74 protein-coding genes and 1 tRNA gene are annotated in these 97,798 nt (G+C 41.2%); 16 read left to right on the forward strand and 59 right to left on the reverse strand.

The window, feature by feature from the left end; translation table 11 throughout:
- The first annotated feature begins 189 nt into the window (after nucleotides 1-189).
- From era to W7W_RS0113150, 5 genes are all read left to right on the forward strand, one after another.
- The gene (gene era / locus W7W_RS0113130; protein WP_010664189.1) at nucleotides 190-1,071 is read left to right on the forward strand and encodes a GTPase Era; all 882 of its coding nucleotides are present in this window, start codon (nucleotides 190-192) and stop codon (nucleotides 1,069-1,071) included.
- 85 nt (nucleotides 1,072-1,156) lie between these two features.
- The gene (gene der / locus W7W_RS0113135; RefSeq protein ID WP_010664190.1) at nucleotides 1,157-2,461 is read left to right on the forward strand and encodes a ribosome biogenesis GTPase Der; all 1,305 of its coding nucleotides are present in this window, start codon (nucleotides 1,157-1,159) and stop codon (nucleotides 2,459-2,461) included.
- A 147-nt stretch (nucleotides 2,462-2,608) separates the two neighbouring features.
- Entirely contained in the window at nucleotides 2,609-3,343 is a 735-nt protein-coding gene (locus tag W7W_RS0113140) for a hemerythrin domain-containing protein (protein ID WP_010664191.1), read from the forward strand.
- A gap of 9 nt (nucleotides 3,344-3,352) precedes the next feature.
- On the forward strand, nucleotides 3,353-3,928 hold the full coding sequence (locus W7W_RS0113145; protein ID WP_010664192.1) for a response regulator transcription factor: 576 nt from the start codon (nucleotides 3,353-3,355) through the stop codon (nucleotides 3,926-3,928).
- 118 nt (nucleotides 3,929-4,046) lie between these two features.
- Nucleotides 4,047-4,454 carry an RDD family protein gene (locus W7W_RS0113150; protein ID WP_010664193.1) on the forward strand — a complete coding sequence of 136 codons (408 nt, stop codon included), beginning with the start codon at nucleotides 4,047-4,049 and terminating at the stop codon, nucleotides 4,452-4,454.
- Here the strand turns inward: W7W_RS0113150 and W7W_RS0113155 are convergent.
- On the reverse strand, nucleotides 4,421-8,113 hold the full coding sequence (locus tag W7W_RS0113155) for a sensor histidine kinase (RefSeq protein ID WP_010664194.1): 3,693 nt from the start codon (nucleotides 8,111-8,113) through the stop codon (nucleotides 4,421-4,423). The genes W7W_RS0113150 and W7W_RS0113155 overlap by 34 nt on opposite strands.
- A 216-nt stretch (nucleotides 8,114-8,329) precedes the next feature.
- Entirely contained in the window at nucleotides 8,330-8,803 is a 474-nt protein-coding gene (gene rlmH / locus W7W_RS0113160) for a 23S rRNA (pseudouridine(1915)-N(3))-methyltransferase RlmH (RefSeq protein WP_025007307.1), read from the reverse strand.
- Between the two features lie 641 nt (nucleotides 8,804-9,444).
- On the opposite strand from rlmH, the gene W7W_RS0113165 reads away from it, so the two are divergent.
- The 4 genes from W7W_RS0113165 (at nucleotide 9,445) to W7W_RS0113180 (ending at nucleotide 15,423) form a co-directional block, all read left to right on the forward strand.
- Entirely contained in the window at nucleotides 9,445-9,843 is a 399-nt protein-coding gene (locus tag W7W_RS0113165) for a DUF4783 domain-containing protein (protein ID WP_010664196.1), read from the forward strand.
- Nucleotides 9,844-9,848: 5 nt separating this feature from the next.
- Complete coding sequence (gene nadC / locus W7W_RS0113170; protein ID WP_010664197.1) at nucleotides 9,849-10,691, forward strand: carboxylating nicotinate-nucleotide diphosphorylase; 843 nt, start codon at nucleotides 9,849-9,851, stop codon at nucleotides 10,689-10,691.
- 723 nt (nucleotides 10,692-11,414) lie between these two features.
- Nucleotides 11,415-12,200, forward strand: coding sequence for a PAAR domain-containing protein (locus W7W_RS23210; protein ID WP_010664198.1), 786 nt, complete (start codon nucleotides 11,415-11,417; stop codon nucleotides 12,198-12,200).
- A complete protein-coding gene (locus W7W_RS0113180; RefSeq protein WP_010664199.1) occupies nucleotides 12,190-15,423 on the forward strand; it encodes a toxin VasX in 3,234 nt (1,077 codons plus the stop codon). The genes W7W_RS23210 and W7W_RS0113180 overlap by 11 nt, the downstream gene beginning before the upstream one ends.
- 159 nt (nucleotides 15,424-15,582) lie before the next feature.
- Here W7W_RS0113180 and W7W_RS0113185 read toward each other — a convergent pair whose 3' ends face one another.
- The 6 genes from W7W_RS0113185 to W7W_RS0113210 all read right to left on the reverse strand — a co-directional run bounded on the left by W7W_RS0113185 (nucleotide 15,583) and on the right by W7W_RS0113210 (nucleotide 25,864).
- Nucleotides 15,583-16,764: an MFS transporter gene (locus tag W7W_RS0113185; protein WP_010664200.1), complete on the reverse strand. Its 1,182-nt coding sequence runs from the start codon at nucleotides 16,762-16,764 to the stop codon at nucleotides 15,583-15,585.
- A gap of 114 nt (nucleotides 16,765-16,878) precedes the next feature.
- A complete protein-coding gene (locus W7W_RS0113190; protein WP_199898116.1) occupies nucleotides 16,879-18,093 on the reverse strand; it encodes a transglutaminase-like domain-containing protein in 1,215 nt (404 codons plus the stop codon).
- Nucleotides 18,094-18,162: 69 nt separating this feature from the next.
- Complete coding sequence (locus W7W_RS0113195) at nucleotides 18,163-20,793, reverse strand: valine--tRNA ligase (RefSeq protein WP_010664202.1); 2,631 nt, start codon at nucleotides 20,791-20,793, stop codon at nucleotides 18,163-18,165.
- A gap of 151 nt (nucleotides 20,794-20,944) precedes the next feature.
- Nucleotides 20,945-21,235, reverse strand: a complete 291-nt coding sequence (locus W7W_RS22225; protein ID WP_025007190.1) for an RNA recognition motif domain-containing protein — start codon at nucleotides 21,233-21,235, stop codon at nucleotides 20,945-20,947.
- Nucleotides 21,236-22,041: 806 nt separating this feature from the next.
- Nucleotides 22,042-24,675 carry a DUF5686 and carboxypeptidase regulatory-like domain-containing protein gene (locus W7W_RS0113205; RefSeq protein ID WP_010664204.1) on the reverse strand — a complete coding sequence of 878 codons (2,634 nt, stop codon included), beginning with the start codon at nucleotides 24,673-24,675 and terminating at the stop codon, nucleotides 22,042-22,044.
- Nucleotides 24,676-25,090: 415 nt separating this feature from the next.
- Nucleotides 25,091-25,864, reverse strand: a complete 774-nt coding sequence (locus tag W7W_RS0113210) for a DUF481 domain-containing protein (protein ID WP_010664205.1) — start codon at nucleotides 25,862-25,864, stop codon at nucleotides 25,091-25,093.
- Between the two features lie 183 nt (nucleotides 25,865-26,047).
- Here W7W_RS0113210 and W7W_RS0113215 point away from each other — a divergent pair, with 183 nt between their 5' ends.
- The gene (locus W7W_RS0113215; RefSeq protein ID WP_010664206.1) at nucleotides 26,048-27,247 is read left to right on the forward strand and encodes a pyridoxal phosphate-dependent aminotransferase; all 1,200 of its coding nucleotides are present in this window, start codon (nucleotides 26,048-26,050) and stop codon (nucleotides 27,245-27,247) included.
- Nucleotides 27,248-27,286: 39 nt separating this feature from the next.
- Here the strand turns inward: W7W_RS0113215 and W7W_RS0113220 are convergent, their stop codons facing one another.
- The 3 genes from W7W_RS0113220 to W7W_RS0113230 form a co-directional block, all read right to left on the reverse strand.
- The gene (locus tag W7W_RS0113220) at nucleotides 27,287-27,859 is read right to left on the reverse strand and encodes a flavodoxin family protein (protein WP_010664207.1); all 573 of its coding nucleotides are present in this window, start codon (nucleotides 27,857-27,859) and stop codon (nucleotides 27,287-27,289) included.
- Between the two features lie 477 nt (nucleotides 27,860-28,336).
- A complete protein-coding gene (locus W7W_RS0113225; RefSeq protein WP_010664208.1) occupies nucleotides 28,337-30,046 on the reverse strand; it encodes a glutamine--tRNA ligase/YqeY domain fusion protein in 1,710 nt (569 codons plus the stop codon).
- A gap of 237 nt (nucleotides 30,047-30,283) precedes the next feature.
- Complete coding sequence (locus W7W_RS0113230) at nucleotides 30,284-30,787, reverse strand: hypothetical protein (RefSeq protein ID WP_010664209.1); 504 nt, start codon at nucleotides 30,785-30,787, stop codon at nucleotides 30,284-30,286.
- 336 nt (nucleotides 30,788-31,123) lie between these two features.
- Here W7W_RS0113230 and W7W_RS0113235 point away from each other — a divergent pair, with 336 nt between their 5' ends.
- Nucleotides 31,124-31,426: a hypothetical protein gene (locus W7W_RS0113235; RefSeq protein WP_010664210.1), complete on the forward strand. Its 303-nt coding sequence runs from the start codon at nucleotides 31,124-31,126 to the stop codon at nucleotides 31,424-31,426.
- A 67-nt stretch (nucleotides 31,427-31,493) separates the two neighbouring features.
- On the opposite strand, the gene W7W_RS0113240 is transcribed toward W7W_RS0113235, so the two are convergent.
- Nucleotides 31,494-31,564, reverse strand: a tRNA-Cys gene (locus W7W_RS0113240).
- Nucleotides 31,565-31,647: 83 nt separating this feature from the next.
- Nucleotides 31,648-32,016 (reverse strand): dihydroneopterin aldolase, encoded by a 369-nt coding sequence (folB, locus tag W7W_RS0113245; protein WP_010664211.1) that lies wholly within the window; start codon nucleotides 32,014-32,016, stop codon nucleotides 31,648-31,650.
- A gap of 263 nt (nucleotides 32,017-32,279) precedes the next feature.
- Between folB and W7W_RS0113250 the strand changes: the two genes are divergently transcribed.
- Both W7W_RS0113250 and W7W_RS0113255 read left to right on the forward strand, forming a co-directional pair.
- On the forward strand, nucleotides 32,280-34,349 hold the full coding sequence (locus W7W_RS0113250) for a putative porin (protein WP_010664212.1): 2,070 nt from the start codon (nucleotides 32,280-32,282) through the stop codon (nucleotides 34,347-34,349).
- Between the two features lie 122 nt (nucleotides 34,350-34,471).
- On the forward strand, nucleotides 34,472-35,899 hold the full coding sequence (locus W7W_RS0113255) for an MltF family protein (protein WP_025007189.1): 1,428 nt from the start codon (nucleotides 34,472-34,474) through the stop codon (nucleotides 35,897-35,899).
- Nucleotides 35,900-36,084: 185 nt separating this feature from the next.
- Here W7W_RS0113255 and W7W_RS0113260 read toward each other — a convergent pair whose 3' ends face one another.
- The 15 genes from W7W_RS0113260 to W7W_RS0113355 all read right to left on the reverse strand — a co-directional run bounded on the left by W7W_RS0113260 (nucleotide 36,085) and on the right by W7W_RS0113355 (nucleotide 56,406).
- Entirely contained in the window at nucleotides 36,085-36,699 is a 615-nt protein-coding gene (locus W7W_RS0113260) for an NUDIX hydrolase (RefSeq protein WP_010664214.1), read from the reverse strand.
- Between the two features lie 151 nt (nucleotides 36,700-36,850).
- A complete protein-coding gene (gltX, locus tag W7W_RS0113265; protein WP_010664215.1) occupies nucleotides 36,851-38,383 on the reverse strand; it encodes a glutamate--tRNA ligase in 1,533 nt (510 codons plus the stop codon).
- A 268-nt stretch (nucleotides 38,384-38,651) separates the two neighbouring features.
- A complete protein-coding gene (locus tag W7W_RS0113275; RefSeq protein ID WP_157202485.1) occupies nucleotides 38,652-38,897 on the reverse strand; it encodes a hypothetical protein in 246 nt (81 codons plus the stop codon).
- Nucleotides 38,898-38,919: 22 nt separating this feature from the next.
- The gene (locus tag W7W_RS0113280; protein WP_010664218.1) at nucleotides 38,920-41,478 is read right to left on the reverse strand and encodes an adenosylcobalamin-dependent ribonucleoside-diphosphate reductase; all 2,559 of its coding nucleotides are present in this window, start codon (nucleotides 41,476-41,478) and stop codon (nucleotides 38,920-38,922) included.
- 950 nt (nucleotides 41,479-42,428) lie between these two features.
- Complete coding sequence (locus W7W_RS0113290) at nucleotides 42,429-42,755, reverse strand: hypothetical protein (protein WP_010664219.1); 327 nt, start codon at nucleotides 42,753-42,755, stop codon at nucleotides 42,429-42,431.
- Between the two features lie 226 nt (nucleotides 42,756-42,981).
- Nucleotides 42,982-44,226 carry a 3-deoxy-D-manno-octulosonic acid transferase gene (locus W7W_RS0113295; protein WP_010664220.1) on the reverse strand — a complete coding sequence of 415 codons (1,245 nt, stop codon included), beginning with the start codon at nucleotides 44,224-44,226 and terminating at the stop codon, nucleotides 42,982-42,984.
- Nucleotides 44,227-44,350: 124 nt separating this feature from the next.
- Nucleotides 44,351-45,610, reverse strand: a complete 1,260-nt coding sequence (locus W7W_RS0113300; RefSeq protein ID WP_010664221.1) for a phosphoglycerate kinase — start codon at nucleotides 45,608-45,610, stop codon at nucleotides 44,351-44,353.
- Nucleotides 45,611-45,936: 326 nt separating this feature from the next.
- On the reverse strand, nucleotides 45,937-46,560 hold the full coding sequence (locus W7W_RS0113305) for a hypothetical protein (protein WP_010664222.1): 624 nt from the start codon (nucleotides 46,558-46,560) through the stop codon (nucleotides 45,937-45,939).
- Nucleotides 46,550-47,419: a DUF4296 domain-containing protein gene (locus tag W7W_RS0113310; RefSeq protein WP_010664223.1), complete on the reverse strand. Its 870-nt coding sequence runs from the start codon at nucleotides 47,417-47,419 to the stop codon at nucleotides 46,550-46,552. The genes W7W_RS0113305 and W7W_RS0113310 overlap by 11 nt, the downstream gene beginning before the upstream one ends.
- A gap of 388 nt (nucleotides 47,420-47,807) precedes the next feature.
- Nucleotides 47,808-48,920, reverse strand: coding sequence for a non-hydrolyzing UDP-N-acetylglucosamine 2-epimerase (gene wecB, locus W7W_RS0113315; RefSeq protein WP_010664224.1), 1,113 nt, complete (start codon nucleotides 48,918-48,920; stop codon nucleotides 47,808-47,810).
- An 801-nt stretch (nucleotides 48,921-49,721) separates the two neighbouring features.
- Nucleotides 49,722-51,116, reverse strand: a complete 1,395-nt coding sequence (locus tag W7W_RS0113325) for a sugar transferase (protein WP_010664226.1) — start codon at nucleotides 51,114-51,116, stop codon at nucleotides 49,722-49,724.
- Nucleotides 51,117-51,539: 423 nt separating this feature from the next.
- The gene (locus W7W_RS0113335) at nucleotides 51,540-53,189 is read right to left on the reverse strand and encodes a capsule assembly Wzi family protein (protein ID WP_010664228.1); all 1,650 of its coding nucleotides are present in this window, start codon (nucleotides 53,187-53,189) and stop codon (nucleotides 51,540-51,542) included.
- Between the two features lie 723 nt (nucleotides 53,190-53,912).
- A complete protein-coding gene (locus W7W_RS0113340; RefSeq protein WP_010664229.1) occupies nucleotides 53,913-55,157 on the reverse strand; it encodes an ABC transporter permease in 1,245 nt (414 codons plus the stop codon).
- Nucleotides 55,158-55,719: 562 nt separating this feature from the next.
- Nucleotides 55,720-56,184: a hypothetical protein gene (locus W7W_RS22235; RefSeq protein WP_010664230.1), complete on the reverse strand. Its 465-nt coding sequence runs from the start codon at nucleotides 56,182-56,184 to the stop codon at nucleotides 55,720-55,722.
- Nucleotides 56,185-56,406 (reverse strand): type II toxin-antitoxin system Phd/YefM family antitoxin, encoded by a 222-nt coding sequence (locus W7W_RS0113355; RefSeq protein WP_010664231.1) that lies wholly within the window; start codon nucleotides 56,404-56,406, stop codon nucleotides 56,185-56,187.
- A 573-nt stretch (nucleotides 56,407-56,979) separates the two neighbouring features.
- Here W7W_RS0113355 and W7W_RS0113360 point away from each other — a divergent pair.
- Nucleotides 56,980-58,176: an ATP-binding protein gene (locus W7W_RS0113360; RefSeq protein ID WP_025007300.1), complete on the forward strand. Its 1,197-nt coding sequence runs from the start codon at nucleotides 56,980-56,982 to the stop codon at nucleotides 58,174-58,176.
- Nucleotides 58,177-58,319: 143 nt separating this feature from the next.
- Here W7W_RS0113360 and W7W_RS0113365 read toward each other — a convergent pair whose 3' ends face one another.
- Nucleotides 58,320-59,855 carry a Fic family protein gene (locus tag W7W_RS0113365; RefSeq protein ID WP_010664233.1) on the reverse strand — a complete coding sequence of 512 codons (1,536 nt, stop codon included), beginning with the start codon at nucleotides 59,853-59,855 and terminating at the stop codon, nucleotides 58,320-58,322.
- A 268-nt stretch (nucleotides 59,856-60,123) separates the two neighbouring features.
- Here W7W_RS0113365 and W7W_RS23545 point away from each other — a divergent pair, with 268 nt between their 5' ends.
- Nucleotides 60,124-60,270: a hypothetical protein gene (locus tag W7W_RS23545; RefSeq protein ID WP_157202486.1), complete on the forward strand. Its 147-nt coding sequence runs from the start codon at nucleotides 60,124-60,126 to the stop codon at nucleotides 60,268-60,270.
- Between the two features lie 372 nt (nucleotides 60,271-60,642).
- Here W7W_RS23545 and W7W_RS23220 read toward each other — a convergent pair whose 3' ends face one another.
- The 20 genes from W7W_RS23220 to W7W_RS22940 form a co-directional block, all read right to left on the reverse strand.
- Nucleotides 60,643-60,801: a HEPN domain-containing protein gene (locus tag W7W_RS23220; RefSeq protein WP_010664234.1), complete on the reverse strand. Its 159-nt coding sequence runs from the start codon at nucleotides 60,799-60,801 to the stop codon at nucleotides 60,643-60,645.
- Entirely contained in the window at nucleotides 60,785-61,126 is a 342-nt protein-coding gene (locus tag W7W_RS22240; protein ID WP_010664235.1) for a nucleotidyltransferase domain-containing protein, read from the reverse strand. Before W7W_RS22240 ends, W7W_RS23220 begins: the two co-directional genes overlap by 17 nt.
- Nucleotides 61,127-61,428: 302 nt before the next feature.
- Nucleotides 61,429-62,436, reverse strand: a complete 1,008-nt coding sequence (locus tag W7W_RS0113385; RefSeq protein ID WP_010664236.1) for a radical SAM protein — start codon at nucleotides 62,434-62,436, stop codon at nucleotides 61,429-61,431.
- Nucleotides 62,437-63,450 carry a dTDP-glucose 4,6-dehydratase gene (gene rfbB, locus W7W_RS0113390; protein ID WP_010664237.1) on the reverse strand — a complete coding sequence of 338 codons (1,014 nt, stop codon included), beginning with the start codon at nucleotides 63,448-63,450 and terminating at the stop codon, nucleotides 62,437-62,439.
- A 333-nt stretch (nucleotides 63,451-63,783) separates the two neighbouring features.
- Nucleotides 63,784-64,344: a dTDP-4-dehydrorhamnose 3,5-epimerase gene (gene rfbC, locus W7W_RS0113400; protein ID WP_010664238.1), complete on the reverse strand. Its 561-nt coding sequence runs from the start codon at nucleotides 64,342-64,344 to the stop codon at nucleotides 63,784-63,786.
- Nucleotides 64,345-64,346: 2 nt separating this feature from the next.
- Nucleotides 64,347-65,225, reverse strand: a complete 879-nt coding sequence (gene rfbA / locus W7W_RS0113405; protein WP_010664239.1) for a glucose-1-phosphate thymidylyltransferase RfbA — start codon at nucleotides 65,223-65,225, stop codon at nucleotides 64,347-64,349.
- A 168-nt stretch (nucleotides 65,226-65,393) separates the two neighbouring features.
- Nucleotides 65,394-66,518, reverse strand: a complete 1,125-nt coding sequence (locus tag W7W_RS0113410; protein WP_010664240.1) for a glycosyltransferase — start codon at nucleotides 66,516-66,518, stop codon at nucleotides 65,394-65,396.
- Complete coding sequence (locus W7W_RS23225; RefSeq protein WP_081485183.1) at nucleotides 66,515-67,699, reverse strand: glycosyltransferase family 4 protein; 1,185 nt, start codon at nucleotides 67,697-67,699, stop codon at nucleotides 66,515-66,517. The genes W7W_RS0113410 and W7W_RS23225 overlap by 4 nt, the downstream gene beginning before the upstream one ends.
- A 70-nt stretch (nucleotides 67,700-67,769) precedes the next feature.
- The gene (locus tag W7W_RS0113420; RefSeq protein WP_025007223.1) at nucleotides 67,770-68,774 is read right to left on the reverse strand and encodes a glycosyltransferase family protein; all 1,005 of its coding nucleotides are present in this window, start codon (nucleotides 68,772-68,774) and stop codon (nucleotides 67,770-67,772) included.
- A gap of 64 nt (nucleotides 68,775-68,838) precedes the next feature.
- Nucleotides 68,839-69,522 (reverse strand): sulfotransferase family protein, encoded by a 684-nt coding sequence (locus W7W_RS0113425; protein WP_025007224.1) that lies wholly within the window; start codon nucleotides 69,520-69,522, stop codon nucleotides 68,839-68,841.
- Nucleotides 69,523-69,551: 29 nt separating this feature from the next.
- Nucleotides 69,552-70,502 carry a glycosyltransferase family 2 protein gene (locus W7W_RS0113430; RefSeq protein ID WP_010664244.1) on the reverse strand — a complete coding sequence of 317 codons (951 nt, stop codon included), beginning with the start codon at nucleotides 70,500-70,502 and terminating at the stop codon, nucleotides 69,552-69,554.
- Nucleotides 70,503-70,506: 4 nt separating this feature from the next.
- Nucleotides 70,507-71,475 (reverse strand): hypothetical protein, encoded by a 969-nt coding sequence (locus W7W_RS0113435; protein WP_157202487.1) that lies wholly within the window; start codon nucleotides 71,473-71,475, stop codon nucleotides 70,507-70,509.
- Nucleotides 71,476-71,746: 271 nt separating this feature from the next.
- The gene (locus W7W_RS0113440) at nucleotides 71,747-72,967 is read right to left on the reverse strand and encodes a polysaccharide pyruvyl transferase family protein (RefSeq protein ID WP_010664246.1); all 1,221 of its coding nucleotides are present in this window, start codon (nucleotides 72,965-72,967) and stop codon (nucleotides 71,747-71,749) included.
- Between the two features lie 8 nt (nucleotides 72,968-72,975).
- Entirely contained in the window at nucleotides 72,976-74,358 is a 1,383-nt protein-coding gene (locus W7W_RS22250; protein ID WP_010664247.1) for a Coenzyme F420 hydrogenase/dehydrogenase, beta subunit C-terminal domain, read from the reverse strand.
- The gene (locus tag W7W_RS0113450) at nucleotides 74,355-75,692 is read right to left on the reverse strand and encodes a flippase (protein WP_010664248.1); all 1,338 of its coding nucleotides are present in this window, start codon (nucleotides 75,690-75,692) and stop codon (nucleotides 74,355-74,357) included. The genes W7W_RS22250 and W7W_RS0113450 overlap by 4 nt, the downstream gene beginning before the upstream one ends.
- Nucleotides 75,693-76,369: 677 nt before the next feature.
- Nucleotides 76,370-78,283, reverse strand: a complete 1,914-nt coding sequence (gene cysN, locus W7W_RS0113455) for a sulfate adenylyltransferase subunit CysN (protein ID WP_010664249.1) — start codon at nucleotides 78,281-78,283, stop codon at nucleotides 76,370-76,372.
- 315 nt (nucleotides 78,284-78,598) lie between these two features.
- Nucleotides 78,599-79,504, reverse strand: a complete 906-nt coding sequence (gene cysD / locus W7W_RS0113460; RefSeq protein WP_010664250.1) for a sulfate adenylyltransferase subunit CysD — start codon at nucleotides 79,502-79,504, stop codon at nucleotides 78,599-78,601.
- 140 nt (nucleotides 79,505-79,644) lie between these two features.
- Nucleotides 79,645-80,250, reverse strand: a complete 606-nt coding sequence (cysC, locus tag W7W_RS0113465) for an adenylyl-sulfate kinase (RefSeq protein ID WP_010664251.1) — start codon at nucleotides 80,248-80,250, stop codon at nucleotides 79,645-79,647.
- A 35-nt stretch (nucleotides 80,251-80,285) separates the two neighbouring features.
- Nucleotides 80,286-80,534, reverse strand: coding sequence for a DUF2061 domain-containing protein (locus W7W_RS22255; RefSeq protein ID WP_010664252.1), 249 nt, complete (start codon nucleotides 80,532-80,534; stop codon nucleotides 80,286-80,288).
- Nucleotides 80,535-80,555: 21 nt separating this feature from the next.
- Nucleotides 80,556-81,248 (reverse strand): AAA family ATPase, encoded by a 693-nt coding sequence (locus tag W7W_RS22940; RefSeq protein WP_010664253.1) that lies wholly within the window; start codon nucleotides 81,246-81,248, stop codon nucleotides 80,556-80,558.
- A 105-nt stretch (nucleotides 81,249-81,353) separates the two neighbouring features.
- Between W7W_RS22940 and W7W_RS23550 the strand changes: the two genes are divergently transcribed.
- Entirely contained in the window at nucleotides 81,354-81,503 is a 150-nt protein-coding gene (locus tag W7W_RS23550; RefSeq protein WP_157202488.1) for a hypothetical protein, read from the forward strand.
- A 917-nt stretch (nucleotides 81,504-82,420) separates the two neighbouring features.
- On the opposite strand, the gene W7W_RS0113490 is transcribed toward W7W_RS23550, so the two are convergent.
- The 10 genes from W7W_RS0113490 to W7W_RS0113560 form a co-directional block, all read right to left on the reverse strand.
- Nucleotides 82,421-83,554, reverse strand: coding sequence for a Wzz/FepE/Etk N-terminal domain-containing protein (locus tag W7W_RS0113490; protein WP_010664254.1), 1,134 nt, complete (start codon nucleotides 83,552-83,554; stop codon nucleotides 82,421-82,423).
- A gap of 372 nt (nucleotides 83,555-83,926) precedes the next feature.
- Nucleotides 83,927-84,304: a HepT-like ribonuclease domain-containing protein gene (locus W7W_RS0113500; protein ID WP_010664255.1), complete on the reverse strand. Its 378-nt coding sequence runs from the start codon at nucleotides 84,302-84,304 to the stop codon at nucleotides 83,927-83,929.
- Entirely contained in the window at nucleotides 84,297-84,590 is a 294-nt protein-coding gene (locus W7W_RS0113505) for a nucleotidyltransferase family protein (RefSeq protein ID WP_010664256.1), read from the reverse strand. Before W7W_RS0113505 ends, W7W_RS0113500 begins: the two co-directional genes overlap by 8 nt.
- An 815-nt stretch (nucleotides 84,591-85,405) precedes the next feature.
- On the reverse strand, nucleotides 85,406-87,811 hold the full coding sequence (locus W7W_RS0113520; RefSeq protein ID WP_025007229.1) for an SLBB domain-containing protein: 2,406 nt from the start codon (nucleotides 87,809-87,811) through the stop codon (nucleotides 85,406-85,408).
- Between the two features lie 691 nt (nucleotides 87,812-88,502).
- Nucleotides 88,503-89,117 (reverse strand): lipoprotein signal peptidase, encoded by a 615-nt coding sequence (locus tag W7W_RS0113530; protein ID WP_010664258.1) that lies wholly within the window; start codon nucleotides 89,115-89,117, stop codon nucleotides 88,503-88,505.
- 283 nt (nucleotides 89,118-89,400) lie between these two features.
- Entirely contained in the window at nucleotides 89,401-89,778 is a 378-nt protein-coding gene (locus W7W_RS0113535; RefSeq protein ID WP_010664259.1) for a TraR/DksA family transcriptional regulator, read from the reverse strand.
- A 48-nt stretch (nucleotides 89,779-89,826) separates the two neighbouring features.
- A complete protein-coding gene (gene ileS / locus W7W_RS0113540; RefSeq protein WP_010664260.1) occupies nucleotides 89,827-93,744 on the reverse strand; it encodes an isoleucine--tRNA ligase in 3,918 nt (1,305 codons plus the stop codon).
- Nucleotides 93,745-94,324: 580 nt separating this feature from the next.
- Nucleotides 94,325-95,617, reverse strand: a complete 1,293-nt coding sequence (locus W7W_RS0113545; protein WP_010664261.1) for an NCS2 family permease — start codon at nucleotides 95,615-95,617, stop codon at nucleotides 94,325-94,327.
- Nucleotides 95,618-95,637: 20 nt separating this feature from the next.
- The gene (locus W7W_RS0113550; RefSeq protein WP_010664262.1) at nucleotides 95,638-96,342 is read right to left on the reverse strand and encodes a DUF5020 family protein; all 705 of its coding nucleotides are present in this window, start codon (nucleotides 96,340-96,342) and stop codon (nucleotides 95,638-95,640) included.
- Between the two features lie 411 nt (nucleotides 96,343-96,753).
- Nucleotides 96,754-97,674: a class I SAM-dependent methyltransferase gene (locus W7W_RS0113560; protein ID WP_010664263.1), complete on the reverse strand. Its 921-nt coding sequence runs from the start codon at nucleotides 97,672-97,674 to the stop codon at nucleotides 96,754-96,756.
- Between the last annotated feature and the right edge of the window lie 124 nt (nucleotides 97,675-97,798).

Below are 97,798 nucleotides of genomic sequence, written 5' to 3' on the forward strand. Positions count from 1 at the left end.
GTCTCAAATTTTATGTCAGAAAAGTAAAAGTAAGAGTTTTTGGGGAGAGTGTCAAGGGAAGAAGCAGGGTTGAGGAATGAGGGTTGAGCTCTCATCAGCTCAACATCTCACCAGCTAATTATTGAATCCTTATCACGGAAATTCTTTACAGTTGTTGTATCTTCGCACAAAATTCAATACAAACAAGTTATGACACACAAAGCAGGTTTTGTTAATATAATAGGGAATCCCAATGTGGGGAAATCCACCTTATCAAATGAGTTGATTGGAGAACGGTTATCAATAATAACCTCCAAAGCGCAAACAACACGCCACCGCATATTTGGCATTGTAAATAAAGACGATTATCAAATTGTATTTTCTGACACCCCCGGAGTTTTGAAACCAAAGTACAAGCTGCAGGAGTCGATGCTTCATTTTTCGAAATCGGCTTTGTCTGATGCTGACATACTATTATATATTACAGATACGGTAGAAACGCCTGACAAAAACAATGAGTTTTTGGAAATGGTAAAGAAGAGCGACATTCCTGCGCTGTTGGTAATCAATAAAATTGATCTGATCCAGCAAAAAGAGCTGGAAGACCTGGTGGATTTCTGGAAAAAGGAGATTCCCCGCGCAGAAATATACCCCATGTCAGCCCTTCATAAATTCAACATTCAGAATCTTTACGACAGGATTGTGGAATTACTTCCTGAGTCTCCCCCGTTTTTCGACAAAGATGCACTAACAGATAAACCTGAACGATTTTTCATCTCGGAAATCATCAGAGAAAAAATATTGTTGAATTATCAGAAGGAAATCCCCTATTCTGTTGAAATAGAAGTTCAGGAATTTAAAGAGGGCGCCAAAAGAACCGATATCCGTGCAGTGATTCATGTGAGCCGTGACTCACAGAAAGGCATTATTATAGGTCATCAGGGAAAAGCACTCAAAAAGCTGGGCATTGACTCCCGCAAGGAGATAGAATTGTTCCTGGGAAAACAGGTATATCTTGAACTCTATGTGAAAGTATCAAAGGATTGGAGGGATCAGGATAACTTCCTGAAGAATTTCGGGTATGAGAAGTAAAAAGCATGAAATCTGTAAATCAATCATTTTTATTACCTTTGCCCGCTTTTAAAAATTGAAAAATACAAAATAATCGAATAATAACATGGGGAACATCGTAGCCATAGTAGGTCGGCCAAATGTAGGCAAATCAACTCTTTTTAACCGACTTACCGAATCTCGTCAGGCGATTGTTGACGAAGCCAGCGGAGTGACACGAGATCGTATTTACGGCAAATCTGAATGGAACGGAGTCCGTTTCTCGGTAGTTGACACAGGTGGATATGCCATCAACTCGGAGGATCAATTTGAAAATGCCATTCGAGAGCAGGTGCTCATTGCCATTGAAGAGGCTGATGTGATTATATTTGTAGTAGATGTAAGCACAGGAGTCACTGATTATGACGAAGCTGTAGCAGAAATCCTTCGTCGCAAAGCCAAGAATGTCATCATTGCTGTCAACAAGGTGGACAATCATCAGCAAATTCCGGAAGCTTCCTACTTTTACTCAATGGGACTCAGTGATTTATTCCCCATATCTTCCATCAATGGAGCAGGAACCGGTGAGTTACTTGACCACCTGGTAAAGATTTTGCCTGATAAAGGAGTAGAAGAAGACATGGAGCTTCCCCGTTTCACCGTTGTTGGACGCCCCAATGCAGGAAAATCCTCACTTATCAACGCACTTATCGGAGAGGACCGCAATATTGTGACCCCTCTTTCAGGAACTACGCGGGACAGTATTTTCACCCGATACAATAAATATGGTCATGATTTCTATCTGGTCGATACTGCCGGAATAAGGAAAAAGACAAAAGTTCATGAAGACCTGGAGTTTTACTCGGTAATGCGTGCCATCAGAGCCATTGAAAATTCTGATGTTTGCCTGCTGATGATTGATGCCACACGTGGATTTGAAGGTCAGGATCAGAAAATATTCAGTCTCATTGAGCGAAACCGAAAAGGCGTTGTGGTGCTGGTCAATAAATGGGATCTTATCGAAAAAGACAACAATACCGCCAAAGAATTTGAAGAGGCACTGAAATCTCTTACCGCACCATACACCGATTATCCGGTCATTTTCACCTCAGCGACAGAGAAGAAACGGATTTTCAAAGCATTGGAGGAGGCACTGGCTGTTTATGAAAACAAATCCCGAAAAGTAAGCACCTCCAAACTTAATGAGTTTCTGCTGCCAATCATTGAAAACTACCCGCCGCCGGCCAACAAGGGCAAATACATCAAAATAAAATACATTACACAATTACCGGCATCGGTCCCTTCTTTTGCATTCTTCTGCAACCTGCCACAGTATGTAAAAGAACCATACAAGCGATTTGTAGAAAACAAATTACGGCAAAAGTGGAATTTCTCCGGAGTTCCGATGAATATATTTTTCAGAAAGAAATAGACAGAACTGAAAATCATGAAAAGGAGGCCGGTACATTTCAGCCTCCTTTTTTGTTATGCTCCAGGTTGTCAAGATCATCCCTAAGAACAACCTCATTCACCAACTTTTTACTACCTTTGTCTATAATATTTCTAAATAAGCACAACGATGCACATAAGTCCCAACACAAAAATGTCGGATTTGGTACAGTCAGACTTTGAGCTTCTGGCTGTTTTACAGAGACTCAAAATACCTTTTGGATTCAAAGAGAAAAGCATTCAGACAATATGCCGTGAAGAAGGCATTGATCTTAACTTCTTTCTGAATCTGGCCAGGTGGTATCATGAGCGGGACTTTTTCCCGGGTGAGACCTTGATGAATCATCCGGTTAAATGGCTGGTAAAATACTTGCGCAGCACACATTCATGTTACATTGAGTATCACATTCCCCGGATAGAGGAAGAAATTATCCGGATGGAATCCCTGGATCGATCAGGGGGACACAACATGCAGTTGATGCTAAAATTTTTCAGGGAGTACATTTCAGAGTTTACCGCCCATATCCAACTGGAAGAGGAAAAGATTTTTCCATACATTCTAAGCCTGGAAGAAAACTTTGAAAAAGAAACTCCCGCCCCTGAATTTCTCAAGACGGCCAGAGGATATACCATCAAGGATTTTCTGGATGAACATAGTGATATTGAAGAAAAACTGGTGGATTTACGCAATATTCTTCTGAAGTATCTTGCACCGCCATCAGACAACTGCCTTTTTACCAATGTGCTGATAGAAATATTTCGATTGGGTAACGACCTGAACGATCATACCATTCTGGAAGAGAATGTATTGATTCCTCAGGTTATAAAAATGGAAAAAGACTTTCACAATAAATTTCCCCGGTAACAAAGCGTCATGGCCAAAGTACTAATTGCAGAAACATCATACCTGGTTCGTAAAGGTTTAGTAAGCTTGTTGGAACAAACCGACGGGGTTACTGAACTCAAAGCCGCAGGCCATCCTGACACTATTATGCAAACACTCAAAGAGTTCAGTCCGGATATCATATTGCTCAACAGCGCCATACAAATGCCTGTTTCTCACGACAAACTCCTCTCCCTTCTGCACGATAAAGCCAGGTTTATTTATATCATCAATACCCCTTTACCGCAGGACAGCCCCGCAAACCACATCTCGGTTTTTGATACCAAAAACAAATTGACCGAGAAACTCAGTCTTCATCTGAAGCAGTATGAATCAACAGAAGAGAAGGAAGAGACTGAAGAGCTCACACCAAGAGAGAAATTAATTCTTAAACATGTGGCATTGGGATATACCAACAAAGAAATTGCCACGAAATTGTTTATCAGCACCCACACTGTTATTTCTCACAGGAAAAATATTACCAGAAAACTGGACATTAAAACAGTTTCCGGTCTTACCGTCTATTCCCTGATTAACGGGATTATAAAAATGGAGGATATCCAATAGTTCCTAGTGAAATAAAAACAGTCTGTGTTTCGGACAAACTCCAATATTTTTCTGCCGTAAATAATCAGGTTGATATCAGACCGACAATCTGCTCCCAATTATTAACTTTGTAAAAAAAATGAACTTGGAAGACAAACAACTCCTGTGGGAGAAAGTGCCCCTTAGCGAGCGACTAATGGCGGGATTGGTAGATATTGTTATAGCCGTGTTAATATCCTTGTTTCCAAAAATCGGCTGGATGTTTGGAGTGATTTACCTGTTGGCGAAAGACTCCCTCTCTTTCCTGAATGGCCAGAGTTTTGGCAAAAAGATTTTTAATCTGCGTACAATTGCTCTGCCACATTATGCTTCTTTATCCGGATGGCCTGAAAAGTCCATCATACGGGGGCTGGTTCAAATCATTCCTGTTTTAAATATCATTGATCTCTACCAACTGATTACACAAAAAGTCAGAATTGCAGATAAATGGGCCGAAACCCGTGTCATCCGCAATCAGGACTGGGAAGCCAAAGGCAGTTCTATGTAAAAGGTAGTTCCTGTTCCGGTATCTGTTTCGAACCATATTTTTCCGTCTGCACTTTCAATAGTACTTTTGACAATAGCTAAGCCCAGTCCCATCCCACTGGTTTTAGTGGTGAAATTGGGGACAAACATCTTTTCCCGAATCTCTTCAGGAATCCCCTTCCCATTGTCTTTAATTTTTACCAGAACAACATTTCGACCTACCGAGGTAGAAATATGAATAAGTCCTGACGAGCCCCGGGGAATAGCCTGAACTGCATTATTAATGAGATTATTAAAAACCCCAAGCAACTGTTCCCCGTCGGCATGAACGATTATCTGCTCCTCCCCTTCAAAATCAGTTTGAATCGCCACATTCCGACTATTAGAAAAAAGAGTCACACTGCTTTTGATTTTATCAATAAGGTTAACATTTTCGCGTCTTGCGGCTGGCATTTTAGCAAAGTGGCTGAACTCTGTAGCAATAGAAGACAGCTTTTCAATCTGTTCAATTAAGGTACCCGTCACTCTTTTCAGATAGCTGTCAAAATCCTCCACCTTATCGTTCCACGCACGCTGCAGATATTGAATATTCAGTTTCATGGGAGTCAGCGGATTTTTAATCTCATGGGCAATCTGACGGGCCATCTCACGCCATGCCAACTCCCGCTCGGTTCGTGCCAGCTTAGATGCACTGTCGGCCAGCTCATCTACCATACGATTGTATTCACCTACCAGGCTGCCTATCTCATCTTTACCCTGATAATCAATCTTCTCATTGTGCTTATCGATTTTAAGGTCGGCAAGCTTGGACTGCAGTACCTGCAATGGACGTGTGATTTGTCTGGAAAGAAACACCGTTATTCCAATAATGATAAATGAGAATAAAAGATAAAAATTAACCACCGTCATGACCACAGAGGAAACTTCTTCGCGCAATTCATTATTGGCTACAAAATACGGAACATTGATGTATCCCATAAGCATATCCTGACGATTGTAAAAAGGAACATAGTAAGACCTAAACTGCAGGTCACCAATTGTCTCCTGACCAAGATAGCGATTCTCCCCCAGGTGAGTAAGCCGGTAAAAGGCAGAAGGGTTCATCTGTCCACCAATCAGTCCCTGTTCAAACATCTCCGGCCTTGACGAAGCCAAAAGCATTCCATCGGTACCATAAAGATTAATATCACAAAAAAATACATTTGAGATGGTCTGAAGCTGATAACTCAGATACTCCTCATTTTCACTGGACAAAGGACCTTCAAGGCCTATCTTCGATTCAAGTTCCAACAAAACAGATTGAACTTTATCGTTAAGCAGTTCATTGTGTTTGTTTTTGTATTGTTCCACGGTATAAAAAACAGTCCCCAAAGCCACAATAAGCAATATCAGAAGCATCAGACCCACAAAAGAAAATTGAATCCGCTTTTGAACCGACAATCGGAACGAAAATGAGACCGACCCGATGTTCGACATCCCGGTAAGGATCAATCCGATAAGAAAATAGAAAATAAAAAAGACTGAAAAAGCAATGAACATTTCAGAAACTGTGTTGTCTTTGCGGCTAAGAATCACCAAAGTATCCGGTTCCGGTTTAAACAAAACATGGGAATAATCATCATCTTTAACCATCTGCATTTTTCCCTCATCGAATGAAAGTTGGGGATAATTGCCATGATAATCGTATGCTCCGGAACGCCGTACCAGGCGCCCATCCACATATTTGGCATAGGAATACCCCTCAAAAAGTGCAAGCCGGCTCTGCTCTTTCTGACTGACAAGCAATTCGGGATATCCCAGCCCTTCAAAATAAGGCTTGGACTGCAATTCAACAAAAAGCGTGGTTTCGAGCGGATGTCCTTCAAAAAATCGAAAGACTCCAAGATAAGAAACACGCCCGTTATCGTTATTCAGATAATAAAAATTATTACTTCCCTCAATGGAGCGGCCCTGGTTCCCCAGTGTGGAAAAGAAGTACTGATAACAGTTATAATTTTCTCCGGTCTCCTCAAACACCACATTTCCGCCTGGCCAACAAGGCACAATTTGCATCTCATAACGTCCCCAGTAGCCGTAAAAATAGTATTTGAGCAGATGATTCTGAACAGCCATCTGATTTATATTGTTACGCGCCAATAACTGTCGCAATGGCGCATCACGAAGAATCTGTTTTTCGATATCCGCAAGATACATTTCCGCTACCGGATCCTCTTCTCTTAATAATTGATAAGAAAGATTTTCAACCAATAATTCACGAGTAGCCTCCTCCTTGCTGATGGACAAGTTTATAAGAACAGAGCCTGTAAAGAGTGCAAACAAAGTAATAATCCAAATAAAGGTATTGTAGGAGTGGCGCAACCGGTAATTTCTTTTCACAAGAGCCAGCAGTAACAGAAAGATTCCGGCAAAAATAATTGACCAGTCACCTGTACCATAGCCTATGCCTCCACGCACGACGATTGCAAATGCCATGGCCGACAAAATTAACACCGACATAGTTATTCGTCTGATCCTGAACAGAAACAGACGAATCAATTTTTCTGCAATCAATGAAAAAGAAAAGAAAAGAAAGGCCAGTACCACTATTTTAACAACAGCAATGCCATCTATCTCAACCACTTTAAAAAATACTGCCGGCCCTGAAGAATGCTCTACCATCTTGTACACAATTCCCATAAGGTAAATCATCCACAACTGAACCAATAACGCTCCTGAAAAGAAACAGAAACCCTTTACAAAAATATTATCGGATTGGAAGAATAAGTTATCAGGCAAACGAAAAAAACGAAAAAACAGCAAAGAGAGCAATAGCAAAAAGACAACCAGGAGAAGAAGTGCTCCCATCGAGGGAAGAAAGTCTGACATGGCAAAGTGCAATGGAGAAAAGAGCCCCAAGCCATCGAAGGCAGACATTCCAGAATGCCAAAACACAAAATAATAAAACAGCCCAAATACAGCCACACCAAAAAGCAGCCGGAAATTAATCCACCGATCGGACTTCCGTGCATTTAGCCACAAAAATATCAATCCCCAAATGGAAAGGACAGACAACAAATAAGCTATCAACAAATATATCTGGCTGCTGTTTCTGTTTGTTTTCAGCGATAAATCACTGACTGAAAAAAGATACTCGCCCTCCAATCCGAATACCGGCTGCCAGGGAGAAGACTGATCACGCACTATACGAACCGAAGGCGACAACCCTTCAGGCAAAACATAACGGTCGTGCAGGTATTTATTCTGATATGGGTAAGAATACTTTAGACGATAAAGACCGACCAATGTGTATGCATTGTAACGGAAGTGCTGAACCAAATAAAAGCCATTGTCCAAACCAATAACCGGCTGAGTAAAAAAGACAGGATGAATATCCTGAACAGGAAGGCGCTGATCGGACCATGCCACCAATTCATTGTCATAAAAAAGCAGCATTTCATTATCAGATTCCGAAACTGAATCCATATATGCCCATGCCGCTTTCGGATACTCCAACAAACTATCAGGAAATTGTTTAAGCAATTTATTCAGGGAGGTCTGACGCTTCTGAATAGAACGCTCTAACTGCTGCATGTCTATTTGTTGCTTTTGATTACCTGCAACAAAAAATTCAATCAACAACCCTGCTGAAGTTGAGATTAAAAACAGCGTAACCAAAAACCACCAAATTCTTTTAACAGACATAAAAAACTTTTATTTGGTCGAAACCCTTGCTTGTATAGAGAATCGTAATTTCCCAAACTAATCTTTGCCTTATATTGTTTTTTCAAGTTAAGATTTTTAGCCATAGTGAACTACAGCGAAAAAGCTTAACGCAGAAAAAAGGAAAATATGAACAAAAATTATAGTTCGTCAAATTAAGAATCATTACGCGAACTTTACAATAACCATGCAAAATGTTTAATCATGATGATAAGGTTCGTTTTTCAGTATCGTCATAGCCCGGTAAAGCTGTTCTGCAAAAATAAGACGAACCATCTGATGAGAAAAAGTCATCCGTGACAGGCTGATTTTACCATTGGCCCGCTGATAAACATCATCGGAGAATCCCCAGGCACCACCAATGACAAAAATCAATCTTCTGGCCCCTCCAAGCATTTGTTTCTCCATATACTCAGAAAATCCGCGCGAGGAAAAGATTTTCCCTCCCTCATCCAGCAAAACCAACTGATCAGAATTTTCCAGATTCTTTAAAATTGAATCACCCTCCATTTGCTTTAGCACTTCAGACTTCATTTTTCCTGCATTTTTGATGTCAGGCAAAATTTTTGCTTCAAATGGCAGATAGTGAGTTAACCGATCAAAATACTGTTTTACACCCTGTTGCAGCCATGACTCTGCGGTTTTCCCAACCATCAGGAGCATTACCTTCATAATTTTGTGTATCTTAAATTGTTTCTAAAGACTAATATAAGGAGTTTTTGTTAGTTAGTACTTGCCCGAAAAGTCCAATTTCTGCGTTACGCCCTTCTGGAAACAGTTATTACAAAAGTAAACGCCTTGATTTTCAAAAAGGACAAGCCTTGAACTTGAACTTTTCGCATCAAGCACTCAGAAAAACTTAGTTTTCTTGCTGGCACTAGTTAGAGTCTGTGCATAAAGTACCACTTGCTGCGTTACGCTTGCCGCCAAAATGCTCATTTACCCAAGTAAACTCCGTTTTTAACGGCTTCGCAAGCCTTGCAACTAGCCCTTTCTGGCCAGAAACATGACTTTTTACAAACTTTCCCGACTTTATAGACGGGCACTAGTTAGTGTTTGTAAGAGCAATTCAATCGTTCGCGATTCTCTTCAACAATTATCCCTCGGATTGGCTAATATTTCCTGATATTTAACCATCACAGACAAAATGATTCATAAATCGAAATTTGTCCAGGACAATAAATCAGTTTGAGATGCCACCTTTGAACGATTGTTACCCCCAAAACCAATCCGCGATAAAAAATCTGTAACTTTGTGGTTTAATTTTTGCTTTATTATACTTTTGTATAAGCAATACAGCAAAACCAATAAAAATGAAGAATCTGATAAAAATTCTACCGGTTATTGCCCTTTTTATGACAATTACTTTTGCACAGGCACAAACAGGACCGCTGCCTTCGGAGGTTGTTAAGGCCGTAAAATCCGGAGATGCCGATGCATTAAAGCCTTACCTGAACAGCAAAGTTGAATTACTGCTACCAGGAGAATCCGGCGTTTACAGTAAGGAGCAAGCTCACTTTATCCTGAAAAGTTTTTTTGAAAAGAACAAAGTAACCTCATTCGAGGTACTTCATCACGGGACACGCCAAAATGCCACTTTCGCAATTGGAGAATACAGCTGTTCCGCCGATCGCTACCGTATGTATTTTCTGGTAAAATCGAATAACAATCAACGATTGATTCACCAGATCAGGATTGAAAAACAAGACTAATACAAATGATGAAAGAATCCCTTGAACCATTTATCATCAATGCTCTCAATGAAGATGTGGGCGATGGTGATCACTCGTCACAATCATGTATTCCTGCCGATGCCGAAGGGAAAGTACAATTGCTTGTTAAAGAAAGCGGCGTACTGGCCGGTGTTGATGTGGCTTTCGAAATATTCAGATATTTACAACCCGATATTGAAATCAGTCCCCTTCTGGGCGATGGAACTCTGGTCCAGCCCGGAGATGTAGCATTTACCGTCAAGGGAAAGGTGCTGACCCTGCTGAAAGCGGAGCGCCTGGTGCTCAACATCATGCAACGCATGAGCGGAATTGCCACTCAAACACGAGAATACGTGCAATTGGTAGATGGATTGAACACCAAAATTCTGGATACCCGCAAAACAACACCAGGAATGCGCTTTTTGGAAAAAGCAGCAGTCAAAATCGGTGGTGGAGAGAACCATCGCATGGGACTTTATGATATGGTTATGCTCAAAGACAACCATGTGGATTTTGCCGGTGGCATAGAAAAGGCCATCAAAACCGCACAAAAATACTTGAAAAAGATCGGGAAAGATCTAAAAATAGAGATCGAAGTGCGCAACATGGATGAACTGCAGCAAGTACTGAATACCGGAGGTGTTCACCGCATTATGCTTGACAACTTCGACACCGGCACTACCCGACAGGCAGTAGAACTCATCAATGGAAAGTATGAAACCGAATCATCCGGAGGGATCACAAAAGAAACACTGCGCAGCTATGCAGAATGCGGTGTTGATTACATCTCGGTAGGTGCGCTCACACATCAGATTAAGAGTTTGGATATGAGTTTGAAGGCAGTTTAATGATTAACTTTAAAGTTTCACTCGCAACAAAATGCTTACCACCAAAATATTGATTTGCGTAAGGGAAATGCGTCTTGGGTTGCTAAAACCACTGCTAAAACTTTAGTTAACACACGGTCGAAAGCCTTGCCACAGGCATTTTTTATCAAAATCACATTTCCAACGATTTATAGATTAAAAATGCATCTTCAGAAGCCTGGAATTAAAATCCGGGCTTTTCTTATTTCTTCTCCTCTCATCTGCAACATTCAATAAAGTTTATGGAAAAACCCAGGAATAAATTGCTTGTTAAAAGACTTGACATCCACCACCATCCTTCTTAATTTGCACCATCATTAGTCGGGAAAGGGCCCCCGACAAAAATCTTAACATCTAATCCAAAGAATTATCATGACGCGATTCACCAACTCCGTGGTGCTATCAGGCACGCAATCCATTCTGACAACAGATTACCCAACTTCTACCTCTCCATAAGGTATTTCCCACAGTACTATTCAGAGTCGGTCCATAAAGTACCATTTGCGTCCCCGAAGGATCGGGGCAGGCTGTTACGCTTGCAACTGGCACTTTCTGACCAGACACACTACTTTTTACAAACTTTCCCGACTTCATGGACGGGCACTAATTTAATATTAGTGGGCTGAAACTTATGCACTAACCAATTACAAACATAAGGGCTATTAAATCAATTATTCAATTCATTTACCCAAAACCTTTATCATTATGGCAGGAAAACCAATAGCAACAGTAGGCAGCATGCACGTTTGTCCGATGTGTTCGGGCATTGTTCCTCATGTCGGCGGACCGGTAACCGGGCCGGGCGCCCCCAATGTATTAATCAACGGCAAACCAGCTGCAGTAATGGGCGATATGTGCACCTGTGCCGGAGGCCCGGACACTATTGTGCAGGGCGAACCGACCGTTTTAATCAATGGTAAACCGGTGGCTACAGTTGGCTGTATGACAGCGCATGGCGGTATTATCACAACGGGAGAACCAACTGTAATCATCTCTTCAGGCACCACTTCTGCACCGAGAGAAGTCATGCCAATCAAAAGAATTCCTTTTCCGAAGATCACCATCATCGATCGCGTAGGCGCCGCAATGAAAGGAAAGAGTAAAGATTTGAAAGAGGCAAAGAAAAATCAGGAGCAGATAAAGAAAGAGGCTGAGGAGCAGGAGAAAGAACCACTGATTTACAATCTTCAATGGCTCAAAAACACCAATGAGACAACCAAAAGTAAAGCCGAACAAATACTTACCCTGAGTGCCTCTGTCAGAGGAATTAACGATGGCAGCAAAATCACCTTCACGATATTTAAAGAATCAGAAGACCCCAAAGCTGATGATACCGAATTGGACAAGATCACTGCAAGCGTGAAGGATAACAGCGTAACTGCCGACTGGGATGTGAATGAAGCCTTATTTGAATCTGAAAGCAAAGAATCCGGGCCATCCAAAGAAAAACTATTGAGTAAACTTTATTTTACAGCCGACCATGACCAATAAACCCAAAAGTAACCTGTGTGATATTTTTGAAGATTGCATTACCATACATCCTTTCAGGTATGGATTAATTCGAACAGACGACTATACGGGATTTCCCAAAATCAAATTCCCGGTGCCAGAAGCTCATTCCAGCGTTCAGTTTCCCGATTATTCTTTTTTGCCATCGGTTAATGTAGATAATAAGAAATCCTCAGACCCGGATAATAAAGAAGATGACAAAAACGGTAAAAAAATCTCGTTTTATGACTCGGAAGAACAGGTCGCTGCTCAGCATTCTACACGAGTGCAGAAGTCTGTGTCAGACGATGCCAGAACCTTTCCTTCAGGGTATAAATACAGCTACGGGGCTACGCCGTTACATGAGGGCTGGCTCTATATGTATAACGAAACCGATGATTCGGTAAAAGAGTATCAGGTAGTTGCATCCAATGGCAATCCCCTGTTCAGACTTTGCAGGCTCAACGACATAGAAAAATCCGCTCTGCGGTTGCCCGATTTCGGAACAATTTGGACCAAAGGTGTAAATGTGGACAAAGACGCAGTGATTTACATGGAATTTTCTCATATACAATGGGATCCTGACATCATTGACAAGATGTTAAAGAATCAGTCGATGCGTGCTGAAAGCATCCAAAAAATTGATGTTAATGAGTGGGTTGCAGGGAATGCTCAGGATGGCGTTTTTGATTATGAAACAGCCAAATCCCACTACATTCCTAATCCTTCGGATACGGTTGGGTTTGACTTCCACTACGCCGATTGTCAGGAAGACGACAGCGAGGTTTTTGCCTGCATTCACGATCGTGTAGGAGCAGCCAACGATTTGTGCAATGAAATTACCCGTCTGGAATTGTTGCAGGAGAGTTTGATTGCTTCGGTGCGCACGGGTGTGTCTGCTGACCTGGCACTGGAAACTCTTCTAAAAAACCCTGAAGCTGAAATTGATAATTTGCCACAGGCCGAAGGTGTAACGGCACCGAAAAAGAGCTTTGAGCATCAGTATATGATAGCCCAAAGTACTTACAGGGCTTTGTTTGCTGAACTGAAAAACCTGAATGAGAAACGTGACTACAGCAGCAGAAAACGGGACGAGATAGAAGATCAGGCCAAAAAGGTGAACCGCGAAGCGGTGGAGAAAATCCTACAGATAAAAAAGCGCCAGGAAATACGGCACGCCATCAATCAAACCCGGCACAATTTGCACCGCTTCTTAAAAAGCGATTATTATGCTTTTCTGTTTCGGGTAACAGGTGTGGATTATGCCGAAAAATTGAACGATTCAAAAAATGTGTTTTTGTTTCACGACAGCTGCCTCTCGAAAGACCCGCGATGCCGCGATGCCGATATTGTTACCCGATACGATGCGCCCCTGAATTTTGATACGTATTATTCTGAAAAACTGGGCGAGGAAAAATCGCCTTTTGCCAAAATAATGCGCAGTCCTGTAAACATGGATTATGTCAAACCCGAAGAGGCCGAGGAGACGTTGCTGGGGATGGTTGAAACTTATATTAACGTGGGGCAAAAAGCTGCTGACTTCACATCAAAAGCTGCCGACCTCCTTAGTGGCAGGGAGGCGGCAAATATTCTCTCCGATTTCCTCAACAGTGCAATATTTGCCGAAGTTGAGTTTGAAGTGAAAGAGGAGACAATTTTGAATGTGGTGAAGTATGCGGAGGAGATTATATTAGAAAGATTTGGTCAAGAAGAAAGCGATATCCCCAAAAGTCTCTTATCCAAAGCCATCCAAAACAAAATGAGTGGCGATGGTACGGGCAAGGTGCCCACCATAAAGGTAAAGCTGAAGACCGGAAACACCACGGCCAATAAGGTGGCTGCTTTTTTTGAATCCAAAGGATTTAAGCGACTGGGAGCCGGACTGGCTGTTTTTAACCTGGCCCGAGCTCTGAAACCCTCCGATGACGATAGTGGTTTACAAGATGCCCTTGCTGTCGGGGCCGCCACTTTTTCTCTTATTCAAAATGTTGGCGAGTATGCCGCTTTGCGCAGGAACTCTGTCAAAATTCTGGGCAAACGCGTTTTAATGAAGGGCATTATCAGAGGTGCCGGCATTATAGCCGATGGATTGACCATTGTCGGATGCCTGTTGGATGCTTCGGATGCCTTCAGGCGCAATAATGCTGAAGCTGCAGTCGCTTACGTTGGCGCAGCCGCTTCTGCAACCGCTTCGTTGATACTCGTGACAAAGGGTGGCACCGTTTTTCTCTCCACAGCAGGAGCGGGAACCACGGCTGCCGCAGCACTGGCATCCATAGAATTTGTAATTCTCACCATTCTGCTTGCTCTGTTGACCGCCGGAATGCTTTATATAGCTGCATATTTAACCCACTCGCCCCTTGAAGAATTTTATAGAAATTACATCTTTAATCAAAAGGGGTTAAAGAAACTATTGTCCAAAAACCAGGATGCAGATATTATTGCATTAATGCAGTTAATACACCTAAAACGAGAAGATATAATTGACGATTATTTTGGGCAATGGAGAGATTATGAAAACATCCTTCTGGAGTTTGAAAGCTTGTATCCTGCAGTTTTAGTGGAGTCGCCTCAAATTGTTCAGTCAGAAAAAAGAATGAAACTTTCCTGGTGGCAACAAGCCTTTATGGGGCTTACAACTCCCGAAGCACCGGCTTACTTCATCGAAGAAAGAGCAGATACCATTACCTTTAACTGCCATCTTTTGCAGATAACCCCCAATATGGACATCGATTTCGGGTTATTGTCCTATTCTTCTGAAGAAGGTAAGATGGTAACGTTTGGGGAGGAGTTTATATATAAGGAAATATTGCCAGATAAAATGTGTGTTAAAATTAAATATGACATATCAAAAATAAATAAATCTCATTTCTACAATGATGGATTCTTCTATATCCGCATTTTATTAGACCCGATCAGGAATATTTATTGGCCTCGGGAAAATGAAAAAGAACCCCGTTATTTTTTCTTTAATATTGGATTGAAAGGAACCAAACCATCACTCTACCTGTTTAACACGACCTTAACGAGAAATCAGGATGGAGACTATCTTGATTATGAAACCAAAAAGAATCAATGGATTATGTCAATTGATGAATTTAAATCTCTTGCCCGTATCAATGAAGAAAAAACCATTACCAAAACCAATAACAAGGTGTTCTATGTTGATTACAAATTTGTCATTTATTCTAATTTGTATTGCGTCATTTGTAGCCTGCAATATTGAGCCAGGCAAGCGCGAAACTTCTGATTCCAAAACCGTATCACAACTTGATACGGTCAGGAAAGAAGTGGTTCCGTTTAAAGAGAAGCATGACATTTTAGATACCAATACCGTACTGATAGGCACGAGTGATTACATTATTCAAAATGTATTTTTTGTCTTTTAATAATCCTGAAACGGTTTCCTCTTTTTGATGTAGATCGTTACCGGAATCGCCAAAAGTGCCATCCCTGCTGCAAACTTAAAGGTGGCTTCGTTACCAAAATGGTCAAAGCCGTAACCTGCCACCAGCGTTGAAACAGACCCCAACAAGAAATTACTCGTCATATAAAGACCATTCACAAAGGGAAGATGCTCTGTTTTTAGTTCATGGATAATGGCCAGAAAAACCGGAGTGGGTGCCAACAGAAAAAACCCCATCGCAATAAGCAAAGGAAAAGTAAAAACTCCCCTGAAATAGATAAAAACCATTAGTAATAAGGGAGAAATCACGGAAACAATCAGCAGGGTATTTCTTCGACCAATAAAATCAGAGATGGTTCCGGAAAAAAATGTACCCGCTGCCCCGGAAAGATAAATGACGGATAAAGAAATTCCTGCCATCCACCGTGACTCCCCTATGCTTTCCATATAACCAGGCAAATAATAAGTCAGACAGCTTTTCATAAATCCCCGGGTAAGCGTAATACTTCCAATAATAAGCAAAACCGGCAGATATTTCCGGAGGGTATTCATATAAGAAACAGACTGCTCTCCTTTTTTAACCTGTTTGCGCAGATCCACATGTCTAAACCGTACAAAAAGGATGATGGAAGCCAGTAATCCTGCAGGAATCAGACGAAAAATCCCTTCGAACCCCCACAAATCAATGGCTCCAAGCACAACAATCGGCCCCAAAGTGCGGGCCAACTCCCCTCCTACCATATAAAAACTCATGCCACGCCCGGTTCGGTTTCCCGACACATGTTTTACCATCACAGGAGTGGGCACATGAAACATGGTGGAGCCAATCCCTGAAATAAGCATCAGTAACACCAAAAAAGAATAGGAAGGAGCTACCCCTATCAGGCTCATTGCTACAGCTGTAACTGTGGGTGATAAAATCATCAGGTAGCGGATACGCACTTTGTCGGCCAGAATTCCCACCAAAGGATTAAATAGTGTGGGAAGCCTTTGTATGACGGACAACAACCCAAAAAGTGTGTAGTTAATGGCCAGTTTTTCTATAATCAGCACTTGAACGGGTGCCAGAAAAGCGGTATAAATATCATGAATATGGTGAGACAGGGAGATGAGAATTACATCCGGTGTCCTGAATTTATTTTTTTGTGAGTGATCTTGCATAACTAAGTTTTAAACACCTAACATTTGAATGCTCAGTGGGCACGGAAATATTCAATAAAAAAAACCGTGACACTTTAGACATCACGGTTTTCCTTGTAATATCTTCATTAATATTTATTCTTCAACTCCCATATACAAGCGAACCTGAACCGGTTCATCCTGAATTTCTTTATCTACATTTACAATTTCCCCCCTGGCATTGGTGTAACGAAAAGTATAGGTTGCATTTTTATCCACATATAAAGTAAGGAAATCATTCAAGTCCTGCGTAGGACCGCTGGTGCGACCTCCACCAATTTGCTCTTCTCCCTTAAAAACATCAACATTTATTGCCATACGATCATCTCCCACAAGGGAACACTTATCGTTCTTAAGCATAATTATTTCAACTTCAACTAATTCGCCAGAGGCTAATTTAGCCTTTTGTTGCTCATTATAGAGTTGCACATAGCGGTCGGTAACATTAACTGCCGGAACATACTTAATATTCATATCCCATACCAAAGGGAAAGAATTGCCGGTCTTTTCAAAACTGGATGCCCACACAGCATATTTGGGATCGTTTTTGTCTGCTTTCCCCGCATCGTTCAGAAACCAACTTTTGTTTAACCCACTGGGATAATATTCCGTAAAATACCATTGTCCATCTACCCAGACCTCGTTCCAGCTGTGGTTCCCACGGTCGTCATGCCAATTGGCAGTTCCGGCAATACGGGAAGGAATCCCCACTGCTCTGAAGGCATCAGTAAGCAAAATCGACAATCCCGAGCAGGATGCCATATTTTGTTCCATCGACTCAAACGGACTTTGATCCGGCTTCTTCCGATTGGTGTTGTATTCTACCTTTACCACATCCACAATATTCTGATTGACGGAGTCAATCGCTGCTCTGATATCTTTAGCATCTTTAACGAAAGGATAAAACAGCTGGAAAAAATCCTCCCGCCAGTTATCCCGACGCTCATTCAGCGATGCATAAGGCAACACCTCATTGAAAAAAACAGAATCTGGCAAAGCTTTTGCCCAGGAAAAAGTCTCCCGAGCTTTGAAAGCATATTCTATATTATCCTTTAAAAACCCGGCAGACAAACCCTCTAAGTCACGCTGAGGCATATTAACAACCAAAAAGGCCATAGCCGCTTTTTGAGAATCGGGAATCTCATTTAATGCCGTTTCCAATTCATCCCGGTTTTCTCCGGCAGCCTGTAAAGCTTCGTCAAGACCTGCATGATATTTCTCAGGCACACCCGGATATTTTGGGGCGCAACCGATAATAAACATTGCAGCTAAGAATGATAGTAATCCTGATAATGCAGATATTTTTCCCATGTTCGAATATTTATAAAACATGAGGTTATCCACCCCATGTTTAAAATAATATGTATCGCTGAAATACGATTATCCTTTCAAATTCTTAATACTCTCGGTAAGAACCTGAATCTTAGCCTCAGCATCTGCCAGTTTCTTCTTCTCCATCTCCACCACTTTTTCCGGTGCATTGGCCACGAATTTCTCGTTGCTAAGTTTCTTAGACACTCCGTTAAGGAATCCCTGCATACGCTTCAGTTCCTCTTCCAGTTTGGCTACCTCCTCTTCAGTATCGATCAGCCCTTCGAGCGGAATAAAGTACTCTGATGATTTAACAAGGAATGAAACCGCTCCTGTAAGTTTTTCTTCGGTGGTTTCGATGGATTCCAGATTGGCCATTTTTTTGAAAACCGGATCCAACTGACTAAAATACCCATCCTTACCGGTCAAAACAACCACTTTGAGGGCTTCACGAGGTGATAAATTCTTCTCTTTTCGCAGGTTTCGTATGCCTCCTATTGCCTCTTTAACATATTCAAACTGCTGAAGAAGTGTTTCATCAAATTTCTCCGCTTCCGGCTGCAGGCTAACCATTATACTTTCACCGTCTTTTCTTTCTGCCAGATGATGCCAGATCTCTTCGGTGATGAAAGGCATAAAAGGATGCAGCAAACGTACCAGATCATCAAAGAACTTCAATGTAGCCTCATAGGTTTTTTCATCGATTGGCTGCTGATACCCAGGTTTGATTAGTTCGAGATACCAGGAAGAAAACTCGCCCCAAAAAAGGTGATACACTTCCATCAAAGCATCAGAAATACGATATTTATCGAAATGATCATTAATTTTCCCAATTGATTCCATCAGTTTATTCTGAAACCACTCCACTGCTATAATTGAACTCTCGGGCTGTTCAGCCCCGGCAGCTACCTCCCAGTTTTTCACCAGACGGAAAGCATTCCAGATTTTATTGGCAAAGTTACGCCCCTGCTCAGTGAGACTCTCATCAAAGAGAATATCGTTTCCTGCAGGCGAACACATCAACATGCCCATACGTACCCCATCAGCTCCGTATTTTTTTATAAGTTCCAAAGGCTCGGGTGAATTCCCCAGCGACTTAGACATCTTGCGCCGTTGCTTATCGCGCACAATTCCTGTAAAGTAAACGTTCCTGAACGGGTATATTCCCCGATACTCATACCCGGCCATAATCATACGAGCCACCCAGAAAAAGATAATCTCAGGAGCTGTGACCAAATCATTGGTCGGATAGTAATAATCTATTTCGTTGTTGTCGGGATTGAAACCATCAAATACGGAAATAGGCCACAGCCAGGATGACGCCCAGGTATCCAGCACATCCTCATCCTGCTTCAAATCATCCATCGTAAGATTGGCATTGCCACTCTTATCACGGGCCAGTTGGAGTGCTTCCTCATCTGTTTCTGCCACCACGAAGCTGCCATCCTCTAAATAATAAACAGGAATACGGTGTCCCCACCAAAGCTGACGGGAAATACACCAGTCCTTCACATTCTCCATCCAGTGACGGTAGAGATTCTTGAATTTAGGCGGATGAAAACGAACCTCATCTTCCATCACTGCATTGAGGGCAGGTTTGGCCAGCTCTGACATTTTCAGGAACCACTGTGTACTGAGTTTGGGCTCTATAGCAGCATCAGTGCGCTCAGAGTAACCTACTTTATTGGTATAGTCTTCAATCTTCACCATATTGCCGGCCTTTTCCAGGTCAGCAGCAATTTTTTCCCGCACTTCGAAACGATCTTCCCCCACATAAAGGCCGGCAGCTTCACTCAGTGTACCATCATCATTCAATACATCGATACTTTCCAGATTGTGACGCATCCCGATTTCGTAGTCATTGATATCGTGAGCCGGTGTAATTTTCAAACATCCGGTACCAAATTCCACATCCACATACTCATCTTCAAGTACAGGAATGGCACGATTTACCAAGGGCACAAGCACCTTCTTACCCACCAGATGCTTGAAACGCTCATCATTGGGATTCACACAAACGGCAGTATCGCCCAAAATGGTCTCGGGACGAGTGGTAGCAATAGTTACATACTCATTCTCCTCTCCTTCCACCTGATAACGGATATAGTATAGCTTCGACTGCACCTCACGGTAGATAACCTCCTCATCGGACAGGGCTGTTTTGGCAGCCGGATCCCAGTTCACCATACGGATGCCCCGGTAGATGTATCCTTTTTTATAGAGATCAACGAATACCTTAATTACTCCTTCGCTACGGACCTCATCCATCGTAAAACAGGTGCGATCCCAATCGCAGGAAGCACCCAGTTTCTTGAGTTGCTCCAGAATGATACCACCATGTTTATCGGTCCAATCCCAGGCATGCTTAAGGAATTCATCGCGTGACAGTGAATATTTGGAGATGCCCTCCTGCTGTAGCTTGTTCACCACCTTAGCCTCAGTAGCAATAGAAGCGTGATCGGTACCCGGAACCCAGCAAGCATTTTTGCCCTGCATACGCGCACGGCGCACCAGGATGTCCTGAATGGTATTGTTGAGCATATGCCCCATGTGCAACACGCCGGTTACGTTCGGTGGCGGAATCACCATAGTGTAGGGTTCGCGCTCGTCGGGAACAGACTTAAAAAACTCCTGTTCCATCCAGTAACTGTACCATTTGCCTTCCGTGTCGGCGGGACTGTACTTGCTTGCTATTTCCATAATACTATAAATCTTTGCTCTGTTGTTCAATACAAACTGCAAAAATAACAAAAAGTCGCTGACCTATAGGTATAGAATGGAAATGTTGTTAAATAATTGGGTGGAGAACCTCATAAAAAAAGACTGCCCATCAGACAGCCTTTACATTTCTTTACCGCGACTGGCGGAACTGACGTCCGCCACCCCGGCCGGCGGCCTCTTCACGTGGGCGGGCTTTTTTAACCACAATATGGCTACCGTCAAACTCCTTGTCATCCAAATTTTCAATGGCAGCATTGGCAGCACTGTCATCGGGCATTTCAACAAAACCAAAACGTTTTGAATAACCGGTTTCACGATCCATAATCACCTTGGCGGAGGTAACTTCTCCAAATTCGCCAAACATTTGCTCAAGATCTTCGCTTTTGGTCCGCGAGCTGAGCTTTGCAACAAAAATGTTCATAATAAAAAAGAAATAATTAATAAATAGTGTCTGTCCAAAAAGTCGCACTTGCTGCGTTATGCTAGCAACTGGCATTGGCATTTTCTGACCAAACACATGGCTAAAAACAAGCTTTGTTTAATTTATAGACAAACTATAAATAAGGATACCCAAAAACAGCCCCGAAAGTCAAGTGCTTCAATATTTTAAATCTGACTAAAATGCAAGGTAAAACAATTTTGATCCAAATGCACGAAAAAATTAAGACATAAAAAAACCATGCCTACAAATTGCAATCATGGTTTTTTTAACCCGGTCTATTGACTTCGTCGAACATCGTTTCATAAGTTTTCGTCATGAGATGTTCAAATACCAATAAATACGGGCAACCGCAAAGAAAATTAATGAAGGGATTAATCAATTATTTTCAAGTCAATTTTCTGGAGGACTCCTGTATTAAGCCAGTAGTTGACGATTGTAATAGATAATTTATGAATAGTTCAGTCCTCCCAAAAGCGAGGCTTTTTCCTTTTAGGGGAATAAATATTGCCCCTTGTGCCATGGATGACATGCTTTTGTAACAAGCAAAAAATCAGCAAATTAACAACTGATTCTCTTTCGGGGTCCTGATCCATTTGCACGGTTTGCCCCGGGTTGTTCACCCGGGGCTACTCAAATTGGCCCCATTCGGGGACGGGGCCAATTCTGTCATATCCCCATTTTCCCAAAGCTTTTTTTGGAGTAGTCACTCGCAATGACACCGTTCTTCACGGTATTTAATTATCTGCCTAACCAAATCAAACCAATCCTAAGATTAACTCCGAAAATCAAAATTCCAGCACAGCACTTACACCCCAATGCTCGTATTTCCCGTCTTCAAAACCCGCAAAAACGCCAACACTTCCCATGAATAGTATCTGATCTATAGAGTAGCCTACCTGGGTGTAGTTACGAAGTAGTGGTGTATGAAGATAATCGAAATGCAAAGACTCCTGCCACAAACGATTACTCAACAAAGGCAATCGCTTCAGTAACAAATAAGGAGAAGTATATTTCAAATGTCCCTGTAAATACCATTCATTGGTTGATGCCTCATAATCATCGAGTAAACGAAAAGCCGGACTTCCGATAATTCTGACAGGAGCTGTAGAAGTATTAAAATGTTTGAAATGCGATAAATGCATAGATTCGTTGTGCGCAAACCATCCTCCTTTGGCCGACCATGATAAAACGGGGAAAAAACCGGTTTCTTTCTCCTGCTCTACTCCTCCTTCAAAAAACAAGTAATCGGCAGAACTGTCAAACGCCGGAATTCCCTGTTTAACTGAAACCGAAAATGTAGGATAGTTTGAATGCGACATTATTTTTTGTCCTTTATAGATGCGGTAAAAATAACGCGGTGTATATGTCAGGGTCGTCCCCCACGAAAAACTCTCCTGTGGTTCCAGGTGCCCAAAAAGCAATGTTGAATTTTCAGGGATATTTGAATGATAATCTTTATCCCGATAAAAAAAGGAATAATTACTGTTATTGAGTCTCGGAACGATCCATTCATAAGCCGCAGAAACATTCCAACGTAATCCGTTCGCCAGATCCAGTGCATTGTAAACATCCACAAAACGACGTCCGAAATATCGCTTATAGTTCTCTTTAAAAGCTAAGGATGCCACCATGTCGACCCATGAATTTACAGCAAAGTCAGAAGACTTAAAATCTGACGTTTCATCGCCGGCTCCCACATTTATTTGTCCGCGCAGCATCGGAGCATACGTCTGCTTTGCCCTGACCTTCCACATCAATGCCTCTCTCGAGAATGCATAACCCAACTCAGGAGAAAGCTCCATACGATTTACAGAATCCTGTTTCCAGACAATTCCCAGTAATTGTTTATAGTTCCAACCATCCACCGGGTTGAAATTCACATTTCTCAACCCGATAAGTCCGTTGTAATTGACCATCACAGATGAATCAGCAAAAAAGAAACGTCTTCCGAATGTTGCAAAACCGGCCGCCTTATCCATCCATCCTTCCCGGTCATTGGAAGCACTGTCTTTCTCTGCGGCATGCACTGCAGCCAGACTGTCACCAAGGGCATAACTCTCCTGCTCCAGCGGAGTCAGTGGTATAGGACGCCTGTTTTCCCAAAAAGCAGAATCCTGCTTTAAGGAATCCTTCTTAACCGTCATATTATAAGTACTGATCAGTTCCAGCTCTTTAGGATGACTGTCTTCCTCTTTTTCGGAAGTTTTTTCCATCAAACGAGCCAGCTGCATCATTTCCCGGTTACTTAGATCTTCCTTTGCCAGCAATGCTTCCAGTTTCTTTTCTTCTTTTGATTGTTCCTTATCCTCAGCGACATTTTCGTCTTCATTAACCGGGACAGAATGTTCATTTTCTGAAAGCAATATATCAGGAGTTGTGAGCTCTTCATTCAATTCCACCTCTTTATATTTTACCGATCCCGAATAATCGACCACAGCTTTAACCCCCATCATGGAAACATCCAAATCAAACTGGTGGGTAACAGGCAGCCAGGCACCCTCTTTCACCGGTTGAAAAACCTGCTTTACACCAATATCACCAAAAAACATTTCGGCCTCCACATCCAGAGAATGAATGTTCCATAAATCCTGAACAATATAGATATATCCGTTCACCAACTGCTGGCTTTTACGACGGGGAGTGACCTTAATCTTATTTACCTCCACATCGCCATCTTCAAAATATCCTTCGTACCGGAATTTATAATGCCGCATGGCCTGAGGAGCTAAAGGTGAAATAACCATCCCGTTATCAGGTTCATAAAAACTACTATTGATAAAACCCAGTGCCGTGGCCTCATCTCCTGCAGGGAAAGAACTGCGTGAGGCAAGTACATTATGTTGAAAAGTATCAGGAGCAATAAAGGTAATTTCATTCATGGACTCCATGGTATAGGTTCTTCCCTCCTCCAACGGAGCTTCCACGTCGTTCACACTAATGGTAAGGTTGTTTTTCAGAAGTCGCGGAATGTTATCCATTCTGAAAGACCCCTTGAGGTAAACATCGGCCAGATAACGATTCGTCTGACGCAAATAATAGGGAGCCATCCCAATAGCCTTTCGCATAATGGCATAAGCAGGATCTTCACCCGACGGATTGACAACCACCTCACGAAGCTGAATACTTTGCGGCTCCAGGGTTATATCCAGGTCAAGCCACGTTTTCCGAATGGTAAGATGAAATGTTCTGGTACGAAAACCAAGAGATTGAAAGACCAGGTCATATTCTCCGGGAGCAAGGGAAATCTCATATTTCCCATCACTGTTAGAGGCGGTTCCGGTTCTTTCTGAAGGCAAATAAATACCGGCCATTGGCACAGGATCTCCATTTTCATCAACGATGGTTCCACGAACGCCCTGGCCAGAGGCAATAACGGGCAAGGCAATAAAAAGAGACAGGGCAAAAAAAAGGTTTTTCATAATTTCAGGGTTAGAATGAAACAAGTGATTATTCGATTACTTAACAAAATTTGTTCCAAATTTTAATAGCTGGGGAGAAGTGAGGTATGAGGTGTGAGGGGCAAGAACCGGTCTTATGCACAAGATAGTGTCTGTCCATAAAGTCCCGTTTACTGCGTTACGCCATTAGCGGAAATTGCTCATTTACTCAAGTAAACTCCGCATTTCCGCTAATGGCAAGCCTTGTAAACGGAACCATCTGAACAGACACAGCGAACTTGAGAAACTTTGCTTAGTTTATAGCTGTTTCTGGTCAGAAAGTGCCAATTGCGAGGCTTGCGAAGCCGCCAAAAACGGAGTTTACTATTCGTAAATGAGTATTTTGGCGGCAAGCGTAACGACGCAAGTGGTACTTTCTGGACAGAAACCAGGTAGGTTAAAAGCGCCACTGGAATGAGTTGCTTACGGTATAAAACAACTTATCCAACTCAGGAGGCGCCATATTATCGTATTCCAGTTTCACAAAAAGTCCGAAATTAAATCTCTGCGAGATACGCACATTAAAACGGGTTTCGCTCCAGACCCTGAAGTCGGCCGGATCCGAATAATCGGGTTCATAATAAGTGCTATGGCTTAGGCTGGATGCTTCGCTCATTTTCCAGTCGAAACTTCCCATAGAACTAAACTTCACCAGGCTTTTTCGACGTTCGTAATCCGCATGCTCATACAGCTCATTGAGGTAAATGGTATATCCTACCAGAAAGAATGAAAACCTCTCCCCATCAGCGATGTTAAACCTGGGACCACCCCCCAGGATGTAACGATGCTTCAGGCTTTTTACTCTGTTGTATTGATATTGCAGGAATCCTTCAGCAATAATTATTTTCTCAGGCACCCAGTAGTTGTATTTCAGCATCAGTCCTCCGTTGTTCAGGTTGCGTTCATCCCCAACCTGGTTGAAGCTGATGTCGGACGAAAAAAGGTAGGTATTCAAATCATCATTGTACTGAAGTTTAACCCTGGAGTTAAGTTGCTTTTGATTAGAAGTGGTATGAATAAAATTAAATCCCAGATTAAATTCTCCCTGTAAACCTTTATCCGGATTACGCGTTCTTCTTTTATCAATATTGACAATCTGTGCCTCGGAGACATTTATCCAAGCCGAAAGCCATACAAATAGAAGCAGCAAAACAAATCGTGACACACCCATATTCAATTCTGTTTGGAGGCAAATTTATTTATTTTCCGCTGATTTTTTCGAAGATCTGAGCAAGTAAGCCCCAAAAAGTTGATTTTATCCCAAAACCCCAAAATTTCTTAAAAATATGCAAAGTGTCATTATCTTTGTCGGCTTTCGACCCTAACTTTGTAATAAACCATAAACACAGAACCAATGCCAAACATCTCAAATCGTGGCGGGCAAATGCCTGCCTCCCCCATTCGCAAATTGGTTCCCTTTGCTGAACAGGCCAAAGAGAGAGGAACGAATGTGATTCATCTGAACATTGGACAACCTGACATATTTACCCCACAGGTGGCACTTGATGCCGTCCGTAACCTTACCGACAAAGTGATTGAATACAGCCACTCTGCCGGCAACGAAACTTACCGTAAGAAACTTGCAAAATATTACCAGTCCATTGGTATTGATGTGGATTACACTGAGATTCTCATCACCACGGGCGGCTCCGAAGCAATTACCTTTGCATTCCTGAGTTGTCTGAATCCGGGGGATGAAGTAATCATCCCGGAACCATTTTATGCCAATTACAACGGTTTTGCAATTACTTCAGGAATAAAAATCATACCGGTAACCTCCACCATCGAAAACAATTTTGCACTGCCTCCTATCAAGGATCTGGAAGCGCTGATTACCCCAAAAACCAAAGGTATTGTTATTTGCAATCCCAACAACCCCACAGGGTATTTGTACTCGGACAGTGAATTGGAAGAATTACGCGAACTGGTTCTGAAACACGACCTCTTCTTTTTCTCCGACGAAGTTTACCGCGAGTTTTGTTATGATGAACATAAGCACAAATCGGTGTTGCACCTGAAAGGGCTGGAAGAAAATGCCGTAATGTTCGATTCTGTATCCAAACGTTTCAGCGAATGTGGTGTTCGCATTGGCGCACTGGTATCAAAAAACAAAGAACTCATCAGCGCCGCCCTCAAATTCGGTCAGGCACGTCTGAGTCCTCCCGGATTGGGACAGATCGTAGGTGAAGCTTCTCTGGACACACCCGAGCAATATTTCATTGATGTATATGAAGAATACATCCAACGGCGCAACTACCTGGTAGAAGAGCTCAATAAAATCCCCGGAGTCATTTGTCCGGAACCCAAAGGAGCTTTCTATACAATGGTGAGGCTTCCTGTCAAAGACTCTGAAGATTTCTGCAAGTGGATTCTGAGCGAATTTGAATATGAAGGCCATACCGTAATGATGGCTCCCGGTACAGGATTCTACAGCACTCCGGGGTACGGATCCAACGAGGTTAGGATTGCTTACGTACTGGAGCAAAAAGAGCTGGAGAAAGCCATTCAGGTTTTGAAAAAAGCACTTGAAGTTTATCCGGGTAGTATTTTATAATGATAAAAAGTGGTGAGTCCGGTGACTCACCACTTTTTATCAATTTATTTTCTTCAACAGCCATGCCATATTCGTACCCAGCGTATGCATGGTACTCAGTGCTTCCTCATCCTTCAGTACATCACCTTTTTCCTTGCCGTATCCCACATTCCAGTAAGACGAACCGGGAATAATCATCTCAGTAATCAGAAAAAAACGGTTGATGCTGTCGAAAGCCGTCATTGCACCGGCTCTGCGGGCAACTGCAACTCCTGCCCCCACCTTACGCTTAAGCGGGTTCCCGGCCCCGCGAAGCGCATAACCAGAAACATCAATCAGCGCTTTCAACTCAGGGGTGATGTCGGAAAAATAGACCGGAGAGCCAAGGATTATTCCATCTGCCTCCTCCATTTTCTTCATACATTCATTGAGAACCGGATTTTTAATATGACATTGTCCGTCTTTCTCTTTGCGGCATTTTCCACAGGCAGTACAGCCATAAACCTCTTTACCCCCGACGTGCATTATTTCAGTTTCAATTCCATCAGCTTCCAGAACCTTAAAAACCTCCCTGATCAACAATTCTGTATTTCCACCTTTGCGGGGACTTCCATTAATTGCAAGAACTTTCATATAATAGATTGTTAGCTTTTAGTGTCTTACTTCTAATATTCGTATTTTTCCTGACAAAATATTTCTAAAATGGCTACGCCATTTTTTTGAGCGTCCACGAAACGACCGCAGGGAGTTCGATAACACCTTGAAATAATAATATTGACGTTGTCAATTTCACGAATTATACGAATTTGAGTCGCACTTGAAGTGCGACATAAAACGGCTTCGCCGTTTAATAAAAGCTGTAAAACAGCTTTTAATTCGTGAAATTCGTAGAATTCGTGGACAAAAAAAAGAAATTGCGAAGCAATTAACTTATCCAGCTAATTCTCATTTGATATTTTTACTTGCCTGGTTCTGGCAATGCCAGGTTAGGAGTTAGAATTCAGAGAAATCACATCGTGCTGTAAATCAATTTCTTGCAACACCCAGCGACACTCCTAAATTTGATATTTAGCACATTTACAACAACTAAAAGAATAATTATTCTGTCAATCACTTATTCATTTTGGCCCAGGTATCACGCAGGGGCACAGTACGGTTAAACACCAATTGATCGGGAGTAGAATCAGGATCCACACAGAAATAGCCTAACCGCTGAAACTGAAATGCATCCAATGTCTTTGCCTCTTTTAATGAAGGCTCCACACGACATTTTTTCAAAACAGTCAGAGAATCGGGATTCAGGAATTCTTTGAAATCCTTGTCTTTATGTCCTGCAGGATCCTCATCCATAAACAGTCGGTCGTATTGCCGCACCTCTGCAGGCAAACTATGTGAAACACTTACCCAATGCAGGGTTCCCTTCACCTTTTTACCACTGGTATCATTTCCACTCCGGGTTTGCGGATCGTAGGAACAATAGATTTCTTCAATCTCTCCCTGTTCATTCTTTTTGAAGTCTTCACACTTCACTATATATCCGTTTTTCAGACGCACTTCACGACCGGGTCCTAATCGGAAAAACTTCTTGGGAGGCTCTTCCATAAAGTCATTCCGCTCTATATAAAGCTCCCTGGTAAAAGGAATCGTGCGACTACCACCATTCTCATCCTCCGGATTATTAATCGCTTCCATCCATTCCACCTGATCTTCGGGATAATTGGTCAGAATCAGTTTCACCGGATCAATAACAGCATTCACGCGGGGAGCTTTTTTATTCAAATCCTCACGGACACAATGCTCCAGTAAAGCCACATCAATGATATTGTCACGACGCGCCACGCCCACTCTGTCAGCAAACACACGAATGGATTCCGCGGTATAGCCGCGACGACGCAATCCGGAAATGGTTGGCATCCGTGGATCATCCCATCCGTTTACAATACCTTTCTGTACCAATTCCAGCAGACGACGTTTACTCATTACCGTGTAGTTCAGATTCAAACGGGCAAACTCAATCTGTCGGGGACGGCGCTCCGGAGCAGGCTCTCCTTCCAGAATTTGATCCAAAAACCAGTTGTATAGCGGCCGGTGCACCTCAAATTCCAATGTACATATTGAGTGTGTAATACCTTCGATAAAATCACTTTGACCATGCGTAAAGTCATACATTGGATAAACACACCATTTATCACCTGTACGGTGATGACTTTTATGAATGATGCGATACATAATAGGATCGCGCATATGCATATTTGAGGAAGCCATGTCAATTTTGGCCCGCAACACTCTTTCGCCCTCCTTAAATTCGCCCCCTTTCATGCGCATAAAAAGATCCAGGTTCTCTTCCACGCTGCGGTTTCTAAACTGACTTTCAACTCCGGGTTGTGTTGGCGTTCCTTTTTGAGCAGCAATTTCATCAGCACTCTGATCATCCACATACGCTTTCCCCGCCTTAATCAGTTTTACGGCCCATTCAAAAATCTGATCGAAATAATCAGAAGCATAATGTTCATCACCCACCCAGTCAAAACCAAGCCAATTCACATCCTTTTTGATGGAATCCACGTATTCCACCTCTTCCTTTGCCGGATTGGTGTCATCAAACCGAAGATTACATCCACCCCCATAATTCGCGGCCAGTCCAAAATTAAGACATATTGACTTTGCATGGCCAATATGCAGGTATCCGTTCGGCTCAGGTGGAAAACGCGTTAACACCGCACCTCCGTTCTTCCCTTCCTGCAGGTCTTTATCTATTTCCTGATGAATAAAATTGCCTTTACCGGCTGATGGCATTCCGCCTTCGGTAGTATTGCTCATAATTATCCGTATTATTTTCTACTGATTTCTTTGGGCTTTGAGCCTCTAATCTTCAATTTCGGATTTTGCTTTATCAAATCATAAATCCGTCAGTGGTTGGCAAAAATAATGCTTTTTGGTCGGTATTAAAACAAGTCAGAAAATAAAAAAGGGATGCACACATCAGGTTTTCATACCTTAACTGTGCATCCCCTCAAAATTCACCAAAATTCAAACAATAAAAAAGCTAATCGTTTTTTAATTGGCCGAAATATTCTGAATGTTTTTAAGCAATCCCGGATAATAGCAGGCAATAAGTCCCAGTGCCTTTTCTACTGATACCTGGCTGTTAACAATCTTTTCCTGACGGCTCAGCGCTTCCTGCGACAGAAACATATTATTGGTTTGTTCGGGAAGCATTCTGAAATCGCTGTTGGTGATGGTAGTAGCTCCAAAACCTGATTTTTTACATACATACTGAACTTCCATTACGTTGCTTCGAACTATAAAATCGTTGCATCGCTTACGCTCATTTAAGAATACAATAATCGGGGCATTTCCATTCTCATACTCAATCTGGAATTTGCGGACAGTTTCATTTCCGATGGTTTCAGATTCAAGTTCCGTAATCTGATAATTACCCAATTCAGTCAGTGAGTTTCCCGACAATACAGACACAGCATCTCCGGCAGCCACCGCTGAAGAACCGGACAAAATCATAACAAAGAAAAGCAAGCCTGCGACAAAATTTACTCGTTTCATAACTATCTGTTTTTAGATGTTTGTTTTTATATTTTGCACAGGAGATTCCAAAGCATGTGCCAACAATTACAATTAATTGACCTTGAGCAATTTGAATATTAGCAAGCCATTTGAATTTTGTCCACTTCCGAATACTTGATGTTCGGTAACGAACAGTTGACATCTTCTTCCCGGACACAAACAATCATTCATCCTCAAAATATTGGTTTTTATCCTAAAAACAACCCCACCCATCACAAGAAGTCTCTGTTTCCAGATATTTATTTCTCCAAATAAATCTGAACTTTACATCCGACATTAAAACCCTTATCTTATACCTTCAAAAAAAATGGAACCATGAAATACTTTAAATATCTACCGGTGGATCCGGATTTCTACGAAATACTTGAAACAATTGTCAGAGAGAAGAAGGAACAAAATGTATTCTATTTTCTTCCGGACAACACATTAGGACAGGCGAAAGGAGAATACCACGGCATAGATAAGAGCAGTGATGGTGAATTTATGATACTCAGTGACGGTGATTATGTAAGACTCGATCGCATCATCACGATCAATGGGAAACCAGGCCCTGCATTTGATGAATACGACAACTATGCCAATGAATGTTTATCCTGCAAGGCGGGGTATGAGGAGTAGAAAATCACATCTTCTAACAAAAAAAGCCCCTCTGTGATATTGTAAATCACAAAGGGGCTTTTAGTTGAGGTCGGTGGCGGATTCGAACCGCCGTACGCGGTTTTGCAGACCGCTGCCTAGCCACTCGGCCAACCGACCATTGTGTTGGTCAAAAATGCGGTTGCAAAAGTAAGGATTTTTTCTGTTCAACCCAACAAAATGTTGTTATTTTTATTTTATAGCTAACGCTCCATCGTAACACTCACATTTCTCATCTGACCGCCCATGGGAGGATTCATCTTAGAAATCTTCACCCTCAGCCATTCAATTTCAGGAAAATGCCGATAGAGAGAATCCATTACACGAGCCGTAACATGTTCCAGCAAATTGGAGGTTTGTTGTATCTCGGTTCGCACCAGATTGTAAACCTGAACGTAATTAAGTGCATCGTTAATGTTATCGGTCTGCATCGGTCGGGACATATCGGTGCGGATGGAAATATTCACTAAAAACCTGTTTCCCACCACATTCTCTTCTCTGAAGCAGCCGTGATAGGCATAAAACTCCATCTCTTCAAGCTCTATAATCCCTGTTTTTATCATTGAATCCATAATAAATCATTTTGAGGCACAAAAGTAAAAATAAAAAACCAATCAACCCCGTATTAAAGGTATCTCATTCATTCCTAAAGAGAAATGAATCAGGTAACCGGAAAATTTGCCCCATCCGCACCGTGCATTTATCTTCGGCAGGAAGTTTGTTGTATTGCATCGGCCCTCAAAGAGGGAAACCGGGAGACTTTGTGCCAAAATATGACCACTTGTTCAGGAAACAGGCTTTCTCACATTCTATTTTTCAATATCTTTGCGTCGCAATGAAGAAATTAATCATCATACATATTGTGTTTTTTGCATTGGGAACTATGGCATTTGCCCAGTTTATCCCCAGTGGCAATAACCAGTCAGGAGGAAGAGGATTTCCCACCATGCAACAGGGAGGCTTTCAAAACGGACAAAACCAGGACCAAAACAATGAACAGGAAGAAGGAAGTCAGCAACCCACTGTGCCAAGCGAAGTGAAGAACTGGCGGTTGGTGGATGATTTCAGCCTTTCCGACACTGTCGTTGTGGACACTGTGTCCACCGGATTTCAGATATACAATCCGATTCATCAGCGCTCCATTGCAAACGTATTTACCGGAAACCTGGGAGCCCCGGCTCAATCAATTATAATTGAAGAAATGCCGGTTCACAACAGTTTCCTTTTTTCACGAAATCTAAATTACTGGCTTACCTCTCCCAAGGATTGGAAATATTATAACACACGAACTCCGTACACCAATTTATATTATCAGCATAGTGGCCCTAAGCGACGAAGCGAAGAGAATGTGGGAGTGCTATTTACACAAAACATCAATAAAAATGTCAATGTAGGATTCAATTATAAATTGATTTCATCAGTTGGAAAATACGACGGACAGCAGGTGGACAACCGCCTCTTCAGACTCTTTTCGTCTTATTCGGGCAGAAGATACGAGGTTCATGGATCATTTTTTTACGGAAAAACAGACCAATTAAACAACGGTGGAATCATTGACGACAATAACATCCTAAATCCGGAAGATAACCAATACGACGGGCCGGAATACATCCCGGTACATTTCACCAATGCATCCACACGCATCGACAACTACAAACTTTTCATCAATCAAAAGCTTAAAATCGGTAATGTTTCCATTGCAGTGAACGACTCGGTGAAAGAAACAACACCACTGGCCACTGCCAGTCACACTTTTGAGATGGATCGTTACCGACGGGCATACAAGATAGATGATTTATCCGGGGTATTTCCGGAAGACGAATCCCTTTGGTTTTACAACCAAATCAACAACGATCCTACGCAAACAAAGGACACCACTTACCAGACGACTTACCGCAATACCATTCAACTGAAATTTAATGAAGAGGCCAACCCTTTTCTACAGTTTGGAATGCGGGTATATCTGATGAATGAAGTTGAGCGAAATCGCTGGCCGGCATCAACAGTCGCGATAGAGGATACCGCCGGCAACCCCACCGGAGAATTCATCTATCACAAAAGAAAAGAACAACGAACCGCCACGGCTTTCGGTGGTCAGTTATTCAAAAACCGTGGTAAAAATTTCTTTTACGATGCCGGAATGAGGATATGGTTCCAGGGGCACAAAGCAGGCGACAGTGAATTAACAGGAGGCTTCAACACCAGGTTCAGGGTTGCCAAAGATACTGCAGGATTTTTTGCGCGCGGTGGCATTTTCCTTACCTCCCCGGACTTTTTCACAGAAAAATATTATTCCAATCACATCTCATGGGATAAACGTTTCGATCCTGAACAAACAGTCAAAATTCACGGCGGAATTAATATCCCCACCCGACGGCTGCAACTCACCGGAGAGATTAGGCTCTTAAATGATCACATTTACTGGAACGAAGAAGCGCTTCCGGAACAGACCAGCGAATTTCTGCAACTGATTCAAATAAAACTAAAAAAGCATTTTCAGCTTTGGAACCTGCACAGCCGAAATGAAGTAGTTTATCAGCTCACCAGCCATGACCGCATTATTCCGGTACCTGAATTATCTGTATTCAGCTCCAACTATTTTGAGAATACGTTGTTTCAGGTATTGTTTTTCCAGTTAGGGTTTGATGTAAGATACCACACGGCTTATTACTCACCTGACTTCATGCCGGCTACCGGACAATTCCACATACAGCGGGAAAGAAAAACCGGAAACTATCCGGTGGTAGATCCATTTGTCAATTTCCATCTCAAAAGAGCAAACATCTTCGTCAAATATGATCACGTAAATCAGGGACTGATGAGCAATGATTATTTCCATACCATCGGATATCCCGTCAACCCCGGAGGTTTGAGGTTTGGTGTTTCGTGGAATTTTTATGACTAACCGGCCATTCGCTTTTGTCTGCATGTCAACATTTTGGTATCTTTGCCCATCTTATAGATCTCCCTCCATCACCTCGTGAAGCTCCGTTGTCTATGGAAAGGGTTGATCTGAAATGCAACTTTATGGGAAAGATTTTTACGGTAATTTTAACAAGTCTGGCCATTCTGCTTCCGTCATGTTTTCAGAAAAAAGAGAACCATGCTCCGGACAACATCATTGAACTCTCGGAAAGAGACCTGAATGAAATTAAAGAAGAGGGTGTGGTTAGCGTCGTTACCAACTACAACTCCACCAACTATTTTGTTTACAAAGGGACACCTATGGGTTATCAGCTGGAATTACTGCAGGAATTCAGCAACTACATGGGATTAAAACTGGATGTGACCATCAACAACGATCTCTCCACCAACTACCGGAGTTTAAAAACGGGAGACATCGACATTATCGCCAGCAACCTGGCAGCCACGCTTGAAAAAAACGATGGCATCCGATTCAGCGAACCTCACAGTTTCAGTCGGCAAATTCTGGTCCAACAGCGTTACAAACCTGACAATGGCAACAGCGGCGACAGAGAGTACAACAAACTCATTCGAAACCAGTTAAACCTTGCCGGAGAAACCATCTACGTCCAAAAAGAATCAGCGTACGCCAAACGTTTGCGAAATCTGGCACAGGAAATTGGTGACAGCATCAATATCGTGGAGATTGCTGATTATGAAGTGGAACAACTCATAGGGCTGGTAGCCAGCGGAGAGATAAAATATACGGTATGCGATGAGAATCTGGCTCGTGTCAACCTGAACTATTATCCCAATCTGGATGTGGAAACAGCTATCAGTTTCCCACAAAAGCTGTCATGGGCTGTTCGGTCAACCTCTCCCGATTTGTTAAATGTCATCGACAACTGGCTTATCAGTTTCAAAAAAACAGCCCGATACAATCAGATCTATCAGAAATATTACCTCAACAAACGCTCCGTACACCTGGTGGATGAAGGATTTCATTCCATCAAGGGAGGTCAGGTATCCGATTTTGATGAGATGATAAAAGAGGAGAGCAATAAATTCAACTGGGATTGGCGTCTCATTGCCTCCTTAATTTATCAGGAGTCGCGTTTCTTCCCTAAAGTGGAAAGCTGGGCCGGAGCGCAGGGACTTATGCAACTTATGCCAGGAACCGCCGATCGCTTTGGGGTAGTGAATCCTGAAAACCCACGTCAAAATATCCGTGGCGGTGTGGAATTTCTCAAATGGCTTGATGAACGACTGGAATCAAGAGTTACTGATCCTGAAGAGCGGATTAAGTTTGTACTGGCATCCTACAATGTGGGGCTCGGCCATGTACTGGATGCCATGAATCTGGCGGAAAAATACGGAAAAGATCCCCTGGTATGGGAAAACAATGTGGATTACTATCTGCTGCACAAATCAGAGCCCAAATTCTTTAATGATCCAGTGGTGAAATTCGGTTACTGCCGGGGAGAGGAGCCCTACCACTATGTTACGGAAATACTGGAAAGGTATGAGCATTACAAGAATGTGATGGAATAGTTAGTGTCTGTCCATAAAGTACCATTTACTGCGTTACGCTTGTCCGAAAGGTACTCATTTACGAAAAGTAAACTCCGTATTTTCGGACTTCGCAAGCCTTGTAACTGGCACTTTCTGAACAGACACAGCTCCCGCCAGAAACTTTCCCGACTTTATAGACAAACACTAATTAATCTTTACACTTTCTATATTTTCCGAAGCACCTCCAGCATTTCGCTGAGAATCATAGCTGTGGCCCCCCATATTGCACGATTTCCTGCCTCGAAGTACGGTGCGGTCAGCGTTGTTCCGTTGATATTCCGGTTCAGTTGCTTTACATTTTCCCTTTTGAGCAAGAGCTCCAACGGGACTTCTATTATTTCGTCCACTTCAGTGGGGTCGGGAGCAAAATCAGGCTCATAATCCATCCACCCTACCTGCGGATAAACCTGAAAATTACTATTGGGGATATACAGCGGCGTCAGTGCTCCCAGAATCTGAACATCCCCGGGATCAACACCAATTTCTTCATGGCTTTCACGCAAAGCTGTGGAGCAAAAGTCCGAATCTTCCTCCTCACATTTACCACCGGGAAAACTGATTTGTCCGCTATGAACACCGTCATAAACAGGGCGCTGAATAAAAGGAAGATGCCAGCGACCGTTGCGTGGATAGAACAAAATCAAAACACTGCTGGGACGTGCCAGAGCAGGATCAGGCATCCGGCTTCCTGTAAAACGAACACTGGGAGCCATCAGCTCATGAGCCGTTTCCCCGGGCAAAGGCCCTTTTAGCAGTTGTTTTAATTTTTCTATTTGCACAAGGTGATTGTTTTGAGTTCTGGATTTTGAGGTCTGAGTTCTGTATTTTGAGTTCTGAGTTCCGGCTTGAGATCATCTCTCTTCAACCCTCTGACTGAACCACCAACTCACAGATTACAGTGCAAGAATGGTTCCACTTAATTCCCACAACTTAACCGAGTTTCTCCACTGCTTTTTCAATTCTGGCCACCACCTCATCTTTACCAAGCATTTCAACAATGGTAAACAAATCGGGGCCAAAGCTGCCTCCAACAAGAGCCAGACGCAGTGAATTCATCACGCCCCCAAAGTTCATCTCCTTATCTTCTATAAGTTTAGAGACTTTCTCTTTCAACAAATCCGCCTTCCATGCCCCACTTTCCTCTTCGAAAAAAGCAGCCAGTTTCGTCATAAAAGCAGGGATTTCACCTTTCCAACGTTTTTTTGCCACTTTGGCATCATAGGCTTCCGGGGCAACAAAGAAAAAAGAACTTTGCTCCCACAATTCACTCACAAAGCTTACCCGCTCTTTTACAAGCGCCACAATTTTGGAAAGATGATTAACCGGCGGGGGGACAACCCCTTTCTCTACCAGCACCGGGCCAAAGAGTCCAGCCAGTTCTTCATCTGTTTTCTGAATCAAATACTGGTGGTTAAACCACTTGGCTTTTTCAGGATCAAAACGAGCCCCGGATTTGTTAACACGATCAAAAGAAAACGCATTTACCAACTCATCTTTGGTAAAAAGCTCCTGTTCGGTTCCCGGGTTCCAGCCCAGCAATGCCAACATATTGATAAATGCTTCCGGGAAATAACCATCCTCCCGATAACCGGCAGCCACTTCTTGTGTTTCCGGATCTGTCCACTTCAGCGGAAATACCGGAAATCCAAGTTTGTCACCATCCCGCTTGCTGAGTTTTCCCTTTCCCTGAGGTTTCAGAATCAAAGGAAGATGTGCGAAAACAGGTTGGTCCCATCCAAATGCACGATAAAGCAAGACATGAAGTGGCATCGAGGGCAGCCACTCTTCACCACGAATCACATGCGTTACTTCCATCAAATGATCATCCACCACATTGGCCAGATGATATGTGGGCATCCCGTCGGCCTTAAAAAGCACCTTGTCATCCAGATCGGAAGTACGGAAAGAGACACTGCCCCGGATCATATCTTCATCTTCCACAACTTCTGCCTGTTCGGGCATCTTAAAACGAATCACATAGGGAGAATTTTCCAGAAGCAGTTTTTCAACCTCATTTTTAGGCATAGACAAAGAATTCTTCATCGATAAACGTGTGTGTTCATCATAGGAGAATGTTTTGCCTTCAGCCTCTGCCTCCTTACGTGCCTGATCCAACTCCTCCGCCGTATCAAATGCGATGTAAGCATGTCCTTTTCCCATCAGCAAATCGGCATATTCACGATATTGAGCCTTTCGCTCACTCTGCCGGTAAGGGCCATAGTCACCACCCTGCACGGGACCCTCATCAAATTCCAGTCCGCACCACTTTAACGATTCAATAATATAGTCCTCGGCACCTTTTACATAACGGGTCTGATCAGTATCCTCAATCCGTAGTATAAAAGTTCCCCCGTTTTTTCGGGCAAAAAGATAGTTAAACAAGGCAGTTCTGACACCTCCCATGTGTAATGGCCCGGTAGGACTGGGGGCAAATCGAACGCGAACGGATGGTTGATTGCTCATATTTTATTTTTTTTATTTTCTGTTGCAAAGATAGAAAAACGAAGAGGAATATTAGACCCGGAGTAAGGAGTTTATTATAGGGGCCTCCTGCCTCCCATTAAAAATTAGCATCCTACTCTTCATTGCTCTCTTTTCAACCGAATGGAACTGCATAGCTCTGGCATAAAGCACGAAAAGACCAAAATTATCCGGCTGAAATTTATCACAAACAAAAAACCGGAAATGCAGAAACATTCCCGGTTGTGTTGAATTCATTCAAATCCTGACTTTAGCGAACAGCCAAAAACCCTTTCTCCCTCAAATCCTTACTAACTTTTCTAACCAGCTTAAACACCAGGGCACTATCCCCACCTTCAATACCATTCACCTCAGAGCGGGCCATCCACAAGGGTTCCAGAGCATCTCTATCGATCAGATAACAATAAAACCTGGCATTGGGATCATCATCCTGAAAGACAACATCATCATCACTGAAGGCAGCAGAACTATGCCAATATTCCTCCAGATTAACCACCAAAATTCCATCTACATTAGAATCATCCGCATTTAGAGGTTCCGCAACTCTGACAAATCAGGCAACCTTCCTGATAAACCAGTTTGTCGGAGCCACAGTTTTCGCAATTGCCTTTCTTTACTTTGGTGCCATTGGGAATGTATTTCTTAAGGGCACGTTCCACGCCATTTTTCCAGTTATTGATATTTTCATTGTCCAGTTGAAGACCGGCAACCAGGTGCAAAGCATCTTCGATTGGCATACCATGTCGCAACACTCCGGAAATGAGTTTTGCATAGTTCCAGAATTCCTTATGGAACTTGAATGACAACCCTTCAATGGTGGTCTTGTATCCCCGCTTGTTCACATATTGAAAATCGTAACGCGATGTACCGTCATTGTCCCGGCTCTTTATAATATATCCCTTCTGAACAGACTTGGGTAGCAGGATGCCATCCTCATCATCGGCCAAACCGGTAAAGATCTCATAGGGACGTCCATCGAGCAATCCCACAAAAGCAATCCATTTTTCCTTGTTATTCTGGAAACGAACAACATCTGCCTCCAAAACTTCCGGCCGCTTTTTAGGGAATTTGGAGCCCTCATCCTCTTTCTTTTCTGAATTGTTCAGCAACACGCCCGCGCGCGATCCATCCCGATAGACCGTCACACCTTTACAACCGCTCTTCCAGGCTTCCACATATAGTTGCCCAACCAGTTCCTCGGTAGCTGTGGAAGGAAGATTAATGGTAACACTGATAGAGTGATCCACCCATTTTTGCACTTGTCCCTGCATGCGCACTTTGCTCATCCAGTCCACATCGTTGGAAGTTGCCTTGTAATAAGGAGACTTTTCAATGAGTTTATCCAGCTCTTCCTGCGAATAATTTTTTGTCGTGTCAATATTATTGGCCTTCATCCAGGTCACAAACTTGTGATGGAAAACGATATACTCCTCCCAGCTGTCGCCCACTTCATCCACAAAATCCACTCTCACTTCAGGGTCATTAGGATTTACCTTACGGCGACGTTTATACACAGGCAGAAATACGGGCTCAATACCACTGGAAGTCTGTGTCATCAGACTGGTAGTTCCGGTAGGCGCAATGGTCAGCAATGCAATGTTACGACGACCATGCTTTTTCATCTCCTCATACATATCGGGATCGGCCTCTGCCAGTCGCTGAATAAAAGGATTGTTTTTCTCCTTTTCTGCATCAAAAATCGGGAAAGCACCTCGCTCCTTAGCCAGTTCCACAGAAGACTTATAAGCAGAAACAGCCAATGACTTGTGAACTTCCACAGAAAAATCGGTGGCTATATCACTTCCGTAACGAAGTCCCAGAGCGGCAAGCATATCTCCTTCGCCGGTGATGCCAATACCGGTACGACGTCCCTCTTCGGCTTTTTTACGAATATTGAGCCACAGATTCTTCTCAACACTTTTGATCTCTTCAGTTTCCGGATCAGCATTGATTTTATCGAGGATGCCGTCAATTTTCTCCAGTTCCAGGTCAATAATATCGTCCATAATGCGCTGGGCATAGCTCGAATGCTCTTTAAACAGCTCAAAGTTAAAGCTGGCAGTATCTGTAAAGGGATTATCTACATATGAATACAGATTAATAGCAATCAGGCGACAACTATCGTAGGGACACAAAGGAATTTCCCCACAGGGATTGGTACTCATGGTGCGGTACCCCAGATCGGCATAGCAGTCGGGCACAGACTCCCGGATAATGGTATCCCAGAAAAGGATACCGGGCTCGGCAGATTTCCAGGCGTTGTGTACCACCTTTTCCCACAGATTCCGGGCATTGATGTTCTTACGCACTTTGGGTTCCGCAGAATCAACAGGATATTGTTGCTGATATTCGGAGCCATCCACCACAGACTTCATAAAACCATCATCAATCTTAACAGAAACATTGGCACCGGTTACCTTACCCTGTTCCATTTTGGCATCAATAAACTTCTCAGAGTCGGGATGCCTGACAGAGACACTCAACATCAGAGCACCACGACGACCATCCTGGGCCACTTCACGGGTTGAGTTGGAAAAACGCTCCATGAAAGGCACAATACCTGTTGATGTGAGGGCAGAATTTTTCACCGGAGAACCCTTAGGACGGATGTGTGACAAATCATGCCCCACTCCACCACGACGCTTCATCAACTGAACCTGCTCCTGGTCCACTTTCATTATACCACCGTAAGAATCGGAAGGACCTTCACTCCCAATCACAAAGCAATTTGACAACGATGCTACCTGATATATGTTACCAATACCGGCCATAGGACCTCCCTGTGGCACGATGTACCTGAAGCGCTGAAACAACCCAAAAAGTTGCTCTTCCGACATAGGATTCGGATATTTCTTCTCGATACGGGCAACCTCTCTGGCCAGTCGCCAGTGCATTTCATCGGGAGTCATCTCATAAAGACATCCCTGTGAGTCTTTCAGGGCATACTTATTTACCCATACGCGGGCTGCAAGTTCATCCCCTTCAAAATACTCAAGCGCCTTTTGGTAAGCATCCTCATGAGTGAAAGTTTTTCCGTCTTTCACCCGGGTTTTCAGGTCAACATCTGTTTCTGCCATGATGGTTATTTTTTTATTCTGATTAATCCACCCCAATTTGCTGCACAATGCCGGAACTTAATCGAAACACATATCTGTTATACCGGCAAACAACCCTGCGGCCGGCTTTTAATCAGATTTACTCAAACTCCGAATTCCTGAACATTCCGCCACAAAAAGAAATGCATCAATCTGGTTAACGGTTTGATAAATTGTTTATTAATAATTTTTAATAATTCCTCTTTGACGACTGCAAGTTAGAAAAGCTTTTCTTTTGAGACAACTATTTTTTATCAACAACCTCAAAAGTTTTCCAAAACAAAAGATTTAATCACTAATTTTCAACAACTTAAAGTTTTTGAAAATCTAAAAAGTCTTCCAAAACGGAAAACTTCACAAATCTTTAGATTTTTTTTTGATTAAAAAATTGCAGATATCAAACCCCCTGAAGCAGACAGAAAAGCAGGGATTTGGCTACATTTATTAACACTTCATGCCAAACAGAACTGTTAATTTTTCCATATTTTGGAAAATCATTGGCAGGTTGTTGATAACTTCGAAAAATTACTAATGTCAAGTCAAGTGAAGAATGTCGGGTAAGCCGCCGCTATTTTTCACCTTGTGCAAATCAACAAAAAAGTAAGCATAGCCATATGCTACGTGAGTCTTTTTTTAGAGAAGCACAAGGTAGAAAGAGCAAGGTTTGGCCCGTCAGTATATGCTTGACTTGACACTAGAGGCAGCTGTTGAAAAAGTCAGCAGCTACCTTTTATTAGTTCTGATTCATCACAAATATGAATAGCTGCTAAATTATTTAGTGTTTGTCTATAAAGTCCAACTTCTGCGTTGTTGCTCAAAATCTAAACCCTCAAATACTTTAGTATTCTGCGGTTTAGATTTTTCACACGCCTTGAATTTGAACTTTCTATCTCAAACATGTGAAAAACACTTAGTTTATGGACAGGCACTATTTAGGGGCTGCTGAGAAAGTCAGCAGACCAATTTTTAATTTCTTTATAGGTTTTCTTTTTGGCATTGCTCCAAAAAGAAACAAAAAATCTAGTCCGTTTAAACCTATCCGCCCACGAAAGCCAAAATTTCCAGCCATTGCGCAAGGCCGTGAAAGTCGCCCATTTTGGCTTCCCGCTATCCGCCGGCCTGGAAAACGGACAGGCCACCACGCCTTTTAAATAGGAAAAATCGTTTAACCTAAAAAAAAACTTTTGAACAGTAATATTTTGACCATTAATCACCACAGGGGCAAACTTTTTGAAAGATTTACTTGAAAAACCTTCCACTTTAAATGAGATTACTAATTATAATCATTTCATTATTAGCACTTTAATTGTTTTTTCAGCAAACCCTATTTACGTAATATTTTATTGGATAACGTTGGGTCCGGTTAAAAAATCAAAAATGCATAGTCCCTGATAAGGGGCCAACTGTTCCGGAGATTGTAATGAGATATGAAATGTTAGCCTCTTTCGGGAACTTTGCCTTCTTGCAAACCAAACTCATCGAAGATTACAACTCTGCCTTCACGTCAAACACCTGTTTCATGATCATTCCGGTTGCTCCGCACATAGATTTCACATAGGAACCGGCAGCTTTTCCGGACTCTTGCCGACGGGCATCATTGGTCCTGAAATTTTCCAACATCGAAAAAAAGCCTTCATAGTCATTTACCGAACAACCACCGCCCACTTCAATCAAATCGCGAGCCTCTTTAAACTTATGATATTCGACACCAAAGGCTACGGGAATCCCATAAGTGGCAGCCTCCAGCGTATTGTGAATGCCTTTCCCAAAGCCTCCGCCGATCCATGCGACCTGCCCGTAGCGATAAATAGCCGACAGTAACCCGATGGTGTCCACAATCATGACACGACTCGCAGCCACATCAACCTCGTCAGTGCGGGTGAATCGAAAAAACGGAACTTTCAGCTTCTGCTCTATCTCCTGAATATGTCCCTCATGCACCTCATGCGGTGCCATAATTAACTTCACGCCATCGGGGGCCTCGTTGATGTAACGGCAAAGCAAATCTTCATCGGGGGGCCAGGTACTTCCTGCAACCAACACAAAATCAGCCCCTGCAGCAAACTGAGCGGCCACCGGCACCTCTGTTGCCGCATCCACAATGGCCTTTACCCTGTCGAACCTGGTATCTCCGGCAACTTCATAATTCTTAAATCCAATTTGTTGAAGTAATTTTCCGGAAGTTTCATCCTGCACATAAAACCGGGTCACGGCATTCAGAGATTCCTGAAACCACTTACCATACCATTTGAAAAACAACTGATTCTCTCTAAAAATGGATGAGATGCTATAAAGTGGAACATTGCAACGGGCAAGTTCGCCGAAAAGATTTGGCCAAAATTCATACTTCACAAAAAAAGCTGATTCCGGCTTCACCACACTAAGCAAGCGGCGGGCATTATGGCGGGTATCGGAAGGCAGATAACAGACAACATCTGCCAGATCGTAGTTTTTCCGTACCTCATATCCCGAAGGCGAAAAAAAGGTAAGCAGAATCTTTTTTTGAGGGACATATTTCTTCAGCGCCTCAATCACCGGTCTTCCCTGCTCAAACTCCCCCAACGAGGCACAGTGAATCCACACCACCGAAGATTCGCCCTGCAATGCCGACAATTTTTGCCATATCTCTTTTCTTCCCTGGTGAAGCAGTTTTGCTTTTTCGTTAAAAGGAGCAGCAAGCGCTACGATCAATGAGAAGAATCGGACTCCGATGGAATAAAGGAAGTGCATAATGCTAAATTTTTCAATTCAAAAAAACCGCCGAACAAAGCCTTCTATGCTGTGTCCGGCGGTAAGATCATATAGTCTTCACAAAATGAGCTCGTGGCCTTTTTGTGTCAAAATTCAGACAATATTATCCGCGAATGGCCTTAATACCGGGCAGCTCTTTACCTTCCAGATATTCCAGAAGTGCACCACCAGCGGTAGAAATGTAAGAAACCTCATCAGCCTTCTCAAACTTATTGATACAAGCCACAGAATCACCTCCGCCAATCAGTGAATAAGCACCTTTCTTTGTTCCGGCAGCAATAGCCTCCGCCACAGCGCGTGAACCTTTCTCAAAAGTTTCCATTTCAAACACACCCACAGGGCCGTTCCACAAAATGGTTTTTGAATTTTCGATTACCTCCTGCATGGTTTTGATACTCTCCGGGCCGGCATCCAACCCCATCCATCCTTCAGGAATCTCATCGACCGGTACTATTTTGGTATTTGCATTGTTATCAAATGCATCGGCAGCCAGCACATCAGCGGGCAGATAAAGCTTAACATTTTTCTCCTTAGCCAGCTTTTCAATTTTCAACGCCAGTTCAAGATATTCATTCTCGCAGATAGAACTACCTATATTACCACCGCGTGCTTTGATAAATGTATAAGTCATACCTCCACCCAGAATCAGGTTATTTACCTTATCCAGCAGATTTTCGATGATGGTAATTTTAGTAGAAACCTTTGCACCCCCCATGATAGCGGTAAAAGGTCTTTCAGGAGCCTTAAGCACCTTATCGAGGCTCAGAAGCTCACGTTCAATCAGGTAACCAAACATCTTGCTGTCGGCATCAAAAAAGTCAGCAATCACAGCAGTGGACGCGTGTGCACGGTGGGCTGTACCAAATGCATCGTTCACATATACATCGGCCAGTGCAGCCAGATCTTTCGAGAATTGCTGCTGCTTCTCTTTCATTTCAGCTTTGGCAGCTTTTTTCTCGTCTTCTGAAGCATCGTCGGCCAACTTGGGCTTACCTTCCTCCTCAAGATGGAAACGCAAGTTCTCAAGCATCAATACCTGACCGGGTTGCAAAGAAGAGGCTTTCTCTTTTGCATCGGGTCCTACTGAATCCTTAGCAAATACTACATCCACACCAAGCAGTTCTGACAAACGGCCCCAAACATGTTTCATGGAGAAATCAGGATTGGCTTTTCCCTTTGGACGCCCCAGGTGAGACATCACAATAACGGAACCACCGTCTTCAACAATTTTTTTTAATGTGGGCAACGCGGCTTTGATTCGTGTATCATCAGTAATTTCAAATTTTTCGTTGAAAGGAACGTTGAAGTCCACACGAACAATGGCTTTCTTACCTGAGAAATTGTAAGCTTCGATTTTCGACATAATATTAAGAATTATAGAGTTTCTATCCTGACCTGACCTAATTCAGGCATTACAGTTCTTTTTTGGACACACAAAGATACAAAAAACCGTATGGAATCTGGAATATTTTTGAATGGGATTTGGCGATTTGTTGGAGGGGGGAGTAGTCAGTAGTTTGGAGGCAGAAGGCAGAAGAGGGGAGCGATGAATTCATAGCTCATAGCTCATAGCTCTTGGCTCTTGGCTCTTGGCTCTTGAGAATGGCCCTATACTTTATAATGGACCAACCATGGCAGGGGTGACACCTTAATTAAAAAAATCATGGAATAACTATTATAAAAAAGTTATTACCCAAATAATTCCGAATTTACCGGAATACTCAACCAGCGGACAGATGAAGTGGGTGTCCATTGCTTATTTACCAGGTCGATGTTTTGTAACAGCAAAATACCGGGAGCAGCTCCCTTTTCGAGCCTTCCAAGTCTGGCAAACCCGGCACTCTCCGCAGCATCGAAAGTAGCGGCCAAAAGCATTTCGGCGAAGGTCACATCAGGCAGAACGAGCGTTTTCATCCGCTCCAGCAGTGTTCCTGTGCCGGCGAGCTTCCGAAATAAAGGGGGGATAGCAACAGACTCCGGGATTTTCTTCACCCGGGGCAACCGATCCGGGACTTCATTCATTTGAGAATCTGCATCCCCACATCCCAAAAAAACGGTACCATCACGAAAGTGACGATTCATCATGGAGGTATCCCGTTCAATTTCATCCCGGGTCACTTCTGCACAAACATCCACAAAAGCCGGACACAGAATTCCTGCAAAAAACCGGGTAAACGGCCGTTCCTGAAACCCATTCTCAAAATGCTCCACAGATTCAATAACTCCTATATCACTCACAGTGATTACCGGCCAACGCAGCAACTCTCCATCTGGCGAAAGCATAAAATGTGAAGCAAAACGATTAACGGACATCGGGTCCCGATTTTAAAAGTTCAAGATCTCTGTTGGCAGCCTCTTCCTGCTCATCCTGCTCTTCCTTCTTCTCATCACCATCATTTTCATTATTCTCCTGATGTTCAAGTCTGATATCAGAAAACTCCACCGCACCGGTGGCGGTCGTGTCATGCAGGAAAAGATATCCGGAAATTTCAATAACCGGAGGCATGGTATCTATAGGGGCAATCAACGAAAAAGGCTTCTGCTCAAATACTTTTTTCAACTCCACCGAAACTGTGTCGACCGTACTGTCGGCAAACAAGGTAATCATTTGTGTCGTCCCTTCCTTACTCATATCAGGACGCAAAAAGCGGTAATAAGCAGACAATCTGACTCTTCCCCCTTCAATGGAATCAGTCTCAATACGAAACGGCAACCGGTGATCAATGGTGTCACGGTTATTCAAAGTAATTTTCCGTTCCATTTCCCACAAGTCTTCCACTTCGGGCAAGCTGTCAGCCGCTGCCTCTTCTGCTTTAATTTGTTTATTCAGCTCTGCTTCGCGTTGCGTTATCAGCAAAACCACCTGATCATAAACCTCCTGATAGTAATAGGGATGAGAAACATACCACTGACGGATGGTGTCGAACTCCGCCGTTGTGAGCCCGTAATCGTCCAGAACATATTTGTAATATGCAGGAGCCACCTCTCCTTCATCACTGCTACCCGGATTATAAGTGCGGTTAGACAATACACCCTCTGCAAAATATAGTTCTGTCAGAATTTCCGCCATCTCATCCTTGTTCGGAAACTCTTTGGGTATCGGTTCTTTAGGATTGCATCCTGAAAACAGCAGAGACGCTATGAAAAGAAATATTACAATCGGTCGTATCATTGAGTCTTATTTAGAGAACTTAAGCATGTTCTTTTGAGGCAATCATCGCCATATTCGATCCATCATTGTTGCAAATTTAGAACAAATCGGTTGTTCTTCGGAAGAAAATGGAAGATTTGTGGATTATTAGTCAGAGGTTGTGGAAAAAGTCGCCAAGCCAAATTTTAATTCCTTTTTTATTGATGTCCGATTAAAACTTTAAGATTGCTTCACCATGTTACCAATAGCACATTTTTTGTACCATGCAAAATATCAATGGGTTAATGGTTGGCCCCCATCCGGTGACCCGATGAATTTTGTCAACTAACCCCGGGTCAATACCCCTGGGTTATTCAAATTTGCTCCCGTTCGGGGACCGAACTATCCTGTCACAGGCACATTATGTCTTTTAGAACAGAGCTTTATGTTTACGTAACAATACATCAGCAATACGTTGGGCCGTAAGGCCATCCCATAAATCAGGAATCCGGCCTTTTTTAGTCTTCCCCGCAAGACAAGCCCTAACCATTTCGTCAGCCTTTAACAAATCAGAGCCGGCAAGATAATTGGTGCCCTGCGTAATAGTGACAGGCCGTTCGGTATTTTCACGCAAGGTAACACAGGGAACTCCAAGCCAGGTGGTCTCCTCCTGCAAACCTCCACTGTCGGTAACCACCAGGCGTGCCCGGCTGACCAACCGCTGAAAGTCGATGTACCCCTGGGGCGAAACCAATTTCAGATTGGGAAATTGTTGCTTTATCTGAACCGGATCAAGCCCGGCCTCAACAAGTCGGTTTCGGGTTCTGGGATGAACGGGAAATAGCACAGGGATTTTTAAGGAAAGCTCTTTCAACCAGTTTAACAGATCTATTAACCGAGGGGGATTATCCACATTTGAAGGACGGTGAATGGTGACCAACACATATTTGTGCGACTCCAACTGAAAACGACTCAATACTTCTGACTTCTTAATGGTATCAGAGGCAAAGACCAGACTGTCAATCATCACATTTCCCACAGAATGCACTTTACCTTCAGCCACCCCTTCTCTCTTCAGGTTTTCGATTCCTGATGGTTCGGAAACAAAAAGCAGATCGGCAATGGCATCAGTGACCAGACGATTAATTTCTTCGGGCATCGCCCTGTCGCAGCTTCTCAAGCCTGCTTCCACATGAGAGGTACGGATGCCACGCTTTACAGACACAAGGGAACAGGCAAGCGTAGAGTTGACATCTCCCACCACAATCACATCATCGGGCAGGATTTTATCCAGCACCTCATCGAACCGGGTCATGATATCCGCCGTTTGTCTGGCCTGGTTGCCACCTCCCGCATTCAAATTGTACTCTGGCTCCGGCAACCCGAGATCTTCAAAAAACACCTTACTCATGGCATCGTCATAGTGCTGCCCGGTATGCACCAGCGTTACTTCCACCCCATCAGCAGCAGAAAACGCCCTCCACAGGGGGGCTATCTTCACAAAATTGGGACGTGCACCGGCTACAAGGATTATTTTTTGCATAATCAAATTCTGCTTCCTGAGTTTTCTGAAAACTGCACATAAAAACAAGCAGGCTGTATATTATTTAGTTTCTGTCCATAAAGTACCACTTGCGTCCCCGAAGGATCGGGGCAGGCTGTTACACTTGCCACTTTCTGACCAGAAACAGGACTAAAAGCAAATTTTGCTTAGTTTATTTTAGGAGCTGCTGAAATAGTCACCATCCCAATTTTAAATTTATTTTTAATTGTCCTTTTTGGCATTACCCCAAAAAGAACGAAAAAAGTCTAGTCCGTTTAAACCTATCCGCCCGCTAAAACCAAAATTTCCAGCCTAAGTGTCGTATCAAGCACAAAATATCGCACCAAGCATCGTTGCTTTTTGTTTTTTATCTATGAAAAAAGATTCACGTAGCTAAGGCTATGCTTGCTTTTTTCATTGCCAAAAAATCAAAAAGCAACTTCAACTTATACATTATTTTATACCTGAAACGACACTGGCGCAAGGCCTTAAAAGTCACCCATTTTGGCTTCCCTCTATCCGCCGGCCCGGAAAACGGACAGGGCACCGCGCCTTTTAACCAGGAAAAGTCGTTTAACCCAAAAAATCTTTTGAACAGTAATATTTTGACTATTAATCACCATCACTGCAAACTTTTTGAAAGATTTACCGGAAACCTTGCACTTTGAATGAGATTATTAACTATAGTTTCATTGTCAGCTCTTTAATTGTTTTTCAGCAAACCCTAATTAATCATCATAAAAAGTAGCTATTATCTTCTATGTTAGAATCTTCAGACACCTCACCCTTAACATCCCCTCTTTATTTCCCGTCTCCCCGCACCATGGTGCGTATGGTTTTCAGAAAAATCACAAAATCCAGTTTCAACGACCAGTTGTCGATGTACTGAAGATCCATCTTCATCCATTCATCAAAAGGAATATTATTGCGTCCGGATACTTGCCAGATGCAGGTAATGCCTGGTTTCATAGACAACCGTCTAACCTGCCAGCTTTCATACTGACGGACCTCATCGGGCAGCGGCGGACGGGGGCCCACCACGGACATATCGCCGGTAAGCACATTGAAAAACTGGGGCAATTCGTCCAGGCTGGTTTTGCGAAGAAAATGTCCCACTTTGGTGATACGCGGATCTTTGGTGATTTTGAACACCGGACCATCCATTTCGTTCTGTTCCATTAACTTCTTCTTCAACTCTTCAGCATTGGTAACCATGGTCCGGAATTTATAGACATTAAATTTCCGACCGCGCAATCCCACCCTCTTTTGGCTAAAGAAAACAGGGCCTTTGGAATCAAGTTTAATAGCCAAAGCAAGTAAAACAAAGACCGGAGAAAATACAATCACCACAAAAACGGAGAAGAGAAAATCAAATAAATCTTTTATCCTCAACTCCAGATAGTTAAGCGGCGTATTGGAGATGGTCAACAAAGGGGTCGTGCCAAAATAATGCAGATGCGTTTTATTAGTCAGCATATTAAAGAAAGAAGAATACATACGGAACACCACCCCAACCTCGGAGGTAATGGACAGCAACCGTTCTATCTCCTTCTGATCGGCTCCTTCCTTACAGTAAATCAATTCATCGATGGTTTTCTCCCTCAACAACGCTTCGACATCGGTATCATCTGGCAGAAAAGGAGCCACAGCACCAAACTCCTGCTCAAGTTCTTCAGTACCTATAATGGCAGTTACACGATAGCCCCACTCTTTCATCTTCACAATCTGACGTAAAAAACTGCGGGCACTGTTATCCCCGATCACCACCACGTTGGAAGTGTTATGCCCTTTGGCACGGGCATTCTTCAGAAAGGCATAATTGAAAACCTTAAAAAGAAAGGTAAGTCCCAGATCTATGGCCGCAAAATAAAGCAAAAGCCGCAAGCCAATGGAGAAGAGGTTGAAGGCCCACACCGAAACAGCCAGAAACGCTGTTCCTGTAACGGCCAGACTCAAACAGGCAAAAAGCACGGCAGAGTAAGGTCTGGATCGATAGAGCTGGTTCAGTCGAAATGTTCGGGCCAGCACATACCAAAGAGCCACAATCACAAAATGCAGAATAATGGAGTCCTTGTTTTGAAAAGGCAGAAACTCTCCCTTCTCAATATAGACAGCAATATTAAAACTCACCAAAGCGATGATGACATCCACAATGGCGAGCAACCGGTTAACGACTTTCGCTTTTTCCCTTAACATACTTTCCCTTTGATCAGAATATTCAAATTTATGTTTTTTTTACGCTTATTCCCTGTTTTGAAGGTTTATTTCTATTTCACCAGGGTCGGCTAAAAAAGCCATCCGCCCAATTTCAAATTTATTTTTTAATTTTCTTTTTGGCATTGCCCCAAAAAGGAAACAAAAAAGTCTAGTCCGTTTAAACCTACCATCCCGCATCAGGCTTAATTTCCGGCTGGCCCGCAAAGCCCTGAAGTCGCCCATTAAACCTTCTCGCAAACCGCCGGCCCGGAAAACGGACGGGCCCACCCGCTTTCGACTAGTAAAATTCCGTCAAGCATAAAATACACCCTTGAACAGCAGAGTTTTTATATTCTACCTTTTCAAACGCAGACTTATCTAAAATAAAAAACCTTGATGAAAATATGCACCACCCTATTGACGCTAAAACAACCTAAAGGTAACAGCAGTTTTCACTCCAAAAGAATGATAAATATCCCCTCCGTCGTAAAAAAGGTCAACTCCGACGGAAAGACCTTTAATTCTTTCAGGAGCCCACTCTGCTCCGGCCATGGTGTACCATTGGTCACGCCCGCCTTTGAACCAGTAATTTTCATCTTCATCCCAGGTGTAACGCCCGGGATATTGCTCAAAATAAGTTCCGAAATTACGCGTCCAGGTAATTTTCATTTTCCAGGACAGCTCATCGTTCAACTCTCCACGGCCGCCAAGATGCAGACCACTGAAACGATCGTTCTTGATTCCAACGTTGCTATTAAATTCCATATCAGGTCGAACAGCCAGCATCTGCGCACGGGTCAGGTTCATCGGACTTCCCATGATGTGGCAGTCACGACTCCACCCGGCCGGATACATTCCATTGTTCATATAACCGTCGCGACCACCAAAGTCGTTGCCGTGGTTGATCTCAACCTCCAGAATATCTTTAAACTCTTCGAGCGACAGGGGATAATCGGGAACTATACCAAAGTTCTCCTCCACAAACCCGTTTTTATCCTCCACCTGCTTGGGGAAAATAATCCCGTTCAGATAAGGATCGGGCATTCCGTTACCACTCTGCCAGGTCGTCTGAAACCATTCAAAAGTAAGATTGGAAAGCCAGGAGTGCTCACTGAGATGCGAGTCAACTCCGAGCACATGATCGCTATTGCCCTGCCAGAAAAGCATCCCTGATCCATCGGAAAAAGGTATCTGATAGTAAATATTGATATGTCCGTTAGGGGTTTCCAGCTGCGTTCCGAAATCGTACATTCCCATGTGGGCTCCGGCAGCATTGGTCTCTTCGCCTCCTCCAATTTTTGAGCTTCCTTTTCCAAAGAATGTGGGCCAGAAGTCGATGGGAATATCCACCCCGTTTCGTTGCCCGCCAAACAAAGTGCTGTGATTCAAGCCACCATAGAGATTCCAGTTGCCAGGGCGAATGCGCAGGTAGGCATACTTCTCATGCAACAGCACATCACCACTGGATGGCTGATCAGACAACCAGGCCTGCGAGATACCTCCGCGCACTTCGGCAAAACCATTGGTAAAGGGTATGGGGGTGTATTCTGAAAGTTCAAAGGTAATGCGGGATACCGGACGAAAATTGGTCCCGAAAAGATAACTTCCGGTGCCCATATTGGATTCGGTAAAGACCGGATTAAAGGTATGTTTTCCACCCTTCAACGACCAGTTTTTCCACGCAATTTCTCCCCAACCGGCATGCAGATAAGCATCGTCATATCCGGAAGAATAATCCATTTCCATACCGGCGGAGAACCTCCAATCGTTATTAAAGTCATTTGAAATACCGGCCGCTGCTGTCATGAGTGTCTGACTGCCCTCAAGATTGTTCCATCGGCCTTCCTGTAATGCCACCGACCATAAAGAGGGTAGCTCGCCGTTGTGAAGAATGGTTCCGCCCGAAACAGTTCCGTGAACGTTAAAATCCTCCTGTCCCTTAGCCTGAAAAGCAAGGGCAAGGAAACAAATGGCGACGAATGCTATCCTGTGTGAAGTAGTCATTTTGTCCTGGGGTTGGTATTCGGGTGCAAAGATAGTTTTTTTATTCCCTCCTGAAAAGAAGAAAGCCATTCATGTCACGTTTGACCGAATGGCTTTCTTATTGTCCTATTTTTTAATTTTAAACCAACCAATAACATGAGAAAAGCATGCCAAAAGCCGGAAAGGCTTCTTTTTTTAAGGTTTTTTAATCTTTAACTATTGCTACCTTGCTCGTTTTTAGCCTGATGGGGGTTTCGAGACCATTACACAACAACCTTCAATGTGTTCGATATCGGACATGAGGTGTACGGAAAAGGGGGGGGGAAACCTCCCCTGGCCCCTCCCAAGGAGGGGGAAAGGCCTCCCCCAAAACATTGAAATAAAAAGATACGTTTGGCATTCCCCTCCCAAGGAGGGGGGAAGTTGCATGTTAAAAAATGGATATGTATGAGATTAGCACCGGTCTTCAGGCCGGTGTGTTTGATATACGGCCGACCCTATTTCAGCCGGCTTGAAGCCGGCTTCCGGACAACATCAAAGCCTTCGTGGACTTCTCAAAAAGCCGGCTTAAAGCCGGCTCTGCGGACCTGCGTGAGGCTCTATGAATCCCCCGCCTGAAGACGGGGGCTCTGCTCATTATAAAACCACATTTACTGATAACGGTTCTCCTAATCTGTGGGATAGTTTAATAATCCTCCACCTGAAAACGGAGGCTAATCTCATTGTAAGACCATACATCCCCGCCCCTCACAAAATTCCCGGAAAAACAAAACAAACTACCGCCCAGTCCCCCTTTGGGGATATAGGGGGCCCCTACTCAAACCGTATCGCTTTCACAGGAGAGATTCGCGCCACCAGATAGGAGGGGCCAATCATCATCAGAAAAATGGTTAAAATAGCGCCCACATTAAGTAGTAAAATATGCAGTCCCGAAAGATGGATGGGCACGGTATCAAGAAAATAATTGGCAGGATCGAGCTTCACAAAACCAAATCGAGCCTGGGCCCAGCAAAATCCGAGTCCCAGGAGATTGCCCCAGAAAAGACCTTTGATGGTAATATGTGCTGCCAGAGTGAGAAATACTTTGCGCAATGGCCAGTCAGCTATCCCCATCGCCTTAAGCACACCAATCATATTGGTACGTTCCAAAATCAATATCAGCAATCCGGTGATCATATTGAACCCCGCCACCAAGACGATGAGCAGAATAATGACTATGATGTTCATATCCAGCAGATCGAGCCATCCGAAGATTTGTGGCTGTGTTTGTTGAATGGTACGGGTGCGCAACATGGTTCCGTCCTCCGAAATATGCCCGGAAACAACGTCTGCCACATTGCTGCCGGTGAACATCAAATCTTCGAAACTGCCGGCCAGCAATTCGTAGCCTGATATTTTATTTTCATTCCAGTTATTAAGTCGCTGCACCTGACGGATGTCAACCATCACAAATGTTTCATCCAGTTCGGGCAAATGACTGTCAAATATCCCTTCGATGGTAAAATTACGAGCGCGTATCTGATCTTCAAAGAAATACATGGGAACTTTATCACCCACCCTCAGATTGAGCATCCCGGCCAGGTCATCGCTAATCAGAACCCCGTTGGCACTCTTTTCTTCATTGAGACTGAGTCGTCCACCCTCCACCAGAATGGTCTGAAAAAAGGACCAGTCAAACTCAGGGCCAACCCCACGCAACACAATGCCTTGCATCTCATCGCGCGTTTTGATAAGTCCCGGTTTGGTGGCAAACCGCTGCACATGCTCCACTCCCGGAACACTCAGCATCTGCTGCTCCAGCGTAGAATCCTGCTCAACAGGGTTGGTCTGGTAACTCATGTTAAAATCATAGCTAACCACTTGTATGTGACTCCCAAAACCTATAATCTTCTCCCGAATCTCCTTCTGAAAACCCATACCGGTGGCCACCGAAATGATCATCACCACCATTCCCAGTACAATGCCGGCCACGGCCACCTTCACCACCGGGCCGGCCAGGCGCTTTCCGGAAATTCCTCCGGACTTGATTTTGTTTGCTATGAAGAGTTCTATTTTCATAATTGGGGCCTCCCCTAACCCCTCCCAAGGAGGGGGATGCCTCCCCCGGCTGCCTTTTCAAGAAGGACTGTATTAAACAGCCCCCTCCCAAGGAGGGGGGATGGTGCGTTTTGTTTAAAAGATTTATATTCTATAAAATTTAGTCAAAGATACAATTTTGATGGTTGGTGCAGATCGAAACGGGAAGGAAAAATGGTTGAGGGGCTTCCTCTAACCCCTCCCAGGGTCATTCTGAGCCTGCGAAGAATCTCCAACAGTTTAAATGCGTTCTATCAAAGGCAGATCCTTCGTCGTACCTCCTCAGGATGACAAATATCACTGGAGAGGGGGCACTATCACCGGAATATCCATTATAATTCCATATTTCCATTACCAGCCTTCACCGGGTCTGCCGCTTTGCCACACAATGGTACTTCAATATAAATGCCAGATTTGTTTGCCAGAACAAACAGAACTATATTCATCCGTATAAAATTAATTTTTCAAGGTCGGATGGAACTCGCATACAAGAATTTATACATGTTCCTTTGAGGCAATCATTGCCATGCTCGTTTCATTTTGTTTACTCTAACATCGAAAAAAGACCCATATTTATGACATAAATATTAAACAATGCAAAAGTTAAAAGAGATATCCAGAAAAAATAGGCGAAACCCAAGTTAAATTTGTTCGCAGTATCATGAATAATTAACTGGGATTCTTTAAAGATATTGCTTATAGGTGATGAGATATAACATCGGACTAGATAGACAAGTTCTTCATTACTTTCGTAGATGGTAAAGAACACAAACCATTGGGTACTCTTACTTTTTTTAAATGTAGCATACTGCATGCCCTTTCCGTATTTTTCAAAAAATGGAGGTGCTTTTTTCCTGACTTTGGTATGCAGGGAATTTTTTATCTCATCAATTAAGCTATCCACATACAAAAGGGCCGATTCTTCAAATCCAAAATATTCCTTTTCATACAGGATTGTAGTTAGCTCGTTAAAGTAATCGAGAGTTTCTGGAAGGAATATTATCCGCATTTATTTTTCGCTGAATAGTGATTTAATATGTTCTTTAGCACCCTCTCTGAATTGCTCTAAGCTGATAGCCCTGTTAAAGTCTTCATCAGGCTCGATATATTCTCTCTTTTGCAATACAAAGGTTTCTTTTTTGCCTCTCTGAATGATGATTTGTTCATGTGCAGCCAAATCAAGATACTTTTTCATGTTACTGCGCAATTCTGCTGAACTAATTACTCTCATAACCTTAAAATTTAATGTACATTATAATGTACAAATATACAAAAGAACATAGTTTTATAATCTAAGTTTTATAATTTTTCCGGGAGGAACTGAAAAATGGTTTTTGGGTAAGGCTACAGAGGGCCTCCCCCGCAATATAGATATAGAAAGATGCGGTTGTCTTACCCCTCCCAAGGAGGGAAGATGGGGTTTTTCATATTGAGGCAGGGGTGGCTTTTATGAGAATAGCACCGGTCTTCAGGCCGGTGGGTTTTCATGCAGCACAATCCATATCAGCCGGCTTCAAGCCGGCTTCTAAAACTCAACAAAGACATCGTACTTTTATCGGAAAAGCCGGCTTGAAGCCGGCTCTCGTGAACTGTGTTCCGTAACACACCCCCGCCTAAAGACGGGGGCTAAATTCATTATAAATCCATATCCCCATTACTAACCTTCACCCGGTTCTGCCGTTTGCCACACAAAGGCTAATCAATACAAATATATTTTTGTTTGCTACAACAACCAAAAATGCACTCAATTTGTTTGCCCTGCCATCGAAAAACACCTATATTTATGACAATAAATATTCAAACAATGCAAAAGCTTAAAGAAATATTCAGGAAAAAGATGGCCCAAACCCGAATTGATTTTGTTCGCAGCATCATGGACAAAATTAACTGGGATGCCCGCCTAATTGGCATAAAAGGATCCCGTGGAGTTGGGAAAACAACGCTTTTGCTCCAATATATAAAATTAAATTTTGAGAACAATCTCCAATCAACTCTTTATGTCAGTCTGGACAATATCTGGTTCAGCGATAATAAACTAATTGACCTGGCTGACAACTTTGCCAAAGAGGGCGGCAAGTTTCTGTTCCTTGATGAAGTTCATAAATATCCCGGATGGTCGGTGGAAATAAAAAACATTTATGACGATTACCCCGAATTAAAGGTCGTTTTTACAGGGTCTTCTCTATTGGAAATACTGAATGCCAATGCAGACCTGAGCCGGCGGGCTTTAATATACAATATGCAGGGACTGTCTTTCCGGGAATTTCTGGCATTAGAAACCAACATTAAATTTGAAGAAATTTCGCTGGAACAAATATTGAATGACCATGAAACGCTTGCACCGGATATTGTCTCGAAAATAAAACCTTTAAAATACTTTACTGATTATCTAAGCTATGGTTATTACCCCTTTTTTCAGGAATTGCCTGAAGTTTATCATATTCGACTTGAGGAGGTAATAAATTTAATTCTGGAAACCGAATTACCGAGATTAAGAAATGTAAATATTGCCTATACACACAAGCTTAAACAACTACTATTTATCATTTCAGAATCCGCTCCTTTCACACCTAACATTTCCAAATTAAGTGAGCGTACGGGCCTTAACCGCGAAACGATGCTGCATTACCTGCATTATCTGCAGGAAGCACAACTGATTTCGCTTGCCTGGAAAAATGCAAAAGGCATCAGCCGCTTACAAAAGCCCAATAAAATATTTTTGGAAAACACCAACCTGATATTCACCCTGACTACCGAAAATCCGGACAAAGGGAACCTTCGCGAAACTTTCTTTTTAAATCAATTAAAATATCATCATCGGATAGAGTTATCCCCAAAAACAGACTTCCTGATTGATGGAGAATTTTCGTTTGAAATCGGCGGTAAAAACAAAACCACAAAACAAATCACTGAACTAAACAAGGCTTGGATTGCTTCTGATGATATCGAATACGGATTTGGAAATAAAATTCCGCTCTGGCTGTTTGGATTTTTGTATTAGAGTGGGGCTTCCCCCAGCCCCTCCCGGGGAGGGGGGCTAAAAAACGGGTTTATCTTGAAAATGGTGATTTATGAGATTAGCACCGGTCTTTAAGCCGGTGTACTTATACATGACCACTATCCATGTCAGCCGGCTTCAATCTTTTAATCATAAAAAACATCTGCAAACACCTTTTCAATGATCCCTATCTCTGAATCTGACAAATCGGAAAATTCCTTATCTTTAGCTCTCTTAGACAGCTTTCCTTCATTTTGTTCCAAAAAACGAACTAAAAGTGCCACCGTTTTGTCCGGCATTTCAAATTCATCATCCAAAAAATGCTTAAATCTGTCATATTGGGCCAGGTATTTCACCTCCTGAGGAATGATGTTAAAAATGGTATCAGCAACGCAATCGTATAAAAACTCTGCCTGAGGGGTTGCATCAAAATAACGATAGAAATCAATGGTTTCATTTTGCACCGTCACATTATTGTCGGCGGTTTGCTCCCAATCAATAAAATCAAGAAGCGGATGTGAATATTGTTGAAGAATATTCCTGTAATCAGTTATGTGATCCAGAATAGATGTAGAAACAGGAAAAATAACCCCCTGTTTGGTAAAACCCTTTCTGGCCAGAATGTGATGTATCAAATAACGATGAATACGCCCATTGCCATCCTGAAACGGATGAATAAAAACAAACCCGAAGGCCACGATTGCAGCAGCCACAACAGCATCAATCTCTTCCTCTTCCAACAAATAACCTGTAGCGATGAGCCCTGACATAAGTTGTTCAAGATCCTGCCAACGAGCAGAAATGTGTTCAGGTACCGGTTCTCCTGTTAACCGGTCATGCTCCCCGACAAAACCACCTTCACGGCGAAAACCCAACATTACAAACCGTGTATTTTCAATCACCATTTGTTGCAACCGAAGCAGTTCATCCTTACTTAGTGCATTCGCTCCCGCCTGACCGATTGCGTTGCCCCAACGAGCAGCACGCTTGCTTTTAGGACTTTCTCCTTCAATGGAAAAAGAAGCTTTAGAATCCTTTAATAATAAAAAGGCGGAGGCTCGTTGTAAAAGATCTTTACCGACTCTGCTCAAACGTTTATCCTGTTGCTCGGATAATGCGGAACTACAATAGTTTATTAATTTTTCGGTTTTAAATACAAGCGGACAGAAATCTCGTGTCCCGGGCAAATTATTGATGATTCTATGACGCTTTGAACGGACTCCCCGGGTTACGAATTGCTTTTTCTCATCCAATAGATTCACGTAGTTTCCTTGTTGAATATCCGGCACATCCAAAAGATTCATCATCAGCCATTCATACAAAAACCAGATTTTCCGGCTGTATTGCCCTGTTGGTTCCCGGGATATTATTGAAATCACCTCGGAGGATGATATCTTCTGAAACAACTTTTTAAAAAACAACAGGTTAATCCCTTCATACTTGATGGCAAAAATCAAGTGACTGTAAAGATTGTTTTCCGGAAGGTGACGGGAAGTAAATACCCGCCAATTGCCCTGCACGTACTGACGGTTTTTGTAACTAATCAGAACAAGTCGATCAGGCATGGGCATTGAAAGGCCAAGTCCATCAATAACAGCCCCGTAACCTGCAATGCTGGCCTTTTCAGGAAGTGTTCGTCCATGAAAAACAGTTACTTCTCGTGAAAAATTTATATTTTCCATACAGCGTCATGAAAAACTAACATCACAAATATAGGTGAAAAGTGATTACTTGCCATGAAAAGTGATTAAAAAAAACAACGGTGCGTGAAAAGTAATTAAGGGGCCTCCCCCGAAGCATAGAAACAGAAAGATGCGTTTGTCTTGCCCCTCCCAAGGAGGGGGGCTAAAGGCTTCCCCCGAAACACAAAAATAGAATATTGGGTTTCTCTGCCCCCTCCCAAGGAGGGGAGATAGGGTTTTGCTATGGAAAATAGCAATATTATCATCATTGGAACGCACCATCAGAAACGTACCTTATGAGAATAGCACCGGTCTTAAGGCCGGTGTGCTTATCCAGGACTACAATCCATATCAGCCGGCTTCAAGCCGGCTTCCATACACCCATAAAACTGCTGTGATGAAATTCCATACCTGAAATCAGCCCAAAAATCAAAAAATCTGACTTTTTCAGCCAACTTAACATTTTGTTAAATAAAAACACGCCTAATGACTTGATTTTCAGCTCATTACCCGCGCAGCCACCGAGTCATCTTCGCACCTTCTTCGGGGCTTGTTCGACTCTTGTTCGGCCTTTCTTCGACTCTATAGAGTCGGAAAACAGTCGAACAACGGTCGAAGAAAGGTCGAACATGGTACGACGAAGGTCAGGCGAAGGGTCGAACAAGTGTTCCAAATATTTAGTAACAAGCCATTCTTTTGTCTCTAAAACAGATCCTTCGTCATGCTTCCTCAGGATGACATTTAACTAACTATCATTTTGAACCTGCAAAGAATCAATAAATTAATATCACTGCATTCGGGCAGAAATAGCTTTAAATGCCTTTTCTATACTTTGTTGACAATGGAAGGCAGCTAAATGAGTGAGTCGTTCATGAGAGACTAATGCTTTTGCTGCTTCAAGGTCATCTTCCGCAGCAGCTATCCATTCCTTAGACACTTTCTTCATATACCAGAGTTCCTTCTTTCTCAATTTCTTTTTTCAACAAACTATCCATCTCCTTAAACTTTTCGTACATGGGTAATGTATAAACAAGAAGATCCAAATCAGCCTTTTCACGCAAGGATGAAAGTGCATTAGCTATAGGTAATTTTAATGCCATTTTTTCAGCAAAAGAGCCCGGAAGTGAAAGATCTCTGGTAACAACCAAAACATCTATATCACTATCGGCCTTATTCGTCCCCTTTGCATACGAGCCAAACAAAATTACCTTATGGATATTAGCTGATTTCAAAGAAGTTCTCAGCTGTCGAATTATTTCACTCCGCTCCATTTCTAAACAAATTGTTTGAAATAAAATTAACGATTAATCAAGTAAAAAACAATAACAAGGTCTCCCCTGTATCACAAAAATAGAAAAATGCCTTTTTATTTGCCCCTCCCAGGGAGGGGAATGAAGGGCCTCCCCTAACCCCTCCCAAGGAAGGGAATGGATCTTTGAACCCAAAAGTTTTTAAGATCCTCTCCAAATCCCAACATTTACAAAATCCTTACAGCCCCGCATCTCGCAAACCACCGGACTAACAATACAAAATCCACAACCAGTCCCCCTTGGGGGGATTTAGGGGGCTCCCCTTACACCTCCTCATACTTCAACGACCTGCTCAACCACTTGCCACCGGATTTTTTGCTAAAAAAGGCTTTCCACAACCTCCGGTTCCAATGATCGGCACGCCTGAACTTCGAAAAGGAACAATTCGCCCAGGAAATATTTAATTGCGGGGCAGTATTGGGCGATACGTAGGTATAAACCAATTCTGCCAGGTCAGCATCCTCGTTTTCCTTCTGATAGGAAAGATCCAGGGTATTGGCCAGTAATTTCACGCCCCGGTTGTCACATTCGATACTTAACAGTTTTATTATCTGATTGTATCGCGGGCGTAACTCTTCAGTCAGCAGCTTTGTGTATTTACCTCCAATATCCATGATGGGCCGAACCTGTAAAGCGTCTATCTGATAATCCCCCAACACCTCAAAAAAACGTTCCAACTCTTCCAGATTGTCAGGATTGACGGTATAATTGATGCGGACCGACATCACATTTTTCTCCGGTAACTTCTCTTTCAGTTGAGTGAGCTGCTCCAGCAATTCCAGAAACTTCTCATAACTGGCACCGGTCATAAATTTCTCATAGGTGCCCTGCGTCACCCCGTGAGCAGACAGGATTATTTCGTTAACACCTTGTTCCGCCATATATTCCAGATCGCTCTTTTTCAGCAACTGCCCATTAGAGACAATCCCCACATCGGGAACTTTGTATTGCTTTGCCAACCAAAATAATTCTTTGAACTGCGGATGCTTTGTTGGCTCTGCACCACACCCCACTATTAACTGAAAAGCCCGGGGAAACAATACCCGGGCTATCTCTTCAAATTCTTCTGTTGCAAGTGTTCCTTTATGACTCCGCCTGTGCTCTGGTGAACTGTAATTACACATTCTGCATGCCAGATTACACCCCAGCACCGGGTCTATCCGGATGGACAAATGTCGTAACCTCAAATGAGAGGCGGCAAACAACCCCAGGAGTTTTAACCGGCGGCTTTTGATGCGTTTGTGGAGGCGGAGGAGGGAGTAGAAGTTCATTTAGTTAATTTTTTTTAAATACCAATCTATCGTTTTTTCAATGCCTGTTTCAAAATTCTCTGCTGCCTTCCACCCCAACTCTGTTTCAATCTTGGTCGCATCAATGGCATAGCGGCGATCATGTCCGGCACGGTCCTCCACAAAAGTGATTAATTCTTTATAGGATGAACCATCTTCCCTCGGTTGTTTTTGATCCAAAACGGAGCAAATATGATTTACGATAAAGAGGTTATCTCTTTCGTTGCGGCCACCAATATTATAGGTTTCTCCGCTTTTCCCTTTATGAAACACCAAGTCTATACCTGTGCAATGATCCAATACATATAACCAATCCCGTATATTTTTTCCATCTCCATAGATTGGAATTTGTTCTCCTTTCAACGCCTTTCGAATAATCGTTGGTATCAATTTTTCATGGTGCTGCTTGGGACCGTAGTTGTTACTGCAATTACTGGTGGTTACATCCATGCCATAGGTATGGAAATAGGCACGCACCAACAAATCGGAACCGGCTTTTGAAGAGGAGTAGGGACTATTCGGCGCATAAGGAGTATCTTCGCGAAAAAGTCCGGTTTCTCCCAAAGTACCATACACTTCATCTGTTGATATATGGTGAAAACGACATCCCTCATAGCCTGCTTTGTACTTAAAGGGTGCTTCCATCCAATGTTTTCTGGCCACATCCAATAATGCAAACGTTCCGTTCACATTGGTTTTAATAAATACTTCCGGACCTGAAATGGAGTTATCAACATGACTCTCCGCGGCAAAATGTATTACTCCACGAATATCATTCTTCTCAAACAGGTATTCCAGCAGCTCCCGATTACAAATATCTCCTTTTACAAACTCATAATTTGTAGCACCCTCTATTTCCAGCAGGTTATCCAAATTTCCTGCGTAAGTCAACTTATCCAGGTTGATGATTTTGCAATCTTGATATTTATTTACGAAAAAAGGAACAAAATTGGCTCCGATGAATCCGGCTCCTCCGGTTATGAGTATTGATTTCATAAATTTCAATGGATTTAAAATACAAAGCAGCAAGAGCTTTAAACCTTTTCTAAAAAGATAAAAGACATTACAATTTAACCATTATTGTTCTTTTTGGCATTGCCCCAAAAAAAAACCCAAAAAGTCTAGTCCGCTTAACCCTATCCCCCTGCGAAAGCCAAAATATCTGGCCCTTGCACAAGGCCATGACAGTCGCCCATTTTGCCTTCCCGCTAACCGCCGGCCCGGAAAGCGAACAGGCTCACGCGCCTTTTTGGATAGATAAAAGTTTTCAGTACTACGAACATTCTCTTGAGAAGCAAACAACTAAAAATTCCTTTTACATGTGCAGGTTTAGTTCGAAATTAAAAAAGGATTTACTGTATCCTTCAAAGGTTTTAAAGTTTTATCCTTTTCTGACAACAACACTTCGTTGTTTGGAAGTTGCCAGTCAACACCAATCTCAGGGTCATTCCAAATAATTCCGGAATCATGTTCCGGGGCATACCAATTATCCACCTTGTAGGAAAAGATGGCAGTCTCGCTTAAAACAACAAACCCGTGAGCAAAGCCACGGGGAACAAACAACTGTCTTTTATTTTCGGCAGACAATGTTACGGCGACATATTTTTTGTAAGTTGGAGAGTCTTTTCTCAAATCAACTGCAATGTCCAACACCTCTCCCTCAATACATCGTACCAGTTTTGCCTGGTTGTAAGGTGGTAGCTGAAAATGCAGCCCTCTTAAGACGCCTCTCGAAGAGCGTGACTCATTGTCCTGCACAAAATCAACCTTGCCGATATGTTCTTCAAATTGTTTTTGATTGTAGGATTCAAAGAAATAGCCCCGATGATCTCCAAATACTTTCGGTTCTATGATTACGCAATCTTCTATTTCTGTAGGAATAAACTTCATTGTTACTTTCTTTCTGCCAGAGACAATAAATATTGCCCGTATTGATTCTTACTTAAACTTTCTCCTATCTTCCTTAATTGGCCCTTATTGATCCATTTCTGTTGATAAGCTATTTCTTCAGGGCAGGCCACTTTCAATCCAATTCTTTTCTCTAAAGTTTCAATAAACTGACTTGCTTCCAAAAGTGATTCATGGGTTCCGGTATCCAACCAGGCAAATCCCCGCCCCATCAATTCGACTTTCAACTTTCCTTGATCAAGATATTCCTGGTTTACACTGGTAATTTCCAACTCACCTCTGGAACTGGGTTTAACTTCTTTAGCCATTTTTATTACAGAATTGGGATAAAAATACAACCCCACTACAGCGTAGTTTGACTTAGGTTCTTCAGGTTTTTCTTCGATTGAGGTAACATTGCCTTGCTCATCAAAAGTACATACCCCATATCTCTCAGGATCGCTTACCCAATAACCAAATACAGTGGCTTTTTTCTCCTCTGAAACAGTTTTAACAGCACTGCTTAATAACTCCACAAATCCATGACCATAGAAGATGTTATCTCCCAAAACCAAACAAACATCATCATCTCCGATAAAATCCTCTCCAAGAATAAATGCCTGTGCCAATCCATCTGGTGACGGTTGAACCACATAAGAGAGTTCTATTCCCCACTGACTTCCATCTCCCAATAGTCTTTTGAAAGAAGATTGATCTTCAGGAGTTATTATTATCAATATTTCCTTTATCCCAGCCAACATTAATGCTGACAAAGGATAATAAATCATTGGTTTATCGTAAACAGGTAATAACTGCTTACTGGTAGATAATGTGATTGGATGTAAACGGGTGCCAGAGCCTCCGGCCAGGATTATGCCTTTCATATTGTTAACAGTTTAACTTTAAAATTGTTATCAGGCGGGAAGGCGGAAATTGCTTCACAACGGTCGACATGACCGACAATTGTAAAATACTGAGAGGAACTAATATTAAATTACGAACCGATTGTTAAAGTGGCACATTGCAACTTCACCCTATAAAATTATTTGAAATTATTTGAAATTTATTTCTCCTGAATGTTTTTGAACGATATTTTGAATCTTCTCAATAAAGTGCTCCTCATTAAATTTTAAAGAGTGTTGAAAAATAAATCTTGAATTGAACGAAAGACTTTGTGATAATTTAACAGCCTCAATTAAATCATTTTTAGTCTGATTTTCAAATAATATTGCAGTGCATTCTTCCTCATTTCTACCATTGTATGGAATCATTGTTTCTAAAACACCACCTTCTCCAAATGCTATTACAGGTTTTCCTGCAGATATTGATTCCAACGGAGTAATACCGTAATCTTCACGTTGTGGAAAAATAAAAGCCTTGCAATGTGTATACAACTTATCAAGTTCATTATCACTTATTCCCTCTCTGAATTCAATATTTGTTTTTGATAATGTTTTTAGTCGATTTTTTTGAGTACCCTTTCCAACAATAATTAATTTCTCCTTTAAATCATTAAAGGCTTCAATAGCAAGATCAACTTTCTTATATGGTTCTAATCTTGAAACCAACAAATAATAATCCTTTGGATTTGCTTTGTAATTTTTTTGAGATACACCAGTTGGTGGATTGACGATATAATCCGAATTTCTATTGTAATGTTCCTTTATCGCTAGAGAAGTAGTTTTACTATTTGCAATAAAAATATTTACCCTATTTGCACTTTTATAATCAACTTTTCTATAGTGACTAATCAGGGCATCAAAGATTCTCTTCTTTATTCTTCCCGCGTTTTTATACTGATTATATGAATTAGGATTCCATAACAAGCGAAAAGGTTGGTGACAATAGGAAATTACTATTGTTTGTTTTCCAAACTTAGCATATTTGGCACCTGTAGTTGTTGACTGTAGCACTACATCGTAATTACTTAAATCAATCGACTTTGCAGCCCAAGCACCAATAGGAAAAAATAATTTGCGATAAGAATACTCATCTTTTGCAATTTTTTGATACCATGTGGTGTTAATTTTATAGTTTGAAAATTCAGGAAACGAATTTTCGGGATAGTACACGGTAGAAAAAATATCAGCATTAGGAAATGCCTTAAGAAAGGATAAGAATACACGTTCTGCACCTCCTCTGCATATGATTCCATCGTGAATTAGGGCTATTTTCATAGTTCCTTTGAATTTAATAATTCTGAATATAACTCTGAATACAAAGAAATGATTCTATTGTTGTCGTATTTTGAAGCTGTTTCTTTCAAATCTTTTTCATAAAAAGTAAATTTATTCGAGAAGTATTTATTCATTAAGGCAATAAGAGAATTTTGGTCAGCAGAATCGAAGAGTCTTCCAACTTTTTCATTTACTATTTCAGGTAAACCTCCATTTTTAGAAGCAAATACAGGAATATTCATAGAAAAAGCTTCAATAATAACCCTGCCAAATGGTTCATTCCATAAAGAAGGAACGATTAGAAGATTAATTCTACTAAAAAAATCTAAAGAATTGACCTGTCCCAAAAAGACGATTTCATCATATTTTTCATACTGATCTTTAATTTTTTTCTCATATGAACGATTACCAGTACCTGCAATCAATAACCGAAAACCTTTATTATTACTTTTTAGAAATGAATCAATCATAAATTCTATACCTTTTTCAGGAGAGATACGCCCTAAGTAACCAATTGAAGAATCCGATTGTGATGTTTTTTTTCTGATATTATTATTAATATTAATGGCATTCGGAATATTTAATTTAAACCTTGAACGATTAAAGTAGCCCAGGGATATATGTTTTTCTAAGATAAAATTACTTATTCCAACTACAGCATTTACGTGATGTGATTTTAGTTTCTTTGCGTAAGAAAATGCTTGGCAGGTGTTACATTGTTTTATACATGCTTTTCCATTTTTTATCATTGCTTGTTGCGGACAAATTAAGTAGTAATCCCTTAACGTATGAATAATCGGAATTTTTAAACGGGATGATATTTGCCATATTATGGTTGACAAACCGCAAAGGTTATTACTATGAACAACATCAGGATTAATTTTAGAAAGAATTCTTTTTAATGGAATACGATATAAATAATTTGAAATATCAATAAAATGCCATAATAATTTACTTACGAAGAATTTTTCTCTTTGAGGGTATCGCCAATAAATATTTCTATTTCTAATACGGTAAACTTCGACTCCATTTAGTATATCAAACTCATTTTTATTTGAAGTCGTGATTACAGAAACTTCATGACCGGATTTAACAAGTCCTTCCGCTAATAATTGTGTTGATATCTCTGCTCCACCATTGATATAGGGAGGATAAAGTGTACATACAATTGCTATTTTCATTTTATAATATACAGACTGTGAGTGACTAGTTCAGACTTAACATCAAAGGATAAAACTTTAAAAAACATGTCTATAGAATATCAATTTCATGTTTCAAATTTAGTCCAAAGTTGCTCCAACTATTTACATCTATAAACTTCTGGAAGGCAGCAAGGTTATTTTGTTCACGAGAGTTAACAATTTCATCAATATCCTCGTAAGAATTAAATGTTTTACAAATATTATCTTCTTTCAGCTCTTGAAATGCACCTATATTGGGGCCAATTATGTTTCCCAATAAAGCAATAGTGTCCATTAATGCACCAGAGCTGGACACTGACGTTGACTTGTAGGGGAATAATACAAATTTAGAAGTTTTTATAAGTGATGAAAGGTACTCAAAAGAAACTGCTTTGTTTTCAAAAGTTATATTAGAACTTGTGAGTTTTCGAATTTCCTTTTCATAAGAATTGATTTTGCACCTGCCAACAATTCTTATTTTCCATTTGATATTGTTTGTATTTACATATTGTAAAAATTCCAATACCCCCTTATATGGCTCAATTGATCCCCATATCAGAATATCATAATATTTCTCATTATTGGGATTGTAATCAGTATTGAACTTTAAGAGTTCTGGATTAATAGGATGATTGAAGAACACCACTTTTTTGTTTGTCTCTTTTTTTGCAAAATGCATTGCTGCCTTTGAATGTGTCACAATTAAATGTGAATAACGAAACATTAAATGCTTAATGATTTTTGATATTATATGTTCTCCTTTATGAGGGTGAAAATTATGTAATACCCAAATAATCTTAACTTTCCTAACTCTCAAGATTTGAAGAATTAAAAGAAACAGAAAAAACTGATATATGCCTAATTTTCTAGTATGTAGGTTTTCAATCCAATTAAAAATAATACACTCCAAACTAAATACGTTCTTCAATAGGTCAATTATTGAAATATTGACTATTGAGTTTTTATTAATTACATTATAATACTGGGAAATACTCTCTTTGAAAAGTTTTGAATAAGGGTTTTTTACAAAATCTCTATTAGAGGGGAAATCAGGTGGATAATAGTATACTTTCATAAAGTCCTAGTATAAAACTTAATGATTAAGTTAATTTTTATGGCAAATTTAATGGTGAACTATATTAAGATTTATAGATTTTTCCCTTTATCCATAATTTAATTTTGTTGTTAAAAAGTTGCTTAAACCTATGATTTAATTTAAGGTAAATATTCCCTTTATTTGAAACCGGAAAAGGTTTATTTGGAATATCTTTATTCAAAAAGTTACAAAGTTTTTCCCAGCTATCACCATTTGTTACATCGAAAACGATTAAATCATCTTTTCTATTGGCAAAATAGTCAAGAACTTTTTTATGGTGATTTCTAAATTCTTCTTCCCATGCATTTTTATCTATATTATACCAGGGATTATCTGGATATTTTTCTTGAAGCTTATCCAAATTCTTTATTCTCTTTACATGTTTTTCTCTGCTTTTTATCCAACTATTCATATCCCTTGTATTGAGAATAAATTTGCTGTTCGGATATTGTTTATCCAATTCAATAAATAAGTGATTCGTAGAGGGAATATTCCAATCGGAATAGGCATCATAATGTTCGATTCCTTGCAATAACTTGTTACCACTTTCATAGTTATCTTTTATAATGGGTTTAATGTGTCTGCCATTTTTTTCATTACAATGGACACTTTGGATGCCAAGTTTCAAAAAAGCATCATGCAAAGATGTTGTGCCTGTTTTGTTTAAACCAATACAAAATATTTTATTATATGTTTTGTGGTTTTGGTTATTTGCTTTTTTATTCATGGTATATACATTAATACATGTAGCAATTTTCAATTTTTGTTGTCTGAAAATTTACTTTTCAGATATTCTATATACGAGTAAATTATTAATGGACCTGATAGGTTATATTGTTTACGTTGATTGAACCAAAATAACATTCTTAAGATGCCTTTGTTTTTGTAGGTTTTAGATAATGTCTGAATCTTTCTTTTTTGAAAATAAGTGCGATTATAGTCTTCAATATTAGCTTTCTGAATAGTGTCTATTACATCCACAGGGGCTGTTTTAGATACATAATCATCCATCCATTCTTGGTATAAGTCTAAAGCAAGCAGTTTTTGCTCAGAATTACCTGAACTTGATATTGTAACAGGGCTTCTTCTGTAACAAAACAATGGCTTGTTGGTGTGTGCAATTCCCTTTTTATCCATTGCGATAAATGAAGTGATATCATCTGTACCCCAAGCAAGAGGTATTTTGTAAAAACCACCTCTATTTTTGAGTGCTGATGTTCTGTATACAAAATCTGAAATGAATTGCTGTCTTCCACTTTTCATTCGATGAAAAATATTATCGTATACAGTTTCAAATTCTGCCCAAACTGGGGTTAAGCCTATTTTCACCGATTCTTCATTAATTATGTATGAACGGCAATGAAAAACATCGAGGTTAGGATTATTAGAAATAAGCTTATTAAATTCATACAAATAATTAGGTTCCAGCATATCATCATCCCCCATAAGAACAAAATATTCTCCTTTAGCATAGGAAAGACACTTATTCCAGTTGTCGACTAAGTTTATTGCACCAAAGTTTTTTGTGTTTTTATAATATTTTATTCTTTTGTCTTTGAACCCAGATACAATGGAGTCTAAGTCTGCAGGTGAAGCGTCATTTACAATAATCAGCTCAAAATCATTATAAGTTTGATTTAATATGCTTATTATACACTGACTTAGGAACTTGTCTTTATATGCTGGTATTCCAATGGAAAATTTCATCAACTTATACTATTATTTTAGAATTAGAATAGTGCTTTTCCAGAACGTAAACACAAAGAGAGAATAATATTGGATTTTTAAGAACAGTAGATGTTCCAATATTTATAAGAGCCATAAATATTAGATACATCTGTGCATATTTTATTTGAATTGGCACATTTTGCTTGATACTCCTATAAAAGATGAGTAAATAAAAAAACAATCCTAGAAATCCTAATTTTATATAAATATTGGCATAACCAACATCTGAGGCATATAGGCCATATTGATTTGCAAGCATTAATTCTTTTTTCCCCATATGACTTTCAAAATGGGCAACACCGTTTCCCAAAATTGCGGTAATAAAATTTTCAGTATAATCTGTAAAAAAATATTTATATGCGGTTACCCTAATATTTTCTTCACCAGCATTTGTACTTTCGATTTGTGATTCGGTAAGCTTAATTAATTGGTCTAATTTAGATGAACGATCTTTAACAATTCTTGGAATAGCCATATATAATATTACAGCTAATGTAATTATTAACCATTTAGACCTAGTTTCTTTAAAAAAAAAGAATAATGACACTATAAATGCGAAAAAAATTGTCTGTCTGGTTACGTGCATTATTATAACTAGAAAAATTGCTGAAGAAATAATAATCCATTTGAATTTTCTTGAAACAAAATAATAGTTTAAAGCTAAAAATAATCCACCATAGATAAATTCTTTACCGGGAATAAACAGACGAAAGAAACCTCGATTATCACGAATATCTTTTGACATATCAAGCTGAAAGAGCACATCAGGTGCTTGAGATAGAGCATATAGCCAAATAAAGATATAAAATATGCAATACAACCAGATTACTTTTTCAATAAAGGAATAGCTAACTTTAGCTTGCTTTAAAATGAAAAAATAGATTAATGCCAAATAGGGCATTGTAGCTCTATATCCTAAGATTATATTTTGTTGGTTAAACACAAATGCCATAAATGTAGATAATAGCATTAACAAGAGTATGTACTTAATTAATCTTGAATACGGCTTATTTTTGAATTTGCATAGAAAGATCTTTGAAAAAATTAAAAGACAGAGGCTAACTACTAAGAAATATAGAAGCTTTGAATACTCTATATTCAAATTGATGTACCCATAGAAATAAAAGGATATTAAAGGCAAAAATATTATTAGAAACTTGTAGAATCTTTTAAGTGAAATATTTGTTACCAATGGCATATTGCAGAAAGAATAAATGTTCTAATTAATTATTTTTGAGTTGTTCTTTAGAAAATGTATTAAAACAGTCTTGCGCAATTTTATGAGCGACTATTTTAGCTTTAGTATTTGCTTTAGCCATTTCGATAATTCTCTCTATTTCAATTAATGCATTTTTGATCTCAGGTTGCTCAACTCCAAAATTTTCAATATTATAAGCATATTTTTCTAAATCCAAAATTTGTAATAATCCTGAAATTTTGTGTTCATATGAAAGAGCAACAAAAGGTGTGTTATTATTAATTGCAAATACTATAGAATGATAACGAGCACCTACTACCAACTTTGCATTTGATATAAGAGTTTGTTGTATATCTGAATTATATTTTTCAGACAATACAATAATATCTTTATTATTTATCTCTTCTACAAGTGTTTTAAAATAAATTTCGTCAGACTTTTTTCCTACATTAAATAATTGAGGAAGCATCAATATTTTGGTATTTTGGTATTTTGATAGAAGTAATTTCATAATACCTAAATAGAATTCCTTAATAAATTCTGGCCGGCAATTATTAAAAGCAGTATGCCAGGTAAGCGAATTTGGAACAAATATTACATAGTCAACTTTATGAACAATCTCTTTGAGTCCCGAAGGCAAATTCACGTTTGGAGTATCTAAAAATGCTGTATCAATTGCTGGAACATAAGGGATGTTCATTTTTTTTGCTAAACTCATCGTTTTCGCATCGCGAATTGAAATAAAATCGAAATTATTTAACAACTTAAGACTAACATTTTTAAAACATCTATTCCACTTAGTTTTCATTGGGAAAGGTCCGAAAGATCTTGAATAGTAAGCCACTTTTTTATGGTAGGCACTTGCCAATGAAAGCTTATATATATGATTCCAATTCTGAAATGACCCCATGCAAATTCCTCCGGGAGCACAAACAATAAAATCTGCTTCTTTGATATATTTAATTATAGAATAATTAGCAGGATGAACTAAAGAAAGTTTTAATAATTGCAAACGTAAAGCCCATTTTCTTATGAAATTGGCTCCTTTAGTCATCGTTTTTATGTTTATATATTCATTTAAAGGATATGATACTTTAAATTGATTAATACTGTCTTGCGGTGCAGATTGAAATAGCACAGTTATCTTGTAATCGGGGAATTTTGTATTAAGATTACGCATCAAACTTTTATGTGCTGCCTCATCCCCCCTATTATTCAACGGTTGATTGATAATTAAAATATTCATAATTCCTCTTATTTCTTGGATAATATTTTCTTTATTACGTGTTTAATCTTGGTTGGTATAATACCTTTTAAACCATGTTTTAAATAATTCATTCTCAAGTACAATGGATATAACGTAATTATAAACACTAAGGATGAGTTTAGTCTTAATGCGGATTTCATTGCCCAATGGCTCCTTTTTGCAAAGCGCATTCGAGCATCTTGTATTTTTTTATTTTTCCGGTCAATAACGGAGGTTGGTTTAAATCTTTTTTCAGGAACCCAATCTTTTTCTTTAGAGAATTTATGCAACCGATATCCTATATTAACTCGGCGGTGGCGTATACTTGGATCCTGGGTAGTAAGAATTTCTTTTTCTGAGAGATTGTCAATCTTAATTGATTTGTTCGATTTAAGTTCTCTAATGATCTTTTCAGCAATTCGATTTCTTGTAATTACAATATTAGTCCCTTTCCAATCAATATTGTAAGGAGGCACCCATGCATCACCAAAAACAATATCTGCAGTTTCATTGAACACATCATCACATGCATCACACGCTTGGTATTTAAGTGTTCCAAGTCCCCAATCACTTCCAAATATATTTTTTGCAGGTTGTGTAAGAATAAGCTTACTGTCTTTTTTATTAGTCTTAAATTCTACGGCATATTCGTTAGCAGATTTATTTTGTAATTTGACACGAAAATCTATGAAATTAACATTCTTACTTTTAACATTATAAGGCAAAGTAAAAATATCAGCAAAATATTTACTTTTTAGCTGACCACAAATAATTCCTACAAAGTATTCTATATTTTTAAACCCTTCTTCCTCTTTTTGCAACAAACGAATCGCTTTTAAAAAGCAAGGGATTCCTACAATTGCGTATTTTTTACCATCGCCTTTTATTTCTTTAAGGACTTCATTAAAACTAATAGGATAGTAACGGGATTTCTTACCGTCTCTCAGTTCATTGATGCTATTTGAAATCGAGTAACAAAAAAGAGCGTTATTTTTACTACTTCTTTTAACATGCAAAACACCATCTATCATTTTCTTATGAAATAATAATTCTATGAATAGACTGAGTATTCCTCCGGAAGAACTACTTAATCGATATTTTTCATTTGTTGCATAACCGGCATAAAGATTTTGATAGTAGCCAATATGTTCCTGAAATTTATTTTTTTCACTGAATAATTCTTGTGCTATGATAGTTTCATTGCGGGGGGATGTAAAAGGACATACATTTTTCAACTTTTCTTCTACGTTAAAATCAGTTTGTTTTTTTGAGGTTGCAATATATTTTCCATATTGGTCAAACTGAATGCTATAATTTGATTCCTTAACAGCAGTACATGCACCACAGCCAACACAAAAACCGTTTTTAATAACTGTATTGTCTAATGTCATTTTAATGATTTAATGTTAAAAAATTGTTTCCATCCAACTGCCAAGGATTTCGTTTGAATATAAAAAATAAAGCGATATCCCGGTATAAATAAATGTGCTAAATAACCTGAAATAAAAAAGGCAGATATAGATGCAATAGATGAACCGATGATGCCGTAATGTGGAATTAAAAAGTAGTTTAATAAAACACTTGTAAAACAAGCAAAAATATTTCTGACAGCAACAAATTTATGTATACCTTCAATAATTATAATTTGTGCTGAAAAATTAAATAACCCCATTAATGCAACTTTCCAAGATAAAATTTTTAAAACTGGTATGGCATCTAAGTATTGACTACCAAATAAAATGGTTACAGCGGGTTTGGATAGAATAAATATTATTAGTGAAATTAATATACCTCCCCATACAATAATACTCATGTATTGTTGTCTCTTCTTAATGTATGCATCTTTGCATTTATGTAATTTTTTCACTAACAATGGAGCTATCGTTTGTGAAACAATGACAGGAATAAATATCCCTATTTCAATAATTCTGGAAGCAACGGAATATTGCCCAACACTTACATTATCCATCATTTGTTTTATCATTACTTGATCAATTTTTTGATAAATAACAACAGCTGATGCAGAAAGAAGAAGTGGAAATGATTGTTTGATTAAATAAATAGCATACCACTTGTCAAACTTCCAAGGCAATTTAAGTCCTATTTTTTTATTGAATGAAATAATAAACCCTGTAGCAACTAAAAATAAATCGAAAGATGAGGCCATTATAAAATATATTAATGGAGCATTAATGCTCAGAAGAAGAATTTTAATAGTTGCACCAATTATTGTTCGTGAAATTTCAGTTTTAACTACGTATTCATTCTGGACAATGGAAGTAAAGTAATTTCTTATAATTTTTGTTGTTGAAAATATTAATGTTGTAGAAAAAATCAACACCAATGTTTTCGTTTGTTGATCTGTTTTAAAGATTATAAGCGTTACAAATATTGCTATTATTGTAGTGAAAGCAAGTATCATTCTGATAATAAATGATGTTCCCATAATCTTTGGAACATCACTATCTTCTTTTGCTAATTCTCTGATTTCAATATTTTCTAACCCAAAAGTTGCGAGTACTTGGAAAATTGCCACATAGCTCATCACATAGCTCATCAACCCAAAATCCTCAGGACCAAGATATCTAGCCACTAAAATACCTATAAAAAGACTACTAAGGATATTGACAACTTTTCCTAATACAGCCCAAGAAACATTTATAGCAACTTTTTCTTTATTTCCAGTAAACTTAAGTTTCTTTGTAATGAATGATATTATTCTCAACTTATTGTATCTTAAATATGTTTTTTGGTGTGCTTTTTTTAATAGGTTAATTAGTAAGTTTTACATACAAAATAAAGCTAGAAACGGAAGTTTTATATGTTATTGCTTTATATGTTCTATCAATCATAAAATAACTAATAAATAAAGCCGAAACACCTCATTAACACTAAGGTAATCCAATATTCCTTCTGGATTTATTGTATTTTTTTGGAGATAATTTCATTGTGCCACCAACCGAAAATTCATATTGGTCATATACACCAGACAAATGATTTATTTTGCATTATTCACTGAACTCGTTTAATTCGGTTTTATTCTTCTTACAAAAATCAAGCGAAGCCTCCATGTGAATAAGGTAAAAAATTTTCCACCAATAATCTCGTCGTCATGATTCAAAGTTAGATTTCCTACTATTCTGAGCGAAGCGAAGAACCGAACATTTAATTTGAGTGAAACAAGTTATGACAGATATCGTTTGACTTATATTTAACCACAGAATAGAAAATACTGGTTTTTACCATTTTTTTAATGAAAGTCTTACATTTCTTCAATCATTGACTGGAATTGCCGAGTTTGAGTAATATTGAGGTAATAAAATGATTTGACTATTGGTAATTCAAATAATCTGTGTTCATATTTGTTATCTGTGGTAAACACTCATCCTCAACCCTCAAAAATTACAAGACTTTTACCTTCCCAAAATACTCCATTACCATATTCAAATTTCCTTCTAAGGTTTCAGGTGAACACACCATCTGCACATTCTCAGGTTTTTCGTAAATAGTAGTATAACCAGGTAGAACCTCCAATTCACCTGAATCAGCTTTTTGATAAAGCTCCGGCTTTTGATTTTTACAGTATTCCAGGGAAGCATCCATATAAATCACATGAAACCGTTCTTCGCCAACAATCTCTTGCACCTGTCGCCGTGTTTCTGCTTTTGGTGAAATAAAAGAACAAATGGTAATAATTCCCTGTTCGTTCAGCATGCGGCAGACATGAGCTACACGACGCAAATGCTCAGCCCGATCGCTGCTAGTGAAATCCAACTCATGAGATAGACCTGCGCGAATTGTGATTCCATCAAAAACAACAACTGTTTTTCCTTCATCGAACAAACGTTTTTCTAACGAATAAGCCAACTCTCTCTTGCCGCTTCCATGTAATCCGGTAATCCAGATGGTATGTCCCTTCTGTCCATATCGTTTCTCACGTTCTTCTGTAGTAATCAGACTTTCGCCACGATTCATTTTTTCACGATCCATTTCTGTAATTCGTGATGGCAACTCATCGGCATTAACCTTGTCGATAATCATACCTACAGCCACGGTATTGTGACTAATTGGGTCAATCAATACAAACGCTCCCGTATGATGATTCTTTTTATACGGATCAAAAAGCAAAGGTTTCATGGTGGTCATCACCATTCTACCTATCTCATTCAATGCCAACACATTAATCTCCTTCTTCTCCAGGGTATTGACATCTATCTGATAGCGCAATTGATCAAAGCGAACCTTGGTTTTATTGGTATTGTGCTTGATGATTAATTGAGCAGAAGGGTCCATTGGTTCTTCATCCATCCAGACCACCATTGCCTCAAAGTGACGCTCCAGCCGGGGCTGATTGTCGGTATGTACCAACATCTCGCCACGACTGATGTCAATTTCATCTTCCAGTGTCAGCGTTACCGATTGAGGCGGAAAAGCTTTTTCAAGTTCCCCATCATAAGTAATGATTTCTTTAACCTTCGATTGTTTTCTGGATGGCAAGGCCATAACTTCATCCCCGCGCTTCACGATACCGGAAGCAACCTTACCTGAGAAACCTCTGAAATCCCTATCCGGTCGCTGTACATATTGTACAGGGAAGCGGAAATCCTCAAAATTCCGGTCGCTACTAATGTGGACAGTCTCCAGAAAGTCAAGCATACACTTACCCTGATACCAGGGCATGTGTTCACTTTCGTCCACCACATTGTCACCATTCAAGGCAGACATAGGAATATATTCCACATCCGGAATATCCAACTGTGCCACAAAATCCTCATAATCTGCCCGGATTTTTTCAAATACTTCCTGTTTGTAATCAACCAGGTCCATTTTATTAACCGCCAACACTACATGTTGAATTCCCAGCAGGTTAACAAGAAAAGTATGCCGCCTGGTCTGTGTGATTACTCCCTTGGTGGCATCAATCAGGATAATAGCCAGGTTAGCAGTAGAAGCCCCCGTCACCATATTCCGGGTGTATTGCTCATGCCCGGGAGTATCAGCAATAATAAACTTACGCTTGTTGGTATTAAAATAGCGGTAAGCCACATCAATGGTGATGCCTTGTTCGCGTTCTGCTTTAAGACCGTCTAACAGCAAAGCATAATCGATATTCTCACCGGCATGGCCAACGCGTTTGCTGTCTGTTTCCAGAGCGGCTAACTGGTCTTCATAAATGCGTTTGCTATCGAAGAGAAGTCGTCCAATTAATGTTGACTTCCCATCATCAACTGATCCTGCAGTTAATAAACGCAATAAGTCTTTTTGCTCGTCTTGAGCTAAAAATGCTTGTATATCTAAGTCTGATTTTCCCGTCATGGTGATAAAAGTAATTTTTATTTTTTAAATTTTCTTTTTGGCATTACTCCAAAAAGAAACAAAAAAGTCTAGTCCGCTTAAACCTATCGACCCGCATCAGGCTTAATTTCCGGCCATTGCACAAGGCCGTGAACGTCACCCATTAAGCCTTCTCGTAGCCGCCGGTCCGGAAAGCGGACGGGGCCATCCCGCCGTTCAAATTAAAATTTTCGCAGCGGAGTAAATGCTTCTAATAAAATTTGAGTAAACTTGTGATACCGTGGTAAACTATCCGCCTTAGCCTTAACCTCAGTTAGCCATTTATCACCTATTTGCTTAGAAATACCCCTCCCTCTTCTTCTGCTCCATACTCCCTTCCTGATCAAAATCTATAACACGGGTAGTTCGTTCAGAAAGTGTTGTGGTCATCATCTCCTCAACGATTTTTTCGATGGTATTGGCTTCTGACTCTACAGCACCTGTTAAAGGGTAACAGCCCAGGGTCCTAAAACGGACCATTTTCATTTCCGCTTTCTCTGCAAGTTCTTTTGGCATACGCTCGTCATCAACAAGAACTAGAGCACCATTGTATTCAACAACAGGACGTTCTTTTGCATAATAGAGCGGTACAATGGGGATATTCTCCAGTCGGATGTATTGCCAGATATCCAGTTCAGTCCAGTTGCTTAACGGAAAGACACGAATGGACTCTCCCTGATGGACTTCCGCATTAAAAACATCCCACAACTCGGGACGTTGATTCTTTGGATCCCACTGATGGTATTTATCTCTAAAAGAAAAAATCCGTTCTTTGGCACGGGATTTTTCCTCATCACGGCGGGCACCCCCGAAAGCAGCATCAAATCCGTGTTTTGTCAGGCCTTCGAGAAGAGCCTGTGTTTTCATGGTGTCGGTATGTACTTTACTTCCGTGTGTAAACGGACCAACTCCGGATTCAAATCCTTTTTTATTGTAATGAACTATCAAATCCCAGTTATTTTCTTTGGCATAATTGTCCCGGAATTCAATCATCTCCTTAAACTTCCACTTGCTGTCAATATGCATCAACGGGAACGGCACTTTCCCGGGATAAAAAGCTTTCTCAGCGAGTCGCACCATTACTGATGAATCCTTTCCGATGGAATAGAGCATCACCGGATTGGAAAATTCCGCTGCGACTTCACGTATGATATGTATGGCTTCGGCTTCTAGTTCCTGTAAGTGTGATAGGTTGTATTGCATATGATGTGGTCTGTTGGTGTGGTGGTTGATTGGTGTATTGGTTAATTAGTGGATTGGTTCCATGTGCAATTAGAGATCCGCTATGTGACAAATGAACCTTCTAACATATTGACAAATTAACCAATTGACCTATTAACTAATTAACAATTTCCTTTAATCTCAGGCTCCAATAATGCCATAATCTTTTCGATACTTTCCACTACTGTACAATTAGATGTATCTAAATCCAAAGCGGGATTTTCAGGAGCTTCGAAAGGAGAAGAAATGCCTGTAAAATCCTTTATTTCGCCTTTTCTGGCTTTAGCATATAAACCTTTGGTGTCTCTATTTTCACATACCTCCAAAGGTGGATTTACGAAAATTTCTATGAAATTCTCTTCTCCAATGATAGACATGGCCTGTTTACGGATTTCATTGGTAGGGCTGATGAAAGCGGCAAGCGTAATGACCCCGCAATTCAGGAATAGTTTACAGACTTCGGCTATACGACGAATATTCTCCACCCGGTCTTCTTCTGAAAAGCCCAAATTATTATTAATTCCGGTACGGATGTTATCCCCATCCAATAGTTTACACAAAAAACCCTTTTCATATAGAACTTTCTCCAGCGCAGAAGCAAGGGTGCTTTTTCCCGAACCGGACAGGCCTGTAAACCAAACAACTTTTGATTTTTGATTGATTAATTTCTCCCGATCCTCTCTGGTCAGGGTTTTGTCAAAAATAGGGTAAATGTGCTCTTTATGCATTGTCTTGTTGCTTGATATTTGTTGCTAGGAACTGGTTATATTAATTTATTCTTGCTCGGTGGCTTTTTATTCTCTTCAGTATGAACTACTCCAAATGTTGAATGATACCATGCTCTTTCGTGCAGGTAATAAAATACTAATTTAATTATCACATCCAATGCCCCTATTGACATTCCCAACTCCATCTTCCCGGTCATGATCCATGCAATAATGCCCGTTGTTATGGACGCAATAATGCGCCATGTAAAGGCTTTTGCTATGTGTCTTTTCTTTTTTACAGTCATTTTCTAAAATCGTATCTCTCTTTACTGGTTCCTCCTCAAAACAATCCACCGCTTAAAGAAAGGATCATCCAGTTCGTATCCGTTATTTGTTTTGATCACACAACCGGTGACCATCAATCTTTTCAGACTGCTGTAAACGGTACTGGCGGGGCCAATATCGGCCTGGTGCGACAGGGGGCTTATTTCTGCATCATCGCGGAGTGCCATAAAAGTAATGGTTTGCTTATCCGTTTGATTAAAAGTAGTCCAGAGTCGTTCATAATCATGATCATGAAGATGAATAATCTCTTCAACAGCTTTATTAACGATATTTTGATTCGTGGAATTATCATCAAGCAGGTTCCACATATTGTATGCAAGTTGTTGCGTATAATAGGGATGTCCTTCGGTTATTTCAAGTATATCCCCCGCTATTATCTCTGCATCATCAGAAACATTTGCAAACTTATCGCTCAAATATTTTTGAAAATGCTTCTTTTCAATTTTTTCAAGCGGAAAAAGAATTCCAAAATGATAAAAAGGAGATTTTTTATCCTCAAAAATTTCACGCATTAGGGATTCCTGACTTCCCAACAGCACATAATTCAACATTTGATGCTGCTGCATGATGGCCCTTAACTTTTTATCCATCCCGGGTCCAAGCTTCAGAATATCCTGAAACTCATCCAGTACAACAACCGGACGGTTCTTTGCATTACCAATCTTGTCCAGCAAATTAAAAACATCCTCAAGTAAAGGAGTCTCAGCTTCTTTGGCCTGAAATGATATATCTACCTCGTTGTTAAGAGGATTCAGGGTAATATTCGGAATAATTCAAAAATGACTGATCAACTGTCGGAGTTTTTCTCCGGGCCAAACCCTGTAAATCCGTTTAAGCAACTGGGCAGCAAAATCACTTACCGAATTGCTCAATTGCACATCCAGGTAAATCACTTTACGGTCAGATTCGGCAATGACCTTCTTTATTAAACTGGTTTTCCCGAAACGCCGCGGACTAATAATAATCAGGTGATTACTACTATCCAGGGTTTTGATAACAAATTCCAGTTCTTTTTTACGGTTGGTAAAAAAGGAATCTGCGACTACACTTCCAAAATTTGAAGGGGTTGGTCATTTGTTTTTGCGAGATTTTTCGCAATATAAATTGATTATTGTAAATAACTAAATCTGTGCAGATTTAAAAAGGAATTTCACGTAAATTTTCTTTTTGGCATTCCGCGTGTCGCCGAAGCTTTAGCGGAGGCACTGCCCCAAAAAACAAAAAAGTCTAGTCCGCTTAAACCTATCAGCCCGCGAAAACCAAAATTTTCCGGCCCTAATGTCGTATCACGAATAAAATATTGCACCAAACATTGTTGTTTTTTGTTTTTTATTCATGAAAAAAAGATTCACGTAGCTAAGGCTATTCTTACTTTTCCTCATTGCTAAAAAATCAAAAAACAACTTCAACTTATACATTATTTTATACATGAAACGACACTCGCACAAGGCTCCTAAAATTCGCCCATTTTGGCTTCCCGCCATCCTCCGGCCCGGAAAGCGGACAGGCCGACCCGCCGTTCAAATAGTAAATCGTTAATTAACCAAGAAAAATGCATTTTATTAGCTATATTCTACCTGATACACCTACGGTCGCAAACTTTGTTTCCTGATGCCTTAGTTGTGCGCTGCGAATTCAAACAGAGACGATTTTTCGATTAAACAACCTTGTTTTTAGGCTTACCTGCCAAGGTCTGGGGTGCATTCAAGCTTGAAAACAACTTCAACAGATAAATAATTTTACCTGAAGCGAGACTAACGCAAGCCTACTATAATTAGTCCATATTACCTTACAATTAACAGCTTTTAAACCTAATAGCCAAGAGCTATGAACTAACAGTTAACCCCTACCACGCCTCCTTCATCTTCCTCCATTCCATTCCTCCAAACACAAGTCCACCCCCAAGCAAAGCACCCACAAAAACACTAATTATCAATATCATTAAGCGTCTGGGAGCCGACTTTTCAATAGGCACTTTCACCGGCTCAATAATAGAAAAAGCAGGGGTATCTTTTTTCACAGCAATCTCGGCCTGTTCTTTTTGTTCGGCCAGACTCTGATAAACCTGAGACGCCAGATTGTAGGTATCGCTCAGTTCCTGGTAGCGAATATTGGTACGTTCCTCAATGATGTTGCGGTTACGATCGCGGTATTCAAAAAAGGCTTCACGGGCTGTTTCGAATTCAGCCTTTTTTTCTTTAAGGCGGGCTTCAATAAACTCAAGATTCTGTGTTGCCTGTCGGGTTTTGTATTCGATGATGTATTTTTGAAGGAGTTCAACCGTCTTTTGGGTAACCTGAGCAGTAAGCAGAGGTTCCTCTAGTTCTGCACCGATGGTTACCAGTCCTGTTTCATTGTCCACCGAAACAGTTACCACTTCACTCATTGATTTAAGTATTTCCGTCTCCTCCTCTGAAAGTCTTGTAACATCAATGGTCGATTTTCCGACAACTCCTGCAGAGATTCTCTTATCCTCTCCTGTCAAAGCATTCTTGATGGTCCAGGGCAAACGAAGTGTGTATTTCATCACAGAAGCCCAAAAACCCGGAATGGAATCCTGCAACCGCTGCTCATAAATGGATTTGGGATCATCTTCTTCCTCAAAATCAAAGGGCTGATGAACCAATTCGTTGAGGAATGGATAGCTGTTTATTACACGTGGATACAAATCCGGCTGAATGCCTGAAGCACTCCCCATCATGGAGCCCAGGTTAATCCCTGCCATACTTGCCAGTCCGCCGAGGCCACCCAGGTCGGTTTTGCCTTCTGCCTGAGGCAAAATAGTTGCTGAAGCGGTGTATTTCACCGGACTTAAAATAGCGACCAACAAACCAATAACAACAGCAACGGCAATAGAATACCAGATGGTTTTGCGGTTATCCCAGATGGTGTGGGCGAGGGCTATGAGGTCTATTTCGTCGTCTTTGATGATTGGTCTATCTGTTTTGTTCACAGAATTTTCTTTGGTGGTTTGTTCCATGAATTATGGTGTATGATAATAAATTGTTTTTCCTAAATTACAACTTTCTGTAATTGCTGATTGAAGAAAATTTCATATTATTTTTCTTTTTGGCATTACCCCAAAAAGAACGAAAAAGGGCTAGTCCGCTTAAACCTATCCATCCGCGAAAGCCAAAATTTCCGGCCATTGCGCAAGGCTCCTAAAATTCGCCCATTTTGGCTTTCCTCCATCCGCCGGCCCGGAAAGCGGACAGGCCTACGCGCCGTTTAAATAGTTACATCCCTTCTATAAAAAAACAACCACTCAAACAGAGACGATTTTTCGATCAAACAACCTTGTTTTTAGGCTTACCTGCCAAGGTCGGGAGTAGATTCAAGCTTGAAAACGGTTTTAATCTTGCTTAAGCGTTGAATGCATCCTCTCCAAAACACCTAACAAAGGTGGAATATCTTCATTGAGCGTTTTGAAAATGACTTCAGCATCAATATCAAAATAATGGTGAACAATAATATCCCTCATCCCCATAGCTTGTCTCCAGTCAATTTCGGTATATTTACTCAACAATTGTTTATTAGTAATCTTGTCAAGATTTTTAATACTTTCTCCAATAGCTGCTAACTTCATGCAGACGCTGTCTAAAATAAGCATTCCTTGTTCTGTCGATGAAAAATCATCTGCTGATTGGATATTTTTTGTCCGTTTCTGAACGATATGTATGCTTTCAATGATCTGACCAACGACATTAGAGACCATTTCGTTTTCAAACATTTAATCCTTCTTTTTCGATTCTTTCCTTCAAAAAGCGATTCATTGAATTACGCAGTCTTACCAAATCAACCGGAGTATCAAGTTTTTGCTCCAGTTTATCTTTTAAATCTGAAAGTTTGAAGAGGCTCAATGCTTCCCCTTCGTAATATATATCAATATCACTTTGTTTTCGGTGTTCACCGCGGGCAACAGATCCAAAAATCCCCAGGTTTTTCAGACCGTACAAGGAGCCGTTCTCTTTTTTAAAGGTTGCTAAAAGCTGAATGTATTGTTCTTTGGTTTTCATACTTGGAACATTTTTTCTAAAGGAATTTCACCTTCGTTTTCTTTTTGGCATTCCGCGTGTCGCCGAAGCTTTAGCGGAGGCACTGCCCCAAAAAGAAATAAATTCCGATTATGGTTTTTGTGAGTTTATTCACAAAAACTTTACAAAACCTATATCGGAACTAGTCCGCTTAACCCTATCACCCCGCGAAAACCAAAATTTCCGGCCCTAGTGTCGTATCACGAATAAAATACTGCACCAAGCATTGTTGCTTTTTGTTTTTTATTCATGATAAAAAGATTCACGTAGCTATGGCTATGCTTACTTTTTCTCATTGCTAAAAAATCAAAAACCAACTTCAGCTTATACATTATTTTATACATGAAACAACACTGACGCAAGGCCCCTGAAATTCGCCCATTTTGGCTTTCCTCAATCCGCCGGCCCGGAAAGCGGACAGGCTTACGCGCCGTTTAAATAGTCACATGCCTTCTATTAAAAACAACCACTCAAACAGAAATGACTTTTCGACAAAACAACCTTGTTTTTAGGCTTATCTGCCAAGGTCAGGGTGTACATTCAAGCTTGAAAACGGTTTTAAATTATAAGATGAATGCGTTGCGTGTTGCCGGTTCCCCTTTCAGGGGGTCAGGGGGTGTGGGCTGCTGGGATTTGAATTCAAGGTTTTGTATTTCGTGTTCTGAGTTTAGAGTTCAGTTTTTGAATCTATCACCTCTATTCCCTACTACCTACTTGCCTATTCTCCTATCAGCTAAGAGCTACGAACCAACAGCTAATTCCAAAGTCCCCTTTCGGGAATTTAGGGGGCCATTCTCTTATTTAAGCGTATTACTAATAGTCACCACCGTAAGTGCCAGTGATGCCACGCTGCTGCCGATGCTGATCCATGCAGTGGCGGGTAACGGATCGCGATGAGGCTTGGAAGGAATCACAATTTCACTTCCGGCCAGCACTTTGGGATAATTCTTAAAAAACAGAAAGTTGCTGGTGGCGGCTGCCTTTCCGTTGGAATAAATCACATAGGCTTTACTCTTTTTTGCCATATCGGAGAATCCACCTCCCTGATCTACGTAGTGGCGGAGCGACTTACCCTCCACAAACGGAGCACTGACAGGATTCAACACTTCACCACTGATCTTGATGGTTTGTAACTCCCGTGGGATAAACAGCTCATCTCCTGCCTGAAGAAATACATCATCACGGGTTCCGGGGTTTTCCAGAGCTGTTCTAAGATCAATAGCCAGGACTTCAAAACCCATATCGTCGAACTGAAGAGTGCTGTCACGCTCCATTAACTGCTCGCGTAAACGTTTTGTTTTGGCATCGGTCTCTACTTTACGGGTAAGCATGGCACCCTGTGCATAGGCATCGGGGGTAAGCCCTCCGGTACGCTCAATAACACTGGAGAGTCGCTCTTCCCTGTTAGAGAGATTGTATTCTCCGGCATACAGGACCTCCCCATTAATTCGCACCGTCCCGGAGTTCACGAATCCGGGAGCGCGACGGACAAACACCTGATCGTAGGGTTGCAATTCAAAACGGCCATCCTGTTCATCCATTTCCAGATTTCTCGAAATGGTAAACTGAAACAGGTGTCCGGTGCGTTTGCTGTATTCACTCTTTTCATCGTGACTGAGGCGTCGGGCAACTTCAATGTACGAGCTGGAAGCCGATTCGGTAAAACCACCGGCCATAGCCACCAGGTCGGAGAGAGTGGTGCCATCGCGGTAATCGAATGTTCCGGGGTATTGCACTTCTCCTTTAATGGTAAGATCCCGTTCCTGACGCAGGCTATCCCGGGAATAAATGGTTACAATATCCTCCCGCTTCAGGTCAATATCAAAATCACCTGTGATTAGTTTCTTTACTGAAAAAGGGATGTTTTCCAACTCTAAGTTGTCATCTAAACGCAAGATCTGCCCCCGTTCCATAAATGCATCTTCGCGCAATCCTTCGGCCCGTTCAAGCAGGGAGGTCAATGACAAATCTTCGGTCAATTCATAATTTCCGGGACGCATCACTGCGCCTTCCATAATCACGCGGTTCTCCACCCGCTTGAGAATTTCACCGGCAATAATGCTGTCGCCATTCTGAATCAATACATCATCGAAATTATCTCGTCCGACACCCTCAAAATAGTTCTGGCGGGAGTTGGTTCTGAAAACCTCCAAACGTTCCTGATATGCTTTATCGGTAAATCCACCGGCATAGTCGAGCATATCTGCCACAGTCTCACCCTGTTTTCCTTCAAAAATACCTGTACGCTTAAACTCTCCGCTCATCCGTACTCTGTACCGATAAGAGGGCACCATTATCACATCGTCATCACGAAGAGATATATTGTCATGGGTTTTGCCGTTAATTAGGTATTCATAAACATCCAATGTTTTTACCTGTCTTCCATCACGGATGATTTTTATTTCCCGAAAGCTTCCATTCATATTAGGCCCACCGGCCAGGTACAATGCATTAAAGGCAGTTGCGGAACCGGGTAGCGTATAACTTCCGGGTGCAAAAGCCTCTCCAATCACATGCACTTTAATGGGACGGATTTGTGCCAGATAGATGTGCGCAAAAGTCTTTGGATTCTCTTCTGCCAGATCACGATAAATGAGGGTCAACTTATTGAATACCTTCTTTTCAGCTTCCTCCAGGGTCAGTGACCCCACAGCAACAGGTCCCACATTAGGTATGTTCAGATTGCCGCCGTTGTCAACTGTGAGCTGATAACTCTGTTGTGAAGTACCCCAAATATCAATGGAGAACTCATCTCCCGGGCCTATAATATATGATTTTGATGCAGGAAGATTCACGCTTGGTTCGAACGTCAGATTCTCCGAATTGAAGAAATCAAAACCAAAAAGTTTCTTGCGTTCTTCAGTTTTAGTAACCTCCTCCTTTTCGGATACCTCTCCAAACAGGGAGGCTGCTTCCTCATCCTTCTCGTTGCCACTTTGGCTTTGAGACACATCCCCCAATTGCTCGAAACGCCTTTCAAGTTCATTAATTTGCTGACGGGTAAAACCACGGGCCATAGCCAAAGATATTGCCTGTTGTTCAGACAAGCCCCGGTTCATCATCTCATCATGAATCCTGCGAATCTGATTGTCTGAAAGTTCTGAAATTTTTATTTCCCTGGGATTAATATTTTCCTGGGCGGTTCCATTAAACCCAATTCCCAAAACCAATCCCATCAGTAGAAATAAGAAAATTTTACGCATAATAATTAAATAAGAGTTATCTCGAAAAGAACTTAAGGATATGATACACTACCGTCTCCTGACTCACATGAGCCACCTTTCACCAACAATAAGTTTCGTTGGTAAACACTATTAATTCAGCAAGATAAATCGAAAAACAGCAATTACCTGTTTTCGCAGACCGGATTAATGTCCACAGAATATCAATTTACAAAATAAACGAATCCCATGACAAAAAATTATTCAAAATATCCCGTCATCTTGCTTTAGATGGCTTCAATAACAGAGCCCATGTAAAAGGTGTGCAAATTTATTAATTTTATATGGGGTAACCGCCCGGAAACGGGAAAAGTTTTTGTGGATCTCCGGAAAGGAGAAATTGAGGCCAGGGATCAGAGGAATACGAGAGATGAGTTATAGCCCCTGTCTTTAGGCGGGGGATTGTGCAACGCCATAATTAATTCTATCCATCATCAGAATGTGACAATACCAACAAACCCCATGAGATTAGCCCCCGTCTTTAGGTGGGGGATCCCAAAACGCCGGCTATACGGACCGGTGTGTCGCATCAATATCCCTCGGCTAAACCCGGAGGCCAGGCTCATTATAAACCATACATTTAGAATACCGTCTTTATTAATCTTGGCTGCTATTCCTCATTGGTCATTGCTCATTGATCATTGATCATTGGTCATTGGTCATTGATCATTGGTCATTGCTCTGTTTCGTGTTCAAAAAATTTCTTTTGAAATATCAGAATTGAAATAATCCCCAGGGTAATGGATGAATCGGCGATGTTAAATACCGGGCGGAAAAAGATATAATCCTGTCCGCCAAGCCAGGGAAGCCAATCGGGATAAGTCCCCGAAAAAAGAGGGAAATAAAACATATCCACAACACGCCCATGAAGAAAAGAGGCATATCCACCCCCTTCCGGAAAAAGAGTTGCCAGTTGGGAGTAGCTGTGATTAAAAATCATACCATAAAAAGCACTGTCTATGATGTTCCCCAGCGCACCTGCAAGCACCATGCTCACACTGATGACCAACCCAACCGGTGCCTTTTTTAATGTTAATTTGTAAAGATACCAGCCAATTCCCACAACGGCTATAATCCGGAATACACTCAGGAAAATTTTACCAAAATCACCTCCCAGTTCCATACCGAAAGCCATTCCGTTGTTCTCCACAAAATGGATGTAAAACCAATCGCCGAAAACAGAAAACTCATCTCCCAGCATCATATTGGTTTTGACCCAAAATTTCAGCGCCTGATCAACAAATAAAATAGCAAGAATAATGATTACAGGTGTTTTTAATTTTCCCATGTGTCGGCTCTTAGCGCTTAGCTCGTAGCTCTTAGCAGTTCGTAAAATAATAATTGATATTTTTTAATCCGTAATGGTTGGTTGATGATTCCAATTTCACCATAAACGCTGCACCGTAAATTGCAAAATGACTGCATATAAACCATGCACCCCGCTCCCGGTAACAAAAAACCAAAAGCGACACCTCAAATAGTGAAACATGTCAATTCCCTCCCTCAAAAGCAAAATTTCTTCTGATGAACAAAATAACAATCCCGGGGAAGAAAGAACTAACGTCAGGCTTCTACTTCTGAGCTTTCTTTGCTTCGATACTCAAGGTGGCATGAGGAACAGCTCTCAGCCGTTCTTTGGCAATCAGTTTACCGGTTTCACGACAGATGCCATAGGTTTTGTTTTCGATACGCACCAGAGCAGCCTGCAAATGCTGAATAAATTTTTGCTGACGCTGTGCCAGTTTCCCTGCCTCTTCTTTGGAGAGAACAGCAGCTCCCTCTTCCAAAACCTTAAATGTGGGCGAGGTGTCCTGTGTGTCATTACCATCTTCGAGAGTTATGGTATTTCTAAGCAATTCGTAATCACGCTTTGCTTTCTCGAGCTTAGCAAGAATTATGTCTTTAAATTCTTTCAACTCTTCATCTGAATATCGGGTCTTTTCTGCCATAATGACAAAATTTATTAGTGTAAAAATGAGTGAAACACCTTAGTAAGGTTAAACCTTTTCAATTTCAAGCAACAAAACCACATCATCCTCCAACTCTACGGAAAGTGCATCATTCCTGTTACATGAATCTACCAAATTTATTTCTTTTGCCAGCGTTTGTGCGGCAATATACTCTTTATGTTGATCAACGGACTGATCGGTGGCACCATTTTTTTGAATGTTCACCACAATTTTATCAGTTACCTCAAAACCACTGTCTTTTCTAAGGTTTTGGATCCGGTTAATCAGTTCCCTTGCAATTCCTTCCGCCTTCAGTTCTGGAGTAAGATTGATATCCAGTGCCACAGTAATACGCCCTTCGTTGGCCACCAACATACCGGGAATATCTTCGCTGATGATTTCGGCATCTTCCCTGTTCAATTCCACTGTTTCACCATCAAGCACAAGGGTGAAACTGTTCTCCTTTTCAAACTTAGCAATGTCTTCCTGCGACATCCCGGCGAAAGCTTTGCTGATGGCTTTCATCATCTTTCCGTAACGGGGACCAAGCGTCTTAAAGTTGGGCTTAATTTTCTTAACCAGAACACCGGAAGCATCCTTAAGGTACTCAATTTCCTTGATATTTACCTCTGTCAGCACCAAATCTTTTACTGCTTCAATTTGCGCCTCAAAACGGGCATCATAAACAGGCAGCATTATCTTCTGTAACGGCTGACGCACCTTGATGTTCACTTTACGACGAAGTGCAAGCACCATAGATGAAATCTGCTGGGCATATTCCATTCTTTCTTCCAGTGCTTTATCGATCATTGCTTCATCAAAAGCGGGAAACTCCGCCAAATGAACGGACTCATCCGAATGACGGCCTGATAGTTTATTCAGGTCGGTAAACAACCGGTCTGCATAAAACGGGGCAATGGGTGCAGCCAGCATAGCCACAGTTTCCAGTGCCTGATAAAGCGTTTGGTATGCAGCCAGCTTATCGCGATTCATTTCACCTCCCCAGAAGCGCTTACGATTCAAACGCACATACCAGTTACTGAGATTTTCGGTCACAAAATTCTGGATGGCACGACCAGCACGGGTAGGTTCATAGTTCTCCAACGCATCGGTAACCTCCTGAGTCAGCGTATTAAGCAGGGAGATGATCCAACGATCAATCTCGGACCGCTCTGCCACAGGCACTTCAACTTCACTTCCGTCAAAACCGTCAATATTGGCATAAAGCGCAAAGAAAGAGTAGGTATTGTAAAGTGTTCCGAAGAATTTTCTTTTCACTTCATCCACGCCCGACAGGTCAAACTTCAGGTTGTCCCATGGCTGGGCATTGGTAATCATATACCAGCGCAACGGATCGGAGCCATGCTCTTCGATGGTTTGGAACGGATCGACGGCATTACCCAGCCGCTTGGACATCTTATTTCCGTTTTTGTCGAGCACCAATCCGTTGGAGATAATATTTTTAAAGGCTACACTATCAAACAGCATTGTTGCCAGCGCATGGAGGGTAAAAAACCATCCGCGGGTCTGATCCACGCCTTCGGCGATGAAGTCGGCGGGGAAGGGGGCCCCCCTCTGATCCCCCCCAAGGGGGGAGGTTGGATTACTATTACTTGAGAGATCTTTTCTAGATCTTAAACTTTTCCCAATTTGTTCAATTACTGATGCTGTATTGCCTATTACTTCTTCATTGGAGAAGCGGATTACTTTATATCCCAGATCTTCCAGTATTTGTGTTCTTTGCTCATCAGCCTCTTTAACTTCAGGTTTGTTGTGATACCCACCATCAATCTCAACAATAAGCATTTTGGACAAACAAACGAAATCAACTATAAACTGATCTATGGCATGTTGTCTTCTAAACTTACAGCCATCAACTTGCTTATTACGCAACTGTTGCCACATGAGGTCCTCTGCTTCAGTAGGCTCCTTGCGCATCTCCTTCATTTTATCAACAGCTCCATTATAGGTAGAAGGTCTTCCTGTTTCATACGCAGGTCTTCCATTCTCCAATCCATCCGGGGCTTCTGTCCTTGCTCCCCCTCCCTGGGAGGGGGTTGGGGGGAGGCCCTCAAACGGATAATGCATTTGTGCATAAGGCATCGCTCCGGAATCGAACCAAACGTCGATTAGGTCCGTTTCGCGATACATGCGTTTACCGCTTTCAGATACCAGGATCACATCATCCACATAAGGTCTGTGAAGATCTATCTTATTGTAGTTGTTGTCACTGAAGTCCCCCGGATTAAAACTTCCGAAGGGGTTCTTATCCATAAATCCTGCTTTCACCGAGCGGTCGATTTCATTGACCAGCTCTTCAACAGAACCGATGCATTTCTCCTCAGTTCCATCTTCAGTTCGCCAGATAGGTAATGGCGTACCCCAATAACGTGAACGACTGAGGTTCCAGTCAACCAGATTTTCGAGCCATTTGCCAAATCTACCTGTTCCGGTAGATTGCGGTTTCCAATTGATGGTATTGTTGAGTTCGATCATTTTATCCCTGACAGCAGTGGTCTTGATAAACCAGCTATCGAGCGGATAATAGAGTACGGGTTTGTCGGTTCTCCAGCAATGCGGGTAACTGTGTTCGTATTTCTCAACCTTGAAAGCTTTATTCTCTTTTTTGAGCATAACGGCGATGTCCACATCAAGCGTTGGATCATCATCCGTCAGTTTCTCATCATACCCGTTTTTCACATATCTTCCGGAAAATTCGCTGTAGGTTTCAATGTCCACATTTGATTTTACAAAACCAGGATCCAGGTCCTTAATCAGGAAAAATTTCCCCGTTCGATCGACCATCGGCTGTTGCTTCCCATCTTTATCAAGGAGCAGCAAGGGGGCGATTCCGGCCTCTTTTCCAACGCGGTTGTCATCGGCACCAAACGTTGGTGCAATATGTACGATACCTGTACCATCCTCTGTGGTTACAAAATCGCCGGCAATGACACGGAATGCATCTCCGTCAGGCTTGACCCAGGGAATCAATTGTTCATAACGAAGTCCGATGAGTTTTTTCCCATCAAACTCATCGAGTATTTCAAAAGGTATCTTCTTGTCCCCCTGGGAATAGTCCTCAAGCGACAATTCAGCATATTTAGGATTGAAAAATGAGTTCACCAGATCTTTGGCAACTACGGCCACTAATGGTTCACCCGTGTAAGGATTGAATGAACGAACCCTCACATACTTTATATTCGGTCCAACAGCAAGAGCTGTATTTGAAGGAAACGTCCACGGAGTTGTTGTCCAGGCCAGGAAGAAAACCTCTGCATCGGCATCTTTGAATAAAAATTCCGACTCGTTATTTTTAACGACTTTGAACTGACCGGTACAGGTGGTATCTTTTACATCGCGATAACACCCCGGCTGGTTCAACTCGTGTGTACTCAGACCGGTACCAGCGGCAGGAGAAAACGGCTGGATGGTATATCCCTTGTAAAGCAATCCCTTCTTATAGATTTCTTTAAGCATCCACCACAAGGTTTCGATGTAGCGGTTGTCGTAAGTGATGTAAGGGTGATCCATATCTACCCAATATCCCATTTTGTGGGTCAAATCTTCCCACATATCGGTATATTTCATTACATCTTTGCGACAGGCTTCATTGTACTCCGCCACCGAGATGGATTTACCGATGTCTTCCTTAGTAATTCCCAGAGCTTTTTCCACACCCAATTCCACCGGAAGCCCGTGTGTATCCCATCCGGCTTTACGGTGCACCTGATAGCCCTGCTGCGTTTTGAAACGGCAAAAAATATCCTTAATGGTACGCGCCATCACGTGATGAATTCCGGGCATCCCATTAGCAGACGGGGGGCCTTCGTAAAAAACAAAAGACGGACGCCCCTCTCTGCTGGTCAGGCTTTTATCAAATGTTTTGTTGGCTTCCCACTCTTTCAAAACCTCCCGATTGACATCAGCGAGGTTTAAACCTTTGTATTCAGGAAATTTTTTGCTCATTTATATGTGAATTTTTACCTCAGTTTTAAAAAGTTTACAAATATATCGCTTGACTGAAACAAAAGCAAATGGAAAATGACCATAATGATTGAGAGATCTTAGTTTTGGAAGATGAAATAAGGAAATTGAGGCTGAAGTTGAGGCTAAGGCTGAGGTTGAGGCTGAGTGCAACAGAATTATTCGTTGATTCCTTGTTACTTTCATATTAAACTTTAATTGGGAGGCATTGGTGTTCGGTTAAAAAATTGAGATTGCTTCACTACGTTCGCAAAGGCGAGCCTTTGCAGGATATTGAGGATTGGTAGGGATTGATTTTCTTAACCTCAGTCTCAGCCTTATAAAACTGGAGATAAGACTGACAACCCCCTTCCCGGACTTGCTATCTTTAATCGGGCACCAACAATTTTAAAACTAAAAAGACAGCTTCCAACAAATCGGAAACTGCCTTTTTTTAATCATTAAATAAAACTCAGTAGCTCAGATAAAAACCTTATTCATAAGCTTCGACACCAAGCTGTCTTACGAACTTTTTGCCCACTACTGGCTACTATCTACTTACTATAAACTTCAGAGAACCTCTCTACATAAAAAACTTCAATAAAAAGAGGACTGTCAGCACATACATTATCCAGGAAAGTTCTTTTGTTTTACCTGATAATAATTTCAGGGCAACGAAGGACAACATACCAAAAACAATTCCTTCAGCAATACTATAAGCCAGAGGCATCATAATAATGGTCAGAAAAGCAGGGATGGACTCGGTGTAATCATCAAAATTAATTTTCAGGACCGGAGTAAGCATAAATGACCCTACCAGAATAAGCGCCGGAGCTGTAGCTGCCGCTGGCACCATCAGGAAAATTGGCGAAAGGAATAATGCCAGCAAAAACATTCCGGCCGTGGAAAGAGAGGTCAATCCTGTACGTCCCCCTTCAGCAACACCTGAAGCACTTTCCACGTAAGTAGTCACTGTTGAAGTTCCCAGCATAGAACCAACGGTCGTTCCAATAGCATCAGCAAAAAGAGCCTGTTTGGCACGTGGTAACGAACCATCTTTTTTAATCATATTGGCCTTGGAGGAAACGCCAATTAAGGTTCCCACTGTATCGAACATATCTACAAATAAAAATGTAAAAAGAACAATCAGCATATCGATTGTGAAAACACTTGAAAACTCAAACTTCAAAGCAATAGGTTCGACAGAAGGGGGTAAAGTCAACCATGACCCTTCCGGAAGATGGGTTACTCCAAAGGGAATCCCGACCACTGTTGCTGCAAAAATACCAATCAGCAATGCACCACGTACTTTTAATGCCAGCAATACACCAATCAATACCAGTCCAAACAGGGTAATCCACACGGAATGTGAACTCATATCACCCAATGTTACCAATGTAGCTTCATTGGAAGCGATCAAACCTGTATTTTGCATCCCGATAAAAGCAATAAAAAGACCAATACCAGCAGATATGGCATGTTTCAAGTTCATCGGTATAGCATTAACAATGAGCTCCCGAACATTGAAAGCTGTAAGAATGAGGAAAATGATACCTTCCAGAAAAACAGCAGTCAACGCAAATTGCCAGCTATAGCCCATTCCAAGAACCACCGTAAAGGCGAAAAAAGCGTTCAGTCCCATTCCCGGGGCCAACGCAAATGGCAACTTAGCCCACAAAGCCATTACCAGTGTTCCCACTATGGCTGAAAGTGTGGTGGCAGAAAAAACAGCACTCTTATCCATTCCGGCGGCAGAAAGAATATCAGGATTGACCGCCAAAATATATGCCATGGTCATAAATGTGGTAATACCGGCAATAATTTCGGTACGCACATTGGTATTATTGGCTTTGAGGTTGAAAAATTTTTCAAACATAACGATATAGATTTACAGACTTAGAAATTCCATTTGGCAGCAAGCGTTGGACAAACTTTGAAACCTTCAACGGTAAAGTTATTGGCCACTTCAATTTCAGTTCCCAGTGACAAATGGTCTGTGGCATTGTACCAAAGTTGAGGTTCTGAAAGAAAGACATAGTTAGTTTCGATTATATCTGGCAATCCTCCTCCGGTAAATTCCTGAAAAACTTTCTCCTCTTTCCACAAATCAGCAAATCCTGAGAAAGTCATTTTGCCACCTGCAAAATTAACAGTCCACACACCGGTCAACTGAAAGGAAGCCTCATCGTAACCACGAATTGCTTTATACATGGCCTGAAGCGTAAAAATCCTATTAAAATCAGGGCTGTTCCATGTGTAATTTCCACCAAACAACCAGGCATCATTAATCTGGTAAGCCATACCCGGTGCAAATTGGCCAAAACCTCCGTTGTACTCTACATGAATCTCGAAAGGATTGTCCCAGAATTTCAATCCTCTGGCAATTTCCATATAAGCCATGGAAACACTTTCCCCCACTTCTGTATCATAATCAAAATCTACAAAGAAAAAGGTGCTACCCCAATCATCGGGTTTGAACATCTCAAGAGTAGTGGTGGCATATCCCCGATCCTCACCCATGTCGTAGTGTACCTGAAGATTTTGAGAAAATGCAGAGACGGAAATAATTCCAATTACCAAAGCAATAAATAATCTTTTCATTTTTGAAGTGGTTTAAAATTAAAACAGGTCTTATTTTTAAACCGCAAAATTAGAATTTTTTTAAAGAAGTCAGCTCTTCCGGGGAAATAATGCTTCAAATTGAAAGAGAAAGAGGCAGAAGTTGAGATTGAGACAAAGGTTGAGACGGAGGTTGAGGCTGAGATTGAGGCTGAGGTTGAGAAAATTGCGGAAGGTGGGCAGAGAGAAAAGTGATAATTGAGATTTGAGCGATGAGACTGAATATTATGATCACTGATTAGATTGAAATCTTAATATACCGCGGGGCGTAAACAAAAGGGCAGAAAAAACAAATCAGACAATTTCTTTGCGGCAGAGGAGAACTTTATTTCCATATCCCTGCAGAGCTGCACCATAAACTCAGACTGAGCCTTTCCCTCAGCCTCTCCTTCCTCACTTCTCCTCCAGATAAGGATTCTCAGGAAGAACAAGCACTTTGAATCCCTGTCCTTTCATTCCTGCGAGGATTTCAGCAGATGGCTGATGCTTAAATATCACACAAGCTTCAAGTTCGTAAGGAATTATTCCCAAGCGACAAAGCAAATTTTTAACTCTGATTTTTGATTTTACTTTACGGAATATTTTTCTGTTTTCGGTAGAAGACTTTAAATCAAATTTTGTGGTGTAAAAATCGTTAATGCCTTTAAAGGCGACCATTGGGAGACCAATGCCCATGGCAATTTTTTCAATTTCACGTTCGGAAACTTTATATACATAATTGCCAACTGTTTCAAAGGAAAAACGATTTGTCCACACTTTATTCACCATGCCCGGAGCAATCTTTTCCAAAAGGTTTTTCAGAAAAACCATCAAAGGAAACTGGATCCCAATATCTACAGGCTCAATTAAGATTACGGCTTTTGAGGCAACCCGCAACATTTCATAAACAGCCAAATATGGCCGGGGAAAGTGATGGTAGGCCTCTTTGCAAAAGACATAATCAAACGTGTTATCGGAATAATCAATATCCTCAGCATTAATCAACCTATATTCCCGGATATAACCATTTGTTGAAGCAGGCCTGAGTCCATATTCCGAAATATCCGAAGCAACAACATCCTGACCATTTTCCTGCAACCAGTTGGCATCTGTTCCCAAACCATCCCCAACTGTCAACCATTTAGAACTTCTTTCTTCTAAGAAGGGTGTTAATAGGCGATACATCCGTTCGTGCCGCCAGTAATCAATACTGTTTTTCCTTTCCAAACGGCCCAGAATATCGGGATTATCTTTATAGTGCTCCTTATGGGAATTGTAGCTAAGTTCTTTGAAGTCCGGCATGTTTACAAATAGTTCATTGGTTCTGAATGGCACTAAGATAGGAGATTTTTTGGAAATGTAGGGCCTCCTCTACCCCCTCCCAGGGAGGGGGACTGGATTCTATAATTTGGAGAAGATCATATTATTTTGGAAAGAGATTGCCTGGTTTTGTAAACAT

It is taken from the genome of Marinilabilia salmonicolor JCM 21150 (assembly GCF_000259075.1).
Lineage (GTDB): Bacteria > Bacteroidota > Bacteroidia > Bacteroidales > Marinilabiliaceae > Marinilabilia > Marinilabilia salmonicolor.

Coding starts and splice junctions, on each gene's coding strand:
- era (WP_010664189.1), top strand. CDS start 190: ATGACACACAAAGCAGGTTTTGTTAATATAATAGGGAATCCCAATGTG.
- der (WP_010664190.1), top strand. CDS start 1,157: ATGGGGAACATCGTAGCCATAGTAGGTCGGCCAAATGTAGGCAAATCA.
- W7W_RS0113140 (WP_010664191.1), top strand. CDS start 2,609: ATGCACATAAGTCCCAACACAAAAATGTCGGATTTGGTACAGTCAGAC.
- W7W_RS0113145 (WP_010664192.1), top strand. CDS start 3,353: ATGGCCAAAGTACTAATTGCAGAAACATCATACCTGGTTCGTAAAGGT.
- W7W_RS0113150 (WP_010664193.1), top strand. CDS start 4,047: ATGAACTTGGAAGACAAACAACTCCTGTGGGAGAAAGTGCCCCTTAGC.
- W7W_RS0113155 (WP_010664194.1), bottom strand. CDS start 8,113: ATGTCTGTTAAAAGAATTTGGTGGTTTTTGGTTACGCTGTTTTTAATC.
- rlmH (WP_025007307.1), bottom strand. CDS start 8,803: ATGAAGGTAATGCTCCTGATGGTTGGGAAAACCGCAGAGTCATGGCTG.
- W7W_RS0113165 (WP_010664196.1), top strand. CDS start 9,445: ATGAAGAATCTGATAAAAATTCTACCGGTTATTGCCCTTTTTATGACA.
- nadC (WP_010664197.1), top strand. CDS start 9,849: ATGATGAAAGAATCCCTTGAACCATTTATCATCAATGCTCTCAATGAA.
- W7W_RS23210 (WP_010664198.1), top strand. CDS start 11,415: ATGGCAGGAAAACCAATAGCAACAGTAGGCAGCATGCACGTTTGTCCG.
- W7W_RS0113180 (WP_010664199.1), top strand. CDS start 12,190: ATGACCAATAAACCCAAAAGTAACCTGTGTGATATTTTTGAAGATTGC.
- W7W_RS0113185 (WP_010664200.1), bottom strand. CDS start 16,764: ATGCAAGATCACTCACAAAAAAATAAATTCAGGACACCGGATGTAATT.
- W7W_RS0113190 (WP_199898116.1), bottom strand. CDS start 18,093: ATGGGAAAAATATCTGCATTATCAGGATTACTATCATTCTTAGCTGCA.
- W7W_RS0113195 (WP_010664202.1), bottom strand. CDS start 20,793: ATGGAAATAGCAAGCAAGTACAGTCCCGCCGACACGGAAGGCAAATGG.
- W7W_RS22225 (WP_025007190.1), bottom strand. CDS start 21,235: ATGAACATTTTTGTTGCAAAGCTCAGCTCGCGGACCAAAAGCGAAGAT.
- W7W_RS0113205 (WP_010664204.1), bottom strand. CDS start 24,675: ATGAAAAACCTTTTTTTTGCCCTGTCTCTTTTTATTGCCTTGCCCGTT.
- W7W_RS0113210 (WP_010664205.1), bottom strand. CDS start 25,864: ATGGGTGTGTCACGATTTGTTTTGCTGCTTCTATTTGTATGGCTTTCG.
- W7W_RS0113215 (WP_010664206.1), top strand. CDS start 26,048: ATGCCAAACATCTCAAATCGTGGCGGGCAAATGCCTGCCTCCCCCATT.
- W7W_RS0113220 (WP_010664207.1), bottom strand. CDS start 27,859: ATGAAAGTTCTTGCAATTAATGGAAGTCCCCGCAAAGGTGGAAATACA.
- W7W_RS0113225 (WP_010664208.1), bottom strand. CDS start 30,046: ATGAGCAATACTACCGAAGGCGGAATGCCATCAGCCGGTAAAGGCAAT.
- W7W_RS0113230 (WP_010664209.1), bottom strand. CDS start 30,787: ATGAAACGAGTAAATTTTGTCGCAGGCTTGCTTTTCTTTGTTATGATT.
- W7W_RS0113235 (WP_010664210.1), top strand. CDS start 31,124: ATGAAATACTTTAAATATCTACCGGTGGATCCGGATTTCTACGAAATA.
- folB (WP_010664211.1), bottom strand. CDS start 32,016: ATGGATTCAATGATAAAAACAGGGATTATAGAGCTTGAAGAGATGGAG.
- W7W_RS0113250 (WP_010664212.1), top strand. CDS start 32,280: ATGAAGAAATTAATCATCATACATATTGTGTTTTTTGCATTGGGAACT.
- W7W_RS0113255 (WP_025007189.1), top strand. CDS start 34,472: ATGGGAAAGATTTTTACGGTAATTTTAACAAGTCTGGCCATTCTGCTT.
- gltX (WP_010664215.1), bottom strand. CDS start 38,383: ATGAGCAATCAACCATCCGTTCGCGTTCGATTTGCCCCCAGTCCTACC.
- W7W_RS0113280 (WP_010664218.1), bottom strand. CDS start 41,478: ATGGCAGAAACAGATGTTGACCTGAAAACCCGGGTGAAAGACGGAAAA.
- W7W_RS0113295 (WP_010664220.1), bottom strand. CDS start 44,226: ATGCACTTCCTTTATTCCATCGGAGTCCGATTCTTCTCATTGATCGTA.
- W7W_RS0113300 (WP_010664221.1), bottom strand. CDS start 45,610: ATGTCGAAAATCGAAGCTTACAATTTCTCAGGTAAGAAAGCCATTGTT.
- W7W_RS0113305 (WP_010664222.1), bottom strand. CDS start 46,560: ATGTCCGTTAATCGTTTTGCTTCACATTTTATGCTTTCGCCAGATGGA.
- W7W_RS0113310 (WP_010664223.1), bottom strand. CDS start 47,419: ATGATACGACCGATTGTAATATTTCTTTTCATAGCGTCTCTGCTGTTT.
- wecB (WP_010664224.1), bottom strand. CDS start 48,920: ATGCAAAAAATAATCCTTGTAGCCGGTGCACGTCCCAATTTTGTGAAG.
- W7W_RS0113325 (WP_010664226.1), bottom strand. CDS start 51,116: ATGTTAAGGGAAAAAGCGAAAGTCGTTAACCGGTTGCTCGCCATTGTG.
- W7W_RS0113335 (WP_010664228.1), bottom strand. CDS start 53,189: ATGGCTTTCTTCTTTTCAGGAGGGAATAAAAAAACTATCTTTGCACCC.
- W7W_RS0113340 (WP_010664229.1), bottom strand. CDS start 55,157: ATGAAAATAGAACTCTTCATAGCAAACAAAATCAAGTCCGGAGGAATT.
- W7W_RS22235 (WP_010664230.1), bottom strand. CDS start 56,184: ATGCGGATAATATTCCTTCCAGAAACTCTCGATTACTTTAACGAGCTA.
- W7W_RS0113355 (WP_010664231.1), bottom strand. CDS start 56,406: ATGAGAGTAATTAGTTCAGCAGAATTGCGCAGTAACATGAAAAAGTAT.
- W7W_RS0113360 (WP_025007300.1), top strand. CDS start 56,980: ATGCAAAAGCTTAAAGAAATATTCAGGAAAAAGATGGCCCAAACCCGA.
- W7W_RS0113365 (WP_010664233.1), bottom strand. CDS start 59,855: ATGGAAAATATAAATTTTTCACGAGAAGTAACTGTTTTTCATGGACGA.
- W7W_RS23220 (WP_010664234.1), bottom strand. CDS start 60,801: ATGAAGAAAGTGTCTAAGGAATGGATAGCTGCTGCGGAAGATGACCTT.
- W7W_RS22240 (WP_010664235.1), bottom strand. CDS start 61,126: ATGGAGCGGAGTGAAATAATTCGACAGCTGAGAACTTCTTTGAAATCA.
- W7W_RS0113385 (WP_010664236.1), bottom strand. CDS start 62,436: ATGAACTTCTACTCCCTCCTCCGCCTCCACAAACGCATCAAAAGCCGC.
- rfbB (WP_010664237.1), bottom strand. CDS start 63,450: ATGAAATCAATACTCATAACCGGAGGAGCCGGATTCATCGGAGCCAAT.
- rfbC (WP_010664238.1), bottom strand. CDS start 64,344: ATGAAGTTTATTCCTACAGAAATAGAAGATTGCGTAATCATAGAACCG.
- rfbA (WP_010664239.1), bottom strand. CDS start 65,225: ATGAAAGGCATAATCCTGGCCGGAGGCTCTGGCACCCGTTTACATCCA.
- W7W_RS0113410 (WP_010664240.1), bottom strand. CDS start 66,518: ATGAAAATAGCCCTAATTCACGATGGAATCATATGCAGAGGAGGTGCA.
- W7W_RS23225 (WP_081485183.1), bottom strand. CDS start 67,699: ATGAAAATAGCAATTGTATGTACACTTTATCCTCCCTATATCAATGGT.
- W7W_RS0113420 (WP_025007223.1), bottom strand. CDS start 68,774: ATGAAAGTATACTATTATCCACCTGATTTCCCCTCTAATAGAGATTTT.
- W7W_RS0113425 (WP_025007224.1), bottom strand. CDS start 69,522: ATGAATAAAAAAGCAAATAACCAAAACCACAAAACATATAATAAAATA.
- W7W_RS0113430 (WP_010664244.1), bottom strand. CDS start 70,502: ATGAAATTTTCCATTGGAATACCAGCATATAAAGACAAGTTCCTAAGT.
- W7W_RS0113435 (WP_157202487.1), bottom strand. CDS start 71,475: ATGGCATTTGTGTTTAACCAACAAAATATAATCTTAGGATATAGAGCT.
- W7W_RS0113440 (WP_010664246.1), bottom strand. CDS start 72,967: ATGAATATTTTAATTATCAATCAACCGTTGAATAATAGGGGGGATGAG.
- W7W_RS22250 (WP_010664247.1), bottom strand. CDS start 74,358: ATGACATTAGACAATACAGTTATTAAAAACGGTTTTTGTGTTGGCTGT.
- cysN (WP_010664249.1), bottom strand. CDS start 78,283: ATGACGGGAAAATCAGACTTAGATATACAAGCATTTTTAGCTCAAGAC.
- cysD (WP_010664250.1), bottom strand. CDS start 79,504: ATGCAATACAACCTATCACACTTACAGGAACTAGAAGCCGAAGCCATA.
- cysC (WP_010664251.1), bottom strand. CDS start 80,250: ATGCATAAAGAGCACATTTACCCTATTTTTGACAAAACCCTGACCAGA.
- W7W_RS22255 (WP_010664252.1), bottom strand. CDS start 80,534: ATGACTGTAAAAAAGAAAAGACACATAGCAAAAGCCTTTACATGGCGC.
- W7W_RS23550 (WP_157202488.1), top strand. CDS start 81,354: ATGACTGATCAACTGTCGGAGTTTTTCTCCGGGCCAAACCCTGTAAAT.
- W7W_RS0113490 (WP_010664254.1), bottom strand. CDS start 83,554: ATGGAACAAACCACCAAAGAAAATTCTGTGAACAAAACAGATAGACCA.
- W7W_RS0113500 (WP_010664255.1), bottom strand. CDS start 84,304: ATGTTTGAAAACGAAATGGTCTCTAATGTCGTTGGTCAGATCATTGAA.
- W7W_RS0113505 (WP_010664256.1), bottom strand. CDS start 84,590: ATGAAAACCAAAGAACAATACATTCAGCTTTTAGCAACCTTTAAAAAA.
- W7W_RS0113520 (WP_025007229.1), bottom strand. CDS start 87,811: ATGCGTAAAATTTTCTTATTTCTACTGATGGGATTGGTTTTGGGAATT.
- W7W_RS0113530 (WP_010664258.1), bottom strand. CDS start 89,117: ATGGGAAAATTAAAAACACCTGTAATCATTATTCTTGCTATTTTATTT.
- W7W_RS0113535 (WP_010664259.1), bottom strand. CDS start 89,778: ATGGCAGAAAAGACCCGATATTCAGATGAAGAGTTGAAAGAATTTAAA.
- ileS (WP_010664260.1), bottom strand. CDS start 93,744: ATGAGCAAAAAATTTCCTGAATACAAAGGTTTAAACCTCGCTGATGTC.
- W7W_RS0113545 (WP_010664261.1), bottom strand. CDS start 95,617: ATGTTTGAAAAATTTTTCAACCTCAAAGCCAATAATACCAATGTGCGT.
- W7W_RS0113550 (WP_010664262.1), bottom strand. CDS start 96,342: ATGAAAAGATTATTTATTGCTTTGGTAATTGGAATTATTTCCGTCTCT.